This window comes from Streptomyces sp. RG80, from assembly GCF_040446465.1.
Lineage (GTDB): Bacteria > Actinomycetota > Actinomycetes > Streptomycetales > Streptomycetaceae > Streptomyces.
This window is the reverse complement of the sequence record NZ_JBEAAJ010000001.1, coordinates 1,019,362-1,133,860: the sequence shown is the minus strand read 5'-3', so window position 1 is coordinate 1,133,860 and position 114,499 is coordinate 1,019,362. Positions and strand designations below refer to the sequence as shown.

Sequence of the window (114,499 nt, the reverse complement as noted above, 5' to 3'; positions counted from 1 at the left end):
TCGCGAGCGAGGGTTTCTCGCCGACCGACGGCTCCCGGCGCGGGGGCTCGCGTCGGCGCCGTAAGAAGAGGGTCGTGACGCCGGTCAAGACCGGTCTGCTCGGTGTCTCCGCGGCGGTCGCGATCGGTACGGTCGCGGTGGCCACGGGTGTGGTGCCCGGCCTCGACAACTACAAGATCGGCGGCGGCAACGCCGACAAGGTGCAGGCCGCGGACACGCCGACCAACTCGGCGACCGAACAGGGCGGCACCTCCGGCAGCGCCGACGAGAGCCGGGACGACGAGGCGGCCAGCCGCGACGGCGAGCGCTCGGCCTCGCCCACGCCGTCCGTCTCGGCCTCGACGGCCACGCCGACCGAGACCCCGTCGAAGAAGCCGTCGGCCACGCCCACCAAGAAGCCGGAGACGACGCCGTCCCGTGCGGCCACCAAGGCGCCCTCCAACACCAAGGCTCCGGTCGTGGTCTCCGCGGAGGCCCAGGCCGAGGCCCAGGTGCTGAAGCTGGTGAACGAGGAGCGGGCGAAGGTGGGCTGCAGCCCGGTCGCCGCCAACAGCGCGCTCGGCAAGCTCGCCGAGGACTTCAGCGACGCCATGGCCGCACAGGGCTTCTTCGACCACACCGACCCCAGCGGAAACTCCCCCTGGGACCGGGCAGAGGCGGCCGGCATCACCAGCCTCGGCGGCGAGAACATAGCCAGGGGCCAGGCCGACGCGGCCGCGGTCATGGACGCCTGGATGAACAGCCCCGGCCACAAGGCGAACATCCTGAACTGCGACTTCAAGACACTGGGAGTCGGTGTGCACTTCGGGTCGGGTGGCCCGTGGTGGACGCAGGACTTCGGCTACTAGCCACCGATCGACGGGAGGGAGCGCTAACTCACGGTTAGCACTCCCTTCTGGTTAGCGCTGCGTTCACGTACGCTTGGGGTATGGACACCACGCAGGACTTCGACCTCCCGTACGACGTGTTCGCCAAGGCCTGTCCCTCGCGCGGCACGCTGGAGCATGTGACGGGACGCTGGGGCGCGCTGACGCTCGGCGCCCTGTACGAGGGCTCCCTGCGCTTCAACGAGCTGCGCCGCCGGGTCGACGGCGTCAGCGAGAAGATGCTCTCCCAGACCCTGCACGCGCTGGAGCGCGACGGCCTGGTGCACCGCGAGGCCCAGCCGACCAACCCGCCCCGCGTGGACTACGAACTGACCCCGCTCGGCCGCGGCGTCGCCGAGCGCCTGATCGGCCTGATCCACTTCGTCGAGGGCCGCATGGACGACGTGCTCGCGGCGCGCCAGAGTTACGACGAGACCCGCGGCGCCCGCTGACACTTCGGGCAGAAGTAGCTGGACCGGTTCATCCAGGGCCGTCGGCGCATCGGTGTGGCGCACCGCTTGCAGGGCAGTCCCTCGCGCCCGTACGCGTCGAGCGAGCGGTCGAAGTAGCCCGACTCCCCGTTGACGTTGACATACAGGCTGTCGAAACTCGTGCCGCCCACGGCGAGAGCCGCGTTCATCACATCCCTTACGTGGCCCAGGAGTTCGGCCGTGCGCGGGCGCGTGAACCCGGCGGTCGGGCGCTCGTAGTGGAGACGGGCGCGCCAAAGGGCCTCGTCCGCGTAGATGTTGCCGACTCCGCTGATCAACGACTGGTCGAGCAGGGCCCGTTTGATGGTGCTGCGCTTGCGGCGCAGCGCCTGGTGGAAGGCCTCGTCGTCGAACAGCGGGTCGAGGGGGTCGCGGGCGATGTGCGCGATGACGTCCGGCAGCCCGTCCTCGCTGTTGTCGTGCAACGACAGTCCACCGAAGGTGCGTTGGTCGACGAACCGCAGCTCGGTGCCGAGGCCGTCGGCGAAGCGGACCCGGATGCGCAGGTGCTTCTCGTCGGGGGCCTCGTGCGGCTGGACCAGGAGCTGGCCGCTCATGCCCAGGTGCGCCAGCACCGACTGGTTGGTGTCCTCCAACGGCAGCCACAGGTACTTGCCACGGCGGCTGGGCACACCCACGCGGTGCCCCTTGAGCCGGTGCGTGAAGTCGTCGGCGCCGGCGATGTGCCGGCGTACCGCACGGGGGTGCAGCACCTCGGCCTCGGCGACGGCACGGTGCGCGACCCACCGCTCCAGACCTCGGCGTACGACCTCGACCTCGGGCAACTCGGGCATGGCATCCCCCGGTGTATGAGCGAAGCGCCCGCCCCGGTGCGGGACGGGCGCTCTGCGTACTGCGCTGTTCTCTCAGGCGGAGGCGGGCGTCTCGTCGGCGCCGGCGTCGGCCTCGACGGCCTTCGTGGCAGCCTCGGCACGCTCGTCCGCGGCGGCCCGGATGGACCGCCAGGCGGACTCGGCGGCCTGTTGCTCCGCCTCCTTCTTGCTGCGGCCGGTGCCGGTGCCGTACGAGACGCCTCCGACGCGGGCGGCAGCAGTGAAGGTCTTCTCGTGGTCGGGGCCGGTCTCCGAGACCTGGTACTCGGGCACGCCGAGGCTTTCGGTCGCGGTGAGCTCCTGGAGACTGGTCTTCCAGTCCAGGCCGGCACCGAGGTTGGAGGACTTCTCGATCAGCGGATCGAAGAGCCGGTGGACGAGCTCGCCCGCCGCTTCCAGACCTTGGTCGAGATAGACCGCGCCGATCACCGCTTCCAGGGTGTCGGCGAGGATGGATGCCTTGTCCCGGCCGCCCGTGCCCTCTTCACCGCGGCCGAGCCGGATGAAGGAGCCCAGGTCCAGCCCACGGCCGACCTCCGCCAGCGCACGAGAGTTGACCACCGCGGCCCGCAACTTGGCCAGCTGGCCTTCGGGCAGGTCGGGGTGGGTGCGGTACAGCGTGTCCGTGACCACGAGGCCGAGCACGGAGTCCCCGAGGAACTCCAGACGCTCGTTGGTGGGCAGGCCGCCGTTCTCGTACGCGTAGGACCGGTGGGTCAGCGCACGCACCAGAAGGGCGGACTCGAGTTTGTACCCGAGCCGCCCTTCCAACAGCGTGTGGGACGAGGCCGTGTTGTCCGCAGAGTTCTTCTTCGGAGTGGACACAGTGCCTCTCACCAGCCGCTCAGACCTCGAGGACCTGGCGCTTGTTGTACGTGCCACAAGACGGGCACGCGATGTGCTGCTGCTTGGGCTCGTGGCAGCGCTCGCACGCAACCAGGGGGGTGACCGCAGCCTTCCACTGCGACCGGCGGTGGCGCGTGTTGCTGCGCGACATCTTCCGCTTCGGAACAGCCACGGCTACTTCTCCTGCTTCTCGTCGACGCCCGCTTCCGCTTCGGCGCCGCTCATCTCGTCCTTCTCGCCGTCTCCGAGTGAACCGGCGAGTCCCTGCAGTGCCGCCCAACGAATGTCGGTGGCGTCGTGGTGGTGGTCCGGGTCGTCCGCCAGCCGCGCTCCGCACTCGGAGCACAGGCCGGGGCAGTCGTCCTGGCACACCGGCTGCATCGGCAGGGCAAGCACCACCGCGTCACGCAGCACGGGTTCGAGGTCGAACAGGCCGTCCTCGAGAAAGAGCCTGTCCTCGTCTTCCTCGGCGTCGTCGGCCGGTTCCGCTTTCACACGGCCCCGGTCATCGGCGTCAGGGTACGAGAACATCTCCTGGAAGTCCGCTTCGAGCTCCAGCTCCAGCGGCTCCAGACACCTTACGCACTCCCCCTCGGCCTGTGCACGGGCGGTGCCTGTGACAAGCACCCCTTCCATGACCGACTCGAGCCGGAGTACGAGCTTCACCGGGGCGCCTTCCGGCACTCCGACGACTCCCTGGATACCGAGATCCTTGGGGGCGTCGATCTCGCGGGTCAGGCGCTGCTGCGCGCCAGGACGCCGCCCCAGCTCGTGCGTATCGAACACGAGAGGGTTGCGGTGGTCGAGGCGGGCGTTCAGAGCCATTCCTGCTTTCGATCTTCGAGCTCAGAGGGACGCTGCCCTTCGGTGTTCCCGGGCAGCGCTGATCGCGGACGTACACGCGACCGAAGAGCCAGGATACTGGACCTTTCCCTCATGGCCCAATCCGGTGGTCGCCTACCGGCCGCGCCTACTGCCCGCGACCCTGTTCGTAGGCCCTCAGCTGCTCCGGCGTGATCATGCCGGTGTCGAAGAGGCTGGTCTCGTCGAGGGCGTACGACTGCTGGGCGTGCTGCTCGTGCTGCTGGCCCTGCTGGGCCTGTCCGGCGTCGTAGGGGGCCTGCTGGGCGTCGTAGCCCTGGTAGGCGTAGGGATCGGCCTGCTGGTAGCCGTAGGGGTCCTGCTGCTGGGCGTAGGCCGGCTGCTGTTGCGGGTAGCCGCCGCCGTAGGTGTCGGTCTGCTGGTAGCCGTAGGCCGGCTGCTGCTCGTAGCTCTGCGGTGCGGCCTGCTGTTCGGCCTGGGCCCGGTTGTCCTGCTCGGCCAGGGCCGCGAGGTCGGCGAGGTAGTCGGCGTCGCTGGAGTGCTGGACGGTGCTGGTGTCGTCGGCGAGGGCGCCGAGGTCGTCGGTGGCGATCCGGCCGTGCAGCTTCTGGCGGCCGCGGCCGACGGCCTCCAGGGTCTTGGCGAGGACCGCCTCGAAGGCGCCGAGCTTGACGTCGACGTATTCGTCGGCGTTGCGGCGCAGGGTCTCCGGGTCGTGGCTGCGCTCGGGGGCGTCCTCGTCCTCGTAGCCCTGGTCGTCGACGCCGGGGCCGGTGCCGAGGAGCTTCTCGCGGCCGCGGCCGACCGAGCCGAGGGTCTTGGTGAGGACGACCTCGAAGTTGGCGAGCTTGGAGTCGACGTAGTCGTCGGCCTCCGCGCGGACGTCCTCGGCCTCTTTGCGGGCCTCGCTGAGGATGCGGTCGGCCTCGGCCTGGGAGCGGCGGGCGACCTCGGTGTCGGAGATCAGCGAGCCGCGCTCGGCGTGCGCGGTGGAGATGATCCGCTCGGCTTCCTGGCGGGCCTGCTCGACCATCTGCTCACGGTCGCCGATCAGCTCCTGGGCCTGGGCGAGGGAGCCGGGCAGGGCGGCCCGGACCTCTTCCAGCATCGCGAGCAGTTCGGCGCGGTTGACCACACACGAGGCCGACATGGGCATCGACCGGGCGCCGGAGACCGAGCTGACGATCTCGTCGAGCTTCTTCTGCACGTCCACCTGTGCTCGCCACTCTCTACAGCTGTGTTGGAGACGGACGGGACGACTGTAGCCCCATCAGCCCGGTAGCCCCATCAGTCCTTGCGCAGGCGTTCGTTGAGCGCTTCCAGGACCAGCGGCGGCACCAGGTGGGCGATGTCTCCGCCCCAGGTCGCGACCTCCTTGACGAGCGAGGAGGAGAGGAAGCTGTAGGTGGGGTTGGTGGGCACGAAGAGCGTCTCGACGCCCGACAGGCCGTTGTTCATCTGGGCCATCTGCAACTCGTAGTCGAAGTCGCTGACCGCGCGCAGGCCCTTGACGATGGCCGGGATGTCGCGCTGCTTGCAGTAGTCGACGAGGAGGCCGTGGAAGGCCTCGACCTTGACGTTTCCGTACTCGGCGGTGACCTGGCGGATCAGGTCGATCCGCTCGTCGATCTCGAACAGGCCCTTCTTGGACTTGTTGATCATGACCGCGACGTAGACCTCGTCGTACAGACGGGAGGCGCGGGAAATGATGTCGAGGTGTCCGTTGGTGATCGGGTCGAACGACCCGGGACAGACGGCGCGGCGCACTTGAGATCCCTCGCTCTCCGGTCCGGTCATCGTGCGTCTTCGCACGTAGAGGCGTTGTCGCCCATGGCGGCGCGACCGTACCAAAACGTTCCCTCGCCGTAGCGACGGGCCCTCAGCGGTTCGAAGCCGTCCGGCCACCGGAATTCGCCGCCTCTGGTACTGCGCTCCACGGTGACGAGCGCGTCGGGCGCGAGCCAGCCCTCCGTGCGGAGTGTGAGGAGAATCTCCCGAAGATCGTGATCTGTGACTCGGTACGGGGGGTCGAGGAAGACGATGTCGTACGGATCGGCCGGAGCCGGTGTCCGGATGATCTGCTCCGCTTTGCCCGCCCGCACCTCGGCGCCGGGGAGGCCGAGGCTCTTGACGTTCTCGCGGATGGTGCGGGCGGCGCGGGCGTCGGCCTCGACGAGGAGGGTGTGGCTCGCGCCGCGGGAGAGGGCCTCCAAGCCCACGGCACCTGATCCGGCGTAGAGGTCGAGGACTCGTTCGCCGTCCAGGGGGCCGCCGAGGAGGGACTGCCAGGTGGAGAGGAGGCCCTCGCGCGCGCGGTCGGAGGTGGGGCGGGTTCCGGTGCCTGGGGGAACGGCGAGGCGACGTCCGCCGGCTGCTCCGGCGATCACGCGGGTCATTTTGGGTCCTCGTTAGGGGGTGGCTACGGAATCAGTTTGGCAGCAGGTCCGTGGTGGTTGCTCGCGCAGTTCCCCGCGCCCCTGGGTGGGTTCTGCTCAGCCCTTGTCCAAGTACTGCTCTCTTTCCTCGTCCAGAAGTGCGTCCAGGGCTGTGCGCAGACCGGGAAGTGCCGTCAGTTCCGGGTCCGCCGCCACCACTGCCGTCGCCTCGTCCCTCGCCTCCGCGATGATCTCCTCGTCCTCGATGACGGCGAGGACCTTGAGGGAGGTGCGGGCGCCGGACTGGGCCTGGCCGAGGACGTCGCCCTCGCGGCGTTGTTCGAGGTCGATACGGGAGAGCTCGAAGCCGTCGAGGGTGGCGGCGACGGCGTTGAGGCGCTGGCGGGCGGGGCTGGCCTCGGGCATCTCGGTGACCAGGAGGCAGAGGCCGGCCGCCGAGCCACGGCCGACGCGGCCGCGGAGCTGGTGGAGCTGGGAGACGCCGAAGCGGTCGGCGTCCATGATCACCATGGCGGTGGCGTTCGGGACGTTGACGCCGACCTCGATGACCGTGGTGGCGACCAGGACATGGGTCTCGCCGGCGGCGAAGCGGCGCATGACCGCGTCCTTGTCGTCGGGGTGCATACGGCCGTGCAACACCTCCACCGCCAGGCCCTTCAGCGGGCCCTTGGACAACTGGTCGGCCACGTCCAGGACAGCGAGCGGCGGGCGCTTCTCGGCCTCGTCCTCGGCGGACTTCTTCTTGGGGTCCACCTCCTCGTCGCCGATGCGGGGGCAGACGACGTACGCCTGATGGCCGTTCTCCACCTCCTCGCGCACGCGGTCCCAGGCGCGGGCCAGGAAGTGGGGCTTGTCGGCGGCCGGGACGACATGGCTGGCGATCGGGGAGCGGCCGGCCGGGAGCTGGTCCAGGACCGAGGTCTCCAGATCGCCGAAGACCGTCATCGCGACCGTGCGCGGAATGGGGGTGGCGGTCATGACGAGGAGGTGGGGAGGCTGCTTCCCCTTGCCGCGCAGGGCGTCCCGCTGCTCCACGCCGAAGCGGTGCTGCTCGTCGACCACGACCAGTCCGAGGTCGTGGAACTGCACCTTGTCCTCGATCAACGCGTGCGTGCCGATGACGATCCCGGCCTCGGCGGTGACCAGGTCGAGCAGGGCCTGACGGCGGCCGGCCGCGCCCATGGAACCGGTGAGGAGGGTGACCTTGGTGGCGTGCTCGGCGCCGCCCAGCATGCCGCCCTCGGCCAACTCGCCCATCATCTCGACGATCGAGCGGTGATGCTGCTGGGCGAGCACCTCGGTGGGGGCCAGCATGGCGGCCTGACCGCCCGCGTCGACGACGGCGAGCATGGCGCGCAGGGCCACCATGGTCTTCCCGCTTCCGACCTCTCCCTGGAGCAGCCGGTGCATCGGGTGCTCGGTCGCCAGGTCGTCGAAGATCTCCTTGGAGACCTTCTGCTGGCCCTCGGTGAGGGTGAAGGGGAGGCGGTCGTCGAAGGCGGTCAGGAGGCCGGCCGGCTTGGGCCTGCGGGCCACGGCCGGGAGTTGGGCGTCGGCGTGGCGGCGGCGGGCGAGGGCCACCTGGAGGACGAAGGCCTCGTCCCACTTCAGACGGGCGCGCGCGTCCTCGATGTCGGCCTTGGTGTGCGGGCGGTGGATCTTGAGGAGGGCCTCGGGGAGGGCGACCAGGCCGCGGCCGTCGCGCAGGGAGTCGGGGAGGGGGTCGACCGCCTCCTGGGCGCTGGGCAGGACGGTCTGGACGGCCTTGCCGATCTTCCAGGACTCCAGCTTGCCCGTGGCGGGGTAGATCGGGATCAGGGCGCCGGCCCAGGTCTCGACCGTTTCTTCCGCGTCTCCGCGCAGCAACTCGTAGGCCGGGTGCGCCAGTTGGAGGCGGCGGTTGAAGACCGAGACCTTGCCGGCGAACATCGCGCGGGTGCCCGGCAGCAGCTCCTTGTGGGGCTTGTGGACGCCGGCGCCGAAGAAGACCAGCTGGAGGCGGCCGTTGCCGTCCGTGATGGTCACCTCCAGGCGCTGGCCCTTGCCGCGCGGGGCCTTGGCCGAGGCGAAGGAGTGCAGGCGGGCGTCGGCGACCTGGGCGACCACCGTGACGTGCTCGTCCATGGGGAGGTCGGCCAGGTGGGTGAGCTGGCCCCGCTCCTCGTATCTGCGCGGGTAGTGGTGCAGGAGGTCGCCGACGGTGTGCAGGCCGAGATGCTCGGCCATCACCTTCGCGGTGGCGGGGCCGAGCACTGACTTGAGCGGTTGTTTCAGTGGTTCTTCCAGTGCGGGCACGAGATCCATTGCACACCACCGCACTGACATTGCCGTATACGTCTCGGGAAACCCCTGGTCAGACGGGCTGTTTGGGCTCTAGGATGACGCGCTCCGGCCATCCCGCGGTCACCGCCCCACCGGGACCGCCCGACCCCGCGCCGACGACATCCCCATCCGTGGCGCTGCAGCGATGGACTCCCAGACCTCACAGGCATCCCAGGCATCCCCGTCACCTCACACGTTCCAGGTCGACCTGCGTGGTCTGGTGGACCTGCTGTCCCATCACCTCTACTCCAGTCCGAAGGTCTATCTGCGCGAGCTGCTGCAGAACGCCGTGGACGCCATCACGGCCCGGCGAGCCGAACAGCCCGACGCCCCGGCCAGGGTGAGGCTGTACGCCGAAGGCGGCACCCTGCGGGTCGAGGACTCCGGCGTGGGGCTCACCGAGGCGGACGTGCACACCCTGCTGGCGACCATCGGGCGCAGCTCGAAGCGGACCGACGGACTTCAGGAGGGCCTCCAGGAGGTCCGCTCCGACTTCCTCGGCCAGTTCGGCATCGGGCTGCTCGCCTGTTTCGTGGTGGCCGAGCGGATCCGGGTCGTCAGCCGCAGCGCCCGTACGCCCGAGGCGGCGCCCGTGGAGTGGACGGCGAGCGACGACGGTTCGTACACCGTACGGACGTTGGCGCACAAGGCGCGGCCCGAACCGGGCACCACCGTGCACCTGAAGGCTCGGGCGGGGGCCGGCGAGTGGCTCACGCCCGAGCGGGTGCTCACGCTGGCGCGGGACTTCGGCTCGCTGCTGCCGTACGACGTGCGGGTGGGCGACGAGGCGGTCACCGACCTCCCCGCGCCCTGGGACCGGCCGTACCCCTCCCCCGCCACCCGCAGGGTGGCCCTGGCGCGGCACTGTCACGACCTGTTCGGGTTCACCCCGCTGGACGCGATCGAGCTGAACGTGCCGCTCGCCGGGGTCCGCGGGGTGGCGTACGTGCTGCCCTCGGCGGTCAGTCCGGCCACGCGCGCGACGCACCGCGTCCACCTCAAGGGCATGCTGCTCACCGAGCGCGCCGAACAGCTGCTGCCGGACTGGGCGTTCTTCGTGCGCTGTGTCCTGGACACCGACAGTCTGCGGCCGACGGCGTCGCGCGAGTCGCTGTACGAGGACGAGACGCTGGCCGCCGTACGGGAGACGCTGGGCGAGCGGATCCGGGGCTGGCTGACCGGGCTGGCCGCGGGTGATCCGGAGCGGCTGGCGGCGTTCCTGGCGGTGCACCACCTGGGCGTGAAGTCGCTGGCCCGGCACGACAAGGACATGCTGCGCACGATGCTGCCGTGGCTGCCCTTCGAGACAACCGACGGACAGCTGTCCCTGGAGGAGTTCGCGCGGCGGCATCCGGTCGTGCACTTCACGCGGACCGTGGAGGAGTTCCGGCAGGTCGCGCCGATCGCGTCCGCGCAGGGCGTCGGGGTGGTCAACGGCGGTTACACGTACGACAGCGACCTGGTGGAGGCGCTGCCGTCGGTGCGGCCGGGGACGGTCGTCGCCGAGCTGGACACCGACACCGTGACCGCGCACCTGGACGCGGTCGACCCGGCCGAGGAACTGGCGCTGTCCGGCTTCCTGGCGGCCGCGCGGGCCGCACTCGACCCGCTGGGCTGCGACGTCGTGCTGCGCTCCTTCAGGCCCCTGTCCGTGCCCGCGCTGCACCTGGACGACCGGGCGGCGCGGCACGAGCAGGCGCGCGCGGAGGCCGAGACACAGGCCGACGACCTGTGGGCGGGCATCCTCGGCTCGCTGCGCGGCAGCGCGCCCCGCGCGCGTCTCGTGCTCAACCACCTCAATCCACTGATCCGGCGGATCAGTTCACTGGGCGACCCGGAGCTGATCGGCACCGCCACGGAGTCCCTGTACGGGCAGGCCCTGCTGATGGCCCAGCGCCCCCTGCGGCCCGCCGACTCGGCGCTGCTGAACCGGGCCTTCATCGGCCTTCTGGAGTGGGCCACGAACGGCGAGGAGGGTCGCTGATGGGCGAGCTCACGGACTTCGACGCCCTGCGCCGGGCGATGGCGGAGAACGGCGAACAGCCGGAGGGTCCCGCCCGCAACGCGCGCGCGGAGCAACTGCTGGTGGCGGCCGAGGGGCTGAACATCCCGCTCGCCGTGATCGAGGCGCTCGGACACCAGCTGAAGGTCTACAACTACAGCTCCGAGAAGGACAAGATGTTCGTCCCCTTCGCGCGCCTGCTGCGCATGTGGGACGAGCGGCCCGAGGACTTCGACGAGTACGAGACCCACACCCTGCACTGGGTCTTCAAGTGGGTGTCCTCCGGCATGCTCGACCAGCCGCATGTGCCGCTCGCCTCCGTCGAGAAGTGGCTCGGCGAGATGGAGCACCGCTACCGGCTCGCCGGGCACACGGAACGCGCGGTGCGCGGCGCGGAGTTCAACATCGCCGCGCACACCGGGGACCTGCCGCGCGCGGAGCGGGCGTACGCCGCGTGGCTGGCCGCCGACCGGGACCGGATGGCCGACTGCCACGCGTGCGAGCTGCACGGGCAGGGCTGGTGGCAGGCCGAGCGAGGCCGGGACGCGGAGGCACTCCGGCTGTGGGCGCCGGTCCTGGAGGGCGAGCTCACCTGCGCCCACGAGCCGCACACCACCCTCGCGGCCTCCCTGCTGCCCCTGCTGCGGCTGGGCCGCCACGACGAGGCACGCGCGAACCACCTGCGGGGCTTCCGGCTCGTACGGGCCATGGAGAGCATGCGGGGCGCGTACGCCGACCATGTCGAGTTCTGCGCCCTGAGCGGCAACGAGGCGCGCGCTCTGGAGCTGCTCGCGGAGCGCCCCGCGTACTTCACGGACAGCGGGCAGCCACGCAGCGGGCTGGAGTTCCTGAGCGTGGTGGCGCTGCTGATGGACCGCCTGACCGGGCTGGGCCTCGGCGAGCAGCAGGTGCCGGGACCGGCGGGGCGTTCCTGGACGGCCCGCGAACTCGCCGCGCACGCGCGTGCGGAGGCCCTGGACCTGGCCGGCCGCTTCGACGCGCGCAACGGCACGTCGTACGTCAGCGAGCAGGCACGCGCGCGTATGGCGCAGGAGCCGTTGGTGGAGCGGTTGCCGTTGGGCGTGCGATCGGCGCGGCCCGTCTCCGCGCCCGCGGTCGTGACGCCCGCGGTCGTGGCGCCTCGGGAGGAACCTGATCTGGCCTCGCTGATCGCTGAGGCGCGCCGGCTGTCGGACAGCCTTCGGCCGACCGCCGTGGAGGCGTGGGCGGCGGTCTCGCGGGCCGCCGAGCACGTCGAGCTCGACCCGCGTGACCGTGCCGAGATCGCCGACCACCAGGCGATGGACCTCGGTCCCGAGGGCGCCGAGCTGTTCGAGCGCGCCGCCGAGCTGTACGCGGCGGCGGGCGACCCCGGAGAGGCACTCGCGGCACGCACGCGTGCGGCGTTCGTCCGCGCTCTCACGGGCGACGTCGAGGAGTCCCTGGCTGCGGTCGCCGGACCGTACGACGAGATCCTCGCGCTCTACGCCGAGGACGGCACCGGCGTACGCCAGACGGCGTCGGTGCTGATGGGCCGGGCGCGGATCCTGATGCGGCGGGCGCAGGAGGCCGAGGAGGGCGCCGAGGCGGTTCCGGCCGGTGAGGAGGCGAGCCGCGTCTCCCTCGGCAGCCCTCTGGGAGTGGCCTTCGCCCTGGATGAGTCCGAGGCCGACAGCGTGACGGAGGCCGGGTTCCGCTCCCCGACCCCGGTGCACGCCGAAGCCGAGACCGCCGTACGGGAGCTGCTCGCGCTCGTCGACGGACGGGCCGGGGACGACGTACAGCTGGCTTCGCGGGCCGCCGAGGCGCGGGCGATGCTGGCGGAGCTGGCCGCGGACGCCGGGGAACCGGCGGTGGCCGCAGAGCTGCTCGGGCAGGCCGCGGCAGGGTTCATGGACGCCGGGCTGCCGTGGTTCGCGGTGGAGCACGAGGCCCGGCTGGCCCAGCTCGCACACCATCTCGGCGACGCCGAGGGGACCGAGCGGGCGCTGCGGGCCGCCTTGGAGCACGGCGGGCCGTATCTGGAGCCGGTCGGACGGGCCCAGCTGCACCTTCAGCTCGCCGAGGTGCTGGGCGGCCGTGGGCTGCCGGAGGAGGCCGCCGAGCATGCCCTGGAGGCGGCGCACTGGGCCGACGAGGCCGGTGCGGGGCGGACGCTGGGTGCCTGGGCGCGGCACATGCTCGGCGGGCTGCTGCTGCGGCAGGGGCGCTGGGCCGAGGCCGCGGAGGTGCTGGAGTCGGCGCTGCCGGACCTGAGCGCCGAGACGCACGGCGACGGCGCGGTCGTCCAGGCGCTGTGGTGGCTCGGCGACTGCCTGGGCGAGCTCGGCGAGCACCGCGCGGCGGCCGAACGGCAGCTCCGGGCGGCGGAGCTCGCCAAGCTCTGGCCCGAGCAGCACGACCACGCGACGCTCGCCCACCTCGCCGGCGAATCGCTCGGCAACGCCGGACTGTCCGCCGAGGCGGACCAGGCGTACGCGCGCGCGGGCGACTTGTGGCTGTCCCTGGGCAATGTCCACGGCCTCGTCCGCTCCCTGCGCGCCCGCGCGTGGCTGGCGCTGCGCGCGGAGGACGGGCAGGGCGACGCCCGGGAGTTGATGGACCGCGCGGTGCGGGCGTGCGAGGAGGCGCTGGGCGCGGGCCCCAGCGACGAGGAGGCGCGTCTGCGGCTCGTCGCCGAGCTCGGGCACACGCACCGGCAGTTCGGCGACCTGCTCGCCCGTTCCGCCGCCGAGGACGCCGACGACGACGCCATCCGGGCCACGATGGAGGACGCCCTGTCCCGGATGACCGAGGCCATCGTGGTGTTCGCCTCCCTCGGCGACGAGGCCCTGCACAGCCGTACCGGCGCCGAGCTGGCCGCGGGCTGGCTGGAGGCCGACCTGAGCCGTCCCGACCGGGCGGCGGCACGCGCGCGTGCGGTGCTGACGGCGTACCAGGCGCACGAGGCGTACGAGGGGAGCGACCGGAGCGACGAAGAAACGGTCCAGGCCCGGCGGGCGGAGGCGGAGCAGTTGCTCGAGGTCCTGGCGGACCAGTAGCCGCGCGACCCCTGCTCGACTACTCGACCCCGATGAGCAGCAGCGCTCCCTGCCGTCCGCCCCGGTAGACGACCGTGTCGACGGCGAGGTAGGCCTCACGCACGCGTGCTTCGAGGTGGTCGGCGATGGACTCGGGTGCCTCGTCGCCGAGGACGAGGGTGACGAGCTCGCCGCCCGCCGAGAGCATCCGGTCCAGGACGGACTCGGCGGCGGCGATGACGTCCGAGCCGATCACGGCGACGTCGCCGTCGATGAGGCCGAGGACGTCGCCCGCCTCACAGATGCCGGCCAGCGTCCAGGACTGGCGCTCGGCGACGGTGACCTCGGCGTAGCGGGTCGCGCCTGCGGCCGAGGTCATCGACACGACGTCCTCGTCGAAGCGGCGCTCGGGCTCGTGCACGGCGAGCGCCGCGATGCCCTGGACCGCGGACCGGGTCGGGATGAGGGCGACGCGGATGCCCTCCGCCCGGGCCTGCTCGGCCGCGGCGGCCGCGGTGTGGCGCAGGTCGGCGTCGTTGGGCAGCAGCACGACCTCGCGCGCGTGGGCCCGTCGTACGGCCTCGACCATCTCCCCGCTGGCGGGCGGCTCCCCGGGGCGCGCGAGCACGGTGGTGGCGCCGGCCTCGGTGTACAGCCCGGCCAGCCCCTCGCCGGGCACGACCGCCACGACGGCCCGCTGCACGCGCTCCCGGGGCGCGCGCTCCCCGCCCTGGGTGTGGACGTCGCCGAGCCCGAAGTGGGTGATCCTGATCCGGTACGGCCGCCCGGCCTCGACGCCCGCTTCCACGGCGGCGCCCGCGTCGTCGACGTGCACATGGACGTTCCACAGTCCGTCGCCGCCGACCACCACGAGCGAGTCGCCGAGCGCGTCGAGCCTTCTGCGGAGCCGGGCCACGGCGTCGTCCTCGGCCTCCAGGAGGTAGATGACCTCGAAGGCGGGCCCACCGCCCGCCAGGGGGGCGTCGTCGCACTCGTCGGCGTCCGGGGCGGGCGGCGCGGGGGAATCCACGCGCGCGTGCCCGGCGGCCACCGCCACCACGCCCGGCACCTCCCCCGTGAACGTCTCCACCAGCGCCCCGAGCACCGCCACCAGTCCGCGGCCCCCGGCGTCGACCACCCCGGCCCGCTCCAGCACGGCCAGCTGCCCCGGGGTCGCGGCGAGCGCGGTGCGCGCCCCGTCGTAGGCCACCCGCGCGACGGCTCCGCAGTCGCCCTCGGTCCCGTCGGTCGCCTCGGCGGCGGCCGAGGCGACGGAGAGGACCGTGCCCTCGACCGGGTGGGCCACGGCCTGGCGGGCGGAGTCGGCCGCGTGCCGCAGGGCCAGCCGCAGCCCGGAGCCGTCGGTGTGAGGGGTCTCACTGTCGGCGGCGAGCACCTGGGCCATGCCGCGCAGCAGCTGCGCGAGGATCGTCCCGGAGTTGCCCCGGGCGCCTATGAGCGCGCCGTGCGCCATCGCGCGCGCGGCGTCGGCGAGCGCGGGCTTCCCGACCGCTCCGGGACCGACGGCATGGCCCTCGAACACGGCCTCGACGGCGGCGACGGCGGACTCCATGGTCAAGTACAGGTTGGTGCCGGTGTCCCCGTCGGCGACGGGGTAGACGTTGATCGCGTCGATCTCCTCGCGCGCCCGCCCCAGGGCCGTCAGCGCGAGGCCGCACCAGGTGCGTACCGCGAGAGCATCGAAGAATGTCTGCGGCACCTGCGCCACCTGCGCCTCCTTGAGCTGCCTGGACGTGGGACGCAGCGTAGACCCAGGAGCGGGGTCCGCCGGAAGAGGGCTGGGAGCAGGGCCCTGATCAGCCATGGTAGTTTCGTTCTACTGGCGCAGTCGTTGTATGCTGCTCCGGTTGCCCGATCCTGATCGGGCCATTCCCCCTGGCAGTGCCACTCAGATCTCTGATCCTACGATCTCGATCCCGGCTTGCCGGGATCCAACCGTAAGTGCATCTGAAGTCTTTGGAGTGACCCGTGGCTGCCAACTGCGACGTCTGCGGCAAGGGGCCGGGCTTCGGCAACAACATCTCGCACTCGCACCGCCGTACGTCCCGTCGCTGGAACCCGAACATCCAGCGCGTCCGTACCGTGGTCGGCGGGACGCCGAAGCGCGTGAACGCTTGCACCTCGTGCATCAAGGCCGGCAAGGTCTCGCGCTGACGCACAGCTAAGCGCGCGGCCACTGCTGGTTCGCTGCATCAAGCCGGTCCACCTCAGGGTGGGTCGGCTTTTTGCCGTGCCCGTGAACCGGCCGTGCCCACGGGCTAGCGGAACCGCCATCCATGATCGACGGGGCCGATGCCGCCGCCCAGCGGGAACCCGGCCCTGATCGCCCCGGTGACGTACTCCTTGGCCGCAGCCGCCGCCTCCGGCACGGACCGCCCCTTCGCCAGCTCCGCAGCGATCGCCGAGGCGAGCGTGCAGCCGGTGCCGTGGGTATGGCGGTTGTCGTACCGCTCCGAACGCAGCCAGTGCTCCTCGGAGCCGTCGGTCAGCAGGTCGACCGCGTCCCCGGCCAGATGGCCGCCCTTGATCACGACCCATCGCGGCCCGTACGCCAGCACGGCCGCCGCGGCCCGGCGAAGGTCCTCCTCGGACTCCACCCGCACCCCGGTCAGTTGAACCACCTCGTCGAGGTTCGGCGTGGCCACCGTGGCGACCGGCAGCAGCCTGGTCCGTACGGAGTCCAGCGCGGAGGCCGCGAGCAGCGAGTCGCCGTGCTTCGAGACGCCCACCGGGTCGACGACGGCCGGCGCACCGGTCTCCCCGATCAACTCGGCCACCGCCTCGACGAGTTCGGCCGAGGCCAGCATGCCGGTCTTCACGGCCTGTACGCCGATGTCGTCGACGACACTGCGGTACTGGGCCCGCACGGCCTCCACGGGCAGCTCCCAGGCCCCCTGCACGCCCAGGGAGTTCTGCGCGGTGACGGCCGTGACGACGCTCATGCCGTGCACGCCGAGCGCGAGCATCGTCTTCAGGTCGGCCTGGATGCCCGCGCCGCCGCCGGAGTCGGAGCCCGCGACCGTCAGCACCCGCACCGGCGCGCTCACGACTCGATGTCCCCGAAGTGGTCCCAGCCGCCCTTGCTCGTCCACGGCGCCCCGTCCACCGTCACCTGGGGCAGCGCCGAGGGGTTGAGGACCTCGCCGATGACCTTCCAGCGGGCCGGGAGCTTCACGTCCGGCGGGAAGGTCGCCACGATCGCGTGGTCCTCTCCCCCGGCGAGCACCCACTGCATGGGGTCGACGCCGACGGCCTGACCGATGTCGTTCATCTGCGAGGGGATGTCGATCGCGCCGGAGCGGATGTCGATGCGGACCTTGCTGGCTTCGGCGATGTGTCCGAGGTCGGCGATCAGCCCGTCGCTCACGTCGCACATCGCGGTGGCGCCGAGCCCGGCCGCCGCCGGACCGGCGTGGTACGGCGGTTCGGGGCGCCGGTGCGCCTCCACGAAGGCCCGCGGCGAGCGGAACCCGCGCGACAGCACCGCGTACCCGGCGGCGGACCAGCCCAGCCAGCCGGTCACCGCGACGAGGTCGCCGGGCTGTGCGCCGGCCCGGGTCACGGGCTCCTGGTTGCGCAGGTCGCCGAGCGCGGTGATGGAGACCATGATCGTGTCGCCTCGCACGACGTCCCCGCCCACGACCGAGGCGCCCGCCACCTGGCACTCGTCGCGCAGCCCGTCCATCAGCTCGCTCGGCCAGGTGACCGGGAGTTCGGCGGGGACGACCAGGCCGAGCAGCAGGGCGGTCGGTACCGCGCCCATGGCGGCGATGTCCGCGAGGTTCTGCGCGGCGGCCTTGCGGCCGACGTCGTACGCGGTGGACCAGTCCCGGCGGAAGTGCCGGCCCTCCAGGAGGATGTCGGTGCTGGCCACGACCCGGCGGTCGGGAGCGGCCACCACCGCGGCGTCGTCGCCGGGTCCCACCCGGACCGCCGGGGTGGTGGTGAGACGGGAGGTGAGCTCCCTGATGAGCCCGAACTCCCCGAGCTCACCAACAGTGCCCTTCATTGCCCTTTCGCCCCTTCTGTCCCTTGCTGTGCCCGGTCGCGCGTGACCAGTGTCCTCGATACGGTCGAAGAGACCGTCAACTTCTGTCATGCCTGCACCCCGGCGCGGAGGCCGCGGGCCCCGCAGGTCTCCCCGCGGCGAGCGGCGACGCGATACCGTGGCGTTCCTTTTCCCCACATGATCCTCGTGGCCGCCCTGGAGGTTCCGTGGTACAGGCGTACATCCTGATCCAGACGGAGGTCGGCAAAGCGTCGACCGTCGCCGAGACGATCAGCAAGATTCCTGGGGTGATCCAGGCCGAGGACGTGACAGGACCTTATGACGTGATCGTGCGGGCACAGGCCGACACCGTGGACGACCTGGGCCGGATGGTGGTCGCGAAGGTCCAGCAAGTGGACGGCATCACCCGCACCCTCACCTGCCCGGTCGTCCATCTGTAGCCCCCGTCTACCCTTGGCCGGTGAACTCTTTCCGTCACCGGCACCGCACCTTCGTCGGGCCGCCCGCCCTGGCCCTGCTGATCGTCACCGCAGGGTGCTCCTCAGCAGACGTCAGTGACACGGTGACGGTTCCCAGCCCCACGACGAAGGTCGCGAAGCTGTGCCGGAACCTGGACCGTGTCCTGCCGGACAAGGTCGACGGTCTCGACCGGCGTGATCCCGAGCCCGCGTCCGCGCTGACGGCGGGCTGGGGAAGCCCGGAGATCATACTGCGCTGCGGTGTCACCCGGCCGCCGAAGATGGTGGACCCCAAGGTGGCGACCGGGAGCGACCCCAAGGCGATAGCGGGCGAGGTCAACGGCGTCGAGTGGCTGATGGAGAAGCAGGACGACGGATCGACCCGCTTCACCACGGCCAACCGCAAGGCCTACGTCGAGGTGACGGTGCCCGAGGGACGCGACACCGCGGGGATGCTGACCGACATGGCCGCGTCGATCAAGAAGGCGATCCCCTTCGGGAAGTGAGCCGTACCGCGCCTAAGCGGGCCGGGTGAAGTCCACTGCGGTTCGGCAGCGCCCGAAGGGGCGCGGGGCTGTGTCGATGTGCGGCTGCCGCCGCGTGGGCGCGACCAGCCACGACGTTGCCGCAGACGAACAACAACCTGTCCACCGCCCCGCGGCGGAGCCGCATATCGGCACAGCCAGCGGAGCGCTCAGCGCAGCCCCGTGGAGCGCCGGAGCGCCGCCTGGATCAACCGGTCCACCAGCTCGGGGTATTCGATGCCGCTGGCCTGCCACATCTGCGGGTACATCGAGATCGGGGTGAAGCCCGGCATCGTGTTGATCTCGTTGATCACGAACTCGCCGTCCTCGGTGAGGAAGAAGTCCGCGCGGACCAGTCCCTCGCAGGACGCCGCCTCGAAGGCCTCCACGGCCAGCCGCTGGACCTCCGCGGTCTCCTCCGCGGTGAGCGGGGCCGGCACGATGCCCGGGGTGGAGTCGATGTACTTGGCCTCGAAGTCGTAGTACGCGTGCGCGTCCGGCGGCGGGATCTCCGCGGGCGCCGAGGCGCGCGGACCGTCCTCGAACTCCAGGACACCGCACTCGATCTCGCGGCCGCGCAGCGCCGCCTCGACGAGGATCTTCGGGTCGTGCCGCTGGGCCTCGGCGATCGCCTCGTCCAGCCCGGAGGGGTCGTCGACCTTGGTGATGCCGATCGACGAACCCGCGCGCGCGGGCTTCACGAACAGCGGCCAGCCGTGCTCGCCGGCCAGGTCGACGATCTTCTTGCGGGCGGCCGACTCGTCGCGCTCCCACTCGCGGGGCCGAATCACCACGTACGGACCGACCTTGAGCCCGAAGGAGGTGAACACCCGCTTCATGTACTCCTTGTCCTGGCCGACGGCCGAGGCGAGCACACCCGAGCCGACGTAGGGGACGCCGGAGAGCTCCAGCAGGCCCTGGAGGGTGCCGTCCTCGCCGTAGGGGCCGTGCAGGACGGGGAAGACGACGTCGACCTCGCCGAGCGCCTTGGGCACCGATCCCGGTTCGCTGTAGACGACTTCGCGGTTCGCGGGGTCGACCGGGAGCACCACGCCGCCCTCCGGCGACTCGGCGAGCTCCTCGATGTCCGGCGTACGGCGGTCGGTGATCGCCATGCGGTCCGGTTCGTCGGCGATCAGGGCCCAACGCCCGTCCCTGGTGATGCCGATCGGCAGGACCTCGTACTTGGTCCGGTCGATGGCCTTCAGAACGGCGCCGCCGGTGACCACGGAGATCCCGTGTTCGGAGCTGCGCCCGCCGGACACGACGGCCACGCGCGGCTTGCGAGACGGCTGCTCGGGGCTCTGGGGGAGGTTCTCGGTGCTCATATCGCGTTGAGAGTACCCGTTGGTAGAGCCCCGATACAGCGTCGCTCGACCGGCGTCGCTCAGCGTCGTTCGGGCTTCGCGCTGCGCGACATCAGCTCCTTGACGGCGACCACCGGAGGCTTGCCCTCGTGCACGATGGCGACGACCGTCTCGGTGATCGGCATGTCGACGCCGTGCCGACGGGCCAGATCCAGCACGGACTCACAGGACTTGACGCCCTCGGCGGTCTGCTTGGTGACCGCGATGGTCTCCTGCAGGGTCATGCCCTTGCCGAGGTTGGTGCCGAAGGTGTGGTTGCGGGACAGCGGCGAGGAGCAGGTCGCCACCAGGTCGCCCAGACCGGCGAGTCCGGAGAACGTCAGCGGGTCGGCGCCCATCGCGGCGCCCAGTCGCATCGTCTCGGCGAGACCGCGCGTGATGAGCGAGCCCTTGGTGTTGTCGCCGAGCCCCATGCCGTCCGCGATGCCGACGGCGAGCCCGATGACGTTCTTCACGGCACCGCCCAGCTCGCAACCGATCACGTCCGTCTCGGTGTACGGCCTGAAGTACGGCGTGTGGCAAGCCGCCTGGAGTTTTCGGGCCACCGACTCGTCGGTGCACGCGACGACCGCGGCGGCCGGCATCCGGGCGGCGATCTCGCGCGCGAGGTTGGGTCCGGTGACCACGGCGATGCGGTCGCGGCCGACCTTGGCGACGTCCTCGATCACCTCGCTCATCCGCATGGCGGAGCCGAGTTCGACGCCCTTCATCAGCGAGACGAGCACCGTGTCGGGCGCGAGCAGCGGCACCCACTCGGCGAGGTTGCCGCGCAACGTCTGCGAGGGGATGGCGAGAACGGTGAAGTCGGCGTCGCGCGCGGCCTCCGCGGCGTCGGTCGTCGCCCGCAGGTTCGCCGGGAGTTCGACGCCGGGCAGGTAGTCCGGGTTGGTGTGCGTGGAGTTGACCGCTTCCGCGAGTTCGGCGCGACGGCCCCACAGGGTGACCTCGCAGCCCGCGTCGGCGAGCACCATGCCGAAGGCGGTGCCCCACGATCCGGTGCCGAAGACGGCCGCCTTGACGGACTTGCTCACTTGCTCCGCCCTTCTTCCTGCTCGACCTTCGGCTGAGTCTGCGCGGAGGTCCTGCGCCGCTGCTCGATCCGCTCCTGGCGCGGGTCGTAAGGTGACTCGGGCGCCTTCGCGCCGCGGATCTCCTCCAGCTGGCGGGTGACCGCGGCCATGATGACCTCGGTCGCCTCCTTCAGGAGTTCCGGGCTCATCTCCCGGTCGTAGAAGCGCGAGAGGTCCACCGGGGGGCCCGCGAGGACGTGCGAGGTCTTGCGGGGACGGAGGTTGAGCTTCTTGGCGTACGGCGGCAGCAGTTCGTTGGCGCCCCACTGCGCGACCGGGATCACCGGGCACTTGGTCTGCAGGGCCACGCGCGCGGCGCCGGTCTTGCCGGTCATGGGCCACTGGTCGGGGTCCCGGGTGATGGTGCCCTCGGGGTAGAAGGCGACGCACTCGCCGCGTTCCACGGCGTCGATCGCGGCCCGGAAGGCGCTCAGCGCGTCGGTGGTCTCGCGATAGACGGGGATCTGTCCGGTGCCGCGCATCATGGCGCCGATGAATCCCTTGTTGAAAAGACCACTCTTCGCGAGGAATCGCGGAACGCGGCCGGTGTTGTACTGAAAGTGCGCGTAGGCGAAGGGATCGATGTGCGAATTGTGGTTCACCGCGGTGATAAATCCGCCGTCGGCCGGAATGTTCTCCATTCCGCGCCAGTCCCGCTTGATCAGAACCACCAGCGGCGGTTTGGCGATCACCGCTGCGAGGCGGTACCAGAAGCCGATTCTGCGGCGGGGCACGCGGACACCTTCCTCTAGGGCCTTGAGGGCCGCACAAGTGTCGCCCCAGGCCGCCGGTCTGTCGAGAACACCGTACGCCTAGCGGCGACGGCCGCCAGATGGGCGAGGTGACGGCTGAGTGACAATGCTCGCGACAAGAGAGGGACGGAACGCTCGTGCAGTGGACCTTGGTCATACCCCTGAAGCCCCTGGCGCGGGCCAAGAGCAGGCTCTCGGACACCGCCGCCGACGGACTGCGTCCGGGCCTGGCCCTCGCCTTCGCCCAGGACACGGTGGCAGCGGCGCTGGCCGGCCCCGCCGTCGGGGATGTGGCGGTCGTCACGGACGACGCCCTGGCCGCACGGGAGCTGGCCGCCCTGGGCGCCCGAATCGTCCCCGGCGAGCCGAGAGGGGGCCTGAACGCGGCTTTGGCGTACGGCGCCGAAGTGGTCCGCGCCGCGCACCCGGAAAGCGCGGTGGCGGCCCTGAACGCCGATCTGCCGGCCCTGCGCCCCCTGGAATTGGCCCGGGTACTGGATGCGGCCGCCGAATTCCCGCGCGCTTTTCTCCCGGACGCCGCCGCAATAGGCACGACCTTGCTGGCGGCCCGACCGGGCCAGGAATTGCACCCGCTCTTCGGCACGGATTCCCGGGCCCGGCATCGGGCGTCGGGGGCGGTGGAGCTGCGCCTCGCCGGGGTGGATTCGGTCCGCCAGGACGTGGACACGGGCGAGGACCTGCGGGTGGCGCTGGCACTGGGGGTGGGCCCGCAGACGGCGGCTGCGACGGCGGGACTGTTGATCGGGGGTCAATAGGAGCGCCCCGAAGGGGCGCGGGGAACTGCGCGACCAGCCACGACGCGACCCGCACCCGACGACAACCCATTACCCTGGCGCCCATGCAGGCCACCGCTTACACCTACGACGCCGAGACCCGCACCGGCAGCGTCCTCCTGGACGACGGCACCCCCGTCCCCTTCGACGCCCCGGCGTTCGACGCGGGCGGCCTCAGGCTCCTGCGCCCCGGCCAGCGGGTACGCATCGAACTGGAAGACTCCAAGGTCACCCTCGTGACCCTGCAGACCTTCTGACCTCCCCCTGAACACGCCGCGGGCCGGACTCCACAACGGAGTCCGGCCCGGCGCGTGAGTACCGCTGCGCCCCTACCTCTTGCGGGCGGTGGCCTTCTTGGCGGTGGTCGTGCGAGCCGTCGACTTCTTGGCGGGGGCCTTCTTGGCCGTCGCCTTCTTCGCCGGGGCCTTCTTGGCCGTCGCCTTCTTGGCGGTGGTCTTCTTCGCGGCGGTGGTCTTGGCGGCGCCCGTGGTCTTCTTGGCCGTCGTCTTCTTCGCCGTGGTCTTCTTCGCGGTCGCCGTGGTCTTCTTGGCGGTCGTCTTCTTCGCCGTGGTCTTCTTCGCGGCGGCGGTCGCCCGCTTCGCCGGGGCGGCCTTCTTCGCGGCGGCCTTCTTGACCGTCGCGGAAGCTCCGCCGGTCAGGCTGCCCTTGGGGGCCTTCTTGACGGCCACGTCGTTCTTCGGGAGCTTCTTCGTGCCGCTCACCAGGTCCTTGAAGCCCTGGCCCGCACGGAAGCGCGGAACGGAGGTCTTCTTGACCCGAACCCGCTCGCCCGTCTGGGGGTTGCGGGCGTACCGGGCCGGACGGTCGACCTTCTCGAACGAACCGAAGCCGGTGACCGAGACCCGGTCCCCCGCCACGGTCGCGCGGACGATGGCGTCCAGGACCGCGTCGACCGCTTCGGCGGCCTGCTGGCGGCCACCGACCTTGTCGGCAATCGCTTCTACGAGCTGCGCCTTGTTCACGTCTTCCCCTTCGGAGACATTGCCCGAACGAAACTGTTCAAGCTTTTTCGCACGTTAGGCAGATATATACCGCAAATCAAACACGAAACGGGCTTATCACCCTTGTGCCGCAACGGTTTCGGCTGTCTCGGACTTGTCTCAGCGTTCCTCTTCGGGGAATCGACCCGCGTCGAGGTCCGCCGTGAAGGCCTCCAGACGCCTTGCCGCATCGGCGAGATCGTGCTTGGCCGCGGCCGTAATGACCAGCAGCTTCCGGGTCAGCGCCATCCGTACGCCCTCCGGGACTTGCAGTGCGCGCACTCTTGTGTGCGCTTCCTTGAGTTGGTCCGCGACTGCCGCATAGAGCTCGAGTTGGCCGTCGTGTTCCATGCACAGATTGTGCCATCTGGGGCGAGTTGTCGCCTGCTCAGGGTGCAACTGCCGCCTCAAACGGCCTTCCGGGCGTTTGCGGAAGTCACGGTTACATCAGTCGCGTACCCCGGCAACACCCGTCCTAACGTGGGAAGTTGAGGACGGTCACGGGTGCGCGCAGGGCCGTTCGGGTGCAGACACAGCCGTACCCCCGATCGGGCTGATCGGGGGTACGGCGGGGGTGTTGCGGTGGCCTGAATTCGACCTGTTGGACGGCTCCGGGTCAGACCTCGAGCGTCCGCGGCTTGTACGAGGGGCGCTTGGCCTCGTAGGCGGCGATGTCGTCCGCGTTCTGGAGGGTGATGGAGATGTCGTCCAGCCCGTTCAGCAGCCGCCAGCGGGAGTTCTCGTCCAGCTCGAAGCTCGCGGTGATGCCTTCGGCGCGCACCTCGCGGGCCTCGAGGTCGACCGTGATCTCGGCCTCGGGGTCCTTCTCGGTGAGCTCCTGGAGCGCGTCCACGATCTTCTGCTCCAGAACCACCGTGAGCAGGCCGTTCTTGAGCGAGTTGCCGCGGAAGATGTCGGCGAACCGGGAGGAGATGACGGTCTTGAAGCCGTAGTTCTGCAGCGCCCACACGGCGTGCTCACGGGAGGAGCCGGTGCCGAAGTCGGGGCCGGTGACCAGGACGGTCGCGCCCTTGCGCTCGGGCTGGTTGAGGATGAATTTCTCGTCCTTGCGCCAGGCCTCGAACAGCCCGTCCTCGAAACCGTCCCTGGTCACCTTCTTGAGCCAGTGAGCAGGGATGATCTGGTCGGTGTCGACGTTGGAGCGGCGCAGCGGGACGGCCCGGCCGGTGTGCGTGGTGAATGCTTCCATGACTCTCAGACTCCAGCGGCGACAGGGGCGTCGGACAGGTCGGCGGGCGAGGCCAGGTGGCCCAGCACGGCGGTCGCGGCGGCGACCTGCGGCGAGACCAGGTGCGTACGGCCGCCCTTGCCCTGCCTGCCCTCGAAGTTGCGGTTGGAGGTGGACGCGGAGCGCTCACCGGGGGCCAGCTGGTCGGGGTTCATGCCCAGGCACATCGAGCAGCCCGCGTGCCGCCATTCGGCGCCGGCGTCCTTGAAGACGACGTCCAGGCCCTCGGAGACGGCCTGCAGACCGACCCGCGCGGAGCCGGGGACGACCAGCATCCGTACGCCGTCGGCGACTTTGCGGCCCTTGACGAGCTCGGCGGCGGCGCGCAGGTCCTCGATGCGGCCGTTGGTGCACGAACCTACGAAGACGGTGTCCACCTTGATGGAGCGCAGCGGCTGACCGGCCTCCAACCCCATGTATTCCAGGGCCTTTTCGGCGGCGAGGCGCTCCGAAGCGTCTTCGTACGAAGCAGGATCGGGGACGTTCGCCGAAAGCGGCGCGCCCTGGCCGGGGTTGGTACCCCAGGTGACGAACGGCGACAGCGACGCGGCGTCGATGACGACCTCGGCGTCGAACTCGGCGTCCTCGTCCGTCTTCAGGGTCTTCCAGTACGCGACGGCGGCGTCCCAGTCCTCGCCCTTGGGGGCGTGCGGACGGCCCTCGAGGTAGTCGAAGGTGGTCTGGTCGGGGGCGATCATGCCCGCGCGGGCGCCGGCCTCGATCGACATGTTGCAGATGGTCATGCGGGCTTCCATCGAGAGCTTCTCGATGGCGGAACCGCGGTACTCCAGGACGTAGCCCTGGCCGCCACCCGTACCGATCTTGGCGATGATCGCCAGGATCAGGTCCTTGGCGGTGACGCCGTCGGGCAGCTCGCCGTCGACCGTGATGGCCATGGTCTTCGGGCGGACCAGCGGCAGCGTCTGGGTGGCCAGCACGTGCTCCACCTGGGAGGTGCCGATGCCGAACGCCAGACCGCCGAAGGCGCCGTGCGTGGAGGTGTGGGAGTCGCCGCAGACGACCGTCATACCGGGCTGGGTCAGACCCAGCTGCGGGCCGACGACGTGCACGACGCCCTGCTCGACGTCGCCCAGCGGGTGCAGCCGCACACCGAACTCGGCGGCGTTCTTGCGCAGCGTCTCCAGCTGGACGCGGGAGACCGGGTCCGCGATGGGCTTGTCGATGTCGAGGGTCGGGGTGTTGTGGTCCTCGGTGGCGATGGTCAGGTCGAGCCGGCGCACCTGGCGACCGCTCTTGCGCAGACCGTCGAAGGCCTGCGGGCTGGTCACCTCGTGCAGCAGGTGCAGATCGATGAAGAGGAGGTCGGGCTCGCCCTCGGCGCGCCGGACGACGTGGTCGTCCCAGACCTTCTCCGCGAGTGTCCTACCCATCGCTTTCCCTCCGGCCGGCAAAGGTGCGCCGACCCAACTAGAGATCTTCAGGAAGCGGCGCCCGTGCCCCCTGATGTCCGGGCAGCCGCCGCCAGGCCCGTTGGTCCGCGGGCCGCTGTGTATCCAAGGGTTGCGCGTCTCACGAAAAAAGGAACTTGCGTTTCACAGAGTGAGACGTGAGTATCGTTTCATGGACAACAGTAGCGGCGTCGGCGTCCTGGACAAGGCAGCCCTTGTCCTGAGCGCCCTGGAGTCCGGTCCGGCCACCCTCGCGGGTCTGGTCGCGGCAACCGGACTGGCACGACCCACGGCTCACCGGCTGGCCGTGGCCTTGGAACACCACCGTATGGTGGCGCGCGACATGCAGGGGCGTTTCATTCTCGGCCCCCGCCTCGCGGAACTGGCCGCGGCCGCGGGTGAGGACCGTCTCCTCGCCACCGCGGGGCCGGTGCTCACACATCTGCGCGACATCACGGGCGAGAGCGCGCAGCTCTACCGCCGCCAGGGCGACATGCGCATCTGCGTCGCCGCGGCCGAGCGCCTGTCCGGACTGCGGGACACCGTCCCGGTCGGCTCGACGCTCACCATGAAGGCCGGCTCCTCGGCCCAGATCCTGATGGCCTGGGAGGAGCCCGAGCGCCTGCACCGCGGCCTCCAGGGCGCTCGCTTCACCGCGACCGCCCTCTCGGGCGTACGACGCCGGGGCTGGGCCCAGTCCATCGGCGAGCGCGAGCCGGGCGTCGCGTCCGTCTCCGCGCCCGTACGCGGCCCCTCCAACCGTGTGGTGGCCGCCGTCTCGGTCTCCGGCCCCATCGAGCGCCTGACCCGCCACCCCGGCCGTATGCACGCCCAGGCGGTCATCGACGCCGCCGCCCGCCTCTCCGAGGCCCTGCGCCGCACAGGCTGACACCGGGACACGACAGCGGGAAGGACCTGCCTCAACGCCGCGGCAGGCCCTTCCCGTCCCCCGATCCCCCGTCACCTGGCTTCTTCGGCCACCTTCGCCTTCGCCGACCGGTGCGCGAACCGGTCCTTCGCGGTGCGCCCCCGCCGCTCCAGCGGCACCTGACCAAGCGCCGCCGCCAGCCCGAAGGCCGGCATGTCGAAGTAGATCGACTCGTACGAGCCCTCGGGCACGACGTACGCCTCGTGCCACAGGCCCACGTGCCGCCCGAGCTTCCCCTTCTTCTCCTTGCGGTTGAGCGCCGCCCACGCCCGGCGGTGGAACATGTCCGGCGCGTGCGCGTAGGCGTACAGCTTCTCCTTGGACTCCCAGTACTGGACGACGTAGTACGTCCGCGGCGAGGCCGTCATCAGCACATGGCTGAGCAGTCCGCGCTCGGGCGCCTTCTGCAGCTCGCGCAGCATGCGCGGCATGCCCACGAAGACCGGGAGCCACTGGTGCACGGCCCAGAAGTGGTTGATGCGCATGCCTATCAGCAGGACGACCACATCGCCCTCGGCGTCCGCGGTGGTGCGACCCGGTACCGGCTTGGCGAACATGTCGAGCCCCCGTCTCCCCTGTCGGATAGCGCCACTATCCTTCTGAGTGATGCTTGGATAGTGGCACTCCCCAAGGAAGGGCGCAAGACATGCGGCTGGCTGAACTGAGCGAGCGCAGCGGGGTGTCCACCGCGACGATCAAGTACTACCTGCGCGAAGGGCTGTTGGCGCCCGGCCGGCAGATCAACACGACCACGGCCGAGTACGACGAGGAGCATCTGCGCCGGCTGCGGCTGATCCGCGCGATGATCCAGGTCGGCCGGGTCCCGGTGGCGACGGTCAGGGAGGTACTGGCGCACGTCGACGACGACTCGCTGCCCCGAGCCCTCCGCCTCGGCTCCTCGGTCTGGGCGCTCCCGCAGGTACCGGAGCCTGACGCGGACGACGAGTTCGTACAGGGCGCGAAGGTCGCGATGGAGGAGTTGCTCAGCACGCTGGGCTGGTCCAACGCGCAGTCCCTCGCCCCCCTCTCCCCCTCCTTCCGCTCCCTGGTCGTGGCGGCGGCGGCACTGCGTCGGCTCGGCTACGAGTGGAGCCTCGAAAGCCTCGTGCCCTACGCCCGGTTGATGTACCAAGTGGCGGAGCTGGACATGGAGTTCATGGAGTCCCATGTGTCGGAGGCCGAGAAGGCGGAGGTCGCGGTGCTGGGCGTCGTACTCGTCGAGCCGATGCTCCAGGCGCTGCACCGGCTGGCACAGGAGGAGGAGTCGACGCGGCGGTACGGCTTCGAGTAGGCCCCGCGAGCACGACGAAGGCCCCCCACCGAAGTGGAGGGCCTTCACTCTGCGTACCCCCGACCGGATTCGAACCGGCGCTACCGCCTTGAGAGGGCGGCGTGCTAGGCCGCTACACAACGGGGGCCCTAGCGATCCTGCATGCGTTTGACTTACAACGCCGCAGGTCGAGCTGGTCTACCTGGACTCGAACCAAGAATGACGGTACCAGAAACCGTAGTGTTGCCAATTACACCATAGACCAATGTGGTTTAGACCACTCAGTACCCCCGACCGGATTCGAACCGGCGCTACCGCCTTGAGAGGGCGGCGTGCTAGGCCGCTACACAACGGGGGCCCTAGCGATCCTGCATCGATGATGGTGGGAGCTACCCGAGCCACCTTCGCGGGAAGGATCTGTACCCCCGACCGGATTCGAACCGGCGCTACTGCCTTGAGAGGGCAGCGTGCTAGGCCGCTACACAACGGGGGCTTTGCGGAATTGATCTCCGCGGCGCAGATGAGCTCTGCGAGCTGGCCTACCTGGACTCGAACCAAGACTAACTGAACCAGAATCAGTCGTGCTGCCAATTACACCATAGGCCACTGGAACGCAAGCCCCGAGGGGGATCTTGTTCTAGTTTCGCGCTGTGGGTTTCCGGCCTCTCGGCCCGCTCCCCTCGGCGCAGGAAGAACATTACCCGAAGGTGGACGGGGCTCCAAAACGGGTATCCGCGCCGAGGATCGTGGGGAGTTCGGCGAGGGTGGCGATCCGGTGGAGGCCGATGGGGGCGTCGGCGGCCACGTGGACGCCGTCCCGGTCGATCCAGAAGGAGCGCAGGCCGGCCTCGGCGGCACCGCGGCCGTCGATCTCCGGGTGGTCCCCGACATAGGCGACCTGTTCGGGGGCGAGCTCCAGGGCCTCGCAGGCCGCGTGGAAGGCGCCGGCCTCCGGCTTGGAGACGCCGAGTTCGGCGGCGCACAGGACGGCCTCGAAGCGGTCGTACACACCCAGGGCGCGCAGCTTGCGGTCCTGAACGTGGATGCTGGAGTTGGAGAGCACGGCGTGCCGGTGGCTGGCGGCGAGGGCGTCGAGGACCGGCAGGACGTCCGGGAAGAGGGCCCAGACGGTCTCGTAGTGCGCGATGTACCGCTCGAACCAGGCGTCGGCCTCGGCGTCGGTCAGCTCCGCGTCCAGGAACACCCGTACGCGGTCCCGGCGCTGGCCCTGGAAGTCGACCTCTCCCGCCGAGAACCGCGCCCACTGGACGTCGGTGATCTCCCGCCAGCGCACGATGGCCTGTTCGACCGACTCGTGACGGTCCAGGAGTCCCTCGGCCGCGAGGTGCAGCCGCATTCCGGCGCGGTCGGCACCGGTGTAGTCGAAGAGGGTGTCGTCGACGTCCCAGACCACGGCCAGAATGCTCATGATCCGACGGTAACCCGGCAGTTGCCGCTCTGTCCGGGGTACGGCGACGGGGCGGCCCCGGGGGGTCCGGGGGCCGCCCCTCACATGTGCGTCAGGCGGCGAGCTTCGCCAGGGCCGCGTCGATCCGGGCCAGCGTCGTCTCCTTGCCCAGGACCTCCAGGGACTCGAAGAGGGGCAGGCCGACCGTGCGGCCGGTGACGGCCACGCGGACCGGCGCCTGGGCCTTGCCGAGCTTGAGGCCGTGGGCCTCGCCGGCGGCCAGGACGGCCTCCTTGAGGGACTCGGCCGAGGTCCAGTCCGCGGACTCCAGCTTCGCGCGGGCGGTCGTCAGAAGGGCGTCGGAGCCCTCCTTCATCGCCTTGGTCCAGGACGCCTCGTCGAAGGCCGGCTCCGCCAGGAACAGGAAGTCGACGTTGTCCGTGATCTCCGACAGGACCTTCAGCCGGGTCTGGGCGTGCGGGGCGATCGCGTGCCACTTGGACTCGTCGAAGTCCTCCGGGGCCCAGGGGGCGAACGGGGCCCGGAGCCACGGGGCGCAGCGCTCGGTGAAGTCCTTCACGTCCAGCAGGCGGATGTGGTCGGCGTTGATCGCCTCGCACTTCTTCAGGTCGAAGCGGGCCGGGTTGGGCTGGACGTCCGCGATGTCGAAGGCCGCGACCATCTCGTCGATGGTGAAGATGTCCTTGTCCGCCGAGAGCGACCAGCCGAGCAGGGAAAGGTAGTTGAGCAGGCCCTCGGGCAGGAAGCCGCGCTCGCGGTAGAGGTTGAGCGACGACTCCGGGTCGCGCTTCGACAGCTTCTTGTTGCCCTCGCCCATGACGTACGGGAGGTGCCCGAACTGCGGGGTGTCCTTGGCGATGCCGAGCTCGATCAGCGCCTTGTACAGGGCGATCTGGCGGGGCGTCGACGACAGCAGGTCCTCGCCGCGCAGGACGTGGGTGATCTCCATCAGGGCGTCGTCGACGGGGTTCACGAGCGTGTAGAGGGGCGCTCCGTTGGCTCGTACGATCCCGTAGTCCGGCACGTTCTCCGGCGTGAAGGTCAGTTCGCCGCGGACCAGGTCCGTGAAGGTGATCGTCTCGTCGGGCATGCGGAAGCGGACGATGGGCTCGCGGCCCTCGGCCTGGTACGCCTCGACCTGCTCGGCGCTCAGGTCGCGGCAGTGGCCGTCGTAGCCGGAGGGCTTGCCGGCGGCGCGGGCGGCCTCGCGGCGCTCGTCCAGCTCCGCCTGGGAGCAGTAGCAGCGGTAGGCGTGGCCGGCGTCCAGGAGCTTGGCGGCGACGTCCTTGTAGAGGTCCATCCGCTGCGACTGGCGGTACGGCGCGTGCGGGCCGCCGATCTCGGGGCCCTCGTCCCAGTCGAAGCCCAGCCAGCGCATCGAGTCGAGCAGCTGGTCGTACGACTCCTCGGAGTCGCGGGCCGCGTCGGTGTCCTCGATGCGGAAGACGAGCGTGCCCTGGTGGTGCTTGGCGAACGCCCAGTTGAACAGGGCGGTGCGGACCAGGCCCACATGGGGGTTACCGGTGGGCGAGGGACAGAAACGTACGCGGACGGGTGCGCTAGCCACGCTTGACAACCTTGTTGGTGAGAGTGCCGATGCCTTCGATGGTGACGGCGACCTCGTCGCCGACGGTGAGCGGCCCCACGCCTGCCGGGGTGCCCGTGAGGATCACGTCGCCGGGGAGCAGCGTCATGGCCTCGGAGATGTTGACGATCAGATCCTCGATGCCGTGGATCATCTCGCTGGTGCGGCCGAGCTGGCGCTGCTCGCCGTTGACGGTGAGCTGGATCGTCAGGTCGGAGGCCGTTTCCAGGTCCAGGCCCGTCTCCACCCAGGGGCCCAGCGGGCAGGAGCTGTCGAAGCCCTTCGCACGCGCCCACTGCTTCTCGCGCTTCTGGACGTCACGGGCGGTGATGTCGTTCGCGCAGGTGTAGCCGAAGATCACGTCCTTGACGCGTTCGCGCGGGACCTCGCGGCACATCCGGCCGATGACGACGGCCAGTTCGGCCTCGTGGTGGACGTCCGCGGAGAAGGACGGGTACTGGATCTCGTCGCCGGGGCCGATCACCGAGGTGGAGGGCTTGAAGAAGGCGAACGGGGCGTCGGGGACCTCATTGCCGAGCTCGCGCGCGTGCTCGGCGTAGTTGCGGCCGAAGGCGACGACCTTGTTGGGGAGCACCGGCGGCAGCAGCCGGACCTTGCTCACCGGGACCTTCGTACCCGAGAGCTCGAAGTCCGCGAACGGGATGCCCTTGATGATGTCGAGGACGAGCTCCTCGGGCTTGTCGCCCTCGACCGCGCCGAAGGCGACGTTCCCGTCGATGGAGAATCTGGCGATGCGCACGGGATCCTTGCGCCCCTCACTTGAGCCGTCTGGAGTCTGACGCTCCAGGCTAACGCGGCAAGGTGCGGGCGCCTCGCGCATTGGCGCGGGCGCCCTGAGGGTCGTACGACTGTGATCTACTCGGCGGTGGCGGGGACCGGGATCTCCATCAGGACCGTGCGGCGCGGGTTGGCCGTCTGGGTCGGGAGGTCGACGGAGTGCTCCGGGAGCTCCGGGGTCTGCAGGTCGTCGGCGTCCTCGAGGTGCGCCAGCGTCGTGCGCCGCGGATTGGCTATGTTGCGGAACATCATCGTCGTCTTCACGGTTGTACGGAACCTTGTCGTCGTCGGGCCTCGGGCGGGCGCGGGTTTACAGAGCGTGAGTTCTTGTAAAGCGTCAGGCTAAACATTCAATTCCCCCCGATGGACGCGAAGACCCCATGATCCGCGTGTGAGTTTGCTCACGAGTCTGGACACAAACCGGTCAATTCAGACCCGCAACTCACCCCAACGAAACGGACATTGACCCCCTGAAGCCACCATTCCGCTCCTGATCATGGCGACTGGGACACCCCTCGCGCCGGGGGGATCCGTATGGTTACGTCCAGTTCGAGCTGGTTCACTTTCTACGTCTCGTAACGCGCCCCTCACGTGCTGTCACGGAAGTCACAGCCTGGCCTACGGCCCTTGTTGGAGATCCGGCACTGTGCTGGAATCTCACGGACCGCCGCAGGAACGAGCCGGCGCACAGGGGGCGCACCGCGCGCCGGGTGGCGGCGAGAAGGGGGAGCCAGCGCCGGTCACTCACGACCACCGGGGGGCGTAATTCAGGACGCCCCCTAGTACGCCGACACCGTGTCCCTCCGTTCAAGCGGAGGGGTGCCTGGTCCAGAGGTTGCGACGCTAGTGCAGGGACGTTTCAAGAGGGATGGCAGCGCTTCGGCGGAGCCGGAGCCGCACGGCGGGACTGGCCCCATGAAAGGCGGCTCCGCGCCCCAGCACGCCCAGAACCAGGGCCCGGCGGCCTCCTCCGGCGACGGAGGCGACCGCTCCGGACGCCCCGGCTCGGCGTCCTCGGGACCCGCGAACCCCGCGGCCCCGTCGGTGAAGCCGCCGAAGGGCCCGAGCGGTCCCGGCGCACGAATAGCGCTGCGCAACTGGCGTATCTCCACGCGTCTGGTCTCGCTGCTCGCGCTCCCCGTGGTCGCGGCCACCTCGCTGGGCGCGCTGCGCATCAGCGACAACATGGACGACATCCAGCAGCTCGAGAACATGAAGCTGCTGACGGACATGACCAAGCAGGCGACGGCGCTGGCCGACGCGCTCCAGGCGGAGCGCGACCAGTCGGCCGGACCGCTGGCACACGGCTCCAGCGCGACCGACTACACGATCAAGGGCCTGCGGGACAAGACCGACCGCGCCAGGGAAGACTTCGTCGACGCCTCCGAGGAGATCGACGACAGCAACGACGGCAGCCTCCAGGGCATCCGCGAGAACCTGGTGCTGCTCGTCCACAACCTGAGCGACATCGAGCAGGTCCGTAACTCCGCGTACGAGTCCAAGGGCAACTCCACCCAGACGGTGGAGGCGTACCACCGGCTCATCACGCAGCTGCTCGGTCTGTCGCAGGACATGGCGCAGGCGACCAGCAACCCCGAGATGATCCAGCGCACGCGTGCCCTGGCGGCCTTCTCCGCCGCCAAGGAGTACGCCTCCGTGCAGCGCGCGGTCCTCGCCGCGGCCCTGCCCGCGAACAAGAGCGAATTCGGCGACCTCTCCGAGAACGACCGCCTCTACGGCCAGTCGGCGTTCGAGAACGAGGAAGCCGACACCAAGAGCTTCGTCGCGATCTACGGCAAGAGCAGCGGCGCCGCCGAACTGCTCGACCCGATCAGCGACAACAACGCCACCATCGAGTCCGCCGAGACCTACGCCAGCCGGGCCCTGCGGTCCGAGGACGGTCTGGACAACCTGGACAAGCGGTCGTACAAGGACTGGCTGGACGACAGCTCGACCAAGATCGACCAGATGGGCAAGATCGAGCACACGCTGCTCGAGGAGATGGAGCAGAAGGCCCGCGAGCTGCGCAACGAGTCGGAGCAGGAAGCCATCATCTCCGGTGTGCTGATCCTGCTCGTGCTCGGCATCTCGCTGGTCGGCGCCTTCGTCGTCGCCCGGTCCATGATCCGCTCGCTGCGCCGCCTCGAGGAGACCGCCACCAAGGTCGCCCAGGACCGGCTGCCGGAGCTGGTCAAGGCGCTGTCCGAGTCCGACCCGCAGGACGTCGACACCTCCGTGGAGTCGGTCGGTGTGCACTCCCGGGACGAGATCGGCCGAGTGGCCGCGGCCTTCGACGACGTGCACCGCGAGGCGGTCCGCCTCGCCGCCGAGCAGGCCCTGCTGCGGGGCAACGTCAACGCGATGTTCACCAACCTCTCGCGCCGCTCCCAGGGTCTTATCCAGCGCCAGCTGTCGCTGATCTCCGAGCTCGAGTCCCGTGAGGCCGACCCGGACCAGCTGTCCTCGCTGTTCAAGCTGGACCACCTCGCGACCCGTATGCGCCGTAACGGTGAGAACCTCCTCGTCCTCGCGGGTGAGGAGCCCGGCCGCCGCTGGACCCGCCCGGTCCCGCTGGTCGACGTGCTCCGCGCCGCGGCCTCCGAGGTGGAGCAGTACGAGCGCATCGAGCTGGCCTCGGTGCCGACCACCGAAGTGGCCGGCCGTGTGGTCAACGACCTCGTGCACCTCCTCGCCGAGCTGCTCGAGAACGCGACCTCGTTCTCCTCGCCGCAGACCAAGGTCAAGGTCACCGGTCACGCCCTGCCCGACGGCCGGGTGCTGATCGAGATCCACGACACCGGCATCGGCCTCTCCCCCGAGGACCTCGCCGCGATCAACGAGCGGCTCGCCTCGCCGCCCACCGTGGACGTCTCCGTCTCCCGGCGCATGGGTCTGTTCGTGGTCGGCCGGCTGTCCCAGCGACACGGCATCCGCATCCAGCTGCGCCCGTCCGACTCCGGTGGTACGACCGCGCTGGTCATGCTGCCCGTCGACGTCGCCCAGGGCGGCAAGAAGCCGCAGCCGAAGCCCGGTCAGGGTGCCGGTGGCGCCCCGTCCGCCGCGCAGGCGGCCGCCGGTGTGGCCGCGGCCCGCCGTGGCCCCGGTCAGCAGGGCGGTTCGCTCGGCGCGGGTGCGCCCGCCGGTGGCGGTGTCCTCGGTGCCGGTGCGCAGCCCGGTGGCCGGCTCAGTGCCGGTCAGGGGCCGCGGGCCGCACTGCCGGGCACGGGCAACGGTGGTCGTCCGGGTGCGCCGGGTGGCGCGCGCGGTCCCCAGTCGCCGTCCGCTCCCCCGCAGGGCCGGCCTTCCCCGGCCGGTGCGGGCGCCGGGTTCGGCGGTCAGGCGCCGGGTGCCCCGCAGGGTCTCCAGGCCGCGGGCACGTCCGCGCCGCAGGACGCCTTCGGTGGCGGGCGCGGTCCTGTACCGCCGCAGCAGTCCGCCGCTCCGGGCGGCTCGGGCAACGAGCAGCAGGGTCGTCGCCGTGGGCGTCAGCTCCCGGGCCGTGGCGGTCCGCGGGCCGAGCTGCCCGGCGGCAACCCGCAGCAGCCGCGTACGCCCAGCTGGAGCGACGAGAACGCGCAGCCGCAGATCTCGCACGCCTCGCTGGACGCCCCGCGCGGCCATGACGAGCAGGACCCCTCGCAGACGTCCCGGATGCCGCGGATCGACGACCGGCAGGGTCCGGGCGCGACCACCGAGATGCCCGCGATCCCGCGCTCCGACGGCCGCCAGGGTCCCGGCTCCACCTCGGAGTTCGCCCGCCCCGACTTCGACACGCCGCAGAACACGGGCCAGTTCGCCCGCTCGGACTTCGACGCCCAGCAAAGCGGCACCGGTTCGTTCGTCCGCCCGGACGTCTTCGGCACCCCGGGACAGAACAGCCCCTCCACGACGGGCCAGTTCGCGGCTCCGCAGAGCTACGACAACGGCTCCACAGGCCAGTTCCCGATGCCGGGCCAGAACCCGCAGCACACCGGTCAGTTCGAGCGGCCGCAGACGAACGGTGGACGTGGTCCCGCCGATTTCGGCGCCCCGCTTCCCCCGGTCCCGCAGCGTCCGCAGCGCCCCACCCGTCAGGAGCCCGAGGCACTGCCGCCGGCGCCGGGCGGGGGCGACGGACGGACGCCGCTGTACGACACCCTGGAGACCAACTGGTTCCACGGTCAGCAGGGCCAGCAGGATCACCAGGACCAGCAGGGCAACGTTCCGGCGCAGACTCCGCAGGCGCCGCAGACCCCTGCCGCTCCCCCGCAGCGTCCGGCGGCCAACGCCGGCTGGCGCAGTTCGCCGAACGACGACCTCGTCCGGCAGGCAGAGCGCGTCCGGCAGCCGGCCGCGGGCGGAGTCACCACCTCCGGCCTGCCGCGCCGGGTGCCCCGGGCGAACCTCGTCCCGGGCACGGCTCAGCAGCAACAGCACCAAAGCGGTCCGGCGGTCTCGCGTGCGCCTGATGACGTGCGCGGTCGTCTGACCAATCTCCGTCGGGGTATCGCGCAGGGTCGTCAGGCCGGCACAGGCCAGACGGGCAGCTTCCCGAGCCCCACTCACCAGCAGGAGCGTTAGTTGAGCCCGATGAGCCAGGCGGCACAGAACCTCAACTGGTTGATCACCAACTTCGTGGACAACACCCCCGGGGTGTCCCACACCGTCGTCGTGTCCGCCGACGGCCTTCTGCTGGCGATGTCCGAGGGTTTCCCGCGGGACCGTGCCGACCAGCTGGCGGCCGTCGCGTCGGGTCTGACCTCGCTGACGGCCGGGGCCTCCCGGATCTTCGAGGGCGGCAACGTGGCACAGACGGTCGTCGAGATGGAGCGGGGATTCCTGTTCCTGATGTCCGTCTCGGACGGCTCGTCCCTGGCCGTGCTCGCGCACCCCGAGTGCGACATCGGCCTCGTCGGCTACGAGATGGCGTTGCTCGTCGACCGCGCGGGGGCAGTGCTCACGCCCGATCTCCGCGCCGAACTACAGGGCAGTCTGCTTCACTGACCGGCCCCGGCTCCACCCGTCTCACCAAATCACCGTCCGGCCGCCACAATCCCCCCACCGGCCATGTCAGACGGCTTGACTGACCGACTTGCTGTCCCGCCCGGAGGATTCATGACCCCGCCCACCGCCTCTCATGATCCGTACGCGGAGCCGTACGAGGATGAGGGCGACCAGCCGCTGGTACGTCCGTACGCGATGACCGGCGGCCGGACCCGGCCGCGCTACCAGCTCGCCATAGAGGCCCTGATCAGCACCACGGCCGACCCGGCAGCACTCATGGGCCTGCTCCCGGAGCACCAGCGCATCTGCCACCTGTGCCGCGAGGTGAAGTCGGTGGCCGAGGTGTCGGCGCTGCTGGCGATGCCGCTCGGCGTGGCCCGCATCCTCGTCGCGGACCTCGCCGAGGCGGGTCTCGTCGCCATCCACCAGCCGGGCGGCGACGAGAGCACCGGCGCTCCGGACGTGACACTGCTCGAAAGGGTGCTCAGTGGACTTCGCAAGCTCTGACGGAGGCCGGGCGACCACCTCCGCGAAGATCGTGGTGGCCGGCGGCTTCGGCGTCGGCAAGACCACGTTCGTGGGCGCCGTCTCCGAGATCAACCCGCTGCGCACCGAGGCCGTGATGACCTCGGCGAGCGCGGGGATCGACGACCTCACGCACACCGGAGGCAAGACGACCACCACGGTCGCCATGGACTTCGGCCGTATCACCCTGGACCAGGACCTGATCCTGTACCTCTTCGGTACGCCCGGTCAGGACCGCTTCTGGTTCATGTGGGACGACCTGGTGCGGGGCGCCATCGGCGCGATCGTGCTGGTGGACACCCGCCGTCTCGCCGACTGCTTCCCCGCGGTCGACTACTTCGAGAACAGCGGTCTGCCGTTCGTCGTCGCGCTCAACGGCTTCGAGGGGCACCAGCCGTACGCTCCCGAGGAGGTGCGCGAGGCGCTCCAGATCGGTCCGGACACCCCGATCATCACCACGGACGCCCGGCACCGCTCGGATGCGAAGAGTGCCCTGATCACGCTGGTGGAGCACGCCCTCATGGCACGGCTGCGGTAGCACTCAAATCGTCCGTGCCATACGGAAGTTGTCGTAGACGCCCCGGAGCCGGCTGTGGCCTTTGACACGGTCGGCCCCGGTGTTCATAACGTTTCGGCAGAGGAATCGGGTGGTATGGCCACGCGTCGTTGCCAACCGGTCTCACTGCGCTCACAAAGGCCCCGTCATTTGACGGGGCTCGCTCTTTATGACCGTTTTATCTAGGGCTTACAACGGCGTGCTCCGTACTCTTCCCATGTTTGGAGGACCGTAGCCCGCCATGCTGGAATGCCTGAACTGCCCAATAGTCAAAGACGTACTCACTAGTCGATGGCGCACTGGGCTCTGAGAGACTGCGGCACAACGTTGGTGCCGACCCCGCCGGAAGGTTGTTGGTCGAGTGAGGCGAAGCAAGAACGGTCCCGAGCCGTCGGCCCGGGGCAACTTCACCCCGCCGCCGCGCGGAGCGGCGCCCGCCCCTGTGCCCGGTTCGGAACCGACGGCCGCTCCCGCTCCGAGCGGCGGCCGTCTCTCCCCGCGCAACTGGCGCGTGCCGACGCGGCTGAACGCGATCCTGCTCATACCCGTGCTGGTCGGCCTCGTCATGGGCGGCTTCCAGGTGAAGAGCTCGATCGACACCTGGCAGCAGGCCGAGGACGCGGAGAAGACCGCCCGCCTGGTCCGGGCCGCCCTGACCTACGGCGACGCCCTCTACAACGAGCGTGACACCACCGCCGCCCCGCTGCTCCAGGGCCTGGGCGAGGACGACAAGACGGTGGTCGCCGCCCGCAAGGCCACGGACACCGCCGCCGACGCCTTCGACGAGGCCGCGCAGAACATGCCGCAGACCGCGGGCCTGGAGCGCCGCCTCCAGATCTTCCGCAAGGTGGAGCCGAACCTCCAGAAGCTGCGCGCGGCCGCGTACACCACGAAGCTCCGAGGTGTGCAGACCGAAGAGGGCTACGTCGAGGTCGCGCACCCCTTGATGGAGTTCTCCAACGAGCTCGGTCTCGGCACCGGAAACATCACCAGCTACGGCCGTACCGTCTACGCGATCGCGCTGACCAAGGCCTCGCTGTCGCTCGAGCGCTCCATCGGCATGCACCTGCTGATCAAGCCGGGCCCCGAGGACGCGGACTTCGCCGCCCAGCGCACCGCGCTCACCTCGTACGCCTACCTCGAGGGCATCGCCATCGAGGAGTACATCGGCGGTGGCACCGAGGCCGACGCACAGAAGCTCACGACCCTGCGGAAGCAGGCCACGGCGGACGGCGCGGCGATGGCCCAGCAGGCCAAGCAGAAGAACCCGGACTACGTGCCCCCGCCGTCCGACACGGTCACGATGGTCAAGTACATCGGCTCGCTGGCCTCCACGGACAAGGCCGAGCGGGACGCGATCGCCACGAAGGGTGTCACCGCCGAGAACTGGTGGGCGGTCAACACCCTCAAGTACAAGGCCTACCGCACCATCGAGTCCGACATGGCCGACAAGGCGGTGGACGAGGCCGCGAGCATCGCCGACGACGCCAAGCAGGACGCCCTGATCACCGGTGCCGCCGTCGTGGTCGCGCTGCTCGCCGCGTTCATCCTGGCCGGCATGGTGGCCCGCCAGATGTCCCGCTCGATGCGCCAGCTGCGCAACGCCGCCTTCGGTATCGCCGAGCAGCGGCTGCCGATGCTGGTCGACCAGCTCTCCCGCACCGACCCCGGTCGCGTGGACACCCGGGTCGCGCCGATCCCGATCAACTCGACCGACGAGATCGGCGAGGTCGCCCGCGCCTTCGACCAGGTCCACCGCGAGGCCGTCCGGCTCGCCGCCGAGCAGGCTCTCCTGCGAGGCAACATCAACGCGATCTTCACCAACCTGTCGCGCCGCAACCAGTCGCTGATCGAGGGCCAGCTGACCCTGATCACCGACCTGGAGAACAACGAGGCCGACCCGGACCAGCTGGAGAACCTCTTCCGCCTGGACCACCTCGCGACCCGTATGCGCCGCAACGGCGAGAACCTCCTGGTCCTCGCCGGCGAGGAGCCCGGCCGCCGCTGGGACCAGCCGGTCCCGATGATCGACGTGCTGCGCGCCGCCTCCTCCGAGGTGGAGCAGTACGAGCGCATCGAGCTCTCCGGCGTCCCGGAGGCCGAGATCCACGGCCGTGCCGTGACCGACCTCGTGCACCTGCTGGCCGAGCTCCTGGAGAACGCCACCACGTTCTCCTCCCCGCAGACCAAGGTCCGCGTCACCGCGACCCGCCTCCCCGACGGCCGCGTGATGATCGAGATCCACGACAAGGGCATCGGCCTCACCGCCGAGGACTTCGCGGACATCAACCACAAGCTGGCCAACCCGCCGACCGTGGACGCCGCGATCTCGCAGCGCATGGGTCTGTTCGTGGTCGGCCGGCTGTCCGACCGGCACGGCATCCGCGTCCAGCTGCGCCCCTCGGGCGAGCAGGCCGGTACGACCTCGCTGGTCATGCTGCCGGACGCGATCACCCACGGTGGTGGCGGCGAGCAGCAGCCGGCCGCCGACGAGTTCACCGTCTCGCAGATCATCCCGGAGCAGGGGTACCAGGGCGAGGACTTCAACAACGGCCTGCCGATGCGTACGGCCGCGGAGCTCGGCTTCGACGACAGCCGCTACACCGAGGTCCCGGACGACATACGCGAGCTGGACCCGGTGGGCCGCTCCCTCATGCGTGAGGAGCGCCGCGCGGCCCTGGAGGCCCAGACCCACGGCCAGCCGTCGCTGGAGGGCCCCGAGGGCCAGTCGTACGCCGAGTCCTTCGACGGTGGTCAGCCGACCGGCTACGACAACGGCCACGGCGGCTTCCAGCAGCCCTCGGGCTACGAGGGGCAGCAGCAGTCGCCGTACGCCGAGCCGCAGCGCGCCGCGTACGAGGAGCCGCAGCAGGCGTCGTACGACGAGCAGTACTTCGCGCCGAACGGCGGGGTGCCGCAGAACGACACCTTCGCGCCCGGCGGCGGATACCCCGAGCCGACCGCGCCCGCGTATCCGGAGCCGGTGCAGGAGGCGCCCGCGGGTGCCCACTCCGCCGTACCGGACTCGATTCCGGCGTTCGAGGAGCGGCGTTACCAGGACGACTGGCCGCAGCAGGACGCGTACCAGAACGGGTACCAGGACCAGTACGCTCCCGAAGCGGAATCCGTGCAGGCCGCTGACGTGAACGAGCGTGAGCGCGTAGGCTTCGACCGTCCGGGACCGGCCCCGTCGGCCGCCCACGACCTGACCGAGGCAGGGCTTCCCCGCCGCGGATCCGGCGGGGGCGGAGCGAGTGGCGCGGCCGTTGCGAACGGTACGAACGGCACGGGCACCAAGACCGACATGTTCGGCACCCGGCGTGTGAGCCAGGAGCCGTCGACCTCCGCACCGGAGAGCAACGGCCACGGCAACGGCGACTGGCGCTCGGCCAACGACGAGCGCTGGCAGCAGGCTTCGGCGCTCAAGAAGCCCAAGGCGGGCGGGGTCACCTCCTCCGGTCTGCCGCGGCGGGTACCCAAGGCCAACCTGGTCGAGGGAGCCGCCGAAACCACCCCCCAGGGGGGCCCACAGGTCTCCCGCGCTCCCGAGGACGTCCGAGGCAGGCTGAGCAATCTGCGCCGCGGAGTCCAGCGGGGCCGCAACGCAGGCAGTGAAACGAACGGCCAGGGCCTCGGTCCTGACAGCACCTACAACCAGGAGCGTTAGTGTGAGCCCGATGAGCCAGGCGGCGCAGAACCTGAACTGGTTGATCACCAACTTCGTGGACAACACCCCGGGGGTGTCCCACACGGTGGTGGTCTCCGCCGACGGACTCCTTCTGGCGATGTCCGAAGGCTTTCCGCGCGACCGTGCCGACCAGCTTGCGGCCGTCGCCTCCGGTCTGACCTCTCTGACCGCGGGTGCCTCGCGGATCTTCGAGGGTGGCGCCGTGAACCAGACGGTTGTGGAGATGGAGCGGGGATTCCTCTTCATCATGTCCGTATCCGACGGTTCCTCGCTCGCGGTCCTCGCACATCCGGAGGCGGACATCGGCCTCATCGGGTACGAGATGGCCCTTCTGGTGGACCGTGCCGGTACGGTCCTGACGCCCGATCTGCGTGCGGAGCTCCAGGGCAGCCTGCTCAACTGACAGACAGACGGTGCGTTTTGGCGTCCCGGGGCCGTAAGGTTTCGGGACGCGGCTCCACAGAGATGCGGTGCCCGGCACAGTCGGAGGAGGAGAGAAAGTGGCAACACCCCCAGGCGGTTCATCTGGTAATTGGTCGTACGGCCCTGGCCAGGGCCAGAACGACGGCGGCCAGAACCCGAACCGTTACAACTTCCCCTCCGCACCGAGCCATCGGCAGCCGTACGCGCCCCAGGGCCCCGGCCCCTCGCCGTACGACCAGCCGTCGGCACCGCGCATCCAGCCCGTGCAGCCACAGCGACGTGCCCCTGAGCCGGCGCCCGCAGGGGCGTCGAACAACCCCTTGGTGCGCCCGTACGCCATGACCGGCGGCCGGACGCGCCCCCGCTACCAGCTCGCCATCGAGGCGCTGGTGCACACCACCGCGCAGCCGCACCAGATGCAGGGCCAACTGCCCGAGCATCAGCGGATCTGCAACCTCTGCCGGGAGATCAAGTCGGTGGCCGAGGTCTCGGCCCTGCTGACCATCCCTCTCGGCGTGGCCAGGATCCTCGTCGCCGACTTGGCGGAGGCGGGCCTGGTCGCCATTCATCAGCCCGGCGGCGACGAGAACGCCGGCGGCCAGCCAGACGTGACACTGCTCGAAAGGGTGCTCAGTGGACTTCGCAAGCTCTAGCGGCGGTCCTTCCCGCTCCACCACCTCGGCGAAGATCGTGGTGGCGGGTGGCTTCGGCGTGGGCAAGACCACGTTCGTCGGGGCCGTTTCGGAGATCAACCCGCTGCGCACCGAGGCCGTCATGACGTCCGCTTCCGCGGGCATCGACGACCTCACCCACACCGGAGACAAGACCACCACCACGGTGGCCATGGACTTCGGTCGTATCACCCTGGACCAGGACCTGATCCTGTACCTCTTCGGTACGCCCGGTCAGGACCGCTTCTGGTTCATGTGGGACGACCTGGTGCGCGGCGCCATCGGCGCGATCGTCCTCGTCGACACGAGGCGCCTCGCCGACTGCTTCCCCGCGGTCGACTACTTCGAGAACAGCGGCCTGCCGTTCGTGATCGCCCTCAACGGCTTCGACGGCAACCAGCCGTACAACCCGGACGAGGTCCGCGAGGCCCTTCAGATCGGCCCGGACACCCCGATCATCACCACGGACGCCCGCCACCGCGCGGACGCCAAGTCGGCGCTCATCACGCTGGTGGAACACGCCCTGATGGCACGCCTCCGCTAGGAACGACGCGCGACGGCCCCTGCGACTCCCCCGGGAGACGCGGGGGCCGTTCTGCTACCCGGATTCGAGGGCGGAGGGTCATGACGACCGACGGACAGGCCGCCGAAGCGGCGGAGCTGGTCCGGCACCTGGAACGAATCGCACGGGCCGAGGGTGTCGATCTGGGTCGGATCCGAGCCGTGGCCGGGCAGTACACCGGTGCCGAGGTGGACGCCGAGCGCGGTGCGGTCTTCGTGTACCCGCGCCCGGAGCGGACGTTCCAGGTGCGGATCGCGCTGCACCGCGTCTTCGCCTGGTCGGAGGGGTGGACGGACGACCTCGTCGCGACCGTGCGGGTGGCGGATCTCTGGCGCCGCGGCGCCCGTCTTCGGGAGCTCAACGAGCGGTTCCCGTTCATGAGTTGGAGCGCGCTGGCACAGGGGTTCGAGGACGGTGACCCGGCGGCTGCCAAGTGGCGCGAACTCCTGGGCAGTGACTGGCACTTGCCCGATCGCCCGTTGCTCAGCGCCGGTCACGCCCACCCCGAACTGCGGGCGTTCTACCCGGACATGAGCCACGGCAGCCTGATGCTGTGCCGCCGACCGTTCGAGTTCGAATCAGGGCTCGCGAAGATCATGCCGCTCGACGAGGACCGCTACCGGGTGTCCATGCTGCCTGCCGGGTTCCGACGTGAGGTGTCGTCGCTCGCTGTGGCGCTGGAGCTCGCGGCGCGGTGGTTCAGGGAAACGGAAACCCCGCCCTCCCGGTAGGGAGAGCGGGGCCGTCGGAGCTTGGGTCAGTGCCAGCTGTGCGGGGCGCGGAAGCCGCCCTCGCGCTCCAGGCGGCGCCAGCCGGCCCTGGGGCGGCCGTGGTGGGGCTGGTCGGTTGCGGCCGGCTGGGCGGCGGCTCGGGCGAGGAGGATGGCCGTGATGGCGGCGACTTCCTCGGGCTCGGCGTGGCCCTTCTCGACGCGGATGTCAGGGGAGTTCATAGGTCTCAGTCTCCGTGAGAGAGGTTTCCGCAGCGGTACCTGTGGGTTACTGCGGGGGGTTGCCGTGCTTGCGGGAGGGCAGGTCGGCGTGCTTGGACTGGAGCATCGCCAGGGACTTGACGAGGACCTCGCGGGTCTCCGCCGGGTCGATCACGTCGTCCACCAGGCCGCGCTCGGCCGCGTAGTAGGGGTGCATGAGCTCGGACTTGTACTCCTTGACCATGCGGGCCCGCATGGCCTCGGGGTCCTCCGCGTCGGCGATCTGCCGGCGGAAGATGACGTTCGCGGCGCCCTCGGCGCCCATCACGGCGATCTCGTTCGTCGGCCACGCGTAGGTGAGGTCAGCGCCGATGGACTGGCTGTCCATGACGATGTAGGCACCTCCGTACGCCTTGCGCAGGATCAGCGAGATCCGCGGCACGGTGGCGTTGCAGTACGCGTAGAGCAGCTTCGCACCGTGGCGGATGATGCCGCCGTGCTCCTGGTCGACGCCCGGAAGGAACCCGGGGACGTCCAGGAAAGTGACGATCGGGATGTTAAAAGCGTCACACATCTGGACAAAGCGCGCAGCTTTTTCGCTCGCCTCGATGTCCAGCACTCCGGCCAGGGACTGGGGCTGGTTCGCCACGATGCCGACGGCCTGGCCGTCCAGGCGGGCCAGCGCGCAGATGATGTTCCGCGCCCAGCGCTCGTGGACCTCCAGGTACTCGCCGTCGTCGACGATCTCCTCGATCACCTTGGCCATGTCGTACGGCCGGTTGCCGTCCGCGGGAACCAGGTCGAGCAGGACGTCGCTGCGGCGGTCCGCGGCGTCGGTGGCCTCCACGCGGGGCGGGTTCTCGCGGTTGTTCTGCGGGAGCAGCGACAGGAGGTAGCGCACCTCCGCGATGCAGGTCTCCTCGTCGTCGTACGCGAAGTGACAGACACCGCTGGTCTCGGCGTGCACGTCCGCGCCGCCCAGGCCGTTCTGGGAGATCTCCTCGCCCGTCACGGCCTTGACCACGTCCGGGCCGGTGATGAACATCTGGGAGGTCTCGCGGACCATGAAGACGAAGTCCGTGAGGGCGGGCGAGTAGGCCGCGCCACCGGCGCACGGGCCCAGCATCACCGAGATCTGCGGGATCACCCCGCTCGCCTTGGTGTTGCGCTGGAAGATGCCGCCGTACCCGGCCAGCGCCGAGACGCCTTCCTGGATACGGGCACCGGCACCGTCGTTCAGCGACACCAGGGGCGCGCCGGCCGCGATGGCCATGTCCATGATCTTGTGGATCTTCGTGGCGTGGGCCTCGCCCAGCGCGCCGCCGAAGATCCGGAAGTCGTGCGCGTACACGAAGACCGTGCGGCCCTCGACCGTGCCCCAACCGGTGACGACACCGTCGGTGAACGGCTTCTTGGCCTCCAGACCGAACCCGGACGCCCGGTGCCGGCGCAGCTGCTCGACCTCCTGGAAGGAACCCGCGTCCAGCAGCAGCTCGATGCGCTCCCGGGCGGTCAGCTTGCCCTTGGCGTGCTGCGCCTCGGTCGCCCTCTCACTGGGGCCGGCCAGCGCCTGCGCACGGATCTCGTGCAGCTCGGCCACTCGTCCGCGTGCGTCCGTCGGCTCACCCGGCGCGTCATCCAAAACGGTCATGTAGCGACCTTACGAAGCCCGACAAGGAAACCGGGCCGTCGACTCCGTACAGTCTCCGGCCCGTTTTCCTGGTACCCCTGAACAGAACCTCAAAGGCATGCAGCCGTTCCGACTGCTCAGAGGGCGTCCCGCTTGTAGAGATCACACAAAGCCGTCAGCTGAGAGTCACCTCACATGTCCGCGTGGCGCATGCCCTCCCAGGGGTGACGCGCAGGCGCAGACGGCGGCCCGTGGCGAGGATCTCGACCGAGTCGTCGGCCCGGATCACCGCGCCGACCGGATGCTCCCACGTGGTCTCCAGCGGCTCCCCGGTGCGCGGCGGCTCGCTCACGCAGAGGGTGGCGGTGCGGCCCCGGCGGCGTACCAGCACGCTCGCGCCCGCGGAGGCGGTGAGCGGGCCCGCGGTGCCGGCCTGCCAGAAGTTGGCCGCGGTGAGGCCGAGCGAGGGGACGCGGACCGCCTGGCACACCTCGTCGTTGGCGAGGACCGACAGCCAGCGCCGGTCGGCGGCACGGGCGGCGACCTCCCGGCGGGACGCTCCGGGCAGCAGCAGATAGACGTACGACGCGTCCGTCGGGTCCGTGCCGTGGTCCAGCCACAGGGTCTGCCAGCGGCGGGTGGCCCGCTCCGGCATGCTCAGGGTGTTGATGTCCGCCCAGGCCCCGGTGCGGTCCTCGCGGAGGGTGCGCGGTTCGCCGTACGGCAGCACCCAGCCGCCGTGGCCCTCCAGGTGCGCCCAGCCGTGGCCCCGTACGAAGGTCTGGGTGCCGCCCTCCCCCAGGTTGCGGTTGTCGACGACGGTCTCGACCGGGACGCCGTCGGTGCAGGTGATCCCGGCGCCCAGGCAGATCACCGCGTCCGCCGCGCAGAACCACGACTTGCGGGCCACGAGCGTCGAGCCGAGGCCCTTCAGGTGCTGTCCGATCGCCGCGTACTCGCCGTCGGTGGTGCCGCCGACCCAGCGCACGTCGGGTCTGGGCTCGCCCCACTCGCCGCCGGCTTTGTCGGGCAGGCGCCGCGTGGAGACCGTCGTGCCCGGTAGGCGGTACCAGTCGACCGTCGGCCAGTACCAGTCCGTGTACTGGTCGCCGTTGCCCGCCGCCCACCAGGAGAGCATTCCGGCGCCGGTGTGCCAGCCGCGCGGGTTCTCGCCGTTGCCGCACTCGTAGGACGCGATCCGGTCGCTCGCCATGGCGATGTTCGCGACGAAGCCGGGGCGGCGGTGGACGGCCCGGTCCATGGCGGCGAAGAGGTGGTGGCCGACGGGATCAGGGGCGGCGGGGACGGCTGACTCGGCGACGGTGTGGAGCCGGGCCAGTTCGGCGGTGGTGAACTGACGAGCCGTCAGGATCGGTGCGACGGCGTCCCGTTCGATCCAGCCCTTGATACGGCCGTACCAGCGCTCCCGCTCCGCCTCGCTCGCCGCGTCCGCGAGGAGGGCCATCGCGGCGATGACCCCCTGGCCGTGGAAGTGGTCGCTCCGCATCACGTGCCGGTCGTCGCTCTTGAGGTAACCCCGGCTGATGGCACGGCCGTTGACGCTGTCCATCATCAGGCCGTCGTGGATCAGGGGCGCGTAGGCATGCTCGACGCTGTCGAGGACGATCCGGCGGTTCGGGTCGGTCACCTCCCACTCGGAGCCGGCCAGGAGGGCGAAGAGGCGGCCGAGGCCGTCGAGGAGGACCTGGCCGTAGGTGCCGGAGTAGGCGACCCAGGTGTGCTGGACGAACGAGCCGTCGGCGTAGAGGCCGTCGCCCCGTGTGACGTACGGGAAGACCGGGGAGAGGGCGTCGCGGGCGAGGGCGATCCTGGCGGGCGCCCGGCCGAGGATGCCGCGCAGGGCGACGGAACGGCACAGGTCGACGCGGTTGGCCCCGGTGGAGGTCCCGGAGTACTCGGTGAGCATCGAGTCGGGGATGAAGTGGTCGACGGCGGCGCAGGCCGCTTCGCGCTGGGCGCCGCTGAGGTGGTCGTGCAGGGCGGCCGTGAGGTCCATGAGGAGGCGGGGGCTGCCGATCTGCCATTCCCACCAGTTGCCGTAGCGGGTGGTGCCGGGGTGGTAGATCGTGGCGGAGAGATGGTCGAGGCCGCGCAGGACGTCCGCGAGGAGGGCCTCGTCGCCGGTCGAGCCGGTGCCCGGCTGGACGTAGGCCTGGGCCATGGTCCACAGGCGGCTGTAGCTCTGGGTGATGCCGGCCGGCGGGTCGTAGGGGTGGCCGGGCCAGAGGGAGGTCGCGGTGGGGGTCATGGTCGCGCGGAAGGCTCGGGCCAGGGTGCCGGTCTCGGCGAGGCGGGTCGCGTACGGCTCGGCGGTCGGGTCGTAGCCGGTGCCGAGGGCGATGTCGAGCCAGCGCCGACGCAGGGCGTCGTAGGGGTCCGGGGGGTCGGGGGCCGCGTCGCGGGGGCTCGGGGCGGTCGTGGCGAGGAGCGCGGCGGCGAGGAGAACCGCTCGGCGGGCGGGGCGGACGAGGGCTCTGCGATACGGGTTCACACCCTGGGGATCTACCACCTGAGTGTGATCGGGCCAACACGTTGCGGATGATGTTGAAAGTCGAACGGAATAGGTCTACCGTCACTTCCGTTGAGTAGTTCAAGCTTCAACAACCACTCCCAAGGGGCACACCATGACGAACCTCGACCTGACCACGCTGACCGGCGGCTACTCGATCGACACGGCGCACTCCACGATCGGTTTCACCGTGCGCCACGCGATGGTCACCAACGTCAAGGGCAAGTTCCTGGACTTCAGCGGCTCCCTGCACCTGGACGGCGGCGACCCGTCCGCGTCGACCGCGTCCATCGACGTCAAGATGGACAGCATCGACACCGGGTCCGCCGACCGTGACGGTCACCTGAAGAGCGCGGACTTCTTCAAGATCGAGGAATTCCCGACGATGACCTTCCGGTCCACGTCCGCGGAGGCCCTCGGCGACGAGGACTACCGCATCACCGGCGACCTGACCATCCTCGGCACCACCAAGCCGCTCACCATCGACCTCGAGTTCAACGGCGCCGCGAAGGACCCCTTCGGCAACGAGCGCGTGGGCTTCGAGGGCAAGGCGGAGATCAAGCGCTCCGAGTGGGGCCTGACCTGGAACGCCGCGCTGGAGACGGGTGGCGTGCTGATCTCCGACAAGATCAAGCTGAACTTCGACATCTCCGCGATCAAGAACGCGTGAGTCCGCGGCGACGGCGCCGGTGAGCCCCTCTCGGCTCACCGGCGCTCTCGCAGTCCCTCCAGGACGCGGGCGACCTGAGCGGCGCGGCTCCGCGGGGTCCGGGCACGGAGAAGGTCGAGCATGACGAGGTAGCGGTCGGTCCGGTTCAGCCGCTCGAAGGCCGCCGCGGCCTGCGGATCCCCCTCCAGGGCCGCGCTCAGCTCGTCCGGAACCGCCGCGTTGCGCTGCGACTCGTACGCCGCCTCCCAGCGTCCGTCCGCCTTCGCCGCGTCGACCTCGGCGAGGCCGGCGGGGCGCATCCGGCCGGCCTCGGACAGCTCCGCCACGCGCCGCACGTTCACCATCGACCAGAGGCTTCCGGGCCTGCGGGGCGTGATGCGCTGCACGTAGTACACGGCGTCGGCTCCCTTGCGCTGACCGGTGATCCAGCCGTGGCAGAGGGCGATGTCGTTGACCTCGGCGGCGGTGACCGAGGGGACACCGGTGCCCTTCTTGGCGACCTTCACCCAGAGGCCGGGGCTTGCGCCTGCCTTCGGGGCGGGGTGGGCGGCCAGCCAGGTGTCGAGGGCGTCGGCGGTCTCGAAGGCGAGGGGCTCCGGAGCGGTCATGAGGGCACCGTAGACGGGAAGTAGGACAGGTTCTGTCCTCTGAGTACACCCGCCAGGAGCCTGGCTGATTCACACCCCTTGTGCGGTGTCTCACAGCGTTCTCATAATCCAGCAACAGATTTGACCTGCCCATGCCAGCGGATGGGCGTTTCTTTGCTGCCGGTTTGGCATGCGCACGACATCTCGAGCACTTCCACCCCCCACGGAAGGCATCACGTTGAAGAGACTCCTCACGGCTCTCAAGAGATGCGCGGTTCTCGGCGCCGCCGCCCTCGCGATCGCCAGTCTTCAGCCCGTCTCGGCCGCGCAGGCCGCCCCCGCGCCCGTCGTCGGCGGCACCCGGGCCGCTCAGGGTGAGTTCCCGTTCATGGTGCGGCTCTCCATGGGCTGTGGCGGCGCGCTGTACACGCAGCAGATCGTGCTGACCGCCGCGCACTGTGTGAGCGGTACCGGACCGAACACCAGCATCACCGCGACCGCCGGCGTCGTGGACCTTCAGTCCACCAGCGGCCGGGTCCAGGTCAGGTCGACGTACGTCTACCAGGCACCGGGCTACAACGGCGACGGCAAGGACTGGGCGCTCATCAAGCTCGCCTCGCCGATCAATCTGCCGACGCTGAAGATCGCCACGAACACGCAGTACAACACCGGGACGTTCACCGTCGCCGGGTGGGGTGCGGCCAGGGAGGGCGGTGCTCAGCAGCGGTACATGCTCAAGGCCAACGTGCCGTTCGTGAGCGACGCGACCTGCCGTACCTACAGCGGGTACAGCGGGCTCATCGCGAACGAGGAGATCTGCGCCGGGTTCACGGCGGGTGGCGTCGACACCTGTCAGGGTGACTCCGGTGGTCCGATGTTCCGCCGGGACGCCAACAACGCGTGGATCCAGGTCGGCATCGTCAGCTGGGGCATCGGCTGCGCCCGGGCCAACGCGCCCGGTGTGTACAGCGAGGTGTCGACGTTCGCCTCGGCGATCGCGTCGGCGGCGTCCTCTCTCTGACGTCTCTGACGGGCGGCTCGTCTCGTACGACCTTCCGCGGGTCCGGCGTGTGGTGCGCCGGGCCCGTGTTCGTGCCCCGGGCGGGTCTGCCGGACAGGGGGCTGCTCAGAAGCCTCCGCCGCCGAAGTCGCCTCCCCCTCCGAAATCGCCGCCCCCGCCGAAGTCCCCGCCCCCGAACCCCCCGCTGAAGTCGTCGGAGTTGAAGTCGGCGCCCGAGACGTCGCCGCCCTCGTAGCCGCCGGTGCCGAAGTCGCCGTAGCCGGAGCCGTAGTCGGCGCCGTAGGCGGGGGTGGCCATCATGGTGCCGAGCATGGTGCCGATGAGGAGGCCGGGGAGGATGCCGCCGCCGAAGTAGCCGCCGGCCCAGGGGCCGTAGGCGGGGCCGGCGTCCCAGTAGGGGCGGCGGCCGAGGTCGGTGTCGACCTCGCGCATGACCGGGTCGCGGCCGTCGGCGAGGCGGGTCGCGTCGGCCGCGCAGACCGGGACCTCCCGAGGGGAGCCGCTGGGCGGCGTCCAGGTCGCGTCCGTCGTGGACGGGCCGTGGCGTGGGTCGAAGAAGCAGGGCGGGCGGCGCTCCGGCAGGGCGCGGCCTTCGCGGCGTGCGGCCAGGCGGGCCAGGGAGAAGCGGCCGTCCTCCAGGGACTGGGTGACCGCGCGCACCTCCTCCGGATGCTGGGCGGACGCCATGAACGACTTCGCCTTCTCGTAGGCGTCCAGCGCGTGCTCGTAGTCCTCGCGCATCGCGTCGTCCGCGCCTGGCTCAGCCGGGTGGAAGTCCAGGCGGTCCAGTTCCTCGCCGAACGCGGTGATGTCCTCGTCCACCACGACCCGCAGCTTCTCCAGCGCGGCCCGCTGCTCCTCCGCGTGGCGGCGGCGGTTGCGGCGGACCAGCGCGTACGCGCCCACACCGCCGGCCGCCAGCACGGCGCCGGCCGTCACCAGCGCGCCCGTCGGGACGCCTCCGCCGTCGGAGGACGAGCCCCAGCTCGCGGGCGCCGAGCCGCCCATGTTGGCCAGGGCCTGGTCCGTGAAGTCGTCGAGCTGGGTCTTCGCGTCGCTCTCGCCCTGGACGCTGGTGACGAGGTTGCGCACGGCGGCCGTGGGCAGGACCGAGGAGTCCGCCCCGGCGTCGAAACGGTCACCGACCCGGACCGCGTACAGGCCGGTCACCCCGGTGGCGGTGCGCAGGTTCCGCAGCAGGTTCTCGGTGGGCTGGTCGGCGGGCAGGACCGCCACGAAGAGGGCCTTGTCCGCGTCCTTGATCCGCTCGGCGAGCGCGGCGGCGTCCCCGGAGGACAGCTGCGCGGCGGCCGCCGGATCGACGTAGACCGGGCTCTCGCGGAGCGCCTCGGCGATCCTGGAGACGTCCGTTGCGGCGGAGGCGGGCGCGGGGACCGCCCACAGTACGGTCAGGGCCGCGAGCGCCAGGGCCGCCAGCAGCCCTGGGAGGCTTCGGGTCCGTAGGACGGACTTCATACTTCGAAGCTACCCGAAGCCTCCCAAAACAGCCTCAGCCGGTCGTCAGCCGTCTTCAGCCGGTCGTCGGAGCCGGTCGTCGGTCAGCCGGTCGCCGCCTTGTAGGCCTCCGTCAGCTTCGCCACGGCCGCCGCGTACCGTCCGGTGAGCAGCAGGTGGTCCGCGTCGGCGAAGGGCTTGGCGGACGCCGCCGTGATCTTCTTCTGCTGGACGATCAGCCGTGCCTTGGTCACGATCGCCCGGCCCGCCTCGTCGGCCCCGGCCTTCTCGGCGACCGCCGCCGCGGCACCGAGCGCCCTGAGGGTCGTGGCTCCGCCCTCGGGCACCTTGGTCAGGGTCGTCAGGCCCCAGCCGTACGGGAATTGCGGGTCGTACGACGTGTCGCCGACGTTGATCGGCAGCTGGGCCGCCGACTTGGGCCAGGTGACGGGGAGTTGGCCGGTGAAGGGGCGCTTGCCGTAGAGGACGTCGGCGACGCCGTCGCCCTCGGTGCCCGGTAGCCAGGAGGCGACCAGCGAGTCGATCGCGCCCAGTCGGTCGCCGATCAGCTGGGGCCGCCCGGAGACCATCAGCACCGCGCACTTCATGGCCGCGCAGACCTTGTCGACGGCCGCCCGGTCGGCGGCGCTCAGTTCCAGGTCATGACCGTTGCCGACGTCTCCGATGCCCTCGGCGTAGGGGGTCTCGCCGACGACGACCACGCCGACGTCGTAGCCGCTCAACGGTTCGGACGCGTCCTTGGAGTACGTCAGGTCCGCGGAGTTCTTCCGCATGGCCTCCAGGATGGTCGTGCCGGGGGTGATGTCGCCGGAGGAGCCCTGCCAGGTGACGGTCCAGCCGCCGCTCTGGTTGCCGATGTCGTCGGCGTTGGACCCGGCGACGTACACCTTCTGGGACTTCTTCAGCGGCAGCAGCCCGCCGGCGTTCTTCAGCAGCACCTGCGACTCGGCGGCCGCGCGGCGCGCCACGGCCCGGTGCTCGGCGGAACCGATGGCCGCGGCGCCGCTGGTGTCGGCGTACGGCTTCTCGAAGAGGCCGAGGCGGAACTTCTGCGTGAGGATGCGGGAGACCGCGTCGTCGATGCGCTGGGCGCTGATCCGGCCGGCCCGTGCCTCGTCGACGAGGGTGGTGTGGAAGTCCTTGTAGGCGTACGGAACCATGATCATGTCGAGGCCCGCGTTGACCGAGGTACGGACGTCGGAGGCGCGGTCGCCCGGGATCTGGTCGATGCCGTCCCAGTCGCTGATCACGAAGCCGTCGAAGTCCATACGGCCCTTCAGCACGCCGTTGATCATGTCGGCGCGGGCGTGCATCTTGATGGGCCCCTGTCCGTCGCCGATCAGGTCGAGCGAGGAGTACGAGGGCATGACCGTGCCCACCCCGCGGTCGACGGCGGTCTCGTACGGGGCCAGGTGGACGGCCTCCAGCTGCTGCCGGGTGACCTTGGTGACGCCCTGGTCGATGGTGTACGTGCCGGTGGTGGAGGAGCCGTACTCGGTGCCGCCGTCGGCGACGAAGTGCTTGGCGGTGGCGAGGACCTTGTCGCCGTCCTTCAAGTCCTTGCCGTTAGCAGCGCCTTGGAGGCCCTGGATGACCGTCTCCACGGAGTCGACGAGGGCCGGGTCCTCACCGAAGGACTCGTACGAGCGACCCCAGCGTTCGTCGCGGGTGACGCAGAGGCAGGGAGCGAAGTCCCAGGGGATGCCGGTGGCCCGGACCTCGGCGGCGGTCACCGCGCCGGTGCGCTGGGCGAGTTGGGGGTTGCGGGTGGCCCCGATGCCGATGTTGTGGGGCATGACGGTGGCGCCGACCAGGTTGTTGTGGCCGTGGACGGCGTCGACGCCGTAGATGAGGGGGATCTGGAACCGGGTCGCCTGGGCGCGGAGTTGGAATCCGTCGATCATCTTCGCCCAGGCTTCGGGGGTGTTGGGCGTGGGCGTCGATCCGCCGCCGGAGAGCAGCGAGCCCAGGTCGTAGGCCGCGATGTCCGTCCCGGTCCCGACGGCTCCGCGCTCGGCCTGGGTCATCTGACCGGCCTTCTCAGCGAGGGTCATACGGGAGACGAGGTCGGCCACGCGCTGTTTGACGGGCAGTTTCGCGTTCAGATACGGCAGTCCGTGCGCGTCTACGACGATCTGCGGGGTCTCCGCCGGAGGCTTGGCGCCGGTGACGGTCAGCTTGAGCGGGATGGTCTCGGCGTTCTCGGCGGCCTTGTCCCTGAGAGTGGGCACCCGGAGGGTTCGGGTGGTGCCGGACGCGGTGCCCGCCGGGAAGGTGAACTCGCCCTTGACCGGGGTGTAGTCGGTGTCCGAGGCGGTGCCGCCGGTCGTCTCGTAGGCGACGGTCACCGGTTCGTCGACCGGGGCCGAGCCGGTGGTGGCGAGGGTGACCTCGACGGTGGCCGTGCCGCCCTCCTTGACCGGGTACACGGCGGCGTCGGTCAGGACGCTCGCGCGCAGCGACTGGTCGGCCTTGCCGTACAACTCGACGCCGTCCATGGCGAACTGACCCTTGACCCCGACCGGCAGGGTGACGGCGTACCCCCACATCTCGGTGAGGCCGAGGATGTGGTCGATGCCGCCGACGGGCTGGTAGTCGGTGCGGTACGCGAAGTCGGTGAAGGGGATCTCGATCTGTTTCCAGCCGCTGAAGTCGTCGGTGAAGGACGTCGTCCACAGCTCGGAGGCCTCGCCGTTGGCGCCTCCGTCCTTGAGCTCGAAGGCGATCTTCTTGCCGTTGTCCTGTCCCTCCCACCAGAACCGGATGCCCTTGCGGGCGGACCAGTCGTGGGCGGGCTCGGCGAAGGCGAAGTCGTGGGTGAAGCCGCCGTAGCCGCTGATGTCGTAGGTGCCGGACAGGACCTTTTCGCCCTCGGGGGCGTCATCTCGGGCTGCGAGCCGGAGAGTTGGCGGGTCGTCGTTGTCGCTGCCCCAGGTGAAGATGCCCTCGGCGGGCGGGCTCGCGAAGGGCACCTCGCCTTCGAAGCGGTCGACGGGGACCGGGGCGGGGTCGGCCTGGGTCTCTGCCCGGGCGGCCGCCATCGGCAGCAACGTTGCTAAGAGTGCGACTGAGGCGAGCTGGGCGGTTCTTCGCATGGAGCTTCCCCTTGGCTCTCGTGGGCCACTCATGACTTACCTCACGCCGTGAGTTAACTGAGGCCCCGGAGGGCCGTCAAGAGGGCACCACGGTTCACGGGGCGACTGTCACACGTAGTGACTATCGTGAAGCGGTGAGTGAGGTCGTAGTTCTGATTACTACGGGCCCGCTACGAGGAGTCGGGCCGCGGACGGGGGAAAGGGTCAGCCATGCACACGGCCAAGAAGCCCAAGAAGGTCAGTTCATGGCGTGCGGTGGGGGCACTGCTGGCGCACTGCCGGAGAACGGCCCGCCTCACCCAGGAACAACTCGCCGAGCGGGCGAGCATCAGCGTGGACACGGTGGGGTCGATCGAGCAGGGGCGGCTCGCGCTTCAGCCGGACCGTGCGGAGCAGTTCGATGAACTGCTGGGTACGGGTGGGGTGTTGGCGGTGCTGGTGGAGCAGATGCCGGTGCGGGAGAAGGTGGTGCAGTTCGCGCAGTCGTTGGTGGATCATGAGCAGGAGGCGGTCGGGATCCTGTCGTACCAGAGCCTGGCGGTTCCCGGACTGCTCCAGACGCGGGACTACTGCCGTGCCGTCTTCGGCTACCGGTACCCGGCCATCGGCAGCGAGACGGCCGAGCAGTGGGTCAGTGCGCGTATGGAACGGCAGTTGGTCCTTCAGCGGGAGCGGCCGCCCGTATGCCACTTCATCCTGGAGGAGAGCATCCTGCGCCGGCAGGTGGGCGGTTCGGAGGTGATGCGGGAGCAGTTCCGGCAGATCCTGGAGTACACCGAGCCTGTCCATATGAGCTTTCAGATCGTGCCGATGGATCTCGCTCCGCACGCCTGCCTCGATGGCCCCATGGTGCTGCTGGAAACCCCCGAACACGAGCGCCTGATCTACCTGGAAGTCCAGCGCGCCAGCTTCCTCGTCGAGGATCCCGACGACGTCAGCGACTATCACCTCCAGTATGGAATGCTGCGGTCACAGGCACTCTCGCCGGATGAGAGCGTGCGCTTCTTGCACGGATTGCTAGGAGACCGATGAGCACCGCACTTCAGTGGTTCAAGTCCAGCTACAGCGGCAGCCAGGGCGGCGACTGCGTCGAGGTCGCCACCCAGCCCTCCGCCATCCACGTCCGTGACTCCAAGAACACCGGGCCCACCCTGACCGTGGCGCCCGGTACTTGGGCCGTCTTCCTCCGGCTCGCCTACTCCGCCGGTTCCACCCCGGCCCGCAGCAGACCGTAGGTGTACGCGTCCTCCAGTGCCTGCCAGGACGCCGCGATCACGTTCTCCGCGACGCCCACCGTCGACCACTCCCCCGCGCCGTCGGACGTGGAGATGAGGACGCGGGTCGTGGACTGGGTGCCGTGGACGCCTTCCAGGATGCGGACCTTGTAGTCGACGAGGTCGAGCTTGGCGAGCTGGGGGTAGATCTTCTCGAGGGCTACGCGCAGGGCGCGGTCGAGGGCGTTGACGGGGCCGTTGCCCTCCGCCGTGGCGACGATGCGCTCGCCCTTGGCGAAGAGCTTGACCGTGGCCTCGTTGGCGTGGCTGCCGTCGGGGCGGTCCTCGACGATCGCGCGCCAGGACTCGACCTGGAAGTAGCTCAGCGGCTTGCCCTCGACCTCCGAGCGCAGGAGCAGCTCGAAGGAGGCGTCCGCCGCCTCGTACGTGTAGCCCTTGAGCTCGCGCTCCTTGACCCGCTCCACGACCCGGCCGACCAGTTCGCGGTCGCCGCCCAGGTCGACGCCGAGTTCCTTGCCCTTGAGCTCGATCGAGGCGCGGCCGGCCATGTCGGACACCAGCATGCGCATGGTGTTGCCGACCTGCTCGGGGTCGATGTGCTGGTACAGGTCCGGGTCGACCTTGATCGCCGAGGCGTGCAGGCCGGCCTTGTGGGCGAAGGCCGAGACGCCTACGTAGGGCTGGTGCGTGGAGGGGGTGAGGTTCACTACCTCCGCGATCGCGTGGGAGATGCGCGTCATCTCGCGCAGCCTGCCCTCGGGGAGGACCTTCTTGCCGTACTTCAGCTCCAGGGCCGCGACGACCGGGAAGAGGTTGGCGTTGCCGACCCGCTCGCCGTAGCCGTTCGCCGTGCACTGGACGTGGGTCGCGCCCGCGTCCACCGCGGCGAGGGTGTTGGCGACCGCGCAGCCGGTGTCGTCCTGGGCGTGGATGCCGAGACGGGCGCCGGTGTCGGCGAGGACCGTCGAGACGACCGCCTGGACCTGGGCCGGGAGCATGCCGCCGTTGGTGTCGCAGAGGATGACGACGGACGCGCCCGCCTCCGAGGCCGTCCGGACGACCGCCTTCGCGTACTCGGGGTTGGCGCGGTAGCCGTCGAAGAAGTGCTCGCAGTCGATGAAGACCCGGCGGCCCTGTCCGACCAGGTACGAGACCGTGTCGCGGACCATCTCCAGGTTCTCGTCCAGCGTGGTGCGCAGGGCGAGCTCCACATGCCGGTCGTGCGACTTGGCGACCAGCGTGATCACCGGGGCGCCCGAGTCGAGCAGCGCCTTGACCTGGGGGTCCTCCGCCGCCTTGGCACCGGCCCGGCGGGTGGCGCCGAAGGCGACCAGCTGGGCGTGCCGGAACTCGATCTCCTGCTGGGCGCGGGCGAAGAACTCGGTGTCTCGCGGGTTCGCGCCGGGCCAGCCGCCCTCGATGAAGCCCACGCCGAAGTCGTCCAGGTGCCGTGCGATGGCCAGCTTGTCCGCGACGGTGAGGTTGATGCCCTCGCGCTGGGCGCCGTCGCGCAGGGTGGTGTCGAAGACGTGGAACGAATCGTCGAGTTCGCTGGTTGCGGTCATGGTCTCAAGGCTCCTGAGGATTGGATCTCGGTCTGTACCGGAATGACCGGCTCCACCGTCCCCACATAGTCCCTCGCGCTCTCGCCTCCGGCTGAGGGTGGGCCAGAAAAGCGAAAAACCCCTCGCGGGTGCGAGAGGTCTGCGCGCGGGTCGAGGACGACGGTGTCCGCCCGTACCTGGTCGTACGTGGCGGTCACTGCGGACCGGCGCGCCTGCTGCCAATAATCATGGCGAACGAGAGCACGGGGGCAGTCTGGCACAACTCGCCCCCGCGCTCACCGTCCGTCTCAGGATGCGGTCGATCGCTCCCGGTGGGTCACTTCACGTGGGTCACTTCAGGTGGCGTACGTAGACGTCGGTGGTCGAGCCGGTCTGCCCGGCGTCCTCGGGCACGAGGTCGTTGGCCCAGCTGCTGAAGGCGACGGTACGGCCGTGCCGGTCGATCACCGGGGATCCAGCGGAGTCGGCGCTCGGACCTCCCCGCGCCGCGACACTGACGAGCACCGTGCGGCCGGTGATCAGATCGCGTACGTACACCTGCCGCGCTTCGTTAGAGGACGGGCCGACCGATTCGAACGCCAGATGCCGGCTGTCGGCGCTGAGCTGGGGGTAGCCGGTGTAGTCGGCCGGATCGGCGCCGTCGATCCGGCTCACCGATCCCGTCTTCAGGTTGCGCACGAAGACGTTGTGGCTGCCGTTGGTGTCACCCGGGGTCAGCTGGGAGTCCAGCGAGTTGAAAACCGCGTACCGGCCGTCCGCGCTGACCTGGGGGGACTCGGTGTGTCCGTCGGACACCTTGCCGTCCGGCGCCTTGTCGACCTGGATCAGTTCGCCGCTCGGCACGTCACGGACGTAGGCGTCGCTCCAGTCCCCGCTGGTGGGGAACGGGACGAAGAGCTGGTAGCCGACCCGGCTGCCGTCCGCGCTGATGGACGGGTGGGTACCGGCGGACTTCCAGACACCCTCGCCCGGCACCTGGCTGATGCGGACCCGCTCGCCGGTGACACGGTCGACGCGGTAGATCCGGCTGGACCGGTCGCCATCCGGTGCCTCGTCGCTGGTGCGCAGGGCGACGAAGGCCACGTAGCGGCCGTCGGCGCTGAGCGCGGGGCCGGAGATGCCCGCGTAGCCGGGGGCGATGGTGTCGTCGATCTCCTGGACGGCGCCGGTCTTCAGGTCCTTGATCCAGATGTGGTTGTCGTCGGTGTTGTAGGTGGGGTTGATGGTGTACGCGAGATACCGGCCGTTCGCGCTCAGGGAGACGTTCAGGACGTTGCCGTCCCCGGCGGTGCTCGCCAGGCGGGTGGTGCCGGTCTTCAGGTCGCGGACGAAGGCGTCCGCGGTGCCGTCGGTGTCACCGGCGACCAGGTTGTCGGCGTCGGAACGGAAGGCCACATAGCGGCCGTCCGCGCTGAGGCTCTGGTCGCCGGAGGACCCGCCGGCCTCCGTGCCGTCCGGGGCCACGCTCACCTTCTCGGTGCGCGGGGCCTTGGGCGCGGCGCTCGCGGCCTGGCCGGTCAGGGTCGCTGTGGCGGCGACGGTGACGGCGAGCGCCAGGACTCGCTTGGTGCTGTACATGATGGTTCCCCCGTAGTGGTTGCTGCTGGTCATTGCACTGTCCGCAGGAAGGCGTCCGACACCCCGTTGGTGTCTCCTTCCACCAGATCGGGTGACGCCGACTCGAAGGCGACGACCGTGCCGTCGGCGTTGACGGAAGGATGCCGGGCCGGGAGGTCGTTGCGGCCGCCCCAGCGGTCGACGCTGATCAACTGCCGCTTCCCGGTGGCGAGTTCCCGCAGGTATACGGCGCCGCGCGAGGTGTAGGCCACGTGCGTGCCGTTCCCGGACAGCGAGGGCTGGGTGCCCCTGATCCGGGTGGTCGTACCGGTGTCGAGGTCGCGTACGCGCACCTCGCCACCCTGTTGGAAGGCGACCTTGCGGCCGTCCGCGCTGATCGACGGGGCCGAGCCCGCGCCGAGCGTCGACAGGGTGCCGGTGTCCAGGTCGCGGACACGGACCTCGCCGCCCTGCTCGAAGGCGATGTACCGGCCGTCGTAGTTGATGGACGGGTTGCCCGCAGGCTCGTCCGTGGGCGCGCTGACCACGTCGATGTCGCCGCCGTTGAACTTGAAGCGGTAGAGGCGGGGTTGGGGCGACGGGTCGGCGTCGGTGGCGGGCAGTGTGGCGGCGTAGGTCAGCCATGCGCAGGTCGGGTCGACCTGGGGCTGACCCATCCAGGTGAAGCGGACGCCCTGGTAGGAGCCGATGCTGGTCAGCTTGCCGACCGAGCGGTTGCGGACATGGACCTGCGGACCGCCGTCGGTCTGGGACGGGGCCGTATAGCCGACCATGCGTCCGCTGTAGCAGGGGGTGCCCTCGCGCGAGGGCCCCTGGTCGGTGGAGTCGACCTGGGAGAGGCCGCCGGCCGCGTTGACGAACACGTCGTCACCCGAGGTGAAGGCGACGACCCTGCCCTCCCCCATCACCGGGTCGTACGAGGCCTCCGGTCGCTGCTGACCGTCCCTCGTCATGCTGATCCGCTCGGTGACGGACGGCATCGGGGCCGGGTTCTTCCTCAGTGCGCCCGAGAAGACGAACACGTCGGACTCGCCGTTGGTGTCCCCCGGCACCAGGTGGGACGCCCGCGAACTGAACGTCACCGCACGCCCGTCGGCGCTCAGCGCGTCGTCCCCGGGCTGGGCGTCCGGCGTGAGGGCGGCCCCGCGCAGCCCGGTCCGCAGGTCGCGCACCCGCACCCCGTCCTCGCCCGCGACGACGGCGTACCGGCCGTCCGCGGTGACCGAGGAGGCGGTCCCCTCGGCCACGCGCCGCGCGTCGCCCGTACGGAGGTCCCGGCTGTAGACACCGTTGTCGGCGTTGAAGAGGACGTGGCGGCCGTCCGCGGTGATGCGGATCAGGGAGGCGGGGCCGAAGCCCTTGTCGACCTGGCTGCGCTCGCCCGTCGCCCGGTCCTTGACGAAGAGGTCGACCGGGTCCTCCGGCGTCCCCTTTCCGTGGACGGAGTACGCGACCCGCTCGCCGTCGCCGCTCACCGAGGCCCACGGCTTGTCGCCCTCCTCGGCCGGTGAGATCAGCTCGTCGGTACCGGTGACCGTGTCACGGACGTACAGCAGCCGGAAGTTCGCGTCACCGTTGCGGTTGCCGATGGTGTACGCGATGTGCGTGCCGTCCGGGCTGATCGACTGCACGCGGCCCAACTCGTTGAATCCGGGCGGGTCCTGCGGCCACAGTTTCTCCGCACGGCCGGTGGCGCTGTCGTACAGGTAGGGCGCGAGGAACCGGGTGCCCGCGGAGAAGGCGATACGGCTGCCGTCGGCGCTCGGCACGGGTGAGCTGTAGGTGTAGCCGCCGCCGAGGGCGATCTTGGTGAGCCCGCCGTCGTCCAGGTCCTTCACGAGCAGGCACCGGTCGAAGCGCGCGCAGCCGAAGCTCGGTGCGATGGAGGTGAACGCCACCTTGCGGCCGTCGGCACTGATCGCGGAGCCCGTCGACTCCCCGTCGGCCTGGCTGCCGTCGGCGGCCGTGCTCACGCGCTCGGTACGCGACTCCCGGGGGCCGGCGTGCGCGGCGCCCATCGAGGTCCAGGCGAGACCGATCGCAACCGCCGTGCCCAGCACGGCTCTTGAGAGGCGGGACATCAGCGTGACCTCCACTGGAAGACGTCGTACACGCCGTTGGTGTCACCGGGGACGACATCCGGGTCCTCGGTGGCGTAGACGACCGAGCGGCCGTGGCCGGAGACCGACCGCTCGCCGGCGGAGCCGTGGCCGACGGGGGTCTCGCGTCCGCCGTGCAGGTTCCGCAGGGTCAGGTTCGACTGTCCGTCGCGCAGCAGCAGCCGTTGTCCGTCGGGGCTGACGGCCAGGACGCGGACGCCGGGGAAGTGCTGGACGCGGCCGGTGCGCAGCTCTCGTACATACGAGCCGTCCGCCGAGTCCATCGCCAGGACCCTGCCGTCGGCGCTCAGCTGGACCACCGTGGACGGCGTGCCGTCGTCGGCCTCGGTCTGGGTGCCGGTGGTGCGGTCGGCGACCCAGACGTCACCGGTGCCGTTGTCCTGGTAGGCGACCTGGCGGCCGTCGCCGCTGATGGACGCGTTGCCCATGTCCCGCGCGGAGTCGGCGGGGCCCGCGCTGACCGTCTCGCGGGTGCCGGTCTCCCGGTCGTAGACGTCGATCCGGGTCGGGAACTGCGGGTGCCCGGACCACGTGTAGGCGATGTAGCGGCCGTTCGCGCTGATGTCCGGGGACCCCGCGGTGTCCTGGGCGTCGCCCCCGACCCGGGTTCTGGTGCCGGTGGTCATGTCGGTCAGGAAGACGTTGATCTTGCGCACGCCCCAGTCGGTGTACGTCGCCCAGCGGCCGTCGGCGCTGAGCCGGGGCGTGCTCAGCGCGGCCTCGATCTTGGTGACCTCGCCCGTTCTCAGGTCCCGGATGTACGCGTAGGTGCCCGGGTGGGTGATCCCCTCGGGCACCAAGTTGGTCGCCGACGAACGGAACGCGACGAAGCGGCCGTTCGGTGTGGTCGTGGCGGCGGTGGAGGCGCCGTCGGCCTGGGTGCCGTCGACGGCGGTGCTGACCCTGTGCACCCGTGGCGTGTGCGGCTCGGCACCGGCGGTCGTTCCGGTGAACGCGAGCAGCAACGCCGTACCTAAGGACACGCTGGACACACGTACGACTCTCGACATGTTCCCCCCTGTGTTCCCCGTGGACGCTCTCCCCCGGCCCCGCGCCGAGGGCTCCCCAAGAGGCAAACGCACCGCGGGTCACAGGGTCAATCGGCCTTATTGCGTACAACCCGGGCTCGGGGTCACGCGTCCGCGAGGAGGCTCTCGTCCAGGAACTCCCGTACGTGGCCGAGAATCTGCGCTCGGTCGGTGCCGCGCAGGCCGATGGCCACGTGGATGGAGAAGCCGTCGAGGAGTGCCCGTAGGCGGGCGGCGACGCGGTCCGGGTCGATCGTCCGGAACTCTCCCCTCGACACGCCCTCCGCGAGCAGTGCCACCAGGTCACGGTGCCAGGCGCCCTCGATCGCGGACTGGCGTTCGCGGGCGTCGTCGGCGGCGTTCTGCGAGCGGTTCCAGACCTCGAGCCACAGCGTCCAGTGGGGGTCGCGGTGACCGACCGGGACGTACAGGTCGACGTACGCATCGAGCCGTTCGCGGGCGGTGGCGGTACGGGTGAGGAGGCGGCCGCGCTCGGCGCCGAGCCGTCCCTCGCTCCACTCCAGGGTCTGGAGCAGCAGTTCGTCCTTGGAGTGGAAGTAGTAGAGGAGATGGCCGCTGCTCATGCCGAGCTCACGGCCGAGGGCCGCCATGGTGAGCTTCTCCAGACCCCGCTCGGCGATCATCTCCATGGCGGTGGCGAGTACGTCCCCGCGCGGCGGCGCGTTCCGGCGCGCACCGGCCATTCGTCGGCTCCTAGCTCTTCGGCCGCAAGCTCTTCGGCTGCTGCTGCGTGATGCAGTGGATGCCTCCACCGCCCGCGAAAATGGTACGGGCGTCCACCAGCGTCACCGTCCGCTCGGGGAACAGCCGGCGGAAGATGCCGGCCGCGAGTTCGTCGTTCGGGTCGTCGAAGGCGCAGAGCACCACGCCGCCGTTGCAGAGGTAGTGGTTGATGTAGGAGTAGTCGACCCACTTCCCGTCCTCGTCCTTGAGGACCGTCGGCGCGGGGATCTCGACCACCTCCAGGCGCCGGCCCTTCGCGTCCGTCTGTCCGCGCAGGATCTCGACGTACTCCCGCGAGCGGGCATGGTCGGGGTGGTCCGGGTTCCGCTGGCTGTGGACGACCACGGTGCCGGGCCCGGCGAAGGCCGCGACGATGTCGACGTGGCCCTGGGTGCCGTACGTGCCGTAGTCGCCGGCCAGGCCGTGCGGGAGCCAGATCGCCTTGGTGGTGCCGAGCTTGGCGTGGATCTCCGCCTCGACCCGCTCGCGGGTCCAGTCGGGGTTGCGGTCGGCGCCGAGCTGGACGGTGTCGGTCAGCAGGACCGTGCCCTCGCCGTCGACGTGGATCGCGCCGCCCTCGTTGACCAGCGGTGACGGGAGCACCGCCACGCCCGCCAGGTCCGCCACCTGTGCGGCGATCTTGGAGTCGTGCTCCCAGCGCGCCCAGTCCTGGCCGCCCCAGCCGTTGAACACCCAGTCCACGGCGGCCAGTCGGCCCTCCTGGTCCTGGACGAACGTCGGGCCGATGTCGCGCATCCACGCGTCGTCGAGCTCCCGCTCCACCAACTCGACGCCCGGGCCGAGCAGTTCGCGCGCCGACTCGCCCTGACCGGGGCCGTGCACCATGGTCACCGGCTCGAAGCGGCGTACGGCACGGGCCACGCTCGCCCAGGCGGCGCGGGCCACGGCCAGCTCCTCGTCATCGGTGAAGGTCGGGTTGGGGCCGGGCCAGGCCATCCAGGTGCGTTCGTGCGGGGCCCACTCGGGGGGCATGCGGTAGGTCATCACAGGTCCTCGCAGGTCCTAGAGGAAGTAGAGGCGGTTCAGGGAGACCGAGTCGGCCGGTTCCGAGCGCAGCGGCTCGCCGTCCAGGGTCACCAGTCCCGTGCGCTGGTCCACATCGACCGCTCCGGTACGGGAGTTGAGGCGCAGGTCGGCCGGTCCGATGCCGCGGGTGCCGCGCACGGCGACCCTTCGGCGGCGGGTCGGCATCGAGTCGTTGCCCTGGTCGAGGGCGGCCTGCGCGACGAAGGCCACCGAGATGTCGGCGGGCGTGGCGCCGTACGCGCCGAACTGCGGTCCCAGGACCAGCGGTTCGCAGGTGTCGGTCGCCGCGTTGGGGTCGCCGACCACGCCGTACGCCGGGAAGCCGGACTTCAGGACCAGCTGCGGTTTGGCGCCGAAGTACTCGGGGCTCCACAGCACGATGTCGGCCAGCTTGCCGACCTCGATGGAGCCGACCTCGTGGGAAAGCCCGTGGGCGATGGCCGGGTTGATGGTCAGCTTGGCCATGTAGCGCAGGACGCGTTCGTTGTCGTGGTCGTCGTTCCCGGCGCCGAACTCGGCCTTCATCTTCCCGGCCATCGCGAAGGTGCGGCGGACCGTCTCGCCCGCGCGCCCCATGCCCTGCGCGTCCGAGGAGGTGATGCCGATCGCGCCCAGGTCGTGCAGCACGTCCTCGGCGCCCATGGTCCCGGCGCGGATGCGGTCGCGGGCCATGGCGGCGTCGCCGGGCAGGTCGGTCTTCAGGTCGTGGACGGAGACGATCATGCCGTAGTGCTCGGCGACCGCGTCCCGGCCGAAGGGCAAGGTGGGGTTGGTGGAGGAGCCGATGACGTTGGGGACGCCGGCCATCTTCAGCACGTTCGGGACGTGTCCGCCGCCGCAGCCCTCGATGTGGAAGGCGTGGATGGTGCGGCCGTCCAGGACGCGGAGGGTGTCCTCGACGGACAGGCACTCGTTCAACCCGTCGCTGTGCAGGGCGACTTGGACGTCGTGCTCCTCGGCGACGCGCAGCGCGGTGTCCAGTGCGCGGGTGTGGGCGCCCATGTCCTCGTGCACCTTGAAGCCGCTCGCGCCGCCCTCGGCGAGAGCCTCGACCAGGGGGGCGTCGGAGGAGGACGAACCCCGGCCCAGGAAACCGATGTTGACCGGCCAGGCGTCGAAGGCGTTGAACGTGTGCCGCAGCGCCCAGGGGGAGTTGACCCCGACGCCCCAGACCGGCCCGAACTCCTGGCCGATGACGGTGGTGACGCCGGACGCCAGCGAGGCCTCCATGATCCGCGGCGACAGCAGATGGACATGGGTGTCCACGGCCCCGGCGGTGGCGATGAGCCCCTCGCCGGACACGATGGAGGTGCCGGTGCCCACGACGACGTCGACCCCGTCGAGGGTGTCGGGGTTCCCGGCCCGGCCGATCGAGCAGATTCGCCCCTCGCGGATGCCGATGGACACCTTCCGGATGCCCAGCGCCGCGTCGATGACGACGACGTTGCTGATCACGACGTCGCAGGTGTCCCGCACGGCCGCGGCCTTGAGGTGCAGTCCGTCGCGGGCGGTCTTGCCGAAACCGGCCAGGAACTCGTCGCCGTAGCGCTGCGAGTCGGACTCGACGCGGATCGTCAGACCGGAGTCGCCGAGGCGGATCCGGTCGCCGGCGCGCGGGCCGTGGGTGGCGGCGTACTCGTGGGGCGTGAGGCGGCGGGCCTCGGCGGCGTGGCCTCCTGGGCGGCTCATCGGCGGGTCTCCTCGTCACGTATGCCCAGGTAGCCGCAGGCGGCGGCGCGGCGCAGGGCCTCCTCGCGGGCGCCGGGCGCGTCCAGCGGCCCGTCGACCAGCCCGGCGAAGCCGATCGCGACCCGGGCCCCGCCGATCGGCATCAGGCCGACCTCCAGGGACTCCCCCGGGCCGAAGCGCACGGAGGAGCCGGCGGGGACGGCGAGCCGCATGCCGTAGGCGTCCTCCCGTGCGAACTCCAGGCGCGGGTTGGCCTCGAAGAAGTGGAAGTGGGAGGTGACGGAGACGGGCACGGTCGCGGTGTTGGTGACCGTCAGCCGCAGGACCGCCTCGGGCTCGGCGTGCGCGGGCCCCGGCAGCAGCGCACCCGGCGCCCCGTCGCCCAGCCCGCCGCCGATCGGATCGCTGACCACGGCCAGCCGTGAGCCGTCGCCGAAGACGGCCTCGACATGCACCTCGGTGACGACGTCCGCGACACCGGGCAGCACGTCGTCGGGCCCGAGCACCGCACGGGCCCGCTCGATCGCCTCGGCGAGCCGCGCCCCGTCCCGGGCGGCCTCGCACACGGTGTCGGCGATGAGCGCGGTGGCCTCCGGCACGTTGAGCCGCAGCCCTCGGGCGCGGCGGGCGCGGGCCAGTTCCGCGGCTCCGAAGAGCAGCAGCCGGTCACGCTCGGTGGGGGTGAGCCGCATGTCGTTCCCTTCGTTTAGAGCATCACTCTAAACATGAATGCCCAAAGAAGAAAGCCTTGACGTCTTTCGTCGAGCACCTCACATTGAATGACGTTCTAAGTGCGATGCGAAGGAGCCCGGTATGCCGATGGAACAGCGCGGAGTCGACACCGTCCCCGAGGAGGAACGCACCAGCGGACCCCGCGACCTCGTCTCGATCCTGCTCGGCTCGAACCTCTGCCTGGGCGTGATCGTCTTCGGCTGGCTGCCGCCGTCCTTCGGCCTCGGCTGGTGGGCCTCGGTGAGCTCGATCGTGGCGGGCACCGTGGTCGGGACGCTGCTCACGGCCCCGCTGGCGCTGATCTCGCTGCGCACGGCGACGAACCTGTCCACCTCCTCCGGCGCCCAGTTCGGCGTGCGCGGCAGACTCGTCGGCTCGGTCGTCGGCCTGCTGCTGGCGCTCGGCTACACCACGCTGACCGTCTGGATCGGCGGCGATGTGATGGTCGGCGTGCTGGGCCGGCTGTTCGGGATGCCCGCGAACGGGGTGTCGTACGGCGTCGTCTACGGGCTGCTCGCCGCGGCGACGGTGGCGGGCGCGGTGTACGGGTACCGGGTGCTGCTCGCCATGTCGCGGGTGCTGGCGGTCGGGATGACGGCGCTGCTGGTGCTGGGCGTCGTGGCCTACGCCCCGCACTTCACGACGGGGGCGCTGCCGGAGGCGGGCGGCTATCTGCTGGACGGCTTCTGGCCGACGTGGCTGCTGGCGACGGTGGCGGCGGGGCTGTCGGGACCGATCGCCTTCATCACCCTGCTCGGCGACTACACCCGCTACATCTCACCGGCCCGCCACACCTCCCGCCGGGTGCTGCACGCGACCTGGCTCGGCCTGGTCCTCGGACTGCTGGTGCCGCAGCTCTTCGGCACCTTCACGGCGTACGCGGCCCGCGCGGCCCTGGACTACGCGGGTCCGCTGGTGGACGCCTCCCCCTCCTGGTACCTGCTCCCCCTCCTCCTGGCCGCCTCCGCGGGCTCGGTCGGCAACGCGGGTCTGATGCTCTACTCCATGGGCCTCGACCTGGACGCGATCCTGCCGCGCGCGTCCCGCGCCCAGGCCACCTGCGCGGTCGCGGTGGTCGCGACGGCCTGTGTGTTCGTCGGCCACTACGCCTCGACCGCGCAGGACGCGATGACGTCGTTCGTCCTGCTCCTGACGGCGATCGGCACCCCCTGGGCGGTCATCACCCTCATCGGCTTCGCCCGCTGCCGTGGCGTCTACGACGCGGAGGCCCTCCAGGTCTTCAACCGCCGTGCGCGCGGCGGGATCTACTGGTTCCGCGGCGGCTGGAACATCCCGGCGACGGTGGCGTGGGCGCTGGGCGCGACGGTCGGGCTGCTCGCGGTGTCCCTGCCGTCCTACGAGGGGCCGTTGGTGGCGTGGACGGGCGGCGTGGATTGCAGCTTCCTGCTCTCGGGCGCGGTGGGCGGCCTGGTCTACGGCGCTCTGACCGCGCGGGACGTTCAGGCGCCGGTGCCGTCGTCGGAGGGCACGGAGACCCAGCGGGCCTCGGTGACGTCGTAGCGGAGGGTGTCGTACCGGAACTGTCCGAGGTCCAGCGTGCGCAGTTTCCGGTACGCCTCCTCGTCGGCCTCGGGGCCGAGCACTACGCGGATGCCGGTGGCGGTGTCCTGGAGGACGACCGGGCGCGCGGGGCCGGTGGGCGTGGGGCGTCGGACGAGGTCGCGCAGCTTGCGGTGGCAGTCCTCCGCGAGCCTGCCGCCGAAGCCACCGAGGAAGGCGTGCAGGGGCAGGGCTACCAAGGCCAGCCAGTTCAGGGTCTCGGGGCCGCGGCGGGTGGGCCAGGTGCGGACGCGCAGGGGGACGCCGGGGGCGTTGAAGGCGTCCAGGAGCGGGGTCTCGGTGCCGGGCGGGGTGTCGGGCGTGACGTAGATGTCGATGCCGGGGTCTTCAGTCACGGGGTTTCTCCCGGAGGGGGATCAGCCAGGCCTTGCCGCCACCGACGGTGGCGAGGTGGGTGCCGTCGGGGCTGTAGGCGATCTGGAGGAGGGTCACGTCGCCGAAGTCGTCGGCGAGTTCGAGGAGCGTCCGGCCCGTGGTCAGGTCGAGCAGGGTCACCGTGTGGCCCGCGGCGATCGCGAGGGTGGTGCCGTCGGGGCCGTGGGCCACCCCCCGGACCCGGTCGGGGAGTTGGAGCCGGGTCAGGCAGTCGCCGGTGGTGGTGTCCCAGACCCGGACGGTGTGGTCGAGGGCGCCGGTGACCAGACGGGTGCCGTCGGGGCTGAAGTCGGCGGCGAAGACCATGGGGTGGTAGTCGATGGCCACCGTCGGCTCGCCCGTGCCGATGTCCCATACGCGTACGTGCGAATGACCCGCTGTGGCCAGACGTGTGGCGTCGCCGGTGACGGCGAGGGCGTAGACGGCGTCCTCGTGGTCGAGGGTGCGCAGCCTCGTGGGACGGTCCAGCGACCACAGGCCCACGCTGTGCCGGCTCGCCGCGGCCAGCATGTCGTCACCGCAGTACGTCAGGGCCGTCACGTCGTGCCGGTCGGCCTGGAACTCCGCGACCCGCGACTGGTCGACGGCCTCCCGCAGGACGACCTTGGCACCGTGGCCCACTGCGATCCGCCGGCCGTCGGGCGCGAAGGCGAGGGCCCGCACCGGTCCGCCCACGGTCCTCTCGAAGCCGCGGAACCCGGGCCAGACCCTGGCCGAGCGCCACTCCTGAAGATCAAAAACCCGCACCCAGCCGTTCTTGCCCCCAACGGCGACCCGACCACCGTCCCGGGCCAGCGCAACGGACCAGGCATCGGTGGACGTGGCCAGCCGAACGGCCCGGCCGGGGGCCCCGGACGCGCGGGCCGACTCCCGCACGGGTGCCGTCTCCTCCCGCGGGCCGGGGGTGCGGGGCACATGGGGCGCCTCCCGCGAGCCGGGGATCCCGGACCCACGCGCCGCCTCCCGCACCGGGGGCCGCTGCTCCCCCCGCGAGCCAGAAGAGCCGGCCCCACGGACCGCCTCACGCGAACCGGAGGCCCCGGACCCACCCGGCACTTCCTCCCCCCGCCTGGAGGCCCCGGCCGCACGGCCCGACTCCCGCGAGCCAGAAGCCCCGGCCGCACGGCCCGACTCCCGTTCCGGGGCCGCCTCCCCCCGTGGACCGGGAGTTCCAGCCGTACGCCCCGCCTCCCACCCCGAGACCACCCCCTCCCGCAAACCCGGGGTCCCTGGCCCACCTGGCCCCTCTCGCCCCGGGGGCACCTCCCCCCGCGAGCCAGAAACGCCAGCCTCACGCCCCGACTTCCGCGAGCCGGAGGCCCCAGCCGCACCGCCCGCCTCCCGTCCCGCAGCCGCCTCCTTACGCGGACCCGGGGTCCAGGGCGGGTGCCGCCGCTCTCGTTCCCGCTCCGCCCGGCGCCGGGCCTCGGCCACCACCCCGTCCGGGTCCGCGTCGCCCGGAACCAGGGACGCCAGTCGCTCGCCGACCGCGAGTACCGCCTCCCACTGGCCCGCCGCGTGCAGGGAACGCGCCTCCGCTCTCAGGGACGCCACCTCGGCGCGGGTGCGAGCCACTGCGAGGCGTTCCCGGGCGTCGCGGTAGTCCGGGTCCTCCGTGAGGATCACCGACAGGTGAGCCGCCGCGTCTGTCCACTGCCCGGCCTCCGCGGCTCCGACCGCAGCCGTGTAGAGGTGGTCCAACCGCCGTCCGCGCAACGCCTCTTCGAGCTTGACCGCCGCGTTCTCGTAACCCCGGTCCTGGGCGAGCACCCCGCGGAACGCCGCCACCGCGTCGTTCCACCGGTGGGTGTAGAGCGCGGCCAGCCCCTGGACGTACAGGTCGCCGACCTGGGTCGCCCGGGTCACCGGCGCCCGGCCCTGGTCGATGGCGAAGAGCATGCCGTCCAGCGAGCGCATGTACAGCACCGGCGTGCCCCACTCCAGGGTGCCGGGAAGGGCCAGCCGGACGGACTGGCGGGCCTCGGTCACCGCCGCGTCGACGGTGCGGCCCTGCGCGAGTTCCTCGTAGAAGCTCTGGCTGAGTTCGACGGCCGCCTGGTCGGAGATGGGGTACTGCATGACCAGCGCGGCGGGCAGCCCGGCCCGCATCAGGGCGCCGCCGACGCTGGAGAAGGGGTCCACCGAGCTCGCGCGGCCGGTCTCGCAGGCGTTGAGGACGACGAGCCGCAGGGACGGCTGGCCCTGGAGGACCATCGCGAGGTTCTCGGCGCCGAGTTGGTACGAGCCGCCGGCCCCGTCGTCGAGGGCCAGGGTGCCTTCGCCGGCCGCGCGGTCGAAGCCGCCGTGCCCGATGAAGTGGAAGACGTGCCAGGGCCCGCTCCCCCGCCGCAGTGCCGTCTTCAGCGCGCGCCAGGTCTCACCGCCGACCCAGCCGAGCTCGATCAGCCCGTCGCGCCGCAGCCCTTCCAACGCGGCGCCGAGCCGCTGCCGTTCGGCCTCGACCGCGAGGGTCTCCTGATCCCCGGGGCGGGAGATCATGCACAGCACGCGCAGGGGCGGATCCACCCGCAACGGGCGCTGTGGCACCGCGACTTGGGGGTGCCGGATCAGTGGAGTGGTCGTACAGACGTAACCGCTGTGGGCCGCGTCGAAGAGGAACTCCCAGGGCAGGAAGGCGAGTTCCGGGGGCCTGACGCGCAGTACGAGACGCAGTTGCGCCTCGGCCCGGGCCGCGGCGTGCCGGGCGGCGGCCAGCAGGGCGCGGCCGTCTCCGGCGGTGAGCATGTCGTAGAGGCCGCGGCCGAGGAGCTGGACGGGCTGTTCGTCGGGGCTCGCGCTGCGGCGGACGCGTGCGGAGGAGGCGATGACGGAGTCGGGGATGCGGGCGACGAGGGCGCGCAGCTGGTCCGGGGGCAGCGGCAGGCGCGTGCGGGACGAGGTCTCCGCCCCGTCCGGACCGCGCAGCGTCACTTCGTAGACACCGTGCTCCGCGGCCGCGATCTCGGCCTGGAAATCGAGAACGTCCATGGACGCGCCACCCCCCGTCGGACGCCCCACACAGCTCCCCACACCATCCCACAACGGCACAGGGCCCGCGCCTGTCTTGCAGGCACGGGCCCCGTGAGGCGTCGGCGTGAGGCGTCAGCCCAGCTTGTGCATCCAGCCGTGCTTGTCCTCGGCCGTGCCGCGCTGGATGTCGAGGAGGGCCTGGCGCAGCCGCAGCGTCAGCTCACCGGGCTCACCGCCGCTCTGCTGCCACTCGGCGTCGGCGCGCTTGACCGTGCCGACCGGGGTGATCACGGCGGCGGTGCCGCAGGCGAAGACCTCGGTCAGGGTGCCGTTCTCGGCGTCGCGCTGCCACTGGTCGATGGAGACGCGGCCCTCCTCGGACGCGTAGCCGAGGTCGCGGGCGACCTGGAGGAGGGAGTCGCGCGTCACGCCCTCCAGGATCGAGCCCGTCAGCGCCGGGGTGACGATCCTGTCCCCGTACACGAAGTACAGGTTCATGCCGCCGAGCTCCTCGATCCACTTGTGCTCGACCGCGTCGAGGTAGCAGACCTGGTCGCAGCCCTTGGCGGCGGCCTCGGCCTGGGCGAGGAGGGAGGCCGCGTAGTTGCCGCCCGTCTTCGCGTCGCCCATGCCACCGGGGACGGCGCGGACGCGGTCCTCGGAGAGCCAGATGGAGACCGGCTTGACGCCGCCCGGGAAGTAGGCGCCGGCCGGGGAGGCGATGACCAGGAAGAGGTACTCGTTGGCGGGCTTGACGCCCAGGCCGACCTCGGTCGCGATCATGAAGGGGCGCAGGTAGAGGGACTCCTCGCCGCCGTGCGCCGGGACCCAGGCCTGGTCCTGCTGGACGAGCGCGTCGCAGGCCTCGATGAACGTCTCAACCGGCAGCTCGGGCATGCCGAGGCGGTGCGCGGAACGCTGGAAGCGCTCGGCGTTCTTCTCGGGGCGGAAGGTGGCGACGGTGCCGTCGGGCTGGCGGTACGCCTTGAGGCCCTCGAAGATCTCCTGCGCGTAGTGCAGGACCATCGTCGCGGGGTCGAGCTGGAGCGGGGCGTACGGCACGAGCTGGCCGTCGTGCCAGCCGCGGCCCTCGGTCCACTTGATGACGACCATGTGGTCGGTGAAGTGGCGGCCGAACCCCGGGTTCGCCAGGATCGCGGCGCGCTCGGCGTCGGAAAGTGGCGAGGCTGAGGGCTTGAGCTCGATCGTGGGCGTCGTCATGAGTGGTTGTCCTTCACCGGTTGTGTGTGACGGGCCGCGCTCACGCCCTTTACTGTCAGTTGCCAGTGCTAGGACGTCCGAGCATTCCCTCATTCCGCGGCTCCGCGTTCGATTATCGCGCTACGGAGGCCGTGGAAGAAAACGGCGTGAATGCGACCCAGGGGATGATGGTGGCACCCGGCGGGGACATAAGGAAAGCCGCCGGGTGCGGTTGCGACCCGGCGGCTTCGAGATGTTTCTGGTAGCCGCGGGTCAGCCGGCTACTCGTACGGCCAGCGCGTCGCCGATCTCCGACGTGCTGCGGGCGGGCTTGCCGGTGCGCTCGGCGAGGTCGGTGGAGACCGCCTCGTCGATCCGGGCGGCCTCGGCCTCGTAGCCGAGGTGACGCAGGAGCAGCGCGACGGACAGGACCGTGGCGGTGGGGTCGGCCTTGCCCTGGCCCGCGATGTCGGGGGCCGAGCCGTGGACGGGCTCGAACATCGACGGGAACTCGCCGGAGGGGTTGATGTTGCCGCTCGCCGCGACGCCGATGCCGCCGGAGACGGCCGCGGCGAGGTCGGTGATGATGTCGCCGAAGAGGTTGTCGGTGACGATCACGTCGAACCGGCCCGGGTCGGTGACCAGGTAGATGGTGGCCGCGTCGACGTGGATGTAGTCGGTGGTGACCTCGGGGAACTCCTTCGCCACCTGGTTGAAGACGTTCGTCCACAGGTGACCCGCGAAGGACAGCACGTTGTTCTTGTGGACCAGCGTGAGCTTCTTGCGGGGGCGGGCCTGGGCGCGGGCGAAGGCGTCGCGGACGACACGCTCGACGCCGAAGGCCGTGTTCACGGAGACCTCGGTGGCGACCTCGTGCGGGGTGCCCTTGCGGATGGTGCCGCCGTTGCCGGTGTACGGGCCCTCGGTGCCCTCGCGGACGACCACGAAGTCGATGGCGGGCTCGCCCTTGAGGGGAGTCTCGACACCCGGCAGCAGCTTCGACGGCCGCAGGTTGACGTGGTGGTCGAAGAGGAAGCGGAGCTTGAGCAGGAAGCCGCGCTCCAGGACGCCGGAGGGGACGCTGGGGTCGCCGATGGCGCCGAGGAGGATCGCGTCGTGCTGCTTCAGCGCGTCCACGTCGGCGTCGGTGAGGGTCTCACCGGTGGCGTGGTACCGCTGGGCGCCGAAGTCGTACTCCTTCGTCTCCAGCTTCACATCCTGCGGAAGGACGGCGGAGAGGACCTTCAGGCCTTCGGACACGACCTCCTGGCCGATGCCATCACCCGGAATCACTGCGAGATTGATGCTGCGAGACATGTCCGGCACCCTACTCCCGCGTCCCATGGGATGACACGGCGTGTCCGCCATCCGGACAGCCGCGTACACCTGGGCGTCAGTCCTTCGACTGGCGTTCACCCGCATGTATGGCGGGTGTTGGGATCCGCTGGGAACTTCACCAGCATGGACCTTCCCGACGTCGGCATCCCACCGCAGCTCGCGCGCCGGATGAGCATGGCCGAGCAGTACGAGTATCTGCGCACCAAGCTGACCCGGCGCCGCACCCTGGTGACGGCCGGCGCGGTGGCGGGCGGCCTGCTGACCGGCGGCTGCGCGGGAGACACGCCCTCGCCCTCCTCCCGTACGACCGCCGCCGCGTCCCCCACCACCCAGGTGCACGGCTCGGTCGTCGCCCCCTTCGGCCGCCACCTCGCCTTCGGCGCCGACCCGAAGACGCAGATGCGGATCTCCTGGCAGGTGCCGCTCGCGGTGCGCAAGCCCTACGTCCGGATCGGCACCCGCCCCGACGACCTGAGCCGCAGGATCGAGGCCGAGGTCCGCGCCCTGCACACCCCGGGCGTCACGGGCGTCCGCGCGGCGCTCGACCAGTACTACCTGCACGCCGCCCTGGACGGCCTGCGCCCCGGCACCACGTACTACTACGGCGTCGGCCACGAGGGGCTCGACCCGGCCGCCGCCGGTCACCGCTCGACGATCGCGTCCTTCCGCACCGCCCCGGCGAGCCCGGAGAAGTTCGTCTTCACGGCCTTCGGCGACCAGGGCGTGAGCAAGGCGGCAGCCGGCAACGACCACGTCATCCTGGACCAGAACCCCGCCTTCCATCTCCACGCGGGCGACATCTGCTACGCGGACGTCAACGGCCGGGGCGAGAAGACGGACGGCTACGACCCGGGCTACTGGGACCTGTTCCTCAAACAGAACGAGGAGGTCGCGCGCTCGGTGCCCTGGATGGTGACGACCGGCAACCACGACATGGAGGCCTGGTACTCCCCCGAGGGCTACGGCGGCCAACTCGCCCGCTGGTCACTGCCGGACAGCGGCTTCGACGCGCGCACGGCACCGGGCGTGTACGCCTTCACCTACGGCAACGTCGGCTTCGTGGCACTGGACGCCAACGACGTGTCGTACGAGATCCCCGCCAACCTCGGCTACTCGGGCGGCAAGCAGACGGCCTGGCTGGACGAGAAGCTGGCGGAGCTCAGGCGGTCGGTGGACTTCGTGGTCGTCTTCTTCCACCACTGCGCCTACTCGACCTCCTCGCACGCCTCCGACGGCGGGGTGCGCGAGGAGTGGCTGCCGCTGTTCGCGAAGCACCAGGTGGACCTGGTGATCAACGGGCACAACCACGTCTACGAGCGCACCGACGCCATCAAGGACGGCGCGGTCGGCAGGCGGGTGCCGATCGGCGCGTCGACCGACCCGACGCGGGACGGGACCGTGTACGTGACGGCGGGCGGCGGCGGAAAGGACCTGTACGGGTTCCCGACGGGCGCCAAGGAGAGCTACGAGGGGCATGTGCGCGACGTCGAGTCCGTGGAGACCTTCCAGTGGACGAAGTCGCGGGCCACAGACCACGAGACCGTGGAGTGGTCGCGGGTGCGTTACCGGGGCTTCTCGCTGCTCAAGGTGGAGGCGCAGAGCGGTGGCACGCCGAGGCTCAAGGTGTCGGCGCTGGCGCAGAACGGCGACCGGATCGACCATTTCGAGGTGCGGCGCGGCGCGTGAGTCCGCGCCGCACCCCGGCGGGTGCGGCTCCCGGCTCTGTCAGGTCAGGCAGGTGACTCAGTGGCCGGTCGAGCCGCCGTTGTCACGGCGGTCGAGGGCGCGCTGGAGGGCGGCCGCGGCCTGCTTGCGGTCGGACTCGCTGGTTCGGGCGGTGTGACGGACTCGACGGCGGGCGGTCGTCTCGGCCATGAGAAATCGACTCCTTCGAATTCCTGGAGTGCAGAAAGGGGTTACGAGACGCCGGAAGGGGCGGGGAGCGCTGACCGCAGGGGTTGCCTGCTCGGGGCCCGGCTCACGACCGCCATTCGCTTGATCGAGCGAGACGTTCGGCTTCTACAAAGCTAAGGGAGGGCGGCCGGTCTGTCCCCACAATTACTCGGACTTCCTACTATCTGAGACAGTGCACTGGGTCACATGGCGCTGACCTGCGGTTTCGCATGGCTGCGCAACTCACGGACCAGGGCCCTGACGGCGGCAGTGGCCGCGAGCTCGGGTGTGGTGACGTAACCGATGCGGCGGGTGGGCCGGCCCGGTCCGAGGTCGGTGATCTCCAGACCGGCCGGCGCCGCGGTGAGGGAGAGCGCGGGCATGATCGCCATACCCAGCCCGCTGCCCACCATCGAGAGCACCGCCCCGTCGTCCTCGGCGCGGACGGTCGCGGTAGGGATCCAGTCCTGGGCCGCCCACCAGGCGCGGGTGTAGGAGGAGCAGTTCTCCCTCCAGTCGACCAGTGGCAGGGAGCGCGGGGCGGGGTGACCGGCCGGGTGCACCAGGGCGTACGGCTCCTCGACGAGCACGTCCCCGACCAGTTCCGGTGGGATCGGGGAGCTGGTGCCGAAGGTGGCGATACCGAGGTCGGCCCGCCCCTCGGCCACCTCTCCGGCGGTGCCGGGCCCGATCTCCCGTACGACGGTGACGGTCGGCTCGATCGCGGGGTGCCGGGCGGTGAGGCGTTCGAGGACGGGTGGGAGGAGATGGAGGGCGGCGCTGCGGAAGGCGGCGATCCGGAGCGGGCCGCCGACGCCCTGGGACTCCACGGCCCGCGTCTCTCTGACGAGCGTCTCCAGCAGCCGCAGCACCCGGCGACCGTGGGCCACGGCCCGTGCACCGGCCGCGGTGGGCCGGGCTCCGTACCGTCCGCGCTCGAACAGTACGACCCCCAATTTACGTTCGATGGCGCGTACGGCGTGCGAGACGGCGGACTGGGTCGTGCCGAGCCGACCGGCGGCGGCCGAGAAGCCGCCCTCCTCGGCGACGGCGACGAGGGTACGGAGCTCATGGGGCGCGAGATCGACGCTGTGGCTCACTTTTCGGGTCCCCCACCTGCTGCTATGAGCCAGTGCTCATGGATCGGCCAGTTCCATGAGCGCAACCCTCTGCTCCCCGCCCGCATTCCTCCGTACGGTCGCCTCCCATGACCGACACAGCGATCACCGTGCACCAGACCGCCCGCCCGACGGGTTTCCCGACCCCCGACCACTTCGCCTTCGTGGAGTCCCGGCTCCCCTCCCCCGTTTCCGGCACGGCGCTGGTGGAGAACCTCTACTGGTCGGTCGACCCCTATCACCGCGAAATGATGGACGGGGACTTCGAGTTGAACGCCCCGCTGGAGGGCCGCGCGCTGGGCCGGATCGTGGCATCCCGGCACCCGGCGCTCCCCGAGGGCGAGATCGTCTTCCATCGTCAGGGCTGGCGCACCCACGCGCTGGTGACCCCGCAGGAGGTCAGACGCCTGCCCCTGCACGCGGGCGTCCCCCTGTCCGCGTACCTGAGCGTGCTGGGCGGCACGGGCCTGACCGCGTACGTCGGCCTCACCCGGATCGCGCGACTGCGCGAGGGCGAGGACGTGTTCGTCTCGGCGGCGGCGGGCGGCGTCGGCACGGCCACGGGTCGCTTCGCACGGCTCCTGGGCGCGGGTCGGCTGGTCGGCAGCGCGGGCTCGGCGGAGAAGGTGCGGTATCTGACCGAACGGCTCGGCTACGACGCGGCGTTCGACTACCACACGGGCCCGGTGTCCGACCTGCTGGCCAAGGCCGCCCCGACCGGCATCGACGTCGCTGTCGACAACGTCGGCGGCGACCACCTGAGCGCGGCGATCGGCGCGCTACGGCACCGGGGTCGCGTGGTCCGCGTCGGCACGGTCGGCCAGTACAACACCCCGGACGCGCCCCCGGCCCTCTTCAACCACGCCGACGTGGTCGAGAAGAGCCTGCGCATCGAGGGCTTCCTGGTGCGCGACCACCAGGACGTCCAGGAGGAGCTGTACGAGTTCGCCGTCCCGCACCTGCTCAGCGGAGCGCTCGCGCTGGACGAGACGGTGGTGGAGGGCTTCGAACGGATCGTGGAGGCGTTCCTGTCGATGCTGCGGGGCGGGAACACGGGGAAGATCCTGGTGCGGGCCTAACCACTCAAACAACCTTGACCAGTTGAGGCAGGACGTGCTGCACTGACCTAACCATAAAAAGCACATTCAAAGGTTAGGACCCAACGCCATGCCGACCGTCACCGTCCGCGGCCACCGCATCCACTACGCCGAGGCCGGCCCGGCCGACGCGCCCGTACTCCTGCTGCTGCACGGCTTTCCGAGCAGCTCGCACATGTTCCGGGAGCTGATCCCGCTCCTCGCCGACCGGTACCGCCTGATCGCCCCGGACCACCTCGGCTTCGGCGCCTCGGCGGCGCCGGACGCCGCAGAGTTCCCGTACACCTTCGCCGAACTCGCCGAGATCACCGGTGAGTTCACCGAGCGGCTCGGCCTGACGGAGTACGCCCTCTACATCCAGGACTACGGCGCCCCGATCGGTCTGCGGCTCGCCCTCACCCACCCCGAGCGGGTGACGGCGATCATCACGCAGAACGGCAACGCCTACGAGGAGGGGCTGGGGAAGGAGGCCTGGGCGCCCGTGCTCGCGCTCATCGCCGAGCGGACGCCGGAGACCGAGGCGCCGGTGCGGGAGATCTACTCGCTCGACGGCATCAAGTGGCAGTACCTGCACGGCGTTCCGGAGGACCAGCGGCACCTCGTCGACCCGGTCGCGTACGAGCACGACGCGGCGCTCATCGCCCGCCCCGGCCAGTCGGAGATCCAGCTCGACCTGATCTCCGACTACGGCTCCAACCTCGCCCTCTACCCGGCCTTCCACGACTACTTCCGCACGAGCCAGGTACCCCTACTGGCCGTCTGGGGCGCCCACGACGAGATCTTCGTCCCGGCGGGCGCCCTCGCCTACCAGCGGGACCTCCCCAAGGCCGAGGTCCACCTCCTGCCCACCGGCCACTTCGCGCTGGAGACACACGCGGTCCAGATCGCCGCGCTCATCCGGGACTTCCTCAGCCGGAGCCGCTGAGCGCCGCCCCCACCGCCTCCCGGAACCCCGCCGGATCCTCGACCCACGGCAGATGCCCGGCCCCTTCCAGCACCACCCGCCGCACCCGCGGCAGCGCCCGCTCCAACGAGTCCACCGCCCACCGCGGCCGGATGTCCCGCTCACCGTCGACGATCAGCACGGGCACGTCCAGGCTCTGGCAGGCGGCTTGGAGTTCGGGGGTGCCCCAGCCCTCCTTGGTCTCCGCCCCCAGCGCCTTGTTGCACTCGTAGTTGATCCCGAACCAGGGCTCCGCCATCCGACCGGCGTGCTCCAGTGCCCGTTCCCGGTCCTCGAACTCGACCGACCAGTGCAGCACGGCCCGCTCCCGGTCCCCGTCCGCCAACTCCCGCCACCGGGCGGCCCGTTCGGGCACCTCGTCCAGCCTGGCGAGGAAGTTCTCCTCGAAGGGCCCGCGCCAGGAGGACACCGGGTCGATGCCCGTACCGCTCACGTACACCAGCCCGGCGACCCGCTCCGGGTGGGCCAGCGCATAGCTCAACGCCAGCTGGGCGCCCCAGGAGTGGCCGAGCAGGACCATCCGGTCCAGGCCGAAGTGCCGTCGTACGGCGTCCAGGTCCGCCACGAAACGGTCGGTGGTCCACGGCCCCGCGCAGGGCTCCGAACGACCGCATCCACGCTGGTCCCAGCGGACGACGTCCGCCCGGTCCGCCAGCATCCCGGTCACGTCCTCGAACATGTCCCACAGCCCGGGTCCGCCATGACACAGCACCACGGGCACATCGCCCCGCCCCTGCCGCGCCGCCCAGAGCCGTACACCGTCGTCCGTCGTCACCGTCATGGTCCACAGTGTCCCCGCAACAGCGCGAGGGGCCGGGTGAATCACCCGGCCCCTCACCTGCTCTGACGGCTCGTCAGCCCATGTGCGGGTACGTGTAGTCGGTCGGCGGGACCAGGGTCTCCTTGATGGCGCGGGTCAGGGTCCAGCGCATCAGGTTCTGCGGGGCGCCGGCCTTGTCGTTGGTGCCGGAGGCGCGGCCGCCGCCGAACGGCTGCTGGCCGACGACGGCGCCGGTGGACTTGTCGTTGATGTAGAAGTTGCCGGCCGCGTAGCGGAGCTTGTCCATGGTGTACGCCGCCGCCGCGCGGTCGCCCGCGATGACCGAGCCGGTCAGGGCGTAGTCGGAGACCGACTCCATCTGGGCCAGCATCTCGTCGTAACTGTCGTCCTCGTAGACGTACACGGCGAGGAACGGGCCGAAGTACTCGGTGGTGAAGACCTCGTTCGAGGGGTCCGAACACTCGACGACGGTCGGGCGGACGAAGTAGCCGACCGAGTCGTCGTACGAACCGCCCGCGACGATCGTGCAGTTGGGGTCGGCCTTGGCCCGGTCGATGGCCGCCTTGTTCTTGGCGAACGCGCGCTCGTCGATGACCGCGCCGATGAAGTTCGACAGGTCGGTGACGTCACCCATGGTCAGGTACTCGACCTCGGCCGCGAACTCCTCCTTGAACCCGGAGTTCCAGATCGAGGCGGGGATGTAGGCCCGCGAGGTCGCCGAGCACTTCTGGCCCTGGTACTCGAAGGCACCCCGGGTCAGCGCGGTCTTGAGGATCGCCCGGTCCGCGCTCGGGTGGGCGACGACGAAGTCCTTGCCGCCGGTCTCGCCGACCAGGCGCGGATAGGAGCGGTACTTCTCGATGTTGGCGCCGACCGTCTTCCACAGGTACTGGAAGGTCTTGGTCGAGCCGGTGAAGTGGATGCCCGCGAGGTCACGGTGCTCGAGGGCCACCTTGGAGACCTCGATGCCGTCGCCGGTGACGAGGTTGATGACGCCCTTGGGCAGGCCCGCCTCCTCCAGGATCTGCATCAGCAGCACGGCCGCGTGGGTCTGTGTCGGGGACGGCTTCCAGACCACGACGTTGCCCATGAGGGCCGGCGCGGTCGGCAGGTTGCCCGCGATAGCCGTGAAGTTGAACGGCGTGATCGCGTAGACGAAGCCCTCCAGCGGGCGGTGGTCCAGGCGGTTCCAGACGCCCGGGGAGTTCGCCGGGGGCTGCTCGGCGAGCAGGTCACGGGCGTACTTGACGTTGAAGCGCCAGAAGTCGACCAGCTCGCAGGGGGTGTCGATCTCGGCCTGCTGGGCGGTCTTGGACTGGCCGAGCATGGTGGAGGCGGCCAGCGTCTCGCGCCAGGGGCCGGCGAGCAGTTCGGCGGCGCGCAGGATGATCGCGGCACGGTCGTCGAAGGACATCGCGCGCCAGGCGGGCGCGGCGGCGAGGGCCGCGTCGATCGCGTCCTGGGCGTCGGCCTGCGTGGCGTTGCGGTAAGTGCCCAGTACGGCCTTGTGGTTGTGCGGCTGCACCACCTGGAAGGCGTCGCCGCCGCCGAGCCGCTTCTCGCCGCCGATGGTCATCGGCAGGTCGATCGGGTTCTCGGCCAGCTCCTTCAGCTTGACCTCGAGACGGGCGCGCTCGGGCGAGCCGGGGGCATAGCCGTGCACCGGCTCGTTGACGGGGGTGGGGACCTGGGTCACAGCGTCCATCGGTTACCTCTTCCGAGTGATTCCCGGGCTTCAGCCGGGGGATGCTGAAGCGGTTGCGTATCGTGAGCAGCGGTCAGGGCTTGACCGTCACGGACTCGCCGAGGCGAGCTCGTGAGAAGCCTCCTCGGGGGCGGAGTCACGAGATCCGTAACTCCTTTCGTTTCGGATCTGGGTCCGGCTCAGCCGGCCGCCGGGCCGCGGCTGTTGGCCTCCGGAACTCGTCGGAGACTGACAGCCGCGGCTCATCCAGCACCTCACCCCTTGCTGATCATCGAGCGGACGAAGAAGCGCAGGTTCGCCGGCTTCTCCGCCAGCCGCCGCATGAAGTAGCCGTACCAGTCGGTGCCGTAGGCGGTGTAGACGCGCATGCGGTGGCCTTCGGCGGCGAGCCGCAGGTGCTCGTCGCTCCTGATCCCGTACAGCATCTGGAACTCGTACTCGTCGGGCTTGCGCCCGGCCTGGTGGGCGAGTTCCTGGGCGATGGAGATCAGCCGTGGGTCGTGGGAGCCGATCATCGGGTACCCGGCGCCCTCCATCAGAGTCCTCAGGACCCGGACGTACGCCTTGTCGATCTCGTGTTTCTGCTGGTAGGCGACCTCGGCGGGCTCCTTGTAGGCGCCCTTCACCAGCCGCACCCGGCTGCCGGCCGCGGCGAGGCGGAGGGCGTCGGCCTCGGTGCGGAAGAGGTAGGCCTGGATGACACAGCCGGTCTGCGGGAAGTCCTTCCGCAGCTCCTCGTGGATGGCGAACATCGAGTCGAGGGTGGTGTGGTCCTCGGCGTCCAGGGTCACGGTCGTGCCGATCGCGGCGGCGGCCTCGACGACAGGGCGGACGTTGGCGAGGGCCAGCTCGTGGCCGCCGGGGAGGGCCTGGCCGAACATCGAGAGCTTGACGGACATCTCGGCCCTGGTGCCCAGCTCCAGTTCCGCGAGCCGGTCGACGAGCGCCAGATAGGCGTCGCGGGCGGCTTCGGCCTGCTCAGGGGTGGTGATGTCCTCGCCGACGACGTCCATCGTCAGCTCCAGGCCCCGGCTCGTGAGGTCCCTGATGATCGGGACGATCTCGTCGACCGTCTCGCCCGGGATGAAGCGGTCGACGACCCGCTTGGTCACCGGGGCCGCCGAGATCAGACGGCGCATCCGGTCGCTGCGCGACGCGGCAAGAATCACGGGACCCAGCACGGGGCACCTCCACAAACCAGCAGATAGAACCACCGTGAAACCTAAGGATCCCTCCGATCGTCGGCCATCGACAGCTGTCACGCATCCGTGCCGCAGATCTCAGACAGATGTATGAAGGAGCCGGGTTTTGCGGGAGAATGCCCGAGTGACAGCCGATGCCGCGTCCTTCAACCGAGCCGGTGACTACCAGGAGCTGGTCGACGAGATCTCCGAGCTCCTCGGGGCCCCGGCGACCCTGGAGAACCGCGACTTCGAGCTGATCGCCTTCGGGGCGTACGACAGTGAGGGCGACCTCGATCCCTCGGCCCTGGACCCGGTGCGCACCCGCTCGATCGTGACCCGGCGCTCGACGGCGACGGTCCGGACCTGGTTCGAGGGCTTCGGCATCACCCGCGCGACCGGCCCGGTCAGGATCCCGCCGACCCCGGAGGCGGGGGTGTATCGCGGCCGGATCTGTCTGCCCGTACGCCATCGGGGTGTCGTCCTCGGATACGTGTGGCTCCTGGAGTCCGACCCCGGCCCCACCGACGCCCAGCTGACTGCCGCCATGGAGGTCACCGTCCGCATCGGCGCGCTGCTCGCCGACGAGGCGCAGCACGGGGCCGACCTGAGCCGGGAACTGCGGGCGGTGCTGACCGCCGAGCGGGGCTGGCAGGGCGACATGGCGGTGGCGGCACTGCGGACGGCGCTCGGCCCGCGCGGCGAGGGCACGCACGCGGTGGTGTGCGTCGCGCCCTGGCCGTCGGCCGACCCGGACGACGCCCCTTCCGCGCGTACGGTGCCGCACGCGACGGCCCTGTGCACGGTCCCCTGGGGCACGACCGCCCAGAGCCTCGCGGTGCTGGTCCGGCTGCGCACACCGGAGGTCCGCACCCCGGCACTGGCGGCGGCCCAGCGGCTGCTGGGGGAGGGTGCCCGCGCGGCCGGGGTGGGCGAGGCCCGCAGCGGTCTCACCGACCTGGCCGCGTCCTGGCAGGAGGCCTCGGCCGCGGCCCGCGCGGCACTCGCGGAACCCGCGCTCGGCCCGGTCGCGGAGTGGTCGCACATCGGCCCGTACCGCCTGCTGACCTCGCTCCCCGCGGACACGGCCCAGGACCCCGCCGTACGCCCCCTGCTCTCCCCCGCCCACCGCGAACTCGCCCGTACCGCCGAGATCTACCTGGACTGCGCGGGCCAGGCCGGCCGCACGGCGGCGGAGCTGGGCATCCACCGGCAGACCCTCTACTACCGCCTGTCCCGCGTCGAGCAGCTGACCGGCCTCGACCTGGACGACGGCGAGGACCGGCTGCTGCTGCACATGGCGTTGAAGGGGGCACGGCTCTAGGGCGGACAGCGGCTCCTGGGACACCTCGTCGCTCTAGGCCACCCCGTCGAGCGGCCGCAGGAATCGGCGTTCGTACCGTTTGATGCAGCGCGTGCGGCGGGCCAGTTCGAACGCGTCCTGGCACTCCGGGTCGGTCACGCTGTCCGTGCGGTACCGCTCGTACGCGGCGAGGCTGGGGAACGAGAACAGGGCGTAGGCGATGTCGCTGTCGCCCTCGCTCGGCAGGAAGTAGCCGTGGTGCGTCCCGCCGAACCGGTTGACGAGCCCCACCCAGCGGCGACCGTACTCCTCGAAGTCCGCGATCTTGTCGGCGTCGATCTCGTATGTCAGATGAACGGTGATCATTCCCCCATCATGCAGCGGGCCAGGATCGGACTCGTCCGCTCACCGAGATGATGATTGTTGAAAACGATTGTCATCGTGCTACGGTCAGCGCACCCACTCTTGACCACCCCTTTACCCGGAGGGTCCCGTGCGCCTGCCCGCTCGCCGTCTGCTCCCCGTCACCGCCCTCACGGCGGCGTCCGCCCTGCTCACCGGATGCTTCTCGGGAGGCGACTCCGCCACCGAGGGCGACGGCGACGGCAAGCGCGTCCGTGTCGCGATGATGCAGCCCCCGCGTTCCGCGCTGTCACCGCTGTCCGACGACGCGTTCAAGCTGTCGCGCTGGTCGACGGCCGAGACGCTGGTCAAACTGGACACGGAGGGCGACGCCCGGCCGGCGCTCGCCACCGAGTGGCAGCAGTCCGGAAAGACCTGGACCTTCGAGATACGCGACGGCGTCACCTTCCACGACGGCACGAAGCTGGACGCCGAGGCGGTCGTACGGTCGCTCACGACCGCCGCCACCGCCGCCCCCAAGCCCCGCATCCTCGACGGCGTCGAGCTGACCGCGAAGGCCGCGGACGACGACACCGTCACCGTCACCACGGCGACCGAGGACCCCCTGGTCCCGCAGCGCCTGAGCTCGCCCCAGCTGTCGATCCTCGCCGCGAAGGCGTACCGCGGGAAGACCGTCGATCCCGTCGGCGCCGGTACCGGCGCCTTCGTGCTCAAGAAGGTCGACGGCACCTCCTCCGCCACCCTCGACCGCTACGACGACTACTGGGGCGGCAAGGCCAAGTCCCCCGGTATCGACGTGAAGTTCGTGCCCGACGGCACCGCCCGCGCGGCGGCGCTGCGCAGCGGTGAGGCCGACATCGTCGAGTCGGTGCCGGTGTCGCAGGCCGCGCTGCTCGACGAGCAGCTCATCACCGAGGTGCCGATGCCGCGCACCAACACCCTGTACCTGAACACCGGGAAGGGCACCTTCAAGGACGCCGCGCTGCGGGCCGCCGCCCGCGAGGCGATCGACGCCGAGGCGCTCGTCGACGGGGTGTACGAGGGGCGGGCCGATGTCGCCGAGGGGCTGCTCGGGCCCGCGCTGCCCTGGGCCGCCGAACTGCGTACGGCCGTTCAGCACGCCGAGGCCGGCAAGCCGGACGGCGAGACCGTCACCATCGGCACGTACACCGACCGCTCCGAGATGCCCGAGGTCGCTGCCACGCTGCAACAGCAGCTCCAGAAGGCCGGGTTCAAGGTGAAGCTCGACGTCCGCGAGTACGCCAACATCGAGTCCGACGCCCTCGCGGGCAAGTTCGACGCGTTCGTCCTCTCCCGGGCCACCGTCCTCGACTCCGGCGACCCGGCCGCGTACCTCTACAGCGACTTCGCCTCCGACGGCACCTTCAACCTCGCGCAGTTCTCCGACAAGTCGGTCGACGCCGCGCTGAGGAAGGCCGCCGACGCCAAGGTCGGCGACGCCCGCCGCAAGGCGATCGTGACGGCCGAGGGCGCGATCCTGGCCGCCGACGCCGCCGTCCCGCTGCTGCACGAGCGGGTGATCCAGGGTGACGCCGCCGGTGTCGTGGACGCCGCGCACGACCCGCGCGAGCGGGAACTCGTCACCGTGGGCACCTACGTCAAGTGAAGTCCACCGCACGGAAGTCGGTCAGCCAGGCCGGGCTGACCCGCTTCGTCTGTCTCGTCGCCGTCCTGGCCGTCGTCGGCCTGCTGCCGTGGCTCTCCCACCGGGACCCGGCCCTCACCGTGCTGCGTGCCCGGTCGGCCGAGCAGGAGGCCACCGACGAGGCCCTGTCCGCGATCCGCGCCGACCTCGGCCTGGACGCCGGTCCCCTTTCCCTGTTGGGGAGTTGGGCCTCCGACCTGCTCCACGGCGACCTCGGCACCTCCTGGGTGTCGGGGCACGACGTCCTGCCCTCCGTGGTCGCGGGTCTCCAGGTCTCGCTGGGTCTCATGGGCGCCGCGCTCGGCGTCGCGGTACTGCTGGGCGCCGCGCTGGTGGCGCCGGTGCTGGTGCGCGGGCGCGGCTCGGCCGGTGCGGTCGCCGCGATGCTGGCCGCCGTACCCGAGTTCCTGCTGGCCATCGTGGCGCTGCTGGTGTTCGGGGTGTGGCTGGGCCTGCTGCCGACCTCCGGCTGGCAGGGCCCGGAGTACATGGTCCTTCCCGCGCTCGCCCTCGGTGTCCCGGCGGGCGGGCTGCTCGGACGGCTGGTCGCGGACGCGCTGCCCGCCGTGCTCGACGAGCGGTGGGTGGAGCTGTGGCGGGGCGCCGGGGTGGGCCGGGCGCGGATCGCGGGGGCCGCCCTGCGCCGCGTACTGCCGCCGCTGGTACCGCAGTTCGGGATGGCCGCCGTCGGTCTGGCCGGTGGCGCCGTCGCCGTGGAGCTGGTCTTCGCGGTGCCCGGCATCGGCCGCACCGCCCTCGGCGCGGCCCGCTCCCAGGACCTCCCGCTGCTCCAGGGCTCGGTCCTCGCCCTGCTGCTGCTCGGCCTCACCGCGGGTGCCGTCGCCTCGGTCGTACGACGCCGGCTGCTGGGCCCGGCCCTGCGGGACGCCGGCCTGACGCTGCCGCCGCCGCGCCCGGTCCGTGTGCACCCGGCGGTACCGCTGACGCTCGCCTCCGTGCTGCTGCTCACCATCGGCTGGGGCCTGCTGCGCGACCCGTACGCCGTGAACACCACGGTCCGCCTGGCCGCCCCGTCCTGGACCCATCCGCTCGGCACCGACGCCCTCGGCCGCGACGTGCTGGCCCGGCTCGGTCACGGCGCCGCCTCAACAGTCGGTACGGCCGCCGCCATCTGCCTGCTGGGCCTGCTGATCGGACTCGCGCTCGGCTTCCTGCCCGGCGTCGCGGCCGGCGCGGCGGACATCGCCAACGCCCTGCCCCCGGTGATCGTCGGCATCCTGGTCGCCGCCGCCGTCGGACCCGGCAACGGCGGCGCGGCCCTCGCGGTCGCCCTCATCTCGTGGCCCGCGCTGTCCGCACACGCGGCGGCGCTGGTGCAGGAGGTCAAGGCGTCCTCCTTCCTGATGGCCCAACGCGCCATCGGAGCGACGCCGTTGTGGATCCTGACCCGGCACGTCCTGCCCTCGGTCGCCGGGCCCGTCGCCCGGCACGCCCTGCTACGGCTGCCCGGCATCGCCCTCGCCCTGGCCTCCCTGGGCTTCCTGGGCCTGGGTGCCCAACCGCCCGCCCCGGAGTGGGGCCTGCTCCTCGACGAGTCCCGCGCCTACGTGGAACGCGCCCCCTGGGCCGCCCTCGCCCCGGCAGTGGCACTGGCCCTGCTGGCCGGGCTGGCGGTATCGGGAGCGGCGTACGCGCAGGGCCGGAAGAAGCGAGCGACGACGGTCCCCGCCGAGGGCCGCACATCCATGAAGGAGGCCCCTGTTGGAGTCTGAGGCACGGGAGTCCGAGGCGTTGGAGTCCGAGGCGTTGGAGTCCGAGGCGAGGGAGCCCAGGGTGGCGGCACCCGAGCCGCTGATCTCCGTACGCGACCTGCGTATCGCCTTCGACGGTGTCGAGGCCGTGCGCGGGATCTCCTTCGATGTCCGGCCCCGCGAAGTCCTCGCGATCGTCGGCGAGTCGGGCGCGGGCAAGTCCCTCACGGCCCGAGCGCTCCTCGGCATGCTGCCGCGCGGCGCGGCGACGACGGGGACCGTGCGTCCCGACCTCTCCGCCGAGCGCGGCCGCCGGATCGCCCTGGTCCCGCAGGACGCCCTGTCCGCGCTCTCACCGGTCCACCCCGTGGGCGACCAACTCGCCGCCGCCGTACGGTCGGTGGCCCGCGTCTCGCGCGCGGAGGCCCGGTCCCGTGCGGTGGCGGCGCTCGAGCGGGTGGGCATCCCCGACGCCGCGCGCAAGGCACGTGCCTACCCCCACGAGTTCTCCGGCGGCATGCGGCAGCGCGCCGTCATCGCGATGGCGACCATCAACGACCCGGACGTCCTGGTCGCGGACGAACCCACCACGGCCCTGGACGAGGAGCGCCGGGACCAGGTGCTCCGGGTGCTCGCCGAGCGACGCGAGGCCGTCGGGGCGGCCCTGGTGCTGGTCACGCACGATCTGGACGTCGTACGGGAGCACGCGGACCGGGCGCTGGTCATGTACGCGGGACGGCTGACCGAACTCGGCCCGGCGGCCCAGGTGTTGGAGCGACCGCTGGCCCCGTACACCTCGGGCCTGCTGGCGTCCCTGCCGCAGAACGCCCGTGGGCGCCGCCTCCCCACCTTCCCCGGCACTCCCCCGACGCCGGGCGCGCTCCCCCCGGGCTGCGCCTTCGCCCCACGCTGCCATCTCGCCACGGACGCCTGCCGGGACGAGGAACCGGAACCTCGGCAGGCCGACGGGCGGCTGGTCTCCTGCCACCACTGGGAGAGAGTGTGAGCACCCCCCTTCTCGACGTCCGCGATCTCGTGGTCCGCTACGGCAGCGTCACCGCCGTGGACCACATGTCCTTCACACTGGCCGCCGGCGAGACCCTCGCCCTGAGCGGCCCCTCCGGCTGCGGAAAGTCCTCCACCGCACTGGCGGTGCTCCAGCTGCGCCGCCCGGAGTCCGGTGAAGTCCACTTCGAGGGACGGGAGTTGACGTCCCTCACGGAAGGCGAGCTGCGACCGGTCCGCCCCCGCATGCAGCCCGTCTTCCAGGACCCGTACGGCTCGCTCAGCCCTCGCCACCGCATCCGCGACGCGGTGGCCGAACCGCTCAAGGTCCAGGGCCGCTGGACCGCCGCCGAAGGTCCCGCCCGCGTCGCCGAACTCCTCGACCGGGTCGGCCTGGACCCGTCGTACGGGGACCGCATGCCGCACGAGCTCTCCGGTGGGCAGTGCCAACGGGTGGGAATCGCGCGGGCGTTGGCCTCCGAGCCGCGACTGCTGGTGCTGGACGAGCCGGTGTCGGCGCTGGACCCGTCGGTGCGGGCCGGGGTGCTGAACCTGCTGGCGGACCTCCAGGACGAGCTGGGCCTCGGCTATCTGTTCATCTGCCACGACCAGGCCGTCGTACGGCACTTCGCGGACCGGGTGATCGAGATGCGCGAGGGACGCGTCACGTCCGGTTAGCGGCGTCGATCATCTGGCGCAGCCCCAGGGCGAGTTGGTCCGCGCTCGGCGCGGTCTTCGGATCGAACTGCCACTGCGCGATCACGCCCGTCATCAAGGTCACGTAGAACGCGCCGAGAGTGTCGGCGGTCTCGTCCGACACGTCCTCCTCGCGCCCGCCCATGAGCATCGGGACGAGTCCGCGTCCGGCCTCTCGCTGGGCCTGCGCCAAGTAGTCGCGCACCTCGGGCAGTTGGTCGCCCATGACCACGATCTCCATGCTGAGGTGCCAGATCGAACCGGGCTCCTGCATGGTCGCGATGATGTTCGCCCACACCTCCCGGAACCGCTCCAGAGAACCGGGCTCGGTGGCGCTCAGGGCCGTCCCGTCCCCTTCGAAGGCGTCCCCCATCCCCTCGGCCAGCGCCACGTACGCCTGCGCCAGCAGGGCGTCCTTCGAGCCGTAGTGGTAGCCGATCGAGGCGAGGTTGGTCCCCGACTCCTTGACGATGTCGCGCGCCGTCGTGCGCACGAAACCCTTCGCCAGCAGGCAGCGCTTGGCGCCTTCGAGCAGATCCTCACGGTGTCCCATACGCCCACCCTATCTAGACAAGCGATTTATACAAGCGTCATAGACAGACGTTTAAGACATCCGTATAGTCACCGCCATGACGAACCCGACGAACCCGAAGAGCACATCTCCCGGCTCCCTCGCCGGTCGCCGTGAATGGACCGCCCTCGGCGTGCTGATGCTTCCGCTGCTGCTGGTCTCGATGGACGTCTCCGTCCTCTACTTCGCGGTGCCCTCGATCAGCGCGGACCTGGAGCCGACCGGCACCCAGCAGCTGTGGATCTTCGACATCTACGCGTTCGTGCTGGCCGGCCTGCTGATGACGATGGGCTCGCTCGGCGACCGCATCGGCCACCGCAGGCTCCTGCTGATCGGCGCCGCCGCCTTCGGCACCGCCTCGCTGGTCGCGGCGTACGCGAACAGCGCCGAGACCCTGATCGCGGCCCGCGCGGTCCTCGGCATCGGCGGCGCGACCCTGATGCCCTCCACGATGGCCCTGCTGCGCACGATGTTCACCGACCCCGGACAGCGCGCGAAGGCGATCGGTATGTGGTCCGGCGTGATGACGGCCGGGATCGCACTCGGCTCGGTGATGAGCGGGGTGCTGGTCGAACACTTCTGGTGGGGCTCGGTCTTCCTGGTCAACCTGCCCGCGATGGCACTGCTGCTGCTCCTCGGCCCGGCACTGCTCCCCGAGTCGCGCAACCCCTCCCCCGGCCGCTTCGACTGGCCGAGCGTCCCGCTGTCGATGGCCGCGGTGCTCCCCGTGGTCTACGGCCTGAAGGAGATCCCCTCGGACGGCTGGAACGTCCGCTACGCCGTCTCGATCACCGTCGGCCTGCTCTTCGCGGCCCTCTTCGTCCACCGCCAGCGCACCACGGCCTCACCGATGATCGACCCTGCCCTGTTCCGCGGCCGCGGCTTCGCACCGTCCGTCGTCCTGAACCTGGTCTCGGCGTTCGGGATCATGGGGTCGGCCTACTTCACCACGCAGTACCTCCAGTCGGTGCTCGGCAAGAGCGCGCTGGAGTCCGCCCTGTGGGCCCTGCTGCCGTCGGTGCCGATCGGGGCCGCGGCACCGATCGCGACCACGCTGGTGCAGAAGGGCGTCAACCGCGCCCACGTCGTCACCGCGGGCTTCGCGATCTCCGCGGGCGGCTTCGCGCTGCTGGCCCTGTCCGGTACGGACTCGATGTGGCTGGTGCTGGTCGCCTGCGCGATCCTCGCGGTCGGCGGTGTCACCGTGATGTCCCAGATCATGGACCTCGCGATGGGCACCGCCCCGGCGGAACGCTCCGGCACCGCGTCCTCCCTGATGGAGACCGGCGCGGAGTTCGGCGGGGCGCTGGGCATGGCGGTGCTCGGGTCGATCGGTACGGCGGTCTACCGCCACGAGATGCCGGGCACGGCCCCGGACGTGGCCCGGGAGACGCTGGGCGGAGCGCTGGCGATCGCCGACCGGGTGCCGGGTCTGGCGACGGTGGCCCGGGAGGCGTTCACCAGCGGGATGCAGGGGGCGGCGATCGCCGGCGCAGTGGTGCTCGCGGGGGCGGCGGTACTGGCGGCGGTGACGCTGCGAGGCGTCGAGGTACGGCCGCAGGCATGCGAAACGCCGGACGAGCAGAGCAAGCTCAGCCCGTCCGGCGTTTGAGGACGAGGCCCCTTCAGGGCCGAAGCGGGGGTCTGGGGGCGGCAGCCCCCAGTACCGACCGCGACCTCAGACCAGATTCACCGCACGAGCCGACGTCGCGCCGATCTCCGCGGCCACCTCGGTCAGCACCCCGGCGGGCACCGTGTCGTCCACCGTCAGGACCGCCAGCGCCTCGCCACCGGCGATCGCACGGGACACCTGCATACCGGCGATGTTGATGCCGGCCTCGCCGAAGACGCGGCCGACCGTGCCGACGACACCGGGACGGTCCTCGTACTTGAGGACGACCATGTGGTCGGCGAGGGCCAGGTCGACGTCGTAGTCACCGACGGCCACGATCTTCTGCAGGTGCTTCGGGCCGGCCAGCGTGCCGGAGACCGCGACCTCCTCGCCGTTGCCCAGCGTGCCGCGCACGGTGACGACGTTGCGGTGGTCGGCCGACTCCGAGCTGGTCGTCAGCCGCACCTCGACGCCGCGCTCCTGCGCGAACAGCGGGGCGTTGACGTACGACACGGTCTCGTCGACGACGTCCTCGAAGACACCCTTGAGGGCGCTGAGCTCCAGCACCTTCACGTCGTGCTGGGTGATCTCGCCGTACACCTCGACGTCGAGGCGGACCGCGACCTCGCCCGCGAGGGCGGTGAAGATCCGGCCGAGGCGCTCGGCGAGCGGCAGGCCCGGCTTGACGTCCTCGGCGATGACACCGCCCTGGACGTTGACCGCGTCGGGCACGAGCTCACCGGCGAGGGCGAGACGCACGGACCGCGCGACCGCGATACCGGCCTTCTCCTGGGCCTCGTCGGTGGAGGCGCCGAGGTGCGGGGTGCAGACGACCTCGTCGAGCTCGAAGAGCGGGGAGTCCGTGCAGGGCTCCTTCGCGTACACGTCGAGGCCGGCGCCGGCGACCCGGCCCTCCTTGAGCGCCGAGAACAGTGCGGCCTCGTCGACGATGCCACCGCGCGCGGCGTTGACGATGCGCACGCTCGGCTTGACCTTGTGCAGGGCCTCGTCGCCGATGAGACCGAGGGTCTCGGGGGTCTTGGGCAGGTGCACGGTGATGAAGTCGGAGACCTCGAGGAGCTCGTCCAGCGACAGCACCTTGACGCCCATCTGCGCGGCCCGCGCGGGCTGCACGTAGGGGTCGTAGGCGACGACCTTCATGCCGAAGGCCGACATGCGCTGGGCGACGAGCGCGCCGATGCGGCCGAGGCCGACGACACCGAGGGTCTTCTCCGCGAGCTCGACGCCGGTGTACTTGCTGCGCTTCCACTCGCCGTTCTTCAGGGCGGTGTTGGCCTGCGGGATGTGACGCGCGGTGGCCAGCAGCAGGCCACAGGCCAGCTCGGCGGCGGTCACGATGTTGGAGGTCGGGGCGTTGACGACCATCACGCCGGCCTTGGTGGCGGCGGAGACGTCCACGTTGTCCAGGCCGACGCCGGCTCGTGCGACGACCTTCAGCTTCTTCGCGGCCGCGATCGCCTCCGCGTCCACCTTGGTGGCGGAGCGGATCAGGATCGCGTCGACCTCGGCGATGGCGGGCAGCAGCTCGGCGCGGTCCGCGCCGTTGCAGTGCCGGATCTCGAAGTCGGGGCCAAGCGCGTCGACAGTCGCGGGCGACAGCTCTTCAGCGATGAGTACGACAGGTTTCGAGCTCACGTGAGTCCTCACATGTCCAATGCGGACGGCCGTCCCGACGGCCGCAGGCGGTGGAGGGGCTTGCCGCGTGGAAGACGCACGACGCTGTGGGCCTGACGCGTATGTAGTACGGCAGTGTAGTGGCGCTACCCAGGTGGTCTTACGCCTCTACGGAAGGATCACCCGTCCGTGATGAGACAGGTTGGACAACGGGGCCGGAGCAGAAATGCCCCGGCCCCGTCGTCGAAGGCTTACGCCTCCTCGTCCACCCAGCTCATCAGCTTGCGGAGCTGCTTGCCGGTGGTCTCCAGGAGGTGCTCGGAGTCCTGCTGCTTGTACTCGTTGTACTTCTTCAGACCGCCGTGGTACTCGGCCATCCACTCACGCGCGAAGGTGCCGTCCTGGATCTCGGCGAGGACCTTCTTCATCTCGGCCTTGGTGGCGTCGGTGATGATCCGCGGGCCGGTGACGTAGTCGCCCCACTCGGCGGTCTCGGAGACGGACCAGCGCATCTTCTCCAGGCCGCCCTCGTACATGAGGTCGACGATCAGCTTCAGCTCGTGCAGGCACTCGAAGTACGCGATCTCCGGCTGGTAGCCGGCCTCGGTCAGCGTCTCGAAACCGGCCTTGACCAGCGCGGCCGTACCACCGCAGAGAACGGCCTGCTCGCCGAACAGGTCGGTCTCGGTCTCCTCGGTGAAGGTCGTCTTGATGACGCCCGCGCGGGTGCCGCCGATGCCCTTGGCGTACGACAGGGCGAGCGCGAAGGCGTTGCCCGTGGCGTCCTGCTCGACGGCCGCGATGCAGGGAACGCCGCGACCCTCCTCGTACTGGCGGCGGACGAGGTGGCCCGGGCCCTTGGGGGCGACCATGCAGACGTCGATGCCGGCCGGGGGCTTGATGAAGTCGAAGCGGATGTTCAGACCGTGGCCGAAGAACAGCGCGTCGCCGTCGTTGAGGTTGTCCTTGATGGACTCCTCGTAGACCTGGGCCTGGATCGGGTCCGGCACCAGGATCATGATGACGTCGGCCTCGGCGGCGGCCTCCGACGGCGTCACCACGCGCAGGCCCTGCTCCTCGGCCTTCGCCTTGGACTTGGAGCCCTCGTGCAGGCCGACACGGACGTCGACACCCGAGTCGCGCAGCGACAGCGCGTGGGCGTGGCCCTGGCTGCCGTAACCGATGACCGCGACCTTGCGGCCCTGGATGATGGACAGGTCGGCGTCGGCGTCGTAGAACAGCTCGGCCACTTTGGGTTCTCTCCTTGAGTGCAGGTGTTGCGTCCCACCGTATGACGGCGGGATGGGATGAGGTCTCGGGGTCTCGGTATACGGGCGGCCGGGAGCCGCCCGTACCCCACTACAGCCTTACGCGCTTCGGTCGAGGGCGCGCAGCGAACGGTCCGTGATCGAACGGGCGCCGCGGCCGATCGCGATCGTGCCGGACTGGACGAGCTCCTTGATGCCGAACGGCTCCAGCATCTTCAGCATCGCCTCGAGCTTGTCGGCGCCGCCGGTGGCCTCGATGGTGACGGCCTCCGGGGAGACGTCGACGGTCTTGGCACGGAACAGCTGGACGATCTCGACGATCTGCGAGCGCGTCTCGTTGTCGGCCCGCACCTTCACCAGAACGAGTTCACGCTGAACGGCGCTCGACGGCTCCAGCTCGACGATCTTGAGCACCTCGACGAGCTTGTTGAGCTGCTTGGTGACCTGCTCCAGCGGCAGCGCGTCGACACTCACCACGATGGTGATGCGGGAGATGTCGGCGTGCTCGGTGACACCCACGGCGAGCGAGTCGATGTTGAAGCCGCGGCGGGAGAACAGCGCGGCGATCCGGGCCAGGATGCCCGGCTTGTTCTCCACCAGGACGGAGAGCGTGTGCTTGGACATGATCTTTTACGTCTCTCTCTGCGTCTCTACGTCTGTCTCGCTCAGTCGTCTTCGTTGTCGCCGAAGTCGGGGCGGACGTCCCGGGCGGCCAGGATCTCGTCGTTGGAGGTGCCGGCTGCGACCATCGGCCACACCATCGCGTCCTCGTGGACGATGAAGTCGATGACGACCGGGCGGTCGTTGATCGAGTTCGCCTCTTCGATGGCCTTGTCCAGGTCCTCCGGGGACTCGCAGCGGATCGCGTGGCAGCCCATGGCCTCGGACAGCTTCACGAAGTCCGGGACACGGGTGCCGCGGGCCTGCGGGTTGACGTCGTCGGGCCCGGAGTGCAGCACCGTGTTGGAGTAGCGCTGGTTGTAGAAGAGGGTCTGCCACTGGCGGACCATCCCGAGGGCGCCGTTGTTGATGACGGCGACCTTGATCGGGATGTTGTTCAGGGCGCAGGTGGTGAGCTCCTGGTTGGTCATCTGGAAGCAGCCGTCGCCGTCGATCGCCCAGACCGTCCGGTCCGGGGCACCGGCCTTGGCGCCCATCGCGGCCGGGACCGCGTAGCCCATCGTGCCCGCGCCGCCCGAGTTCAGCCAGGTCGCCGGCTTCTCGTACTGGACGTAGTGCGCGGCCCACATCTGGTGCTGGCCGACGCCCGCGGCGAAGATCGTGCCCTCCGGCGCGAGCTGCCCGATGCGCTCGATGACGTGCTGCGGCGAGAGCGATCCGTTGTCGGGCTGGTCGTAGCCCAGCGGGTACGTCTCGCGCCAGCGGTTCAGGTCCTTCCACCAGGCGGTGTAGTCGCCCCGGTGGCCCTCGCTGTGCTCCTTCTGCACCGCCTGGATCAGGTCGGCGAGGACCTCGCGCGCGTCACCGACGATCGGCACGTCCGCGGCCCGGTTCTTGCCGATCTCGGCCGGGTCGATGTCGGCGTGGACGATCTTGGCGTACGGGGCGAAGCTGTCCAGCTTGCCGGTGACGCGGTCGTCGAAGCGGGCTCCGAGGGCGACGATCAGGTCGGCCTTCTGCAGCGCGGTGACGGCGGTGACCGCACCGTGCATGCCCGGCATTCCCACGTGCAGCTCGTGACTGTCGGGGAATGCGCCGAGCGCCATCAGGGTGGTGGTGACGGGCGCTCCGGTGAGCTCGGCGAGAACCTTGAGCTCGGCGGTGGCCTGGGCCTTGATGACCCCGCCACCGACGTAGAGGACGGGCCGCTTGGCGTTGGTGATGAGCTTCGCGGCCTCGCGGATCTGCTTGGCGTGCGGCTTGGTGACGGGCCGGTAGCCGGGCAGGTCCATGGTGGGCGGCCAGGAGAAGGTGGTCTTCGCCTGGAGGGCGTCCTTGGCGATGTCGACCAGGACGGGGCCCGGGCGGCCGGTGGAGGCGATGTGGAACGCCTGCGCGATGACCCGCGGGATGTCCTCGGCCTTGGTGACCAGGAAGTTGTGCTTGGTGATCGGCATGGTGATGCCGACGATGTCCGCCTCCTGGAAGGCGTCGGTACCGATCGCCTTGGAGGCGACCTGCCCGGTGATCGCGACCATCGGCACGCTGTCCATGTGCGCGTCCGCGATGGGGGTGACCAGGTTGGTGGCGCCGGGTCCCGAGGTCGCCATGCAGACGCCGACCTTGCCGGTGGCCTGCGCGTAGCCGGTGGCCGCGTGACCGGCGCCCTGCTCGTGGCGGACCAGGACGTGGCGCACCCGGGTGGAGTCCATCAGGGGGTCGTACGCGGGAAGGATCGCACCGCCGGGGATGCCGAATACCGTGTCGGCCCCGACCTCCTCGAGAGAGCGGATGAGGGACTGCGCGCCCGTGACGTGCTCGGGGGCGGACTGCTGTCCTCCGGATCGGGGCCGCGGCTGCGGATGGTGGGCCCCGGTGGCCTGCTCGGTCATCGTCATTCTCTTCTCGATGCTGAGGGTTTTTGCGAGGTTTGTGCGGTGTGATGCTTTTTACGCCTGGATCCTGTGCAACAAAAAACCCCTCGTGCCAAGAGGCAAGCGAGGGGAGCGCGCCGGGAGTGGTCGCTGGGAGTTCCGGGTCCGCCCGGACGTCACCAGCTCAGCCGACGCGCTTTCCAAGTACGAGAATTCGGGTGCGCATGGCACAGACCCTCTCCCCGGCGCACACCACGTGTCAAGCGGGTGGGACGGGAGTCTCATTATGTGAGCGAAGGGCACTTCCGCCTCCGAGAACAGCGGGGACACCACTTGTGTACACCCCCGCCCGCTCCTTTGCTCGTTCACCTCTCACACTGCCCGCGAACGCGGGCTCGGCCGGTCCGTGCGGCACCGGATAATGGCCGGAACCGAGCGCCCGGCGCAGCCGGTACTCGTCCAGCGGACCGGAGAACGCCATCCCCTGCCCGTGTGTGCAGCCCATCGCCCGCAGCGCCACGACCTGCTCCGGCAGATCCACGCCATCGGCCACGGACTGCAACCCGAGGTCCCCGGCGATCCTGAGCAGCCCACTGGTGATCTTGTGCAGCCGCGCGGACTCCACGACCCCCTCGACCAGACTGCGGTCGAGTTTGAGTACGTCGACGGGGAGCCTGCGCAGTGCCGTGATCGCCGCGTACCCGCTGCCGAAGCCGTCCAGGGCGATCCGCACGCCGAGTCGGCGCAACGCGCCCAGCCGGCGTTCCAGCTCGTCCAGGGAGACACGGGGATCGGTTTCGGACAGTTCGATCACCAAGGACCCGGACGGCAGCCCGTGCCGGGTCAGCAGGGCCTCGATCGAGCCGAGCGGCAGCGAGCGGTCCAGCAGCCGCCGGGCGCTCATCCGGACCGCCACCGGCACGGACAGCCCGGTCGCGGTGCGCTCGGCGGCCTGCTCGACGGCCTCCTCCAGCATCCAGCGGCCCAGCTCGGCGGTCTTGTCGCTGTCCTCTGCCACCCGCAGGAACTCGGCGGGCGTGAAGAGCACCCCCTGCGAGGAGCGCCAGCGCGCCTGGGCGGCGACGGACGTGATCCGGCCGTCCTCCAGACACACCACGGGCTGGTGCAGCAGCGCGAACTCGCCGTCGTGCAGTGCGGCACGCAGCCGGGTGGCCAGCTCCGCCTTGCGTACGACGTCCTGCTGCATCTGCGGCGCGTACAGCTCGACGCGTCCCTTGCCGGCCGACTTGGCGCGGTACATCGCCAGGTCGGCGTTGCGCAGGATCTCGCCGGCGCCGAGGCCGGGCTCGGAGAAGGCGACGCCGATGGAGGCGGCGACGCGGACATCGTTGCCGTCGATGAGGTAGGGCTGCGAGAGCGTGATCCTGAGGCGGTCGGCGAGCTCCAGGATGTGGCGCTCCCGGGCGGCGCGGTCCCGGGTGCCGTCCCCGACGATCAGGGCCGCGAACTCGTCGCCGCCGAGCCTGGACGCAGTGTCGCCGTACCGGACCGCGTCCTGGAGTCTGCGGGCGGCCTGGACGAGCAGCTCGTCCCCGGCCTGGTGCCCGATCGTGTCGTTGACGGCCTTGAAGCCGTCGAGGTCGATGAAGAGGACGGCGGTGCCGCGGTCCGAGGAGCGGCGGCCGGACAGGGCCTGCTGGACGCGCTTGGTGAACAGGGCGCGGTTGGGCAGGTCGGTGAGCGGGTCGTGCTCGGCGTTGTGCTGGAGCTGCGCCTGCAGGCGCACTCTCTCGGTGACGTCCCGGCTGTTGAAGATGAGGCCGCCGTGATGACGGTTGACGGTGGACTCGACGTTCAGCCAGCCACCGTCGCCGGACCTGAAGCGGCACTCGATGCGTGTGGTGGGTTCGTCGAGGGCGCTGGCGGCGAGGAAGCGGCGCACCTCGTGCACGACGCACCCCAGATCCTCCGGGTGGATGAGATTGGCCAGTTCGGTGCCCACGAGGTCTTCCGCGGGGCGGCCGTAGACGCCCGCCGCGGCCGGTGAGACGTACCGGAGAATGCCGTTGGGCGCGGCGATCATGATGACGTCGCTGGAGCCCTGCACCAGGGAGCGGAAGTGGTTCTCCTTCTGGGCCAGTTCCTGGGTGAGGGTGATGTTGTCGAGCAGCATGATGCCCTGGCGCACCACGAGGGCGAGCACGACGGTGCCACCGGTCAGGAGCACCACACGGTCGACGCTGTGGCCGTCGAGGACGTTGTAGAGGATCCCCAGGGTGCAGACGGCGGCGGCGAGATAGGGCGTGAGCGCGGAGAGGGAACCGACGATGGGCCCGGCGGCCGGATACCGGCTGTGATCACCGCCCTGCGGGGGTGCGTGGTGGTGGATGCCGCCGCGCTGTCCCGGCAGGTGCTCGTGCACCACGCGCGTGTGCCCGGTGCCGTCCTGGCGTGCCCCGTCCGGTCCCTCGGCGGTCGCCGACGCGTGCCGGGGCGCGGCCCAGGGCGCGTAGGCGAGCAGGAGCGAACCGGCGAACCAGCCCGCGTCCAGCAACTGACCGGAGCGGTAGGCGTTCTGCACCAGCGGTGAGGTGAACAGGGCGTCGCACATGACGGTCAGGGCGAGGGCGCCGATCGCGGTGTTGACCGCGGACCGGTTTATCGCCGAGCGCCGGAAGTGCAGCGCCAGCACCATGCTGACCAGGGCGATGTCCAGCAGCGGGTACGCCAGTGACAACGCGGTCTGCGAGACGCTCGAGCCCTCGGACCGTGCCGCCTGGGCGAGGGCCAGGCTCCACGAGAGCGTGAGCAGCGAGCCGCCGATCAGCCAGGCGTCGAGGCCCAGGCAGACCCAACCCGCCTTCGTCACCGGCCGTTTGGCGAGGACCAGCAGGCCCACGATGGCGGGCGGCGCGAAGCACAGGAAGAACCCGTCGGCGTAACTGGGGCTGGGCACCGGCCGTTGCAGAACTACCTCGTACCACCCCCAGACCAGGTTGCCCAGGGACGCCATGGCCGAGGAGAGGGCGAACAGCGTCCAGGCGAGCCGAAAGCGGACCCGGCGGTTACGGGCGTAGAGGAAGCAGGAGACGGCGGCGATGCCCGCCGCGGCACTCAGCCCGAAGTCGCCCATGATCAGCGCGACTTCCTGAGAGCCCCAGCCGAGCGCGGAACCGACGGCGTATCCCGCGCACACCAGGGCCAGTACGAGTTGGTGGACCAGGCTCTTCCGACCGCCGGAGGCCGGCGGCCGGGGGAGCAGCGCCCCTGGCGAAGGCTGTGCCCGCAGCGCTCCGTTGAGGGTGGTCGTGGGAGGCGGCGGCGAGCTCACCGGGTCCTCCCGGTCCGCGCCGCTCCAGGGTCCCGGGAGTCCGGGGTCGCTGGATGCGCATGCTTCCTGCGGCTGCTGTGCCTGCGCTGGTGATGGCTGTGACGGCAGCTGTGGCCGCCGTGGTGACCGCGTCTGCGCGCGGCCGTGCGCCAGGGTCGCCGCCGACGGCTTCGCCGCGTCGGATCGTTCGTCCATAGGCCGTGCATCGCCCGTCGCCCCCCTCACAGTCTGAAATGTCCATCCCCGGCGCCGAACGGTGCGCGGCGCAGCCCCTGTCGGGACGATACACCAGTCTCGTCACTCAGGGACATAGTTCCTCTACGCTCCGTGACGACCAGCGGCGATGCGAGCACGGACCGCGTCCGGAAGGTAGCGGAGGGTACCGGAAACGGATTACACGCCTCTTGCTCCGCGGATCTACGCGGTGGTGGGGCCTGTCGTAAGGATCACGTTGCGCAGGGGCTCCTGGTTCACGAAACGCCCCAACTGGTCCACCAGCAGCCGCTTTGCGCGCGGCAGGAACGCGGATGTCGGTCCGCCCACGTGGGGACTGATGAGCACGCCGGGCGCCTGCCACAACGGGTGCCCCTGGGGCAGTGGTTCGGGGTCGACGACGTCCAGCGCCGCGGTGAGGCGTCCGCTCTCGAGTTCGGCGAGCAGCGCCTTGGTGTCGACGACGCCACCGCGCGCGACGTTCACCAGGAGGGCGCCGTCCTTCATCCGGGCCAGGAACTCCGCGTCCACCAGGCCCCGGGTGGTCTCGTTCAACGGCGTCGAGAGGATGACGACGTCCGCGTCGGGGAGCAGGGCGGGCAGCTCGGTGAGCGGGTGCACCGGTCCGCGCTCCGTAGTGCGCGCGGAGCGCGCGACGCGCGCCACCCGCGCGACCTCGAACGGTACGAGCCGGTCCTCGATGGCGGCGCCGATCGATCCGTAGCCGACGACGAGCACGTTCTTGTCGGCGAGCGCGGGGCGGAAGTCGCCCTGCCAGTGCTCCTGTTGCTGGGCCCGCACGAAGCCGGGGATGCCGCGCAGCGAGGCCAGGGTCAGGGTGAGGGCGAGTTCGGCGGTGCTGGCCTCGTGCACACCGCGCGCGTTGCACAGCGGCACACCGGGGGCGATGTCGTCCAGCCGCGCCAGGACGTCGTCGACGCCCGCCGTGAGCGTCTGGACGAGCCGCAGGTTCCGCATCTCCTTGAGCGGGCGGACCTTCACGGGCTGCCGCTTCATGTAGGGCACGACGTACACCACGCAGTCGGCCGGGTCGCCGGGGTAGGGCTGCCGCCCGTCCTCGCCCCCGTCCCAGAAAAGGTAGTTGGGCCCTTCGGGGAGCCCGGCGATCTCGTCCGGCGGGATGGGGAGCCACACGTCAGCAGCAGTCATGGACACGAGGCTATGTCAGGGGCGTGAGGGCGCAGAGGTTAGGTTGTGGGGTGCCGGAAGAGGGAGGGTCACGAGCAGGTGGAGCGCAGGACGATCGGGGCGGCGGCGCTCGCGGTGGGGGATGTGGGACTCGGGTGCATGCCGATGAGCTGGGCCTACAGCGGGTCGCGGCAGCGCGGCGAGGAGTCGGTCAGGGCCGTGCACCGGGCGCTGGACGTGGGCTCGACACTGCTGGACACGGCGGACATGTACGGCCCGTTCACCAATGAGCTGCTGGTGGGACGGGTGCTGAAGGAGCGGCGCGAGGACGCCTTCGTGTCGACCAAGGTGGGGCTGCTGGTCGGCGAGCAGCACATCGTGGCCAACGGCCGCCCCGGCTATGTGAAGCGGGCGTGCGACGCGTCGCTGCGGCGGCTTCAGACGGACGTGATCGACCTGTACCAGCTCCATCGCGCCGACCCCGAGGTCCCGGTCGAGGAGACCTGGGGGGCGATGGCGGAGCTCGTCCGGGCCGGGAAGGTGCGGTCGCTGGGCCTGTGCGCGATGGGTGCGCGCGGTGGCCGCCGCTCCGGGGCCCGGTTGCACGACGCGACGATCCGCCAGCTCCAGCGGGTCCAGCAGGTCTTCCCGGTGAGCGCGGTGGAGGCGGAGCTGTCGGTGTGGTCGCCGGAGGCCCTGGAGGCGCTGCTGCCGTGGTGCGAGGCGCGCGGCATCGGCTTCCTGGCGGCGATGCCGCTGGGCAACGGCTTCCTCACCGGCACCCTGACCCCCGGCCAGGGCTTCGAACCGGACGACGTCCGCGCCCGCCACCCCCGCTTCACGGCGGAGATGATGGCCGCCAACCAGCCGATCGTCGCCGGTCTGCGCCGCATCGCCGCCCGCCACGGCGACGACGTCACACCCGCCCAGGTGGCCCTGGCCTGGGTGCTGTCCCGGGGCCACCACGTCGTCCCGGTCCCGGGCGCCAAGCGGGAGCGCTGGGTGACGGAGAACGCGGCGGCCGCGGAGCTGCGGCTCACCGCACAGGATCTGGCCGAGGTGGCGAAGCTGCCGGGGGCACAGGGATCCTGGGACTGAGGGGTCGGGGCACGCCTACGGGTCCGGCACCGCGGGAACCCGGGGCGGGGAGCACGTCCGCGCATCGGGTCTCGGAGATCGGGAACCTGTGAGGCGCGAGCGGTGTAAGAACAGTAGAACCCGCCGCGTCGAAGGGACCGAGATCGTGCAACGTCGAGTGGTGACGGCCGTGTTGGCCGTGGGCACGCTCCTGCTGACGGCCGGCTGCTCGTCGGACGACAGCTCGGGAGGAGGCCCCGCGAAAGGCGGGCCGACGCCCAGCAGTACGACGTCCCAGTCCTCCCCCAGCCGGCAGGCGGCCGAGGAGACACCCCCCGCGAAGGGCTCGGCGAAGGTGCTCCGCACCGTGGCCACCGGGCTGAACACGCCCTGGGGCCTGGCCCCGCTGCCCGACGGCGATCTGCTGGTCTCCTCCCGCGACCGGGCGACGATCACCCGGGTCGACGGGGAGAGCGGCAAGAAGACCGAGCTGGGCGAGGTACCGGGAGTCTCCCCGGCCGGCGAGGGCGGGCTCATGGGCCTCGCGCTGTCCCCGGACTACGCCTCGGACCACATGGTCTACGCCTACTTCACCTCGGCCTCGGACAACCGCATCGTGCGCATGCTGTACGAGGAGAAGAAGCCCGCCGGCGAGCAGCTCGGCGCACCCGACACGATCTTCAGGGGCATCCCCAAGGGCTTCATCCACAACGGCGGCCGGATCGCCTTCGGCCCGGACAAGATGCTCTACGCGGGCACGGGCGAGAGCGGCAACACCGGTCTGTCCCAGGACAAGAAGTCCCTGGGCGGCAAGATTCTGCGTCTGACACCGGAGGGCGACCCGGCCCCGGGCAACCCGTTCCCGGACTCCCCGGTGTACTCCTTCGGCCACCGCAATGTGCAGGGCCTGGCCTGGGACGCCAAGCAGCGTCTGTTCGCCTCGGAATTCGGCCAGGACACCTGGGACGAGCTGAACGCGATCAAGCCGGGCGACAACTACGGCTGGCCGAAGGCCGAGGGCAGGACGGACGACGAGGAGTTCCACAGTCCGCTGGCGCAGTGGGCCACGGACGACGCCTCCCCCAGCGGCATCGCCTACGCCGAGGGCTCGATATGGATGGCGGGCCTGAAGGGCCAGCGGCTGTGGCGCATCCCTCTGAAGGGCACGGAGGCCTCGGCCGACCCGCAGGCGTTCCTGGAGGAGGAGTTCGGCCGGCTGCGCACGGTGGTGTCGGCGGGCGGCGACAAGCTGTGGCTGGTCACCAGCAACACGGACGGCAGGGGGGACCCGAAGGACGGGGACGACCGGATCGTGCAGGTGCAGGTGAGCTGACCGGTCACTCCTCGGAGGGCTCGTCCGGCGTGGGTCGGCGTACCACGACCTTGCCGGACGAGAGGTCTATCGGTCCGTGTCCGGGGTCGCTGTCGCCGATGTCCTCCCGTGTCAGTTCCAGCCGGTTCTCTTCGTCCTGGGTGTGTTTTCGGCCAGGGGCGAAGAGTTGCTCAAAGGCGTTGAACACGGGACCTCCCTCGGCCGGCGTCCTTTACAGCGTAAGCCGGGCGCCGCTCTTCCGGATCGTGAGCCCATGGCCCCAGCCGCCGGGACCTCACCCCGCCGTCCGCCCGGTGAGCGTCTCCGCCGGGAACAGCCCCAGCCGGTGCGCCACCGCGGCCGCCTCGCCGCGGCCCGAGACGCCGAGCTTGGCGAGGATGTTCGAGACATGGACGCTGGCCGTCTTAGGGGAGATGAACAGTTCCTCGGCTATCTGACGGTTGGTGCGGCCGGCGGAGACCAGGCGCAGGACGTCGCGTTCCCGGCCGGTGAGGCCCAGTGCCTCGGCGGGATCGGTGGAAGCCGCCGTGGCGAGGGACCGCTTCGGGGTGTGCGTCAGGGGGAGGCGGGCGCGCTGGGCGAGCTGGGTGACGGCGTCGGCCAGCGGTCGGGCGCCGAGGTGGTGGGCGACGGCGTGGGCGAGGCGGAGCAGTTCCGTGGCGCGGTCGCGTTCGTCCTCGCCGCCGGTGGTGAGGAGGGCCTCGGCGAGGCGGTGGCGGACCCGGGCCAGGTCGTAGGGGCGGTCCAGGGACTCGAAGGCGGCGGTCACCTCGGACCAGTCGTCGGGGTCGCTGGTGCCCTCGGCGCGCAGGAGCTCGGCGCGGACCCAGCGTTCGTGGGCCTGCCAGACGGGGACGTTGGTGGCCAGGGGCCTGGCGGCCTGCCGGATGCGTTCCAGGAGCGCGGCGCGGCCGGGGGCGGCGGCGGGCAGGCCCAGGGCGTCGGCCTCCATGGTGGCGGCGGTCAGCAGGAGGGGCCAGGCGTGGCGCTGGGTGTCGGGCGGGAAGCCGATGTCCATGGCGCGTTCGAGTTCGGCGCGGGCGTCCAGGAGGCGGCCCTCGCCGGCGGCGACGGCGATGGTGATGCGGGCGAGGGGGATCTCGTTCTGCGGCGGCCGGTCATGGGTGCCGAAGTGGCCGCGGGAGGCGGCAGCTTGCCGGGCGGCCTCGGCGAGATCGCCGCGGGCGAGGGCGAGTTCGGCGCGCAGGAGGGCGTGGAAGCCGCGGGGCTTGGCGCTCTGCCCGACGCGTTCGGCCGTGGTGGAGATTTCGGTGGCCTCGGCCCAACGGCCGAGGCTGCACAGGGATTCGGCGAGGTTGCCCCAGGCCCAGGACTCGCTGTCCAGGAGGCCGAACCGCCGGGTGTAGGCGATCCCTTCCTCCAGGATGGGCACGGCCTCGGCGGAGCGGCCGACGGCTTCGAGGGCGTCGGGGAGGTTGACATAGACGCGGGCGGCGACGGCGGACAGACCGTGCTCGATCGTCTGCCGCTTCACCTCCAGCATCTCGGCGAGGCCCGTCTCGATGTCACCGGCGTGGACCTTGAGGCTGCCGAGGGTGAGCCGGGCGTTCATCTCGATCTCGCGGACGCCGAGCATGCGCGCGTACTCCACGGCACGCTCGGCCGCGGAGAAGGCGTCGGGGCCGGGGACGTGCACCATGGACCAGTTGGCGACATGGGCGAGGACCTCGGCGTGCACCTCGGAGGGCGGCAGGCCGCGTACCAGGTCCTGGGCGGTGGCCAGTTCCTGCCAGCCGTCGCCCCGGGAGAGCGCCGAAATCAGCCGGGAGCGCTGCACCCAGAACCAGGCGCTGCGCAGTGGATCGCCCTCCTCCTCCAGGAGGTGCAGGGCCCGCTTGGTGATCTTCAGGGCGCGTTCCCGCTCGCCGCACAGCCGGCCGGCGACCGCGGCCTCGGCCATCAGGTCGAGATAGCGCAGCGGGGTGGTGGCGGGGTCGCAGCCGCAGGGCGGGTAGACCTCGGTGTAGTCGACGGGGCGCAGGGCGGCCCGGATGTCCTCGGGGGTGGTGTCCCACAGCTCCATCGCCCGTTCCAGGAGCCGCAGTTGTTCGGAGTAGGCGTGCCTGCGGCGGGCGACGACGGAGGCGTCCAGGACGGCGGGCAGGGCCTTGGCGGGGTCGTGGGCGTGGTACCAGTAGGTAGCCAGGCGCATGACGCGGCCGTCGGCCGCCACGAGCGCCGGGTCGGCCTCCAGGGCCTCGGCGTAGCGGCGGTTGAGGCGGGAGCGTTCGCCGGGCAGCAGGTCGTCGCTGACGGCCTCGCGGACCAGGGAGTGGCGGAAGCGGTAGCCGTCGCCGTCGGGTGCGGCGGTGAGGATGTTGGCGTTCACGGCGGCCCGCAGCGCCTCGATGAGGTCGTCCTCGGCGAGTCCCGCGACGGCGGCGAGCAGCCGGTACTCGACGGTGGAGCCGCCCTCGGCGACCACCCGGGCGACCCGCTGGGTGCTCTCGGGCAGTCCCTCGACGCGGACCAGGAGCAGGTCGCGGAGGGAGTCGGTGAGACCGGCGCAACAGCCCTCGTGGGCGGCGACGGCGAGTTCCTCGACGAAGAAGGCGTTGCCGTCGGAGCGCTCGAAGATGTCGTCGACCTGGGACGGGTCGGGTTCGGAGGCGAGGATGCCGGCGATCTGGCGGCCGACCTCGGTGCGGTTGAAGCGGCCGAGTTCGAGGCGGCGGACGGTGCGCAGCCGGTCGAGTTCGGCGAGCAGGGGGCGCAGCGGGTGACGGCGGTGGATGTCGTCGGCGCGGTAGGTGGCGAGGACGACGAGGCGGCCGGTGCGCAGGGTGCGGAAGAGGTAGGCGAGGAGGTGACGCGTGGAGGCGTCGGCCCAGTGCAGGTCCTCGAGGGCGACGACGACGGTGCGGTCGGCGGCGACGCGCTCCAGGAGGCGGGCGGTGAGTTCGAAGAGGCGGGCCATGCTCTGCTCGTCGTGGCGTCCCGAGGGCGCCTCGCCCAGTTCGGGCAGGAGCCGGGCCAGTTCCTCCTCCTGGCCCGCGGCCGCGGTGGTCATCTCGTCCGGCAGTTCGCGGCGCAGGGCACGCAGGGCGGTGGAGAACGGGGCGAAGGGCAGCCCGTCGGCGCCGATCTCGACGCAGCCGCCGAGCGCGACGACCGCGCCCTGCCGGCCGGCGGCGGTGGCGAACTCCTCGACGAGCCGGGTCTTGCCGACACCGGCCTCGCCGCCGATCAGCAGCGCCTGCGGCTCACCCGCAGCGGCTCGGGCGAGCGCGTCGCTCAAGGTGTTCAGCTCGCCGGTGCGGCCGACGAACACGGGACTGACGGACCTGGTCTCCACGGGCCCGAGCATCGCACGGGGGTACGAGGGCAGGGCACCGGTTTTCGCACGGAGCGCGATCTCGGACGCGTCCCTCGCATACGGAACGACGGCCTCCCGCACCACACCCGTCGACGCCGCCCCGGCATGCGGGGCGGCGTCGGCCTGGTCATCTGTCCCGGTGGTCCGTTTCCCGTGCGGAACGGTGTCCCGTTTCCCGTCCGGGTCGGTGTTCCGGAGGACGGCCGCGATGGTGCTCCCCGTGCGGCCGTCCTCCTCTGTGGCGCTCACGCTGCGCGCAGGAACCGCAGCCGGCGCGGGCGGTCGGTATGCACCCCGCTCTCGGCCTCCTGGCGCACTGCCTCGCGACGGGCGGCGCGGCGGCCACGGACCGCCTCGCGGGCCAGCCGCTCGTTCTCGGCCTGACGGAGGAGTTCTGCGGAACGGAGCTGGGAGAGTTCGTACTCGTACATGGTGTGTCCCTTGTGAGATCCGGTTTCGTGCTTCGCTTTCTGCGATGCCTCTACCTTCGTCTCCAAGGTGGGTCGGTCACATCGGGAGAGTTCCGCATCTTCGGGGGCCGTAGGGGCCTTAGACATGGCTGAGGGGCCTCAGGTGCCGCCGTAAGGTGCTTACGGCCGCCCTAAGACCCCTCGGGACCAGCGGTGATTCAGCTCGTGGAAGGCAACCCGAGCAGGATGTCGGTGTACTTGAGGACGGCCAGGAGCAGGCCGATGACGCCGAGCGAGACACCCGCCCAGGCGACCGACTTGATCCACGGGGCCTGCGGCTTGCCGGGCGCCCCGAAGGCGGGCCGAGCCAGCACGACGACACCGACGATCAGCGCGACGAGCGCGAAGATGCCGCCCCACATCGCGGTGGCGTGCCAGGCATCGCCGTAGATCTCCTTGACCTGGGTGGAGACGGTCGCCGTGGACGCGGTCTCCAGCTGGCCCACGAGGGTCTCGCGGGCGGCGGCGACGGTGCCGATCCAGCCACCCGTGAGGGAGACCAGGCCGAGCCCCACGGACGCGACGGCGGCCGCACCCTGGCCGACGCCGGACGGGCCCTCCGTCTCGTCCTCGGCCAGGCCCTCGAGACCCTCGACCTCGTCGCCCTCCGCGGAGTCGTCGATCTCGGTGTCGGCCCCGGTCACCTCGTCGGCAGCGGCCGCGTCGGTCTTCGTGACGTTCACCTTCTCCTCGTCGGTCTTCGCCTCGGGGCCCGTCTCGGCCCCGGTTTCGTCAACAGTCTTGGTTCCCATACCTCGCACCGTACGGACGCAGTCTGAGAGGTCTCTTAATGATCCTTGTGAGCGGCACGCGCGCGTGCCTCACGCCACTCGGGCGCCAGCACCGACCAAACCTCGAGATCGTGCCGCACCCCACGATAGAGCTGTGCCTCGCGGCGGATACCGTCGCGGGTCATTCCGAGCCGCCGGGCCACGTTCAGGCTGGGGGTGTTGCCGGCCGCGGCGACCCATTCGACGCGGTGGATGCCGCGCTGCTCGATCGCGAAGTCGATGAGCACGCGCATCGCGCGGGTGACCAGTCCGCGCCCGGTACCGGCGGGTTCCAGCCAGCAGCCGACCTCGCAGGCGCCCTGCTCGGCGTCGAAGTTGAGGAAGAGCACCCCGCCCACCAGCTTCCCCTCCAGCCACAGGCCGTGCAGGGAGCCGGTGTCGGCGGCGCGCATGTCGGCGTACCGCTGGAGCACTTCGCGGGCGCCCGCCGCGTCCAGCGCCTTGGAGCCGAAGGGGACGTACTGGTTGATGAACTCGCGGCCCCGCTCCAGATGCGCGAGGAACTCCTCGGCGTGCCACTGCTCCAGGGGCCGCAGCTCGACGTCGTCACCCAGCGATATCGCGTACATCCTCGTCCCGCTCCTTCTCCAGCTCCGCCTCGACGGTGTCCGCCACGACGGCGTCCACCCTTTCATGGGCGGCCCGGCGCTCGGGGGGCTCGATGCTGATGCGCGGCATCCGGCGGTCCAGCCAGCCCGGCAGCCACCAGTTGGCGCCGCCGAGCAGGTGCATGAGGGCGGGGACGAGCAGCGTGCGCAGGACGAAGGCGTCGAGGGCGACGGCGGCGGCGAGCGCGATGCCGAACATGGCGATCACGCGGTCGCCGCTGAGGACGAAGGCGAGGAAGACCGAGATCATGATGACCGCGGCGGAGTTGATCACCCGGCTGGTCTCGGCGAGGCCCACCCGGACGGCCCGCCGGTTGTCGCCGGTCTCCAGCCACTCCTCGTACATCCGGCTGACCAGGAAGACCTGGTAGTCCATGGAGAGCCCGAAGAGCACGGAGACCATGATCACAGGGAGGAAGGGCTCGATGGGGCCCGCCCGGCCGAGGCCCAGGAACTCGCTCCCCCAGCCCCACTGGAAGATCGCGACGACGATCCCGAAGGCGGCGGCGACCGCGGCGACGTTCATCGCGGCGGCCTTCAGCGGGATGCCGACGGACCGGAAGGCGAGCAGGAGCAGCAGACAGCCCAGGCCGATGACGACCCCGACGAACAGGGGCAGCTTGCCGACGATGACCTCGGCGAAGTCGTCGTACGAGGCCGTCACCCCGCCCACCCGGATGTCGAGGGAGGTGCCGGTCTCGGCGCGCGGCAGCACCTCGGAGCGCAGCCGGTCGACCAGGTCGCTGGTCTTCTGGGACTGCGGGGACGAGGTCGGGACGATGGTGAAGTACCCGGTGTCGCCGGCGCTGTTGTAGGTGACCGGCGTGGCCGAGGCGACGCCCTCGGTGGTGCGGATGGTGGCGTCGAGGTTGTCGAGGAGCAGCTTGTCCTCGGCGCCGTCGACCGGGGTCACCAGGGTGAGCGGGCCGTTGACGCCGGGGCCGAAGCCGTCGGCGAGGAGGTCGTAGGCCTGGCGGGTGGTCGAGGTGCTGGGGTTGTTGCCCTGGTCGGAGGTGCCGAGGTGGAGCCCGAGGGTGGGCAGGGCGAGGACGGTCATGACGACCAGGGCGACCGCGCCGAGCAGCTTGGGGTGCCGTTCCACGAACGCCGACCAGCGGGCGGCGAGCCCGGTGGGGAGCTCCGGCTGGGGGCCGTGCTCGTCCAGGTGCCGCCGCTCGCGCCGGCTCAGGGCGCGCATGCCGATGAAGGAGAGCAGGGCGGGCAGCAGGGTGACGGAGGCCGCGACGGTGAGGACGACGGTCAGCGAGGCGGCGATCGCGACGCCGTTCAGGAAGCTCAGCCGGAGGATCAGCATGCCGAGCAGGGCGATGCAAACCGTGGCACCCGCGAAGACGACCGCCCGTCCGGTGGTGGCGACGGCGTTGGCTATGGACTCGTCGACGTCCAGCCCGCGTTTCAGCCCGCGCCGGTGCCGGGTCACGATGAACAGGGCGTAGTCGATGCCGACGCCGAGCCCGATCAGCATGCCGAGCATGGGGGCGAAGTCGGCGACGGTCATGGCGTGCCCGAGCAGCACGATCCCGGCGTACGCGGTGCCGACGCTGACCAGCGCGGTGGCGATGGGCAGCAGCGAGGCCGCGAGCGAGCCGAACGCGAGGAACAGCACGACGGCGGCGACGATCACACCGACCGCCTCGGCGAGGTGCCCGCCCGCGGACTCGGTGAGCGCGATGGCGCTGCCGCCCAGCTCCACCTGGAGCCCGTCGCTCTCGGCGGCCTCGGCGGTGGTGACGACGGCCTGCGCCTCGGCCTTGTCGATGTTCTCGGCCCGGTCGTCGAAGGTGACGGTGGCGTACGCGGTACGGCCGTCCTCGCTGATCTGGGCGGCGCCCCGGTCGTCGTACGGGCTGACGACGGCGGCGACTCCCGGGAGGTCGGCGATCTCGTCGAGGGTCCGGTTCATGGTCTGCTCGACGGCGGAGGCGCGGACCGTGCCGGAGGTGGTGTGCCAGACAACGGTGTCGCTGTCGCCGCCGAGGTCGGGGAAGCCCTCCTGGAGCAGCCGGGTGGCCTGGCCCGACTCGGTGCCGGGGACCTCGTAGTCGTTCGAGTACGCCGAGCCGGTGGCCGCGGCGGCCGCGGTCACCCCGCCGAAGGCGAGGAGCCACAGCAGTACGGCGACGAGGCGGCGCTGGACACACCAGCGTGCGAGGGCTGCCACGAATCGTGCTCCCGGGTGAATTTGTGGATCTTTGACCGGGAACAGTCGTCCATGGTGTGAACGGCCCGCAAAGAACGCATGAGCAATGCGTGGTCCACTCTTGCAGCCAGAAGTGATCGTTTATGCCGTTCGTGGGTTTATTCACAGGAGTGCGAGGCAGATCACAGGACAGTAACGGTCACTCTGTCACATCAGTCGAACTGGTCGCCCAGCGCCATCACCATCACGCCGACGATCAGCAGCCACAGCGCTCTGCGGGTGCGCCCCCGGGAGCCTAGGACCGCCGCGAGCGCGCACACCAGGGCACCGAAGGCGTAGGCGGCCGGGACGAGGCCGGGAGCGGCGCCGCTCAGCCGGAGCGTCGACGCCGCGAGACCCGCGAGGGCCAGCAGCGTCCCGGTGCCGGAGGCCGTCCAGCGGGCCCGCCGGGCATCCAGCAGCTGGTCGTCGTACTCCTCGTGGTCCTCCCGTATGTCGGATGGCTCGGAATTCCCATGTCCGTTCATGGCGCGGGAGCGTAGCGTGTCCGGCTGAGAGATCCCGGGCCCGTCCGGCCCCCGACCCAAGCAGGTGCGTTGTTTGAGCGTCCGACCGAGCTCCGCCGTATCCCTTTTCGTCTCTCAGGACTCAAGGAGCCCGTTCACCGATGTCAGACATCACCGCGAGGATCTCGGATGAGGACCTCACCCGGCGGCTGACCCACGCCCGCTACCCGCGCAGCAACAGCTACGACGTCCGCTGGGTCGTCGAGAACCAGATGGGCCCGAACGCGCTGTGGCTGCTGGAGTGGCTGGCGCCCGCTCTCGGCCTGGACACCCTGCGACCCTGCGCCCGCGTCCTCGACCTCGGCTGCGGCCGGGCGATGACGTCGGTCTTCCTGGCCCGGGAGTACCACGCCCAGGTCACCGCGGCCGATCTGTGGGTCGCGGCCGACGAGAACGCGCGCCGCATCGCCGAGGCCGGCTTTGCCGACCGGGTGCTGCCCGTGCACACCGAGGCGCACGACCTGCCGTTCGCCGAGGCGAGCTTCGACACGATCGTGAGCATCGACGCCTACCAGTACTTCGGCACGAACGATCTGTATCTGCCCACGCTGACCCGCCTGTTGAAGCCGGGCGGGCGGATCGGGATCGTCGTACCGGCGGTGCGGGAGGAGATCGAGGGCGTCGAACCGCCGGAGCATCTCAAGGAGTACTGGGAGCCCGACTGGTGGTGCTTCCACTCCGCCGACTGGTGGCGCCGCCAGTGGACCCGCAGCGGGGCCGTCGAGGTCGAGACGGCCGACTGGCAACCGGACGGCTGGAAGGACTGGCTGTTGTGGTGCGAGGTCGTCGCCGAGGAGAGCCCGGAGGAGTTCCATCGCGCGATGGCCCGACGGGTGGGCGAGGCGGTACGCGCCGATCAGGGCCGGGCGCTGGGTTTCGTACGACTCGTAGGACGCCGAAAGTGAGCAGGTAAGCCTATGGCCCCGGAGGTACTGCCTCCGGGGCCATACGCGCCTGAGAGCGTCAGCCCTCGCTGACGCCCAGCTTCTCCAGGATCAGCTCCTTGACGCGGGCCGCGTCGGCCTGACCGCGGGTGGCCTTCATGACCGCGCCGACCAGGGCGCCGGCCGCGGCGACCTTTCCGGAACGGATCTTGTCGGCGATGCCCGGGTTGCCGGCGATGGCCTCGTCGACGGCGGTGCCGAGGGCACCCTCGTCGGAGACGACCTTCAGACCGCGCTTGTCGACGACCTCGTCCGGGGTGCCTTCGCCCGCGAGGACGCCTTCGATGACCTGACGGGCCAGCTTGTCGTTGAGGTCGCCCTTGGAGACGAGCTCGGTGACCCGCGCGACCTGCGCCGGGGTGATCGCCAGCTCGTCGAGGGCCTTGCCCGACTCGTTGGCGCTGCGGGCCAGTTCGCCCATCCACCACTTGCGGGCGGAGGCCGCGTCGGCACCGGCGTCGATCGTGGCGACGATCAGGTCCAGCGCACCGGCGTTCAGGATCGCCTGCATCTCGGTGGCCGAGATGCCCCACTCCGCGAGGAGCCGGTTACGGCGAACCAGCGGCAGCTCGGGAAGCGCGGCCCGGATCTCCTCGACCCACTCGCGCGAGGGGGCCACGGGGACCAGGTCCGGCTCCGGGAAGTACCGGTAGTCCTCGGCCTCCTCCTTCACTCGGCCCG

General features: G+C 70.8%; 99 protein-coding genes and 5 tRNA genes (2 of these 104 running past the window's edge). 37 read left to right on the top strand and 67 right to left on the bottom strand.

Translation table 11 applies throughout. The features are described 5' to 3' along the window. Together ABKA17_RS05225 and ABKA17_RS05220 are read left to right on the top strand one after the other, a co-directional pair. Positions 1 to 848: the 3' portion of a CAP domain-containing protein gene (locus ABKA17_RS05225; protein ID WP_353690617.1), read on the top strand. Its footprint begins 289 nt before the window's first position; the window shows 848 of its 1,137 coding nt (coding positions 290-1,137); its start codon lies beyond the left edge, outside the window; its stop codon occupies positions 846 to 848. A gap of 80 nt (positions 849 to 928) precedes the next feature. Then, positions 929 to 1,318, top strand: a complete 390-nt coding sequence (locus ABKA17_RS05220) for a winged helix-turn-helix transcriptional regulator (RefSeq protein WP_353690616.1) — start codon at positions 929 to 931, stop codon at positions 1,316 to 1,318. Here the strand turns inward: ABKA17_RS05220 and mutM are convergent. From mutM to recG, 8 genes are all read right to left on the bottom strand, one after another. Next, positions 1,291 to 2,151: a bifunctional DNA-formamidopyrimidine glycosylase/DNA-(apurinic or apyrimidinic site) lyase gene (gene mutM, locus ABKA17_RS05215; RefSeq protein ID WP_353690615.1), complete on the bottom strand. Its 861-nt coding sequence runs from the start codon at positions 2,149 to 2,151 to the stop codon at positions 1,291 to 1,293. The genes ABKA17_RS05220 and mutM overlap by 28 nt on opposite strands. A 72-nt stretch (positions 2,152 to 2,223) precedes the next feature. After that, positions 2,224 to 3,015, bottom strand: a complete 792-nt coding sequence (rnc, locus tag ABKA17_RS05210; RefSeq protein ID WP_353690614.1) for a ribonuclease III — start codon at positions 3,013 to 3,015, stop codon at positions 2,224 to 2,226. Between the two features lie 19 nt (positions 3,016 to 3,034). Beyond that, positions 3,035 to 3,208 carry a 50S ribosomal protein L32 gene (gene rpmF, locus ABKA17_RS05205; RefSeq protein ID WP_015657589.1) on the bottom strand — a complete coding sequence of 58 codons (174 nt, stop codon included), beginning with the start codon at positions 3,206 to 3,208 and terminating at the stop codon, positions 3,035 to 3,037. Between the two features lie 2 nt (positions 3,209 to 3,210). Further along, a complete protein-coding gene (locus tag ABKA17_RS05200; protein ID WP_353690613.1) occupies positions 3,211 to 3,861 on the bottom strand; it encodes a YceD family protein in 651 nt (216 codons plus the stop codon). A gap of 145 nt (positions 3,862 to 4,006) precedes the next feature. After that, complete coding sequence (locus ABKA17_RS05195; protein WP_353690612.1) at positions 4,007 to 5,071, bottom strand: F0F1 ATP synthase subunit B; 1,065 nt, start codon at positions 5,069 to 5,071, stop codon at positions 4,007 to 4,009. Positions 5,072 to 5,145: 74 nt separating this feature from the next. Beyond that, complete coding sequence (gene coaD, locus ABKA17_RS05190; RefSeq protein ID WP_353690611.1) at positions 5,146 to 5,625, bottom strand: pantetheine-phosphate adenylyltransferase; 480 nt, start codon at positions 5,623 to 5,625, stop codon at positions 5,146 to 5,148. A 26-nt stretch (positions 5,626 to 5,651) separates the two neighbouring features. Then, positions 5,652 to 6,254, bottom strand: a complete 603-nt coding sequence (rsmD, locus tag ABKA17_RS05185; RefSeq protein ID WP_353690610.1) for a 16S rRNA (guanine(966)-N(2))-methyltransferase RsmD — start codon at positions 6,252 to 6,254, stop codon at positions 5,652 to 5,654. 96 nt (positions 6,255 to 6,350) lie between these two features. Next, entirely contained in the window at positions 6,351 to 8,558 is a 2,208-nt protein-coding gene (gene recG, locus ABKA17_RS05180) for an ATP-dependent DNA helicase RecG (protein ID WP_353690609.1), read from the bottom strand. Between the two features lie 163 nt (positions 8,559 to 8,721). On the opposite strand from recG, the gene ABKA17_RS05175 reads away from it, so the two are divergent. Both ABKA17_RS05175 and ABKA17_RS05170 read left to right on the top strand, forming a co-directional pair. Continuing rightward, on the top strand, positions 8,722 to 10,560 hold the full coding sequence (locus ABKA17_RS05175) for an HSP90 family protein (protein ID WP_353690608.1): 1,839 nt from the start codon (positions 8,722 to 8,724) through the stop codon (positions 10,558 to 10,560). Beyond that, positions 10,560 to 13,619 (top strand): tetratricopeptide repeat protein, encoded by a 3,060-nt coding sequence (locus ABKA17_RS05170; protein ID WP_353690607.1) that lies wholly within the window; start codon positions 10,560 to 10,562, stop codon positions 13,617 to 13,619. Before ABKA17_RS05175 ends, ABKA17_RS05170 begins: the two co-directional genes overlap by 1 nt. Positions 13,620 to 13,638: 19 nt before the next feature. Here the strand turns inward: ABKA17_RS05170 and ABKA17_RS05165 are convergent, their stop codons facing one another. Further along, the gene (locus tag ABKA17_RS05165) at positions 13,639 to 15,327 is read right to left on the bottom strand and encodes a DAK2 domain-containing protein (RefSeq protein WP_353690606.1); all 1,689 of its coding nucleotides are present in this window, start codon (positions 15,325 to 15,327) and stop codon (positions 13,639 to 13,641) included. Positions 15,328 to 15,587: 260 nt separating this feature from the next. Here ABKA17_RS05165 and rpmB point away from each other — a divergent pair, with 260 nt between their 5' ends. Then, entirely contained in the window at positions 15,588 to 15,773 is a 186-nt protein-coding gene (gene rpmB / locus ABKA17_RS05160) for a 50S ribosomal protein L28 (RefSeq protein ID WP_003993230.1), read from the top strand. A 104-nt stretch (positions 15,774 to 15,877) separates the two neighbouring features. Here the strand turns inward: rpmB and thiD are convergent, their stop codons facing one another. Both thiD and ABKA17_RS05150 read right to left on the bottom strand, forming a co-directional pair. Further along, positions 15,878 to 16,666: a bifunctional hydroxymethylpyrimidine kinase/phosphomethylpyrimidine kinase gene (gene thiD, locus ABKA17_RS05155; RefSeq protein ID WP_353690605.1), complete on the bottom strand. Its 789-nt coding sequence runs from the start codon at positions 16,664 to 16,666 to the stop codon at positions 15,878 to 15,880. Continuing rightward, on the bottom strand, positions 16,663 to 17,628 hold the full coding sequence (locus tag ABKA17_RS05150; RefSeq protein ID WP_353690604.1) for a thiamine-phosphate kinase: 966 nt from the start codon (positions 17,626 to 17,628) through the stop codon (positions 16,663 to 16,665). The genes thiD and ABKA17_RS05150 overlap by 4 nt, the downstream gene beginning before the upstream one ends. 206 nt (positions 17,629 to 17,834) lie before the next feature. Between ABKA17_RS05150 and ABKA17_RS05145 the strand changes: the two genes are divergently transcribed. Next, a complete protein-coding gene (locus ABKA17_RS05145) occupies positions 17,835 to 18,068 on the top strand; it encodes an Lrp/AsnC family transcriptional regulator (RefSeq protein WP_003997603.1) in 234 nt (77 codons plus the stop codon). Positions 18,069 to 18,088: 20 nt separating this feature from the next. Then, positions 18,089 to 18,592 carry a DUF3515 domain-containing protein gene (locus tag ABKA17_RS05140; protein WP_353690603.1) on the top strand — a complete coding sequence of 168 codons (504 nt, stop codon included), beginning with the start codon at positions 18,089 to 18,091 and terminating at the stop codon, positions 18,590 to 18,592. Positions 18,593 to 18,780: 188 nt separating this feature from the next. On the opposite strand, the gene ABKA17_RS05135 is transcribed toward ABKA17_RS05140, so the two are convergent. Genes ABKA17_RS05135 through ABKA17_RS05125 form a run of 3 tightly spaced genes read right to left on the bottom strand, consistent with a single transcriptional unit; the run spans position 18,781 to position 21,781 of the window. Next, entirely contained in the window at positions 18,781 to 19,938 is a 1,158-nt protein-coding gene (locus tag ABKA17_RS05135; RefSeq protein ID WP_353690602.1) for a D-alanine--D-alanine ligase family protein, read from the bottom strand. A gap of 59 nt (positions 19,939 to 19,997) precedes the next feature. After that, positions 19,998 to 21,008 (bottom strand): NAD(P)H-dependent glycerol-3-phosphate dehydrogenase, encoded by a 1,011-nt coding sequence (locus tag ABKA17_RS05130; RefSeq protein ID WP_353690601.1) that lies wholly within the window; start codon positions 21,006 to 21,008, stop codon positions 19,998 to 20,000. Continuing rightward, entirely contained in the window at positions 21,005 to 21,781 is a 777-nt protein-coding gene (locus ABKA17_RS05125) for a lysophospholipid acyltransferase family protein (protein ID WP_353690600.1), read from the bottom strand. The genes ABKA17_RS05130 and ABKA17_RS05125 overlap by 4 nt, the downstream gene beginning before the upstream one ends. 155 nt (positions 21,782 to 21,936) lie before the next feature. On the opposite strand from ABKA17_RS05125, the gene cofC reads away from it, so the two are divergent. Together cofC and ABKA17_RS05115 are read left to right on the top strand one after the other, a co-directional pair. Beyond that, on the top strand, positions 21,937 to 22,575 hold the full coding sequence (gene cofC, locus ABKA17_RS05120; RefSeq protein WP_353690599.1) for a 2-phospho-L-lactate guanylyltransferase: 639 nt from the start codon (positions 21,937 to 21,939) through the stop codon (positions 22,573 to 22,575). A gap of 83 nt (positions 22,576 to 22,658) precedes the next feature. Continuing rightward, the gene (locus ABKA17_RS05115; protein WP_126274561.1) at positions 22,659 to 22,850 is read left to right on the top strand and encodes a hypothetical protein; all 192 of its coding nucleotides are present in this window, start codon (positions 22,659 to 22,661) and stop codon (positions 22,848 to 22,850) included. 72 nt (positions 22,851 to 22,922) lie between these two features. On the opposite strand, the gene ABKA17_RS05110 is transcribed toward ABKA17_RS05115, so the two are convergent. From ABKA17_RS05110 to leuC, 4 genes are all read right to left on the bottom strand, one after another. Then, entirely contained in the window at positions 22,923 to 23,576 is a 654-nt protein-coding gene (locus ABKA17_RS05110) for an HU family DNA-binding protein (protein ID WP_353690598.1), read from the bottom strand. A 138-nt stretch (positions 23,577 to 23,714) separates the two neighbouring features. Next, a complete protein-coding gene (locus ABKA17_RS05105) occupies positions 23,715 to 23,945 on the bottom strand; it encodes an SCO5555 family protein (protein ID WP_079310414.1) in 231 nt (76 codons plus the stop codon). Between the two features lie 265 nt (positions 23,946 to 24,210). Next, positions 24,211 to 24,804, bottom strand: a complete 594-nt coding sequence (gene leuD, locus ABKA17_RS05100) for a 3-isopropylmalate dehydratase small subunit (protein WP_353690597.1) — start codon at positions 24,802 to 24,804, stop codon at positions 24,211 to 24,213. A gap of 5 nt (positions 24,805 to 24,809) precedes the next feature. Then, entirely contained in the window at positions 24,810 to 26,234 is a 1,425-nt protein-coding gene (gene leuC, locus ABKA17_RS05095; protein WP_353690596.1) for a 3-isopropylmalate dehydratase large subunit, read from the bottom strand. 190 nt (positions 26,235 to 26,424) lie between these two features. On the opposite strand from leuC, the gene ndgR reads away from it, so the two are divergent. Beyond that, positions 26,425 to 27,141 (top strand): IclR family transcriptional regulator NdgR, encoded by a 717-nt coding sequence (gene ndgR, locus ABKA17_RS05090; protein ID WP_007384919.1) that lies wholly within the window; start codon positions 26,425 to 26,427, stop codon positions 27,139 to 27,141. 71 nt (positions 27,142 to 27,212) lie between these two features. On the opposite strand, the gene ABKA17_RS05085 is transcribed toward ndgR, so the two are convergent. Next, positions 27,213 to 27,737 carry a DUF4188 domain-containing protein gene (locus ABKA17_RS05085; protein WP_353690595.1) on the bottom strand — a complete coding sequence of 175 codons (525 nt, stop codon included), beginning with the start codon at positions 27,735 to 27,737 and terminating at the stop codon, positions 27,213 to 27,215. 89 nt (positions 27,738 to 27,826) lie between these two features. On the opposite strand from ABKA17_RS05085, the gene ABKA17_RS05080 reads away from it, so the two are divergent. Further along, complete coding sequence (locus ABKA17_RS05080) at positions 27,827 to 28,471, top strand: MerR family transcriptional regulator (protein WP_353690594.1); 645 nt, start codon at positions 27,827 to 27,829, stop codon at positions 28,469 to 28,471. A 54-nt stretch (positions 28,472 to 28,525) separates the two neighbouring features. On the opposite strand, the gene ABKA17_RS05075 is transcribed toward ABKA17_RS05080, so the two are convergent. From ABKA17_RS05075 to ABKA17_RS05035, 9 genes are all read right to left on the bottom strand, one after another. Next, positions 28,526 to 28,598: transfer RNA gene (locus tag ABKA17_RS05075), tRNA-Glu, on the bottom strand. Positions 28,599 to 28,643: 45 nt separating this feature from the next. Continuing rightward, positions 28,644 to 28,715, bottom strand: a tRNA-Gln gene (locus ABKA17_RS05070). A gap of 20 nt (positions 28,716 to 28,735) precedes the next feature. Next, positions 28,736 to 28,808: transfer RNA gene (locus ABKA17_RS05065), tRNA-Glu, on the bottom strand. 62 nt (positions 28,809 to 28,870) lie between these two features. Further along, positions 28,871 to 28,943 (bottom strand) — tRNA-Glu (locus ABKA17_RS05060). A 41-nt stretch (positions 28,944 to 28,984) separates the two neighbouring features. Continuing rightward, positions 28,985 to 29,056: transfer RNA gene (locus tag ABKA17_RS05055), tRNA-Gln, on the bottom strand. Positions 29,057 to 29,147: 91 nt separating this feature from the next. Next, complete coding sequence (locus ABKA17_RS05050) at positions 29,148 to 29,879, bottom strand: HAD family hydrolase (RefSeq protein WP_353690593.1); 732 nt, start codon at positions 29,877 to 29,879, stop codon at positions 29,148 to 29,150. A 91-nt stretch (positions 29,880 to 29,970) separates the two neighbouring features. Beyond that, positions 29,971 to 31,455: a glutamate--tRNA ligase gene (gene gltX, locus ABKA17_RS05045; RefSeq protein ID WP_353690592.1), complete on the bottom strand. Its 1,485-nt coding sequence runs from the start codon at positions 31,453 to 31,455 to the stop codon at positions 29,971 to 29,973. Then, entirely contained in the window at positions 31,439 to 32,224 is a 786-nt protein-coding gene (locus ABKA17_RS05040) for a fumarylacetoacetate hydrolase family protein (protein WP_353690591.1), read from the bottom strand. The genes gltX and ABKA17_RS05040 overlap by 17 nt, the downstream gene beginning before the upstream one ends. Before the next feature lie 116 nt (positions 32,225 to 32,340). After that, positions 32,341 to 32,526, bottom strand: a complete 186-nt coding sequence (locus ABKA17_RS05035; RefSeq protein WP_353690590.1) for a hypothetical protein — start codon at positions 32,524 to 32,526, stop codon at positions 32,341 to 32,343. Between the two features lie 582 nt (positions 32,527 to 33,108). Here ABKA17_RS05035 and ABKA17_RS05030 point away from each other — a divergent pair. The 9 genes from ABKA17_RS05030 (at position 33,109) to ABKA17_RS04990 (ending at position 44,401) form a co-directional block, all read left to right on the top strand. After that, complete coding sequence (locus tag ABKA17_RS05030) at positions 33,109 to 36,822, top strand: sensor histidine kinase (RefSeq protein ID WP_353690589.1); 3,714 nt, start codon at positions 33,109 to 33,111, stop codon at positions 36,820 to 36,822. 9 nt (positions 36,823 to 36,831) lie between these two features. Further along, on the top strand, positions 36,832 to 37,245 hold the full coding sequence (locus tag ABKA17_RS05025) for a roadblock/LC7 domain-containing protein (RefSeq protein ID WP_003973453.1): 414 nt from the start codon (positions 36,832 to 36,834) through the stop codon (positions 37,243 to 37,245). A gap of 111 nt (positions 37,246 to 37,356) precedes the next feature. Beyond that, a complete protein-coding gene (locus tag ABKA17_RS05020; RefSeq protein ID WP_030611532.1) occupies positions 37,357 to 37,752 on the top strand; it encodes a DUF742 domain-containing protein in 396 nt (131 codons plus the stop codon). Beyond that, positions 37,733 to 38,308, top strand: coding sequence for a GTP-binding protein (locus tag ABKA17_RS05015; RefSeq protein ID WP_046258886.1), 576 nt, complete (start codon positions 37,733 to 37,735; stop codon positions 38,306 to 38,308). The genes ABKA17_RS05020 and ABKA17_RS05015 overlap by 20 nt, the downstream gene beginning before the upstream one ends. A 379-nt stretch (positions 38,309 to 38,687) precedes the next feature. After that, a complete protein-coding gene (locus tag ABKA17_RS05010) occupies positions 38,688 to 41,993 on the top strand; it encodes a sensor histidine kinase (RefSeq protein ID WP_353690588.1) in 3,306 nt (1,101 codons plus the stop codon). 10 nt (positions 41,994 to 42,003) lie between these two features. Continuing rightward, positions 42,004 to 42,417, top strand: a complete 414-nt coding sequence (locus tag ABKA17_RS05005) for a roadblock/LC7 domain-containing protein (RefSeq protein WP_003993185.1) — start codon at positions 42,004 to 42,006, stop codon at positions 42,415 to 42,417. Between the two features lie 97 nt (positions 42,418 to 42,514). Continuing rightward, on the top strand, positions 42,515 to 43,090 hold the full coding sequence (locus ABKA17_RS05000; RefSeq protein ID WP_353690587.1) for a DUF742 domain-containing protein: 576 nt from the start codon (positions 42,515 to 42,517) through the stop codon (positions 43,088 to 43,090). Next, the gene (locus tag ABKA17_RS04995) at positions 43,071 to 43,652 is read left to right on the top strand and encodes a GTP-binding protein (protein WP_026248371.1); all 582 of its coding nucleotides are present in this window, start codon (positions 43,071 to 43,073) and stop codon (positions 43,650 to 43,652) included. The genes ABKA17_RS05000 and ABKA17_RS04995 overlap by 20 nt, the downstream gene beginning before the upstream one ends. Before the next feature lie 80 nt (positions 43,653 to 43,732). After that, entirely contained in the window at positions 43,733 to 44,401 is a 669-nt protein-coding gene (locus ABKA17_RS04990; RefSeq protein WP_353690586.1) for a DUF6193 family natural product biosynthesis protein, read from the top strand. A gap of 26 nt (positions 44,402 to 44,427) precedes the next feature. Here the strand turns inward: ABKA17_RS04990 and ABKA17_RS04985 are convergent, their stop codons facing one another. The 3 genes from ABKA17_RS04985 to ABKA17_RS04975 all read right to left on the bottom strand — a co-directional run bounded on the left by ABKA17_RS04985 (position 44,428) and on the right by ABKA17_RS04975 (position 48,743). Beyond that, complete coding sequence (locus ABKA17_RS04985; RefSeq protein ID WP_353690585.1) at positions 44,428 to 44,622, bottom strand: acyl-CoA carboxylase subunit epsilon; 195 nt, start codon at positions 44,620 to 44,622, stop codon at positions 44,428 to 44,430. Between the two features lie 46 nt (positions 44,623 to 44,668). Next, positions 44,669 to 46,252: an acyl-CoA carboxylase subunit beta gene (locus ABKA17_RS04980; RefSeq protein WP_353690584.1), complete on the bottom strand. Its 1,584-nt coding sequence runs from the start codon at positions 46,250 to 46,252 to the stop codon at positions 44,669 to 44,671. 154 nt (positions 46,253 to 46,406) lie between these two features. Next, positions 46,407 to 48,743 carry a polysaccharide lyase 8 family protein gene (locus ABKA17_RS04975; protein WP_353690583.1) on the bottom strand — a complete coding sequence of 779 codons (2,337 nt, stop codon included), beginning with the start codon at positions 48,741 to 48,743 and terminating at the stop codon, positions 46,407 to 46,409. 133 nt (positions 48,744 to 48,876) lie between these two features. Here ABKA17_RS04975 and ABKA17_RS04970 point away from each other — a divergent pair, with 133 nt between their 5' ends. Next, positions 48,877 to 49,431: a YceI family protein gene (locus tag ABKA17_RS04970; RefSeq protein ID WP_353690582.1), complete on the top strand. Its 555-nt coding sequence runs from the start codon at positions 48,877 to 48,879 to the stop codon at positions 49,429 to 49,431. A gap of 35 nt (positions 49,432 to 49,466) precedes the next feature. On the opposite strand, the gene ABKA17_RS04965 is transcribed toward ABKA17_RS04970, so the two are convergent. Beyond that, positions 49,467 to 50,039, bottom strand: coding sequence for a YdeI/OmpD-associated family protein (locus tag ABKA17_RS04965; protein WP_353690581.1), 573 nt, complete (start codon positions 50,037 to 50,039; stop codon positions 49,467 to 49,469). Between the two features lie 217 nt (positions 50,040 to 50,256). Here ABKA17_RS04965 and ABKA17_RS04960 point away from each other — a divergent pair, with 217 nt between their 5' ends. Next, entirely contained in the window at positions 50,257 to 51,039 is a 783-nt protein-coding gene (locus ABKA17_RS04960; protein ID WP_353690580.1) for a serine protease, read from the top strand. A 105-nt stretch (positions 51,040 to 51,144) separates the two neighbouring features. On the opposite strand, the gene ABKA17_RS04955 is transcribed toward ABKA17_RS04960, so the two are convergent. Further along, a complete protein-coding gene (locus tag ABKA17_RS04955; protein ID WP_353690579.1) occupies positions 51,145 to 52,515 on the bottom strand; it encodes a hypothetical protein in 1,371 nt (456 codons plus the stop codon). A gap of 83 nt (positions 52,516 to 52,598) precedes the next feature. Then, on the bottom strand, positions 52,599 to 55,610 hold the full coding sequence (locus ABKA17_RS04950; protein WP_353690578.1) for a glycoside hydrolase family 3 protein: 3,012 nt from the start codon (positions 55,608 to 55,610) through the stop codon (positions 52,599 to 52,601). Positions 55,611 to 55,820: 210 nt separating this feature from the next. Between ABKA17_RS04950 and ABKA17_RS04945 the strand changes: the two genes are divergently transcribed. Next, positions 55,821 to 56,642 carry a helix-turn-helix domain-containing protein gene (locus tag ABKA17_RS04945; RefSeq protein ID WP_353690577.1) on the top strand — a complete coding sequence of 274 codons (822 nt, stop codon included), beginning with the start codon at positions 55,821 to 55,823 and terminating at the stop codon, positions 56,640 to 56,642. Further along, positions 56,639 to 56,845: a DUF397 domain-containing protein gene (locus ABKA17_RS04940; protein WP_353690576.1), complete on the top strand. Its 207-nt coding sequence runs from the start codon at positions 56,639 to 56,641 to the stop codon at positions 56,843 to 56,845. Before ABKA17_RS04945 ends, ABKA17_RS04940 begins: the two co-directional genes overlap by 4 nt. On the opposite strand, the gene cimA is transcribed toward ABKA17_RS04940, so the two are convergent. The 8 genes from cimA to ureA all read right to left on the bottom strand — a co-directional run bounded on the left by cimA (position 56,806) and on the right by ureA (position 67,308). Next, a complete protein-coding gene (gene cimA, locus ABKA17_RS04935; RefSeq protein WP_353690575.1) occupies positions 56,806 to 58,410 on the bottom strand; it encodes a citramalate synthase in 1,605 nt (534 codons plus the stop codon). The two genes, ABKA17_RS04940 and cimA, sit on opposite strands and share 40 nt — an antisense overlap. 330 nt (positions 58,411 to 58,740) lie before the next feature. Beyond that, the gene (locus ABKA17_RS04930) at positions 58,741 to 60,021 is read right to left on the bottom strand and encodes a TolB family protein (RefSeq protein ID WP_353690574.1); all 1,281 of its coding nucleotides are present in this window, start codon (positions 60,019 to 60,021) and stop codon (positions 58,741 to 58,743) included. Next, complete coding sequence (locus ABKA17_RS04925; protein WP_353690573.1) at positions 60,018 to 62,069, bottom strand: hypothetical protein; 2,052 nt, start codon at positions 62,067 to 62,069, stop codon at positions 60,018 to 60,020. The genes ABKA17_RS04930 and ABKA17_RS04925 overlap by 4 nt, the downstream gene beginning before the upstream one ends. Further along, positions 62,069 to 63,100, bottom strand: coding sequence for a protein TolB (locus ABKA17_RS04920; RefSeq protein WP_353690572.1), 1,032 nt, complete (start codon positions 63,098 to 63,100; stop codon positions 62,069 to 62,071). The genes ABKA17_RS04925 and ABKA17_RS04920 overlap by 1 nt, the downstream gene beginning before the upstream one ends. A gap of 140 nt (positions 63,101 to 63,240) precedes the next feature. Further along, positions 63,241 to 63,840: a TetR/AcrR family transcriptional regulator gene (locus ABKA17_RS04915; RefSeq protein ID WP_353690571.1), complete on the bottom strand. Its 600-nt coding sequence runs from the start codon at positions 63,838 to 63,840 to the stop codon at positions 63,241 to 63,243. A gap of 10 nt (positions 63,841 to 63,850) precedes the next feature. Further along, complete coding sequence (locus ABKA17_RS04910; protein WP_353690570.1) at positions 63,851 to 64,885, bottom strand: agmatine deiminase family protein; 1,035 nt, start codon at positions 64,883 to 64,885, stop codon at positions 63,851 to 63,853. A gap of 18 nt (positions 64,886 to 64,903) precedes the next feature. Further along, the gene (locus ABKA17_RS04905) at positions 64,904 to 66,616 is read right to left on the bottom strand and encodes an urease subunit alpha (protein WP_353690569.1); all 1,713 of its coding nucleotides are present in this window, start codon (positions 66,614 to 66,616) and stop codon (positions 64,904 to 64,906) included. Next, positions 66,613 to 67,308 (bottom strand): urease subunit gamma, encoded by a 696-nt coding sequence (ureA, locus tag ABKA17_RS04900; protein WP_353690568.1) that lies wholly within the window; start codon positions 67,306 to 67,308, stop codon positions 66,613 to 66,615. Before ureA ends, ABKA17_RS04905 begins: the two co-directional genes overlap by 4 nt. Positions 67,309 to 67,429: 121 nt before the next feature. Between ureA and ABKA17_RS04895 the strand changes: the two genes are divergently transcribed. Beyond that, positions 67,430 to 68,869: a cytosine permease gene (locus ABKA17_RS04895; RefSeq protein WP_353690567.1), complete on the top strand. Its 1,440-nt coding sequence runs from the start codon at positions 67,430 to 67,432 to the stop codon at positions 68,867 to 68,869. Here ABKA17_RS04895 and ABKA17_RS04890 read toward each other — a convergent pair. From ABKA17_RS04890 to ABKA17_RS04875, 4 genes are all read right to left on the bottom strand, one after another. Beyond that, the gene (locus tag ABKA17_RS04890; protein ID WP_353690566.1) at positions 68,809 to 69,264 is read right to left on the bottom strand and encodes a hypothetical protein; all 456 of its coding nucleotides are present in this window, start codon (positions 69,262 to 69,264) and stop codon (positions 68,809 to 68,811) included. The two genes, ABKA17_RS04895 and ABKA17_RS04890, sit on opposite strands and share 61 nt — an antisense overlap. Further along, positions 69,257 to 72,292, bottom strand: coding sequence for a CHAT domain-containing protein (locus ABKA17_RS04885; protein ID WP_353690565.1), 3,036 nt, complete (start codon positions 72,290 to 72,292; stop codon positions 69,257 to 69,259). Before ABKA17_RS04885 ends, ABKA17_RS04890 begins: the two co-directional genes overlap by 8 nt. Positions 72,293 to 72,406: 114 nt before the next feature. Next, the gene (locus ABKA17_RS04880) at positions 72,407 to 73,495 is read right to left on the bottom strand and encodes a branched-chain amino acid aminotransferase (RefSeq protein ID WP_353690564.1); all 1,089 of its coding nucleotides are present in this window, start codon (positions 73,493 to 73,495) and stop codon (positions 72,407 to 72,409) included. Between the two features lie 252 nt (positions 73,496 to 73,747). Further along, the gene (locus ABKA17_RS04875) at positions 73,748 to 74,791 is read right to left on the bottom strand and encodes a 3-isopropylmalate dehydrogenase (protein WP_353690563.1); all 1,044 of its coding nucleotides are present in this window, start codon (positions 74,789 to 74,791) and stop codon (positions 73,748 to 73,750) included. Between the two features lie 144 nt (positions 74,792 to 74,935). Here ABKA17_RS04875 and ABKA17_RS04870 point away from each other — a divergent pair, with 144 nt between their 5' ends. Further along, on the top strand, positions 74,936 to 76,498 hold the full coding sequence (locus ABKA17_RS04870) for a purple acid phosphatase family protein (protein WP_353690562.1): 1,563 nt from the start codon (positions 74,936 to 74,938) through the stop codon (positions 76,496 to 76,498). A 57-nt stretch (positions 76,499 to 76,555) separates the two neighbouring features. Here the strand turns inward: ABKA17_RS04870 and ABKA17_RS04865 are convergent, their stop codons facing one another. Both ABKA17_RS04865 and ABKA17_RS04860 read right to left on the bottom strand, forming a co-directional pair. Then, the gene (locus tag ABKA17_RS04865) at positions 76,556 to 76,687 is read right to left on the bottom strand and encodes a hypothetical protein (RefSeq protein WP_353690561.1); all 132 of its coding nucleotides are present in this window, start codon (positions 76,685 to 76,687) and stop codon (positions 76,556 to 76,558) included. Positions 76,688 to 76,908: 221 nt separating this feature from the next. Then, a complete protein-coding gene (locus ABKA17_RS04860) occupies positions 76,909 to 77,805 on the bottom strand; it encodes a LysR family transcriptional regulator (RefSeq protein ID WP_353690560.1) in 897 nt (298 codons plus the stop codon). Positions 77,806 to 77,912: 107 nt separating this feature from the next. Between ABKA17_RS04860 and ABKA17_RS04855 the strand changes: the two genes are divergently transcribed. Further along, positions 77,913 to 78,902, top strand: a complete 990-nt coding sequence (locus tag ABKA17_RS04855) for an NADP-dependent oxidoreductase (RefSeq protein WP_353690559.1) — start codon at positions 77,913 to 77,915, stop codon at positions 78,900 to 78,902. Between the two features lie 88 nt (positions 78,903 to 78,990). Next, positions 78,991 to 79,845, top strand: a complete 855-nt coding sequence (locus ABKA17_RS04850; RefSeq protein WP_353690558.1) for an alpha/beta fold hydrolase — start codon at positions 78,991 to 78,993, stop codon at positions 79,843 to 79,845. On the opposite strand, the gene ABKA17_RS04845 is transcribed toward ABKA17_RS04850, so the two are convergent. The 3 genes from ABKA17_RS04845 to ABKA17_RS04835 all read right to left on the bottom strand — a co-directional run bounded on the left by ABKA17_RS04845 (position 79,829) and on the right by ABKA17_RS04835 (position 83,551). After that, on the bottom strand, positions 79,829 to 80,665 hold the full coding sequence (locus tag ABKA17_RS04845) for an alpha/beta fold hydrolase (RefSeq protein WP_353690557.1): 837 nt from the start codon (positions 80,663 to 80,665) through the stop codon (positions 79,829 to 79,831). The genes ABKA17_RS04850 and ABKA17_RS04845 overlap by 17 nt on opposite strands. A 73-nt stretch (positions 80,666 to 80,738) precedes the next feature. Then, the gene (pruA, locus tag ABKA17_RS04840; RefSeq protein ID WP_353690556.1) at positions 80,739 to 82,370 is read right to left on the bottom strand and encodes an L-glutamate gamma-semialdehyde dehydrogenase; all 1,632 of its coding nucleotides are present in this window, start codon (positions 82,368 to 82,370) and stop codon (positions 80,739 to 80,741) included. Positions 82,371 to 82,624: 254 nt separating this feature from the next. Continuing rightward, complete coding sequence (locus ABKA17_RS04835; protein ID WP_353690555.1) at positions 82,625 to 83,551, bottom strand: proline dehydrogenase family protein; 927 nt, start codon at positions 83,549 to 83,551, stop codon at positions 82,625 to 82,627. 127 nt (positions 83,552 to 83,678) lie between these two features. Between ABKA17_RS04835 and ABKA17_RS04830 the strand changes: the two genes are divergently transcribed. After that, the gene (locus ABKA17_RS04830; protein ID WP_353690554.1) at positions 83,679 to 84,875 is read left to right on the top strand and encodes a PucR family transcriptional regulator; all 1,197 of its coding nucleotides are present in this window, start codon (positions 83,679 to 83,681) and stop codon (positions 84,873 to 84,875) included. 33 nt (positions 84,876 to 84,908) lie between these two features. Here the strand turns inward: ABKA17_RS04830 and ABKA17_RS04825 are convergent, their stop codons facing one another. Next, entirely contained in the window at positions 84,909 to 85,220 is a 312-nt protein-coding gene (locus ABKA17_RS04825) for an NIPSNAP family protein (protein ID WP_353690553.1), read from the bottom strand. A gap of 127 nt (positions 85,221 to 85,347) precedes the next feature. Between ABKA17_RS04825 and ABKA17_RS04820 the strand changes: the two genes are divergently transcribed. The 4 genes from ABKA17_RS04820 (at position 85,348) to ABKA17_RS04805 (ending at position 90,278) form a co-directional block, all read left to right on the top strand. Continuing rightward, the gene (locus ABKA17_RS04820) at positions 85,348 to 86,844 is read left to right on the top strand and encodes an ABC transporter substrate-binding protein (protein WP_353690552.1); all 1,497 of its coding nucleotides are present in this window, start codon (positions 85,348 to 85,350) and stop codon (positions 86,842 to 86,844) included. Next, the gene (locus ABKA17_RS04815; RefSeq protein ID WP_353690551.1) at positions 86,841 to 88,616 is read left to right on the top strand and encodes an ABC transporter permease subunit; all 1,776 of its coding nucleotides are present in this window, start codon (positions 86,841 to 86,843) and stop codon (positions 88,614 to 88,616) included. The genes ABKA17_RS04820 and ABKA17_RS04815 overlap by 4 nt, the downstream gene beginning before the upstream one ends. A 61-nt stretch (positions 88,617 to 88,677) precedes the next feature. After that, positions 88,678 to 89,601 carry an ABC transporter ATP-binding protein gene (locus ABKA17_RS04810; RefSeq protein ID WP_353690775.1) on the top strand — a complete coding sequence of 308 codons (924 nt, stop codon included), beginning with the start codon at positions 88,678 to 88,680 and terminating at the stop codon, positions 89,599 to 89,601. Further along, positions 89,598 to 90,278, top strand: a complete 681-nt coding sequence (locus ABKA17_RS04805) for an ATP-binding cassette domain-containing protein (protein ID WP_353690550.1) — start codon at positions 89,598 to 89,600, stop codon at positions 90,276 to 90,278. Before ABKA17_RS04810 ends, ABKA17_RS04805 begins: the two co-directional genes overlap by 4 nt. On the opposite strand, the gene ABKA17_RS04800 is transcribed toward ABKA17_RS04805, so the two are convergent. Further along, complete coding sequence (locus ABKA17_RS04800; RefSeq protein WP_353690549.1) at positions 90,265 to 90,849, bottom strand: TetR/AcrR family transcriptional regulator; 585 nt, start codon at positions 90,847 to 90,849, stop codon at positions 90,265 to 90,267. The two genes, ABKA17_RS04805 and ABKA17_RS04800, sit on opposite strands and share 14 nt — an antisense overlap. 76 nt (positions 90,850 to 90,925) lie before the next feature. On the opposite strand from ABKA17_RS04800, the gene ABKA17_RS04795 reads away from it, so the two are divergent. After that, positions 90,926 to 92,479, top strand: coding sequence for an MFS transporter (locus ABKA17_RS04795; protein WP_353690548.1), 1,554 nt, complete (start codon positions 90,926 to 90,928; stop codon positions 92,477 to 92,479). A gap of 66 nt (positions 92,480 to 92,545) precedes the next feature. Here the strand turns inward: ABKA17_RS04795 and serA are convergent, their stop codons facing one another. The 6 genes from serA to ABKA17_RS04765 all read right to left on the bottom strand — a co-directional run bounded on the left by serA (position 92,546) and on the right by ABKA17_RS04765 (position 102,552). After that, the gene (serA, locus tag ABKA17_RS04790; protein WP_353690547.1) at positions 92,546 to 94,135 is read right to left on the bottom strand and encodes a phosphoglycerate dehydrogenase; all 1,590 of its coding nucleotides are present in this window, start codon (positions 94,133 to 94,135) and stop codon (positions 92,546 to 92,548) included. A gap of 230 nt (positions 94,136 to 94,365) precedes the next feature. Then, positions 94,366 to 95,364, bottom strand: a complete 999-nt coding sequence (gene ilvC, locus ABKA17_RS04785; RefSeq protein WP_046261684.1) for a ketol-acid reductoisomerase — start codon at positions 95,362 to 95,364, stop codon at positions 94,366 to 94,368. Between the two features lie 117 nt (positions 95,365 to 95,481). Continuing rightward, a complete protein-coding gene (gene ilvN, locus ABKA17_RS04780) occupies positions 95,482 to 96,006 on the bottom strand; it encodes an acetolactate synthase small subunit (protein ID WP_353690546.1) in 525 nt (174 codons plus the stop codon). 41 nt (positions 96,007 to 96,047) lie between these two features. Next, positions 96,048 to 97,901, bottom strand: coding sequence for an acetolactate synthase large subunit (locus tag ABKA17_RS04775; protein ID WP_353690545.1), 1,854 nt, complete (start codon positions 97,899 to 97,901; stop codon positions 96,048 to 96,050). A gap of 235 nt (positions 97,902 to 98,136) precedes the next feature. After that, positions 98,137 to 101,169, bottom strand: a complete 3,033-nt coding sequence (locus tag ABKA17_RS04770) for a putative bifunctional diguanylate cyclase/phosphodiesterase (RefSeq protein ID WP_353690544.1) — start codon at positions 101,167 to 101,169, stop codon at positions 98,137 to 98,139. Positions 101,170 to 101,586: 417 nt separating this feature from the next. After that, positions 101,587 to 102,552, bottom strand: a complete 966-nt coding sequence (locus tag ABKA17_RS04765) for a 2-hydroxyacid dehydrogenase (RefSeq protein ID WP_353690543.1) — start codon at positions 102,550 to 102,552, stop codon at positions 101,587 to 101,589. Positions 102,553 to 102,630: 78 nt separating this feature from the next. On the opposite strand from ABKA17_RS04765, the gene ABKA17_RS04760 reads away from it, so the two are divergent. Both ABKA17_RS04760 and ABKA17_RS04755 read left to right on the top strand, forming a co-directional pair. Then, positions 102,631 to 103,629: an aldo/keto reductase gene (locus tag ABKA17_RS04760; RefSeq protein WP_353690542.1), complete on the top strand. Its 999-nt coding sequence runs from the start codon at positions 102,631 to 102,633 to the stop codon at positions 103,627 to 103,629. Between the two features lie 160 nt (positions 103,630 to 103,789). After that, positions 103,790 to 104,941 (top strand): PQQ-dependent sugar dehydrogenase, encoded by a 1,152-nt coding sequence (locus ABKA17_RS04755; RefSeq protein WP_353690541.1) that lies wholly within the window; start codon positions 103,790 to 103,792, stop codon positions 104,939 to 104,941. Positions 104,942 to 104,945: 4 nt separating this feature from the next. On the opposite strand, the gene ABKA17_RS04750 is transcribed toward ABKA17_RS04755, so the two are convergent. The 7 genes from ABKA17_RS04750 to ABKA17_RS04720 form a co-directional block, all read right to left on the bottom strand. After that, the gene (locus ABKA17_RS04750) at positions 104,946 to 105,128 is read right to left on the bottom strand and encodes a DUF6191 domain-containing protein (RefSeq protein WP_353690540.1); all 183 of its coding nucleotides are present in this window, start codon (positions 105,126 to 105,128) and stop codon (positions 104,946 to 104,948) included. An 87-nt stretch (positions 105,129 to 105,215) separates the two neighbouring features. Continuing rightward, positions 105,216 to 108,269 (bottom strand): helix-turn-helix transcriptional regulator, encoded by a 3,054-nt coding sequence (locus tag ABKA17_RS04745; RefSeq protein ID WP_353690774.1) that lies wholly within the window; start codon positions 108,267 to 108,269, stop codon positions 105,216 to 105,218. 254 nt (positions 108,270 to 108,523) lie between these two features. Next, on the bottom strand, positions 108,524 to 108,709 hold the full coding sequence (locus tag ABKA17_RS04740; RefSeq protein WP_353690539.1) for a hypothetical protein: 186 nt from the start codon (positions 108,707 to 108,709) through the stop codon (positions 108,524 to 108,526). A 197-nt stretch (positions 108,710 to 108,906) separates the two neighbouring features. Next, positions 108,907 to 109,500: a hypothetical protein gene (locus ABKA17_RS04735; RefSeq protein ID WP_353690538.1), complete on the bottom strand. Its 594-nt coding sequence runs from the start codon at positions 109,498 to 109,500 to the stop codon at positions 108,907 to 108,909. A gap of 35 nt (positions 109,501 to 109,535) precedes the next feature. Further along, entirely contained in the window at positions 109,536 to 110,108 is a 573-nt protein-coding gene (locus ABKA17_RS04730; RefSeq protein ID WP_353690537.1) for a GNAT family N-acetyltransferase, read from the bottom strand. Next, complete coding sequence (locus ABKA17_RS04725) at positions 110,086 to 112,329, bottom strand: MMPL family transporter (RefSeq protein WP_353690536.1); 2,244 nt, start codon at positions 112,327 to 112,329, stop codon at positions 110,086 to 110,088. The genes ABKA17_RS04730 and ABKA17_RS04725 overlap by 23 nt, the downstream gene beginning before the upstream one ends. A 191-nt stretch (positions 112,330 to 112,520) precedes the next feature. Beyond that, positions 112,521 to 112,835 carry a hypothetical protein gene (locus ABKA17_RS04720; RefSeq protein WP_353690535.1) on the bottom strand — a complete coding sequence of 105 codons (315 nt, stop codon included), beginning with the start codon at positions 112,833 to 112,835 and terminating at the stop codon, positions 112,521 to 112,523. Between the two features lie 140 nt (positions 112,836 to 112,975). On the opposite strand from ABKA17_RS04720, the gene ABKA17_RS04715 reads away from it, so the two are divergent. Beyond that, a complete protein-coding gene (locus ABKA17_RS04715) occupies positions 112,976 to 113,779 on the top strand; it encodes an SAM-dependent methyltransferase (protein WP_353690534.1) in 804 nt (267 codons plus the stop codon). 58 nt (positions 113,780 to 113,837) lie between these two features. On the opposite strand, the gene gatB is transcribed toward ABKA17_RS04715, so the two are convergent. Beyond that, a protein-coding gene (gene gatB, locus ABKA17_RS04710) for an Asp-tRNA(Asn)/Glu-tRNA(Gln) amidotransferase subunit GatB (RefSeq protein ID WP_353690533.1) crosses the window boundary here: on the bottom strand, positions 113,838 to 114,499 show its 3' portion. 853 nt of this gene lie beyond the right edge of the window; 662 of the gene's 1,515 nt are visible here — the last part of the coding sequence; the start codon falls outside the window, past its right edge — the gene reads right to left on this strand; it ends in the stop codon at positions 113,838 to 113,840.

Coding starts and splice junctions, on each gene's coding strand:
- ABKA17_RS04970 (WP_353690582.1), top strand. CDS start 48,877: ATGACGAACCTCGACCTGACCACGCTGACCGGCGGCTACTCGATCGAC.
- ABKA17_RS05150 (WP_353690604.1), bottom strand. CDS start 17,628: ATGAAGGGCACTGTTGGTGAGCTCGGGGAGTTCGGGCTCATCAGGGAG.
- ABKA17_RS04855 (WP_353690559.1), top strand. CDS start 77,913: ATGACCGACACAGCGATCACCGTGCACCAGACCGCCCGCCCGACGGGT.
- ABKA17_RS04740 (WP_353690539.1), bottom strand. CDS start 108,709: ATGTACGAGTACGAACTCTCCCAGCTCCGTTCCGCAGAACTCCTCCGT.
- ABKA17_RS04955 (WP_353690579.1), bottom strand. CDS start 52,515: ATGAAGTCCGTCCTACGGACCCGAAGCCTCCCAGGGCTGCTGGCGGCC.
- ABKA17_RS05050 (WP_353690593.1), bottom strand. CDS start 29,879: ATGAGCATTCTGGCCGTGGTCTGGGACGTCGACGACACCCTCTTCGAC.
- ABKA17_RS05170 (WP_353690607.1), top strand. CDS start 10,560: ATGGGCGAGCTCACGGACTTCGACGCCCTGCGCCGGGCGATGGCGGAG.
- ABKA17_RS04715 (WP_353690534.1), top strand. CDS start 112,976: ATGTCAGACATCACCGCGAGGATCTCGGATGAGGACCTCACCCGGCGG.
- rsmD (WP_353690610.1), bottom strand. CDS start 6,254: ATGACCCGCGTGATCGCCGGAGCAGCCGGCGGACGTCGCCTCGCCGTT.
- ABKA17_RS04795 (WP_353690548.1), top strand. CDS start 90,926: ATGACGAACCCGACGAACCCGAAGAGCACATCTCCCGGCTCCCTCGCC.
- cimA (WP_353690575.1), bottom strand. CDS start 58,410: ATGACCGCAACCAGCGAACTCGACGATTCGTTCCACGTCTTCGACACC.
- ABKA17_RS04910 (WP_353690570.1), bottom strand. CDS start 64,885: ATGACCTACCGCATGCCCCCCGAGTGGGCCCCGCACGAACGCACCTGG.
- ureA (WP_353690568.1), bottom strand. CDS start 67,308: ATGCGGCTCACCCCCACCGAGCGTGACCGGCTGCTGCTCTTCGGAGCC.
- ABKA17_RS04950 (WP_353690578.1), bottom strand. CDS start 55,610: ATGCGAAGAACCGCCCAGCTCGCCTCAGTCGCACTCTTAGCAACGTTG.
- ABKA17_RS05085 (WP_353690595.1), bottom strand. CDS start 27,737: ATGTTCGCCAAGCCGGTACCGGGTCGCACCACCGCGGACGCCGAGGGC.
- ABKA17_RS04940 (WP_353690576.1), top strand. CDS start 56,639: ATGAGCACCGCACTTCAGTGGTTCAAGTCCAGCTACAGCGGCAGCCAG.
- ABKA17_RS04945 (WP_353690577.1), top strand. CDS start 55,821: ATGCACACGGCCAAGAAGCCCAAGAAGGTCAGTTCATGGCGTGCGGTG.
- ABKA17_RS05175 (WP_353690608.1), top strand. CDS start 8,722: ATGGACTCCCAGACCTCACAGGCATCCCAGGCATCCCCGTCACCTCAC.
- ABKA17_RS05025 (WP_003973453.1), top strand. CDS start 36,832: ATGAGCCAGGCGGCACAGAACCTCAACTGGTTGATCACCAACTTCGTG.
- leuC (WP_353690596.1), bottom strand. CDS start 26,234: ATGGGTAGGACACTCGCGGAGAAGGTCTGGGACGACCACGTCGTCCGG.
- pruA (WP_353690556.1), bottom strand. CDS start 82,370: ATGGACGCTGTGACCCAGGTCCCCACCCCCGTCAACGAGCCGGTGCAC.
- ABKA17_RS04825 (WP_353690553.1), bottom strand. CDS start 85,220: ATGATCACCGTTCATCTGACATACGAGATCGACGCCGACAAGATCGCG.
- ABKA17_RS05105 (WP_079310414.1), bottom strand. CDS start 23,945: ATGGAACACGACGGCCAACTCGAGCTCTATGCGGCAGTCGCGGACCAA.
- ABKA17_RS04720 (WP_353690535.1), bottom strand. CDS start 112,835: ATGAACGGACATGGGAATTCCGAGCCATCCGACATACGGGAGGACCAC.
- ABKA17_RS04775 (WP_353690545.1), bottom strand. CDS start 97,901: ATGACGATGACCGAGCAGGCCACCGGGGCCCACCATCCGCAGCCGCGG.
- ilvN (WP_353690546.1), bottom strand. CDS start 96,006: ATGTCCAAGCACACGCTCTCCGTCCTGGTGGAGAACAAGCCGGGCATC.
- ABKA17_RS05020 (WP_030611532.1), top strand. CDS start 37,357: ATGACCCCGCCCACCGCCTCTCATGATCCGTACGCGGAGCCGTACGAG.
- recG (WP_353690609.1), bottom strand. CDS start 8,558: ATGGATCTCGTGCCCGCACTGGAAGAACCACTGAAACAACCGCTCAAG.
- ABKA17_RS04925 (WP_353690573.1), bottom strand. CDS start 62,069: ATGTCCCGCCTCTCAAGAGCCGTGCTGGGCACGGCGGTTGCGATCGGT.
- ABKA17_RS04980 (WP_353690584.1), bottom strand. CDS start 46,252: ATGACCGTTTTGGATGACGCGCCGGGTGAGCCGACGGACGCACGCGGA.
- ABKA17_RS04915 (WP_353690571.1), bottom strand. CDS start 63,840: ATGGCCGGTGCGCGCCGGAACGCGCCGCCGCGCGGGGACGTACTCGCC.
- ndgR (WP_007384919.1), top strand. CDS start 26,425: ATGGACAACAGTAGCGGCGTCGGCGTCCTGGACAAGGCAGCCCTTGTC.
- ABKA17_RS04875 (WP_353690563.1), bottom strand. CDS start 74,791: ATGTCTCGCAGCATCAATCTCGCAGTGATTCCGGGTGATGGCATCGGC.
- ABKA17_RS04765 (WP_353690543.1), bottom strand. CDS start 102,552: ATGACTGCTGCTGACGTGTGGCTCCCCATCCCGCCGGACGAGATCGCC.
- ABKA17_RS05220 (WP_353690616.1), top strand. CDS start 929: ATGGACACCACGCAGGACTTCGACCTCCCGTACGACGTGTTCGCCAAG.
- ABKA17_RS04745 (WP_353690774.1), bottom strand. CDS start 108,269: ATGCTCGGGCCCGTGGAGACCAGGTCCGTCAGTCCCGTGTTCGTCGGC.
- ABKA17_RS05080 (WP_353690594.1), top strand. CDS start 27,827: ATGCGGCTGGCTGAACTGAGCGAGCGCAGCGGGGTGTCCACCGCGACG.
- ABKA17_RS04930 (WP_353690574.1), bottom strand. CDS start 60,021: ATGACCAGCAGCAACCACTACGGGGGAACCATCATGTACAGCACCAAG.
- ABKA17_RS04850 (WP_353690558.1), top strand. CDS start 78,991: ATGCCGACCGTCACCGTCCGCGGCCACCGCATCCACTACGCCGAGGCC.
- ABKA17_RS05200 (WP_353690613.1), bottom strand. CDS start 3,861: ATGGCTCTGAACGCCCGCCTCGACCACCGCAACCCTCTCGTGTTCGAT.
- ABKA17_RS04985 (WP_353690585.1), bottom strand. CDS start 44,622: ATGAACTCCCCTGACATCCGCGTCGAGAAGGGCCACGCCGAGCCCGAG.
- ABKA17_RS04870 (WP_353690562.1), top strand. CDS start 74,936: ATGGACCTTCCCGACGTCGGCATCCCACCGCAGCTCGCGCGCCGGATG.
- ABKA17_RS04905 (WP_353690569.1), bottom strand. CDS start 66,616: ATGAGCCGCCCAGGAGGCCACGCCGCCGAGGCCCGCCGCCTCACGCCC.
- ABKA17_RS05115 (WP_126274561.1), top strand. CDS start 22,659: ATGCAGGCCACCGCTTACACCTACGACGCCGAGACCCGCACCGGCAGC.
- ABKA17_RS04865 (WP_353690561.1), bottom strand. CDS start 76,687: ATGGCCGAGACGACCGCCCGCCGTCGAGTCCGTCACACCGCCCGAACC.
- ABKA17_RS04800 (WP_353690549.1), bottom strand. CDS start 90,849: ATGGGACACCGTGAGGATCTGCTCGAAGGCGCCAAGCGCTGCCTGCTG.
- ABKA17_RS04990 (WP_353690586.1), top strand. CDS start 43,733: ATGACGACCGACGGACAGGCCGCCGAAGCGGCGGAGCTGGTCCGGCAC.
- ABKA17_RS04880 (WP_353690564.1), bottom strand. CDS start 73,495: ATGACGACGCCCACGATCGAGCTCAAGCCCTCAGCCTCGCCACTTTCC.
- ABKA17_RS05135 (WP_353690602.1), bottom strand. CDS start 19,938: ATGAGCACCGAGAACCTCCCCCAGAGCCCCGAGCAGCCGTCTCGCAAG.
- mutM (WP_353690615.1), bottom strand. CDS start 2,151: ATGCCCGAGTTGCCCGAGGTCGAGGTCGTACGCCGAGGTCTGGAGCGG.
- ABKA17_RS04845 (WP_353690557.1), bottom strand. CDS start 80,665: ATGACGGTGACGACGGACGACGGTGTACGGCTCTGGGCGGCGCGGCAG.
- ABKA17_RS04895 (WP_353690567.1), top strand. CDS start 67,430: ATGCCGATGGAACAGCGCGGAGTCGACACCGTCCCCGAGGAGGAACGC.
- ABKA17_RS04735 (WP_353690538.1), bottom strand. CDS start 109,500: ATGGGAACCAAGACTGTTGACGAAACCGGGGCCGAGACGGGCCCCGAG.
- ABKA17_RS04885 (WP_353690565.1), bottom strand. CDS start 72,292: ATGGACGTTCTCGATTTCCAGGCCGAGATCGCGGCCGCGGAGCACGGT.
- ABKA17_RS04965 (WP_353690581.1), bottom strand. CDS start 50,039: ATGACCGCTCCGGAGCCCCTCGCCTTCGAGACCGCCGACGCCCTCGAC.
- leuD (WP_353690597.1), bottom strand. CDS start 24,804: ATGGAAGCATTCACCACGCACACCGGCCGGGCCGTCCCGCTGCGCCGC.
- ABKA17_RS05005 (WP_003993185.1), top strand. CDS start 42,004: ATGAGCCAGGCGGCGCAGAACCTGAACTGGTTGATCACCAACTTCGTG.
- ABKA17_RS04730 (WP_353690537.1), bottom strand. CDS start 110,108: ATGTACGCGATATCGCTGGGTGACGACGTCGAGCTGCGGCCCCTGGAG.